This is a genomic window from Terriglobus aquaticus (assembly GCF_025685415.1).
Classification (GTDB): Bacteria; Acidobacteriota; Terriglobia; order Terriglobales; family Acidobacteriaceae; genus Terriglobus; species Terriglobus aquaticus.
In genome coordinates, this window is the sequence record NZ_JAGSYB010000001.1 from 633,822 (window position 1) to 746,732 (window position 112,911).

Below are 112,911 nucleotides of genomic sequence, written 5' to 3' on the forward strand. Positions count from 1 at the left end.
AAGGAGTTGTTATGACTGAACATAAGGAGTTTGTACTCGCTGGCGTGGTGATGAAGCAGCAGCTTTCCGGTGGGGACACAAACGGAGCGTTTTCTCTCTTTGAGAATCGCAGCAGCGGGCAATCGAAGACGCCAATCCACGTGCATGCAGACGATGATGAAACCCTCTTCATCATCGAAGGGGAGATGAAAGCGATCATCGCGGGCGAGGAACAGACGATCAAGGCTGGTGAGTCAATCTTCCTGCCTCGTGGCATACCTCACCAGCTCATGAATACAAGCGGATACCCATCGCGCTACATGTTGCTTTGCACACCCAGCGGGTTTGAAGGGTTTCTATCGGAAGGTGGTCACCTGAAGGAGCCAGACGAAGTGGTGGGGCCACCCACGCCAGAAGATATCGAGCGCCTCAAGAAAGCGGCCCCGAAGTTTGGCATCACGCTTCTGCCAGGTTGGTAGATCAAGCAGTCGAAGTCGAGGCATTACCGCTTCGATGTCCAAAAGGTTCGTCTAGCAAACTTGACATTGTTCCTCCTCACCAAGAAGCGATAATCGCTTCTGCCTCGTAACGCGTGGACCAAGTTGCGAAATGGCTCCGTTATCCTCGGGAGACTACCTCGACTGAGCCGTCGATCACCTCGATGGTGGTCTGATCATCGATGGCGTAGACCGGCGCAGATAAACCACGATGCTGACGAAGTCCGCAAGCTGGCGAGTGAACGCTTCGACTCGCTGCTCCAGTCGGGCGAGCGATGCTTCAATCTGAGACCGCAACAGTGTCTTCGTGCGGTCCTGGCTGAACTGCGATGCAAGCTCGCCCATAGTCCCCGACGGGTCGGAAAGCAGCATTGCGAGCGCGGAGGCGAAGCCCCGCTTCGACCGTGTGCCTTCGAGCAGCAAGACGTAGAAGATCTCGATCTGATACAGGGAATCCTGCCTCCGCGCAAAGAGTTCGCGGCGCTGGTCAATAGCGGTTGCGACGACTGGGTTGTCGTGGTGCTCGAAGGGGACATCGGGGCGATTCCGCTTCATCAGGTACTGGTAGACATGGAAGCCCGGACCGAAGGCCTTCAGCGCAGCTTCCAGGCGCTTGACCGCATACTCCTGCTCGCCCGTGTCCAGGCTCTCGTAGTCCACGCCTTCGACCCTTAGGACCATACCGAGGTCGCCAGTCTTTGTTAGGAATGTTCGCTCATTCCAGAAGCCGTACAGGTTGATATGGTCGTTCAACGCCGCAGCTTCTCTCCACGGTTTCAGCACTCGATCAATACGGAACATCAGCGCACCTCCACATGGGGAACAGCTTGTTTGTGGGCGTCGAAGCGCACCTTGTATTTCTCGGATCGAGCCAGGATCCGGAGGAATGCAGGATCAGCGTTGGCCACCCATGAGCCGAACGCGAATCCGCCAACAAAACGATGATCCCGGCGAGCAGCGAATTGAAGAGGTTGAACGCTCCCACTGCGGCCACGGCGATGAAAAAGAAGAGTGTGCGCTCCACACCCAAGTAGGTGAGCGGCTTATGCAGGCTCTTGTAGACGCGGTTACGTCTTGGCATCGGTTTCGATTGGTCCTGCATAAGCCCTCCTTCTTTGCGCGTGGAATGAAAGCGAAGCGATCTGCTTCAGGCTCCCCAGAGCCAGGACAGGACGTTCGTCGCGAGCACGGCGATTCCCGTGCCAGCGGCAACGCCGGCAAGGCTCTTCTTGGCTCCCGGTTCGCCGTGGGCGAACTGATAGCCGCCGATCACAATCGCGATCAGGCTTGCGACCTTCGCAATCGTCCCGGTGAAGAGGGTCTGGATGGATGTGAGACCGGTATCAAAAGGCGAACCGGACTGCGCGTGTGCCGCCAGTGGAAGAGTGATGAAGAGGAGCAGCAGCGTGGATGCGACCTTGACGATCCGGGCTGTCGAGGCATGAGGACGTGTATGGCGGAATCGAATGCGGTAGGACATCGGCATCTCCTTCGACTGGCTTCAGTCGGGTATGTGCCAACCTTAGGCGTGGTGCCAATGTCCGTCTAATACTTGTTATGAATGCCGCATTCGCTGACAGAGATGGTGAACTGCGACCGAGAGCGATTAGCTCGCCTCAAATAGCGGAAGTCCTGCGGATGAGGGACTCCCTTTATGCCTCCGGTTATCCCGCCCGTACGGGGCTGGTGACGGTGGCTTCTTGAGGACGGGTGTGCAGTTGAATTGCCAGCTTCTTCTGCGGATTTCGCGCAACAGCAAAGCCAACGCGGGATGATGAGCAGAAGGTCGCGCGATGAGAGCCGTGTCTATCGTCCAATCTGCTCCATGGATAGGCCGCGTCGTGAGCCCCGACATGAGTGTGCGGCCACGGCGAACAAGAGCGTAGCACTCGCCCTCGTGAACCATCCATTGAACGTGCTCACGATTCTGCGTGGGATGGCACACTTTAGGCGTCACATTGAACCGGCACAACATCTCGAGAAGGCGCGCGTGCGCGCGGGGATGAACCTGCGGATATTCGAACAGTCCTAGACGGCCGTTTAGCTCGTGTGCCGGTATGGTCTCCAGGTCTGCAAGTGGATCATCCGAACGCATGCAGACAACGAGAGGCTCTTTGTCTACGACGTAGGTACTGAGTTCAGGCGAATCTTCGAGCGGGAGCGTGATGAGAGCGGTGTCGAGCTCTCCGCTCCTCACGCGCAGTTCGAGGTTCTCCAGATCGTCCACATCACACTTCACCTCACTCGTAGGCATGAGCGCGCGGATCAGATCGACCATCGCATGCAGCAGTTTCTTTTCGACGAGTGAGGAGAAGCCGATGCGCAGCGCAGGTGGTGTTCCCGTACCCAGTGCCAGCATGATGTGGATGGTTTCGTCGCGAAGGTGAAGGAGTTCCTTCGCGCCCGCCACGAGGACCTGACCGGCTGCGGTGAGCCTGGCGACTCCGTCCCGGCCGCGGATGAAGATTTGCACGTTGAAGTATTCCTCCAACTGCTTGATCTGCGTGCTGAGCGAAGACTGCGATGTGTGTAAGTGGTTCGCTGCGGTGGTGAAGCGCTCTGCGTCTGCGATCGCCTCAACGTACTTAAGGTGGCGAAACTCGAGGAAGTCGAATGTACTCATTGGGGGCTCCCATACTCAGTGATTGGGTGCTCGCGCCAAGGCCCGAAGACATTCAGTAAGTCAAGGACGACATGCCTCATTTTCCACAGGGGTATCTTTGTCGTCAACCATCTACGCGGACGATCTTCCATCTATGTCAACGATCCGGGCATCGTTATCAGGTATTAGACAAGACGAGTAAGTGCGAGCAACCTCTGATTACCAAGAGTTCCGGAGGTTTCTCGATGTTCCCAAAATGGAACGATAGCTCTCAAAACACCAGCCCAGACGCCCTCGGTATGCCGAAGAAGCCGCCATCGAGTGTCTTCGTGCCTGAGCCGCTGATCGACAGCGAGCAGGCGGCAGCCATCATTGGAATCCACCCAAAGACTCTGCAAAAGATGGCAAGAGCCGGACAGATCAAGGCTGTACACGTCGGCAAGCTATGGCGTTTCCGCGCCTCGAACATCGAGGAATGGATCAACGGGCGTCTGGCGAGCTGATCGATACAGCCGCTTTATTCAGAGCTTCGGGCGTCTTTGGCTGCAATTATTCTGTAGTCAGTCAACCGTGCCCGCCACCCGAAAGGAGTAGATATGAGGCGAGCACGATATCAGCAAGGAAGTTTGCAGCGCGAGAAGCGGCAACGTTCAGGGGAAACTGTCTGGGTCTTCCGTTGGCGGGAAGTCCAGATGGACGGAACCAAGAAGTACCGCAAGGCAGTGATTGGAACCGTCTCGGAATACAAGACGGAGTCCGAAGCGCAGAAGGCGGCCGACGCGCTGCGGCTGGAAGTGAATGAACAAACACCTCGGCAGATGCTCAAAGCAATCAGCTTCGAAACGCTGGTTGAGCACTACAGGCAACACGAACTACCGGACATACTGAATGGGACCAGGCCGCTTGGTAGCGAAGCTGGGGATGACGAGCTCCGAAAGTCGTACTCCACTCAGGTCACCTATCAGGGCTACTTGAACAAGTGGATTCTTCCACGGTGGCGATCGTATCGGTTGACTGACGTGAAGCCGGTTCAGGTGGAGCAATGGTTGAAGTCTCTGCCGTTGTCCAAGGGATCGAAGGCGAAGGTCAGGAACATCATGAGCGCTCTTTACAGTCACGGGCAACGATGGGAATGGGTTTCTTCCAATCCGATTCGCCACGTCCGTCAGAGTGCGAAACGTTCCCGAATTCCGACGGTGCTTTCTCCGGAGCAGATCAAACTGTTCCTGGAAAAGCTCGTTGATCTTCCGAAGACGGCTGTTCTCCTCGGAGCTTCTACCGGCCTTCGGGTCGGTGAGATTCTCGGGCTGAAGTGGGAGGACGTGGATTTCGAGACTCTCGAACTCCGCGTGACCCGCGATGTCGTCAAGCAGCGGATCGAGCGTTGCAAGACCGAAGCGTCGCGGAAGCCGGTTCCTATCGGTGCAGAAGTTGCCGAGATCCTGTTCGCGTGGCGTTCGCGCTGCGCATACAACCAGCCGGCGGACTGGGTATTTGCCAGTCCTGCGAAGAAGGGGAAACAGCCGTACTGGCCGAGCTCGATCTACCGGGTGTATCTGAAGCCCGTGCTTGAGGACGATCTCAAGATCACGGACCCGGTCGGCTGGCACACGCTACGGCACAGCCTTGGAACCCTGATGAAGGCCAACGGTGAAGATGTGAAGACGATTCAGGAGACTCTTCGCCACGCCAACTTCAAGGTCACCATGGATGTGTACACGCAGGCTGTGACCGAGGTGAAACGCAGTGCCCACAATCGTGTCGTGAGACAGATTATGGGAGGCGGGACGCATGGGGAAGAAGAGTAGTTCAAGAGGCTCCGGAACCCGGAAATCCTTATTGGACCTTTTTGAACCCATGTTTTTGGGGAGCGAAGCTCGTAAGTGCTTTATTTTGTTGGCGTCCCCGACGGGATTCGAACCCGTGTTACCGCCGTGAAAGGGCGGTGTCCTGGGCCACTGGACGACGGGGACGCACGCCAGGCACAAAGCCACTTCGTCTAAGCTACCTGCCTTCAGACTCTCTGTCAAAGGCAATGGTTTTGCTGGCAGGAAAGTGCCAGGCACGGAATCGGTGGGTTGCAGCAGCAAAGAGAGCGTGCCACACTGGAGAGGCGCCGGGATGGCGGAACTGGCAGACGCAGCGGACTCAAAATCCGCCGACCCTTGCGGTCGTGGGGGTTCGACCCCCCCTCCCGGCACCAACAGCACTAAATCCAACGTCCTCTTATTAATCACGGAATCGTGGCAAGGCAAGAGCCCCAGGCTCCCTATCTGTCGGCAACCCAGCCGACACGTCTCCCGTGCTGAAGTGATCGATTCCCCCTGTAGTCATCAGACCTCTTCAGCACGGGATGACCAAGGCCTGGGAGCCGAGGGTCTACGTGCGAGAGGGAGTATAGGCGAGCCAAGCTGAAGCTCAGCTTAAGAGTGAAAGACTACAGCATTCGCATCAGATCCATTCGCATCAGATCGGAAATGCTGTACCGGAAGTCGCCCACAGATTTCGTGAGGACAGGGAACTGCAGATCCTACGCGGGTCTTTGTCGTGTGGTGTGGTCCTCATCCGTCTGCGGGCCTCTTCGGTGTCTTCTCTACTCGGGAGAAAGCTCTAGAAGCTGTAGAGGCTGTTCGCGGGCGGCCATGGACCGGCGTCCCGCACGACATGGATTCGCCTATTACGAAGAGGCGACGCTCGATCTCTAGCGACGACTGGCAGTCCTGATCCGTGTGCCGTTTTCTGCATATCTACACCTCTGTAGGAAGAGGGACCGCCGGATGCCTCGAGATCTGGCCGCCCTTGTGCAGCGGGAGTTCATTTGCAGGTTTGCTGCGTGTAACGCAAGCACGCTAAATACATTGTGAAGAGCTCCAGCGAGAGCGGGACAAACATCATTTTGCGCGTGTTGCGGTTCGCTGTGGAGTTGCACTGCATTTGCGCTCCACATTGACTCCTGCCCTCCTGTGGTCAGTTCTTTACATCGCCGCCTGCGTTGTGAAACGCGCGATTACTTTGACCTTCCGAAGCAATCTACCTATGGTTCAAGAGCAAACGAATCCTCTTTGAGGTTAGCGATGCACCGCTTCCGACTGCTTCCTTTTGCTTTGATGGTTCTCTGCGGCGCGCTCGCAAGCAGGGCACAGTCAACGCAGAACCTTGCACCACATCTGCTACTCACGGTCCAGGATTTTGCCCGTGTGCAGGTGCTGGCGAAGCGGCAGCCGTGGGCTGCAGAGCAACGCGACCTGATCCTGAAGCAGGCGGCGGAGTATCCCGCTGCATACGAGCAGGAGTTCGGCCTGACCACACCTGAGATTCCGCCAGAGGGTGGGCAGTGGCTGCACTACTATGCTTGCCCGCAGACAGGGACGAAGCTGGTGTTCCATCCACCGGCGGACCATGTTTGCCCGGATGATGGCAAGGTATTTCAGGGCTACCCGTATGACCAGGTGGTGTACATGCTGCGGGCAGATGCGCTGGGCCGTGCGGCGCTGTCGAGTGGGCTGGCGTACCGACTGGCTGGAGACCGGGTAGCGGCCAAGCATGCGGCAGAGATTCTGCTGGGCTATGCCGACCGGTATGCGACGTATCCGTTGCACGATAACAATGGAAAGCAGAGCGATTTTGGTGCGCGGGTCTACTCCCAGACGCTAGACGAATCGATCTGGTTGATCGACATAACGTGGGCGTATGACCTGGTGCGCGGTGCCGGGGTGATGAACGCGGAAGAGCGGCAGCATGTTGAGAACGATCTGCTGCGTGCCTCCGCGGCGGTGGTGGGCCGGGCGAACGGTCCGACGGACAATATCAATTCGTGGATCAATGCGGCGGTGGCGGCGGTTGGATTTGAACTGAACGACCATGCGCTGATTCAGCAGGCTATCGACGGGCCGCGTGGCTTCCGTTTCCAGATGAAAGCATTTGTGGTGGACGGGTTCTGGGACGAGGGCGCGTGGGGGTACCAGTTCTATGCAATGCGCGCGCTGACCCGGACGGCACAGATGGCAAAGCAAGCCGGCATCGACTTGTGGAAGCAGGAGCCCGCGCTAGTGGCTCTGTATGGATCTCCGCTCGGCGTAAGCTTTCCAGACGGCGAGTTGCCCGCCTTCAACGACACAACCCAGAACAGCGTGTACGCCTATTCCAATCTGTACGAAGTGGCGTTTTCAGCAACGGGAGATCCGGTATTTGCGGCGGTTGCGGCCAAAGGCGAGAGGAAAAGCCGAGAGGCCCTGTTGTTTGGCGCGGAAACTCTGCCCACAGCCAAGCTGCCTGCGGCGAAGAGCCAGGTGTTTCCGGACGCGGGCTACGCCACGTTGCGAGCGCCCGGCATCACGGACGTGATGAAGTTCGGACCGCATGGCGGAGGCCACGGCCACTTCGACAAACTAAATCAGATACTGTTTGCGGACGGTGCGATCCAAGGCGTAGACCCCGGCACGCAATTGTATGGTGTGCCGACGCACAAGACCTGGGACAAGCAAACGGTAGCGCACAATACGCTGGTGGTGGATGGGCGTTCGCAAAGGCAGGCGACTGGCAAGCTGCTGCAGTGGCAGAGCACGCCCCAGTTTACAGTTGCAGTGGCGGATGCGGGCGCGGCTTACAAGCAAGCCAAGCTAACGCGTGCGCTGTTGATGACGCCCGAGTACCTGCTTGACATGGAGGACGCACGCGCGCAGGACGGGGCAGTTCACACTTTCGATTCGGTGGTGCATAACTTCGGCACAGAGCGGCTAAGCGTCCCCACGGCGCCGGGGAACGCTCCCGGCACCCAGGACGGGTATGAGCTGCTGACTCAGAACCTGGAGGCGCATCCGAGCGGCCCCTTCACTGCAACGTTTACACGCGAGGATGGAACGTCGTTGCGGGTGTTGGTTCCGGCCCTGCCGGCCCTCCAGGCCGTCTACACGGGGATGGCTCCAGGGCCCGACCTTCGCAAGCCGCAACCCTATTTGCTGATGCGACAGCAGGGGAGTGCGGCGAGGTTTGCGGCGTTGTATGCGCCCTCATCTACAGGAGCGGCCATCGATACGGTTGTGGTGAATGGTGACACCATCACCGTGCACAGCCCTACGTGGACGGACACGATCCGCTGGAGCGACCGCGTTACCTACGAGCGCAAGGCGCGGTGAAGTGACCGCTAGCCTTTGATTGCCCGGACGGCAATGCAGTCGATGGACACCGCCGACCCTGCCACCGAATGGGCATGCAGCAAAGCCTCAAAGGCCTTGGGCAGAATGCCTCCGTTGACTGCCTTCAGGCGCTGCTCCAGTTCGGCTCTGCGGTCGGCGTCGCCCAGGAAGCGGATGGCGGCGTCGGTGCCTTCGAGGCGAATGCCTTGGACGATCATGACGGAACCAGGCGCAGCGGTATTGGGCAGAAGGCTGATGGTCGCGTAGTCCTCTCCGGACTCACCTGTTACTTCCATGACGGTATAAGCCTTCTGCTCTCCCGGCAGAGGTGCGCGATTAGCTACGTAGCGGGTGCTGCCCGGCACCTGGACGAGCGGGAAATTGAGGCGGCTGTCGTAGAGTTCCACCCACGGGTTTGAGGTTCTGGAACCGATAAAAATAACGTCGTCGCGCGAGAGCATGCTGGAAGTCAGATCCTTCGCGGAACGGAAGGCGAGATTGCGCCAGGACGGACCCGCGAGCCCGGCGAGCACCGCGGCGGCGTGGGCGTCGGCCATGGAAGTGATTTGCGCAGACTCGAGATAGCGCAGCAGAGGCGCGTCCCGGCTGTCTGCCTTTGCAACCAGTTGGTGCATGCGGTCGCGGTGGATGTAATCCTCGAGTGTGAAGTCTCCGTTCCAGAGCATGCGCATGGAGTAGCTGGCGTCCGCGAGCACCACGGTCGTCTGCTTGTCCGCATGGATCACCTGGCTTAGCGGCCAAGGCGCGTTGGCCTCCGGGGATGACCCATGCAGGGCGCGGTACCATCCAGCGATTCCGACCAGACAGGCGAATGCAAGAAGCGCCCAGGGAAGCACGCTCTTCCAGCGTGGCTCGGCAGGGGTGTGCGAACGTTCTGGAGGAAGTACAGCGGCCGCCGAAGGCGCAGGCTGCTCCGGCGCTGGTGCAGCATGGAACGTGAGCGCGTAACCGCCTTTGGGCACTTCGACCACAATGGGCTCGTCTCGCCCGGTGGACTGGTAAAACTCGTGGAGACGCAGCCGCAACTGACGCATGTAGACGCGGACGGAACTGTCGTCTGCGGGAGTGAAGTCTTCGGTTTTCGCGAAGACGCTGCGGCCGATGGCGTGCTCGGTTAGCGCTGCTTTGTCATTGTTGAGGCTGTGCCTGGCCAGGTAGCGGATGAGCGGAGGGAGCCTGCTGGATTTTTGGAAGGGTTCGCTTGTGGCGATGCGTTCCACAAGTTGGAGACGTGGGTCGTCGTCCAGGATCCGATGCTGCCCGTTTCCATGTGGGTTCCGGCTGCGCTCGGACGGGCTGCTGGACTCAGGATGCTCCGACTTGTCCACCGTCAAGGCCTGGTCTCTACTCGCCATCGCACTCCACGTTCCTAAGTTGCTGACGTTACAGCATCGCAAGAACGGCTGACAAGCCGGGCGGCGGAGCCAGCCGATGTGCCTGCGCAACATTCGCGAAATCTGCTGATAACAGGCCTTTCACAAAGATTTATCGGGCTAATCACTTGTCAGCAGTTGTGCCAGTTGGCGACGGTTGGCGGGCTTCGAAACAGACGGTGAGGGCACCCTAGAGTGCCAACCGGAAGAAGCCCAAGCTCTTCAGGAGACAACCCCCGATGTTCTCAAATCGCCGCCTCGCAAGCGCCGCCGTGCTGTTGGCCGCCCCGGCCGCCCTGTTTGCCCAGGACACTACGGCCCGCCTCTCTGGGACCGTGACTGACTCGACTGGGGCAGCGGTGCCGAACGCCACGGTTTCGCTGTTCAATCCGCAAACCAGAGCTGTGATCTCGCATGTGACGAGCGACGACCAGGGCCGGTATACGGCGCTGCAACTGCCGCCGGGAACCTACCGCCTTGTTGTGGAAGCGGCGGGCTTCCAGAAAACAGAGACCACGGTGGAGCTAAGCGTGGCCGCGCGCGTCGAAATGCCGATTGCGTTGCAGGTCGGCAGCGCTGGCGAGACCGTAATCGTTACAGCTAAAGCTGAGGAACTGAACCGTTCCGACGCTACGGTTAGCACGCTGATCAGTCCCAGTGATGTGGAAAATCTTCCGCTCCCTAACCGCGAGATCACCAACCTGCTGGCGCTGGCTCCCGGCGTGGTTTTCGGTCGGACGGCGGGTACGGACGTCGTCAACTCGGCGCAGCTCTCGATCAACGGCAGTCGCACCCTGAACACCGAAACCCTGCTGGACGGCAACTCTGTTGTGGAAGGCGTAACAGGCCAGATTAGCCGGCTGCCTTCACCGGACATGCTGGGGGAATTCCGCATCATCACCGCAGACGCTCCTGCCGAGTACGGTCGTACTTCCGGCGGTGTCATCACCCTGATCACTCGCAGCGGCACCAGCAAGTTCCACGGCGGCATCTACGAGCTGTTTCGTAACGCCGTCCTGAACGCGAACACCCTGGCAGACAAGCTGCAGACGCCGGTGGTGAAGCGCCCTGCGAACAACTACAACCAGTTTGGCGCAATTTTGAGCGGTCCCATCTACATCCCAAGGTTGTACGACGGTAAGGAACGGACATTTTTCTATCTCAACTACGACCAGACGTTACAGCGGGTCGCTTCGTTCCAGACGCAGAGTGTACCGTCCGCAAGCTTCAGGTCTGGCGACTTCAGCACGTCACCAGTCATCGTTTACGATCCGCTGACGAACAGACCCTTCCCGAACAATCAAATCCCTCAGAACCGGATCGATGCCGCGGCGGCGCGTTTCATGAGCATCATGCCGCTGCCCAACACGCTTGGAACCTTCGACAACGTCAGCAACCGGTACACAAACAACTACGTTTTTCAGAATTCAGTGCCTTACGTTGCGCCTCGCTACTCCGGTCGCGTCGATCACTCGGTGGGCGAGAAGCTGCGGCTGTACGGCAGCGTGAACCGCTGGATTGCGAACAGCTTCGCGGCTCTTGCCTTCAACAATCCCATTCTTGCTACGTCTCCCGGCTGCAGTTGCGACCAAGGGTGGGAGGCCTCCACGGGCGGCACGTACACTGTCACGCCGACGACCGTGGTCGACATCCGCTTCGGCTTCAATCGATGGGTCGAAGAGCGTGGTGCGCCTAGCCTCGGAACGGACCCGTCGCAGACTGTCGCCATTCAGCGCTACTCGTACCATGAGACCCCCAACATCAACATCAGCAGCTACAGCACCTTTGGCGCAACGAACGGTTCGACCAGCCAAACCTATAGCAACACCTATACGCCCTACGGCTCAGTCACCAAGGTGTTGGGCCAGCACACGATCAAAGCGGGTGCTCTGCTGCGCAAAGACGAAGTCAACGTCTTCAACACCGGATCGTCGTTCCAGGGTTCCTACAGCTTCACGGGCGCCATTACCGACATCACAGGCTCCGGCGGAAAGGCGACAAACGGTCTGGCGGACTTCCTCCTGGGCGCGGTCAAGACTTCGAGCTACGCCATACCGCAACCGCTGCTCGGACGCCGCAACTTCAACGTGGGTGTGTACGGGCAGGACGATTGGCGCATCACTCCCACGCTCACCGCAAACCTGGGCGTGCGCTATGACTACGAGTCGCCGATGTATATCGCGACCGATCGCTACAGCCGCTTTGACAACGCGACAGGTCAATTACTGGTGGCGAACAAGAACGCCTCACGCACCTTGAACATTACGAGCGCCAAATTGAACTTCGCACCGCGCATCGGTCTGTCCTGGTCGGCACACCCGTCTACCGTCGTTCGTGCAGGCTATGGCACGTTCTACGGTCAAATCATGTCGAACCTGGGCGGCCAGGTTTCCTTCCCCGGTTATGATGTCCCGGTCTCCTTCAACAACCTGGGCACGCGTGTGGCGCAACCGTTCACTCTTAGTCAAGGCATGCCACTCACGGGTGTGCAGGATCTGAACAATCCCCAGGTAGCGCTCGCAAGCGCTTCGAATTCCAACCCCTTCAATGCGGGGGCGGTTTCGTATCAGAGCATCAATCCGCTGAGCCTGAATCAACAGTGGAACGCGAGCGTGCAGCAGTCGTTTTCGGGCACAGTCGTTGAGATCGGGTATGTGGGCAGCCACGCTGTCCATCTGCCGCTCTACCTGAACGCGAATCTACCGGCATTCAATCAAGCCACTGCCGTTGCTTACGCGAACACTACCGTCGCCACCCAGAACGCGCGGCCCTTCCCGACGCTCGGCACCCTAACGGGTTCGTACAACGTGGGCGATTCCAGCTACAACAGCTTGCAAGTCACTGCACGCCGCCGCTTCGGGCAGGCCTTCTCGCTTCAGAGCTCCTACACGTGGTCGCACACCATTGACGACGGTTCGGGCATCTTCAACTTCTCGCAGGTGAATGGCTTGAACGCCGGTCAGTACCCGTCCGATCCGGTTCTTCGCAAGACACAGGATCGCAGTAACTCGGCATATGACGTGCGGCATAGCTACACATTGGCCGCTCAGTACCGCACACGCGGACCATGGTTCACGCGCAACATCGAGATCAGTCCCATCTTTTCGGCGCGCACGGGCTTTCCACTGACCATCACGCAGACGAATGAGTTTCCGGGTGTGAATAGCCAACGGCCAAACGGCGACAGCTCACAGCTGAAGATCAGCCCGTATCGCAACGGCTCGGGCATCCAATACTTCCGACCGACGAGCGATCCGAGCTTTCCGTTATCACCAAGCGGGCCGGTTTTCATCGGCACCGGCGCAGCTCGGAAGCAGGTCGTCGCGACGGGTCTGGGCAACGTGCCGCGTTACAGCGTGCGAGCGCCGGGAGAGATCAACTTCGACCTATCCGCCTCGCGAAGCTTTCCTCTGTACAAGGAGTTCGCCTTTGTCTTCCGCGTAGACGCCTTCAATGTGCTGAACCACAACAATCTGGCGAACCCTGGAACCTCGCTGGGGCTGACGACGGATGCGACGCACGCCTTCTTCAACGCGCCGAGCTTTGGCCTGATCACGGGATCTACCTCGAATCGCTTCCTGCAGATCGTGACTCGCCTGAACTTCTAACTTCCTCCAGGCTGCGGCATCTCATTGCCGCAGCTCTTTTTCTTACTGGAACACACGCAAGGCTTGGAGTGTCGCTCGCGTTACCGTGTTCCGCTTTCACCCTTGGTTTTGGGAGTTCCATGAAGCTGCGTTTTTCTGTACTGCTTGCCGCTCTGTTGCCACTGTGCGCACTTGCGCAAATCCACGTGCAGAACGTGGAGGGCTGGGCAATGCAGGACGCTTCAAAGGTCGCCGCGCAAGGCGCGGAGATCAGCCGTCCGAAGTACCAAACCGCCGGATGGTACAGGGCCACTGTGCCGGGCACCGTGCTGACTACATTGGTCGATAATCACGTTTACCCGGAGCCGCTGTACGGCGAGAACATGCGTACTATTCCGGAGAGCCTGAACAAGGCTACGTACTGGTATCGCACAACGATCACCGTGCCCCCGAGCTACAAGGGGCGCCGCGTGTGGCTGCATTTTGGCGGACTCAACTATGCTGCGCAGATCTGGCTCGACGGGAAGCAGATTGGCGCTCTGAAAGGGGCGTTCCTTCGTGGGGACTTCGACATTACGGATGCGGTGAAGCCGGGCAAGGTCTCTGGTTTGGCAGTCCAGGTCTCTCCGCAGCCGCACCCCGGCACGCCGCACGAGCATACGGTGGCCAACGGCACCGGGCACAACGGCGGGGAGACCGCAATCGACGGACCTACCTTTCTTTCCACCATCGGCTGGGACTGGCTGATGGCTGTGCGAGATCGAGCGACGGGCATCTGGCAGCCGGTGACGATCTCGGACAGCGGCCCTGTTACGGTCGAGACGCCGCAGGTGGTGAGCCATCTGTCGTCGGCGCTGGACAGCGCGGATGTGGACGTTTCCGCGAAGCTGGTCAATCACACAGGCAGTTCAGTCACGGGCGTGCTGGTCGGGACGATTGAAGGGGAGCCGTATAGCATCGTGTTCCGCAAACAGGTGCAGGTGGACGCGAACGGCCACCAGGACATTTCGCTGAATTCTGCTACCTCGCCGGCGCTGCACATGGATCATCCGAAGCTGTGGTGGCCGAACGGGTATGGCGAGCCGAATCTGCACCACCTGCTGCTGCGATTCGAGACCGGGAAGAGTATTTCGGACGAAGCAGACGTGCAATTCGGCATTCGCAAGGTGGAGTACCAGGTGCCCGGTTCCGATGTGTTGACCCTTGTGGTCAACAACGTGAAGGTGATGGTGCGCGGAGGCAACTGGGGCCTGGATGAGGCCATGAAGCGCATTCCAAGCGATCGGCTAGAAGCGCAGGTGCGCATGCACGCGCTCGCCAATTTGAACCTGATCCGCAACTGGGTGGGCCAGAGTACCAGCCCCGACTTATACAAGTACGCGGACAAGTACGGCATTATGCTGTGGGACGAGTTCTTTCAGCCGAATCCCGGCGACGGCCCGAACGTCACGGACTACGACACGTATTTGGCGAACGTGACGGACAAGGTTCTGCGCTATCGCAATCACCCGTCCATCGTGGTTTGGTGCGCGCGGAACGAGGGGCACCCGCCGGCCGCCCTGGATGCGCAGCTTGCAGCGATGATGAAGCGGCTGGATCCAGAGCGGCTGTACCAGAGCAGTTCCACCGACGGTCGCGGAGTGTCGTCGCATGGTCCGTACTACTGGCGCGCGCCGCACTTCTTCTACCAGATCAACGAGGCCTTCAAAACGGAGACCGGCTCTGTGTCGGTGCCAACATTGGAGTCCATCCAAGGCATGATGCCGCAAAAGGATTGGGAGACAATCAACGACGACTGGGCACAGCACGACATGGCCGCAGGCGCGCAGCGCGGCAATGAATACCCCGCAACGCTGGCGCATCGCTACGGCGCGATTCGCAACTTAGCGGACTTCGCGCGCAAAGCACAGATGGCGAACTACGAGGCCTTCCGCGCTATGTACGAGTCGCGTAACGCGACGATGTTCCAGAACACTACGGGTGTGATCACGTGGATGAGCCATCCCGCCCAGCCGAGCTTTGTGTGGCAGTTGTATCACTACGACCTGGAGCCGAATGCGTCGCTGTTTGCGGTCCGCAAAGCCGCGGAGCCGGTACACGTGCAGATGAATGAGGCGCTGCGCACCGTGCAGGTGGTGAACAACGAACCGGTGAACCTGGCCGGCCTGCGGCTGACCCAGACTGTGTACCGTCTGGACGGTTCAGTCAGTCACCGATCGACCCGGCCGCTGGATATCGTGCCTGCAAGTAGCACAGTGACAGTAAATACACTGTGGGTCGATCCGCATATCTCCGAGGTCTACTTTCTAAAGCTTGATCTGGAGAACGCCGATAGGAAGCTGCTCTCGACAAACTTTTACTGGAAGAACGTTGCCCAGGACGATTTCACCCTGCTCGATCAGGTTCCGCCTGCGAATCTTACCGTGATCGCAACTGCTAGGCAGGTGAATCAGAACACCGTGCTTGACGTCACTATTACCAACCCGGGGGCCAGCGTTGCCTTGCTGGCGCATCTGCAATTGCATCGCAAATCCGATAACGCGCGTGTGCTGCCCGTGTTCTACAGCGACAACTACCTCTGTCTTGCTCCTGGTGAGTCGCGGCAACTGACCATCGAAGCGAATACGCGGAACCTTGCCGGTGGTCCGTTGCTGCTGCTGGACGGGTACAACGTTGGCCTGAAGGCCTCGCAGGGACCCGTAGATGGTCGATTAAACGCTAATGCGCAGCCGAGCAGTTGGCCAGCATCACAGATCGTTCCGGTCAACCAAAAACGCAGGTGAGGAGACTTCATAACGCCGCAACTCTGGTCTCAGAGTGCAATTACACGGGCGCACATGGCGGATGTGGAGACCTGGTGCTACCGCGCGCTAGACTTGCAGCAGACAGGCCCGCGCCCGTTTCCGATCATAGAATCGCGTCCAAGCGGAAGGGAACAGCAACGTTGTTGCAATAACCTTGAGGTCTACAACGCCGACGGACTACAACCCGCGAGTTGTGCCCAAAAGCACCAAAACCCCAAGCGTGTGGGGTTTGTGGGATCGGCAATCTTGTAATTGGTTGCGGGGGCAGGATTTGAACCTGCGACCTTTGGGTTATGAGCCCAACGAGCTACCGGGCTGCTCCACCCCGCATTCCCAATATATGGTGCTTGCTCAGATCTGTCAACCAAGGGGCCCCTGGCGCCTCAGCGCAGAAAGACACTAAGTTCGTTTGCTGCCGCGCGTAAGTGGGGAAGAAACTGCGTCTGCATGTCCAGCAGTGGCATACGTTGTGCATTGCCGCTCAGATTTACCGTGGCGATTACTTTGCCGCTTGGCGCGTATACAGGGACGGCAATGGACCGCAAACCTATCTCGAACTCCTGATCGCACATGGCATATCCATTGCGGCGGACGTTGCGCAACATGGACCGTAGTTTGTCCACGCTGCTGACTGTCTTGCTTGTAAATGGCTTCAGCTCCACACGCGATAGATAGCGCTCAACTTCATCCGGGGGCTGCGATGCGATCAGCACACGGCCCATTGATGTGCAATAGGCGGGCAGACGGCTACCCACATGTAAGTCAACGCTCATCAGCCGACTTACCTGAGAGCGAGCGATATACACGATCTCATCGCCGTCCAGGGTAGCTACGCTGAAGCTCTCCTTCAACTGATCGCTCATCCGTTCCAGTATCGGTTGCGCCGCGCTGGAGAGCGTATTACTCACGGTGTAGGTATGGCTCAAGGTCAGCATCTTCGGACGCAGTGCGTACCTCTGACCATCTTCGGCGCCTGCATACCCGAGCCGAGACAGGGTATATAAACAACGGCGCACTGCCGCACGGCTCAGGCCCGTCTTGCTGCTCAACTGCGAGATGGTCATCTGTGGCGACTCCTGAGCAAACGCCTCCAGCACACAGAGTCCGCGAGCGAGCGAAGTCATGAAGTTGGGGTCGCCTGCGTACTGGTTCAGGTGTGCCGCCGTTTCCGTCTTACTGTTGACCAGAGTTTCTGCCACCTTACTGCCTCCCGGCCATCCGTTCCTACGCGCGAAAACCGCCCAGGCAACTCGATAACCGCACCATCAGTATACGCGTGAGAGACCGCTGCTTGCACGCGTGCTTTTCATGGGAACGTACTTACAGGAGCGCCAAAACGTCCCGCGGTTCCGGGCGCACGCGGTGGTCGGCGTAGCCCTCCGCGAATCGAATCTGTCCCTCACCAGCTACCAGGAATGTAGCGGGTAGAGGCAGCCTGCCGGCATCGCCGGCGGCCGTGTCCATCACGTTTCGGCCGCTGTTGATGAAGGGCAAGCTAACCAGGATGGAACGATAGTAGCGATCCATTTCGGCCGTAACCCCATACGCGATCCCCAGCTGTTCCGCCACACCGCAGTGCTCGTCTCTCAGCAGCGGGAAGGGCAGTTCATGCTGCTGTACTGCGAAGTCACCCTGGCGCAGAGTTTGCGGAGACACGGCGATCAGCAAGGCACGGCGGCGCCGTACCTCGGGGTACAGATCCCGCCACATCTCCAGTTCGGTAACACAGTAGGGGTCCCATCGACCCCGAAAGAAACTGATGATCAGGGGGCCAAGCGAGAGCAGATCTTCCGAGTGGACCTCGCGACCCGTGCTGGAATCTGGCAGTGCAAACCTCGGCAACATCGACCCGACCGGCAAGATCCGCTGCTCAATTCCGCTATGGAATAGGTCAGAGATCAACCGCTCTGCAGCTAAAAGCCGTTCTGGTTGAACGAGCCGCCGCGTGTTCTGTGTAATCTCGTCGAGTCGTGGCTGCAGCAATGGGATTGGATCTAAAGGTTCCCCGCTCACCTAGCGGCCAAACCTTCCCATGTTGCCCATATTGCCCATCTGTGCCATCAGCCGGCGCTGCATCTTTCCGCCACCAGAGCCGAGGCCCTTGAACATCTTGCGCATCTGCGCATACTGCTTCAGCAGTTGGTTCACTTCCTGAACGCTGGTGCCGCTGCCAGCGGCGATCCGGCGTCGCCTCGATCCCGAGATGATCTCGTGATTCAGGCGCTCTTTCTTCGTCATGGAGTTGATCATTGCCTCGACCCGGGCAAATTGACCCTCGTCCACATGCTCAGCGGCCTGCTGCAGACCCTGGAACGGACCAACGCTCGGCAGCATCTTGAGGATCGACTGCATGGATCCCAGCTTCTTGATCTGCCGCATCTGATCGCGAAAATCTTCCAGCGAGAACCCATCGCCGGTCAGTGCTTTCTTGGCAAACTCTTCAGCCTTGCCCCGGTCCAGCTTCTCTTCTGCGCGTTCCAGCAGGGTAGCGATGTCGCCCATGCCCATGATGCGCGACACAATCCGGTCGGGGTGGAACGCCTCGAAGGCGTCCGGCTTCTCGCCTGTGCCCAGAAACTTCACCGGCGCGCCCGTCACATTTCGGATCGAAAGCGCGGCTCCGCCTCGTGCGTCACCGTCCATCTTGGTCAGCACAACGCCGGTCAGTCCTAGCTCCCTGTGGAACGCATCGGCAGAGTTCACCGCGTCCTGCCCCGTCATCGCGTCGGCGACAAACAGGATTTCGGAAGGGTTCAGAAGCGCTTTCAGCTTGCGCATCTCGTCCATTAATGGTTCGTCGATGCCAAGCCGCCCAGCCGTATCCACAATTAGAACGTCATTTCCGAAGTTCGTGGCCTCGCGCTTGGCCTCGCGCGCCAGCCGTTCCACCAGCGGTGTGCCGGCTTCTTCGTCGCTCACCTTACCGGTGTAGATCTGCGCGCCGACGCTTTTCGCCACGATGGCCAACTGCTCGCGTGCCGCAGGCCGATACACGTCGACCGACACCAGCATCGGCCGGTGCCCGCCCTTCTTCAACCAACTCGCCAGCTTGCCGCTGGTCGTGGTCTTGCCCGACCCCTGCAGACCTGCCATCAGGATGACGGTGGGCGGCTGCGAGGAGAACTTGAAGCGAGCATTGTCCCGCCCAAGCACCTCAATCAGCTCGTCATGGACGATCTTGATGACCTGTTCTGTTGGCGAAAGCGCAGTTGCAACCTGTGTTCCGATCGCGCGTTCACGGACACGCTCGATCAGGCTCTTCACCACGTTCAGATTTACGTCGCTCTCCAGCAACGCAAGCCGGATCTCGCGAAGAGCCTCGCCAATGTTTTCGTCCGTAATCGTGCCCTGACCGCGGAGGTTCTTGAAGGCGCGCTGCAGTTTTTCCTGAAGGTTTTCGAACATAGCCACTTCAAAGTTTACAGGCACTCCGGTATGGCAGCATGAAGCCATGCCACAGAAAGAAAACTCCGTAGAACCGTGGCTGCGTGGCGGCCGCCAGCAGGTTCATGCAGTGCCTCGCGCAGTGCTGCACGCGCTGGATCTTGCCCGCGAGGACTTCGAGCGGTGGGTTTGGCCCTTACCGCCGGGCCTTCTGGAGGAGCAACCGTACGGGCTGCCATCCGTCGGCTTTCAGGCGCGCCATATCGCCCGCAGCCTTGACCGCCTACTCACCTACGCCGAAGGCAGCCCACTCTCACCGCAGCAGCGGGACGCCCTTGCAGGGGAACACTCGCCCGCTACGGCGATCGAGAGCCGGGAAGAGTTCGAGACGTCGCTCCGCTTAGCGGACCAGCGGATCCAAGCGCTTCCACTGGAACAGCTTGAGCAGACAAGGTATGTCGGCGCTGCCCGGCTGCCCGTTCCGCTCGCCGCGTTGCTGGTTCATCTGGCCGACCATACACAGCGACATGCCGGTCAGGCAGTTACCACCGCGAAGGTGCTGCGCGCGCTGCACACCGCAGAGCAGAGCTGAGTACGGCGAATTTACGCGCACTCTGATTCAACATCGAGCGTCCTTACGATTGTGCGCAGGAGTCTGCTTCAGTAGCGATTGCTACCATAGGCGCATGGCGCATCTTGCTCCGGAAGAGCTACAGGCCAAAGCCGACGCCGCGGAGGCATTCGCGGAGGCCGCCGCGATTATGGCACACCTGCGTGCCCCTGGCGGGTGTCCCTGGGACCGCGAACAGACCCTCGACAGCATCAAGCCTCACACGCTGGAAGAGGTGTACGAGGTCTTTGACGCGATCGATCGGCGTGATTGGACCGGTCTCCAGGACGAGCTCGGAGACCTTCTGCTGCAAGTCCTCTTCTATGCACAGATCGCCGAGGATGAAGGCCGCTTCACCATCGCACAGGTCATTCGGAACCTGAGCGCGAAGCTCCTGCGGCGTCACCCACATGTTTTCGGCAACGAAAGCGCGGCCACCGCGGACGAGGTGATTGCCACCTGGGATGGCGTGAAGCGGCAGGAGCGCTCGTCCGCGGTCAACGGACTGGCCTCCGCGTCCGGCCTGCTCGCCGGCATCTCCTCCGCCATGCCTGCCTTTACAGAGGCTCGCAAGCTCGGAAAGGCCGCAGCAGCTATCGGCTTCGATTGGCCGGATAGCAGCGGTTTGTTCGACAAAGTCGCGGAAGAAGTTCAGGAGCTTCGTGACGAAGTGATCGCGGACGGTCCAACGCAGCCGGCTCGCATGGAGGAGGAGTTCGGGGACCTCCTTTTCGTCTTGGCAAATCTCGCGCGTCACCTGAAGCTTGACCCTGAGCAGGCGCTCCGCAAGGCCAACGCGAAGTTTCGCCGTCGTTTCGAGCGCATGGAGACGTTTGCGGGTGCCACGCCGCTGTCCGCTCATTCGGCGGAACAGATGGAAGCTTTCTGGGACCGTGCCAAGCAGGAGGAGCGTGCGTGAGTGAAGTACGACCGAACGCTCTGCGCACGGAACGGCTGCGAACTCTAGACCAGTTCGATCACTGCGTTGAAATCCAGCGCACAACCTGGGGCTACTCCCCGGATGAGCTCTTTCCGCGCCGCGCATTTCTGTTGGCGGAGAAACTTGGTGGCCATGTGCTTGGCGCCATGCACGGCGACACAATCGTCGCGTTCAATCTTGCTTTTCCCGGCTACCGGGACGGGCACGCGTACCTCCACTCGCAGATGCTGGCGGTGTTGCCTGCCTACCGCAACAGCGGTGTCGGCCGCACGTTAAAGCTGGCGCAGCGGGACATTGCGCTCGCGGACGGGTTCGATCTGATCGAGTGGACCTACGATCCGTTGGAGATTAAGAACGCTTTCTTCAATCTGCATCGCCTGGGTGCAATCAGTCGGCGCTACGTGCGTGATTTCTACGGTCCATCCTCGTCGCCGCTGCAGGGTGGCCTGCCAACGGATCGTCTCTATGCCGAGTGGTGGATCCGCACCGCACACGTGGAACGCGCTCTCACCGCGGAACACGGGACCGAGGCAGAAGGCACAGTGGAGGTTCCCGCGGAAATTTACGCGTGGAAGGCCGATCGTGACGCTCGCGCCTCAGCAACGCAGATCCGGATTCGCCAGCAACTTGAGCATGCGTTTGCGAAGGGTCTGGCCGCAATCGATTACCTCCGCGGAGCGGACGGCCAAGGCTCGTTCCTGCTCGGCCGCGCGCCGGCGGAGACTGCCTTCTTGAAACCAACAGGGGTTCAGCTATGAAGCTTCAACAGATCACCTTGCGCGAAATCCAGATGCCGCTTGCGCACCCGTTCGTCACCAGCTTCGGTCGGACAAACACGCGTCGCATTCTGCTGGTCCAGATCGAGAGTGACGGCGTCAGCGCATGGGGCGAGTGCGTCGCCGGGGAACACCCATACTTCTCCGACGAGATGATCGACACCGCGTGGCTCATCACGGAATCCGAGCTCGTACCGCGGCTCCTCGGCAAGACATTGGAGAAGGGAAGCGACATCCCCGCTCTACTCGAGCAGGTTCGCGGCCATCGGATGGCCAAGGCTGCGGTGGAGAACGCCGTCTGGGACATGGAGGCGCAGGTCAAGGGCGTCTCGCTCGCCCGGCTGCTGGGCGGCACGCGAGATCGCATCGCATGCGGCGTCTCGATCGGCATGCAGGACACCATGGACGAGCAACTCGCCAAGGTCGAGCAGGAGGTCGCCGCGGGCTACCAGCGCATCAAGCTCAAGTGCAAGCCCGGTTGGGACACGGAAATGTTTGCAGCGGTTCGCAAGCGCTGGCCCGACATTCTTCTCAGCTGCGATGCGAACTCCGCATACCGCCTCTCCGATGCCGACCACATTGCTACCTGGGATGAGTTCAACCTGCTCATGATCGAGCAGCCCCTGTGGTACGACGACTTCTTCTTCCATGCTGAGCTCCAACGCCGAATCAAGACCGACATCTGCCTCGACGAATGCATTCGCAATCGGCGCGACGCCGATGCCGCACTGCGCCTGGGCAGCGGCCGCATCCTCAACATCAAGGTGGGTCGCGTTGGCGGCTTCAGCGAAGCGATCGCGATCCATGACATCGCCCAGCAGCATGGCGTGCCGGTTTGGTGTGGCGGCATGCTGGAGAGCGGCATCGGACGCGCTCAGAACATTGCGCTCTCGTCCCTGCCCAACTTCACGTTACCCGGCGATGTCTCCGCCTCCAAGCGCTACTGGGCACAGGACATCATCCATCCTGAGGTGACTGTTAGCCCGGAAGGTGAAATCGCTGTTCCGGCCTCACCGGGTCGTGGCTTTGAAGTAGACCAGGACCGAGTCGATGCGCTCACGGTGCGCCGTGCCCACTTCAATGGCTAGTTCAGCGCGTAGTCTCAGCGCGTAGGCACCGTTTCAGACAGCAGCATGCGAATGGCATCGTCTCCGCTAGGAGAACTCGCCAGGCGCTGGAAGTCGGTCGCTCTCGTATCCGTGTCCATCTGCACGGTCTTCAGCATCAATTCGCGAACGCGCAGGTGCATGACGATGTGCGTGAAGGTCGAGATGTCCTGAACCCGCCGCTGCTCATACAGAATGCTTCCGCCCGCGTACACCTTAGCGAGCAGGCCCCACGCCAGGTTTACATCGGAGCTATTTCGCAACTCCATCCGCAGCAGCCGGTGATCGTTCAGATCGATCCAGGCGCGCCCATGCAGCGCGGGCAGAATCTGCTGCGCCATGTTGGCTGGGTGAAAGGCCGGGTTCGGGTCGAAGTTCACCACGATCTGCCGATCCGGCACATCCGGCACGGGGGTCTGCTCCGGTGCCGCCGCAAACTGCATCGCGTCCGGCATCACTTCCAGCAACTCAGTGCCGTAAGTCCGGTTATGTGCCTCTTCGCGCTCACGCTGCTGCAGCTTGTTGGTCCCCAGCAGCGCTTTCAGCCGTTGCTGTTCTCCGGCATTCTCCTCAACCGTCAGCGTCTGCCCGTTGTGTTGCAGCAGTCGCGCGACGCCGCCATCATGGCTCTCAATCTGGTCGCGCACCGTTGTTCCATGTCGGTCCTCGCGGTGCACCTGGTAGCGCAAACGCGAGTCATGCCGCTGCAGCACCTGGATCTCTTCATGGCAAACGTCCCGCATCAGCGCGCGGATATCCACCGCCGGCTCCGAACTCTGCTTCGCGCCGGAGCATGCCACCGGAGCCAGAAAACTCAACAGCACAGCGGGATAAAGCAGCGTTCTCACGTAAGGGTTGGATGCACCAGGCGCTTCCACGTTAGCAGAACTGCACCTCCCGTTGTGCCGGTCCTTGTCCTTCGGTACACTCGCCGGGAGACGCTAGCCGCTCAGGAGCAAACGTGAAACCATCGGAAGGCAGCACAGTCATCGGAAAGTCCGTGCAACTCAAGGGCGACATCACCGGCACGGAAGAACTCTATGTCGACGGCAAGATCGACGGCACGATTCGCCTCTCCGGCAGTCGGCTCATCATCGGACCGAACGCTGAGGTCAATGCGGAGCTCTATGTGCAGGATCTGGTCGTACTGGGCCGCCAGCATGGCCCCGTAGAGGCAACCGGCCGGGTCGAGATTCGCCAAAACGGCGAGCTGATCGGCGACATCGTTGCTGCCCGTTTCTCTGTCGAGGAGAGCGCGTCAGTCCGTGGCCGTATCAGCCTTACTGGCCAGGATGGCCGCGGTTAGACCGGCCATCCACCCTGGCCATACTTACTTCTAAGGACCTATGCGATTCTTCGGCGGGGGAGAGGCAAGAAACTCCGATCCATCCAGGCAGCGTATCCCACGTCATTCCAGCGGCTGGGCCACGCTGCGCACCTTCCTCAACGAGCAGGAAAGTCTCCGGGTCTTGGACATCGGACCCACATCGTCCACCAATATCAACCTGCTGACCAGTTGGGGACACAGCATCTACATGGCTGACCTCGCGGGTGAGGCACAGAGCTCGAATTGGATCCGTTCCGATGCAGAGCCGGGCGAGGAGTTCGACAGCGCAGCTTTCCTGGACGCGAACTTGCCCGTTGCGGGTCGCCTCTTTGACGTGGTGCTGCTTTGGGATGTGGCCGACTACTTACCCAAGAGCTTGGTGGGTCCTCTCTTCGAAAGGCTTCATGCCGTGATGGCGCCCGGTGGTCGCTTGCTTGTCTTCGGCCACGTGAAGCCGGAAACGGGATTCCATCGCTACCACCTGCGTGAGGACGAGCAGGTCGATGTTCAACCAGTCAGTGGCCTTGCCGTCCAGAACATCTACACCAACCGTCAGATGGAAACATTGCTGCATGAGTACTCGACGTATCGCTTCTTCCTGGCGAAAGACAACCTCCGTGAAATTTTGGTGAACCGATGAAAGTACAAGGCCGCCCACTGTTCGGGCGGCCTTTGTACTTCCAAAACTGTCCAGCGCTAGTTCTCTTTGCGCCGTTCGGCCCAACGCCGCTTCTGCGCTTCGGCGATCCGCTTGCGGGCATCCGCACTCAAGTTGCGCTTCTTCTTCACTCCGCTCTTGGCTGCTGCCGGAGCTGCTGGTCCGGCGTTCTTGCGGGGCCCCTTGCGCCCAGTGTTGGTGGTGCTCGTGCCTTGCAACAGAGCCTTTGCCTGCTCCAACTTACTGATCTGTGCGTCGATCTCCGCGATGATACGGCTGACTTCCAAGGCTACACTCCCCCTACCGGGTTGATTGACCGCAAGCATGTTGATGCTATGCGGATTGATTGAACTGCTTCAGCTTACTACGTGAGCGGTCCTCTTAGTTTCGAGTTTCTGCCAGGGAATACCCGGGAGATTCTTCCTGGTCATCCTCTTCAAACCGAGAAGGTAAGCCAAGACCGCGACGTTCTTTCTCGTGCAGAATGTTCTCTTCTAACTCTCGCAGGGTGCCTGCACGATCGGCGGCGAAGTCACTTGCCAACCGGGTAAGTGCGTATGACACCACGTCCGAGTGATGCAGGTGCTCCATATTTGCGTCACGGCGAAAGTTCAGCCACAGCCGGTGGACCAGTTGCACGTCGCTCGCCGGAATACTCGGAGCGTGCGGACCGATGTGGAAGCTTTCCGCGTCACCCGCAGGCGGGATCACATAGAAGGTAAATTGGCGCTTAGGTTCCGGCAGGCTTTCCCACGCCTGTCCCACATAAAACGCCTGCTCCTGCGCGGTCAGTTTGGTGGAAAGCCCCGAGACCACTGCCGCCGCATCCAGTGAGTTTGCAGTCCGCACAATCGCAGCGAAGATATCTCCCGCAGGAACTACCAATAGGGAAATGTGCTTCCCGAAACTCTCCGCAACCGACACTGCCTTGGTAAACAGCATCTGTTCGTGTTCGCTGAACAACTGCTCTGAAGCATCCACATACTCAGGACCACCGGCTCCCATCATGCGGGCGGCCAGAACCACCAGATCCTGCTCGTCTGTATCTGTCCTCGCCAAGGCCCACTTCAGCGCATGCGGGGTGGTCGCGTCGCGCATCGTCACCAGCACACCGCCAGAGCGGATCGCCAAGTCGGCGCGGCCGACTTCTTCTGCATGACCGAGCTGGAAGTGCTCCTTCATCTGTCGTTCCGTGACCTTGGAGCGCCGCTTGTTATGCCGCTCGGACAACGAAAAGATAACGAAGAACGCAATCGCGAAAACGATGCCGCTTACCGTCGCAACCTGCTTCGTGAACAGGTTCACGATGGCGGTCGTCAGCAGCACAAGGAATACCGCCATCAGGCCGATCGGTATCTCCTGATTTCCGATACGCAGGTTGAGCGGTACCTTGAACCCACGTTCCCCTTTGTACTTCCAGCGCAGCACCAACATCGCCAAGGCGTTGAAGGTGAAGCTCCAGATCACGCCAAAGGCGTAGGCCTCGCCAATCAGCAGCACATCGCCATGCGTGATCAGGATCACGAAGATTTGCATCAACGCGACCAGGTTCACGATGCGATAGCTTGTGCCAAATCGCTTGTGTGGCTTCCGGAACCAGTCGGTGAGTACACCGTCCTCAGCCACGCGCATCAGCACGCCAGTTGAACCAACGATGGCCGTGTTGACAGCGCCACCCAGGATCAGGAACCCGACGATCACGACGAAGATGCGGAAGGCGATTCGCAGGCCCAGCGGGCCAACCATATACATCGCCATGCCAGCGATCAGGTTATCGCCATACTGACTCACTCGCACCGAATCCGGGATGATCATCACGGCCAGCAGGGAACCTAGGCCGGTGAACACTGTGCTGTACACCGCAATGATGAACGCGGCCCGCTTCAGGTTTTTCAGCTTTGGGTGCTGAATCTCGCGGTTCACCTGGGCCAGCGATTCTTCGCCGCTCATGGCCAGCACGGAGTGCCCGAAAGCCATCAGGATGCCGAACAGTCCGAGCGTGTGCGCAAACTTGGTGTGCTTCAGAAAGCCGAGAGCTTCGTTCGAGAACCTCAGGTTTGCCGGCGTCGGCAAGGGCGGCAGGTGAGCTCCAATATGCAGCACCGTGTATCCGCCCCAAAGCAGTAGCACCACAACCATCACGGTCGTGATCTTCATGATCGTCAGAGCCTTCTCGCTCGACTCTTCGATACCCTTGGTGTTCTGCCACCAGAAATAGACCGTTATCACTAGGGCGATGAAGGCTGACGTCACATTGACGTTGAATTGTCGCGGCTGTCCGGCCGCGTTCAGCAACAGGTGATTGAAGCGTGGCGAGCTTGCCATCTGCGCCAGCAACCCGTTCAGCAATCCCACGATGTACTGGCCCGCCGACACACCTGAGATGGGGCCGGTCAATACATAGTCAAACATCAGTGCAGAAACGCTGAGTTTGGCAAAGGTGCCGCCCAGGGCTTCTTTCACAATGCGATACACGCCGCCGCGCGTAAACATGGAACAACTTTCCACGTACACGGCGCGCACCGAATACGCGAACAGCATCACGCCAAGAATGAACCACGGAGCGGCTTTGCCTACGGCAGCTTCTGCGATACCGCCTGCGTAGAAAGCGGACGAGCCCAGATCATTCAGAACAATCGCCGCGGCGCGCCAGAACGAAATGAACGTCAGCATCACGGAGGACGCGACGACCAACCGAACTCGCTTTGGCTCTGCTGGAAGGGAGGAAGGAACAGCGTGGTTGCGTTTAAACGCCATTGTTTTGGTTGTGCGTCAGCGCCCACTCTGTTCGTGGATCAAACCAACACCCAAAGAGAAGAATAGCGTCCATGCTTCTGCTCAGTCAACCGAAGCGGCTCCGCGACTCAGCCTCGGGGGTCAGTCGCCGTGCCGGGCTCGTCCTCAGCCGCAAAGTCGATCACATCATGCACGAACGTGATGGCGACCACCACCGTCGATCCGACCATGCCGACGATGAAGAGCGGTACCAGAATGCTCCGCAGCAGCGCCATCACCATCTCAAGCATGTAATCAGTGTATCGCCACGCAATCGGCAGTGTCACGGCATCTCCCGGTGATAGACTCCCGGCGATGCGACGCCATTTGCCATTCGCGGCCTTCGTTCTGTTGTCGGCAGCCATGCAGACGGCCATCTTTCCCATTGCAGGACCGCTGCCCGTCGCCCGCGCGCAACTTGCCTGGATCGCATGCCTCCCGTGGTTCTACTTGCTGTGCGTCCTCTCGCGTACAGCACCTCGCCAGCTTCTTCGGGCGACCCTATGGTCCTATCTCTGCGGGGTTCTCTGGTACCTGGGCCACTGTTACTGGATCTTCCAGACGATGCACCGCTACGGCAACCTGTCCGCGCCCATGGCGGCCATCGTGCTCGTGCTCTTTTGCCTGTACCTCGGTCTGTACCACGCACTGTTCGGTGCTCTTGCCGTCCTGCAGCTACGGCGCTTCACCGTCCGTCTGCACCCTCTGCTTCTCTCGTTCTCTCTCGCGGCTACCTGGGTTGCCGTCGAACTCGCCCGCGCTCGCGTCACCAGCTTTCCTTGGGATCTACTCGGATATTCCCAGGTAGACAATGCCGCCCTCACTGGCCTGGCGCCATTCGCAGGCATTTACAGCATCAGCTTCCTCATCGCCTGGATCAATGCTGCCTTCGCGCTCGCGCTTGTTTCGTTCGCCTCAGGCTCCGAAACATCAGCGACACGAGATCAGCCCCATCCGCGCCCACGCGACAACAAACCAGGGCTCGCTCTGGCAGTGGCATCCCTTGTGGCCCTCGTCAGCATCGTGGCTGGCTGGATTCACCACGCGCCGCGACCCCAGGCCGACCAACAGGCCATCGCCGTGCAGCCGAACCTGGATCCCTCACCGCAGCCGAATCTTTCCGCCGTGCCGTTAGAACGGCAGCTCGCCAGTCTCACTACGGACGCTCTGCGCTCCTCCGCAACTCCCAGCGCTGCCGTAATCCTCTGGCCAGAGGCGCCAACACCGTGGGAAGTGCACGAGCCCCTGCTGCAGACGACCCTGACAGGCCTGGCCCGGAGCAGCGGCGCCCCGGTGATCGCGGACAGCAACGCAGTGGATCGGGACCCGGCAAATCCCCGGCGCTTGCGGATGTACAACTCCGCCGGCCTGTTTACCGCGCAGGGCCTCCAAACCCGTTACGACAAGATTCACCTGGTGCCTTTCGGCGAGTTCGTTCCATACGCAGACCTGTTTCAGTTTGCCGGCGGCCTCACCGAACAGGTAGGTACATTTGACCGCGGCACCCGGCGCATTCCACTCCGCGCGGCAGGCCACACCTATGGCGTCTTCATCTGTTACGAGTCCATTTTTCCTGACGAAGTTCGCCAGCTCGTAGCCAAGGGAGCCGACGTCTTGGTGAACCTGTCCGACGATGGCTGGTACGGAGATACCAGCGCGCCGTTTCAGCACAGCAACATGGCGCGAATGCGAGCCATCGAGAATCGGCGCTGGATGTTACGCGACACGAACACCGGCATCACCGAGTCGATCGATCCCTATGGAAACATCCGCGCCACCGCTCCGCGTCATCAGCGCCTGGCGGCTATGCTCCCGTTCGCCTTCACCAACGAGTCCACGTTTTACACGCGGCATGGCGATCTCTTCGCTTGGCTCTGTGTTGCACTCACGGCTGCCGCTCTTGCGGTATGCGCGGCGGGAGCTCATCGAGGCCCGTTCCGGGATCACTGACTCTGACTTGCTGACTCGCGGCCGCGCTGCTCTACTAACAACAGATGATTACGGATTTGGAGTACGCCTACTCCCCGGTTCGCGACCGCGTTCGCGAACTGCGGGAGTATCTTTGACCGTCCCCGCCTTGAGAAAGAACTAGCTTCCGTAGAGCAGCAGATTGCCGACCCCGCAGTCTGGGCAGACGCAGCGCGTTCGCAGCCACTCATGCGCGAACGCAAGCGGCTTGAGTCTCTCCTCAGTGAAGACAGGGAACTCGAGCGCCGCGCCGCCGACGTCGAAGCCTACTTCGACCTGGCTCGCGAGGGCGAAAACGTCGAAGCCGAACTGGAATCCGAAATCCACAACACCGAGGCCTTCGCCGAGTCCCTCGAAACCCGCACCCTGCTCTCCGGCGAGAGCGACGCTCTCAACGCCATCGTCACCGTCCACCCGGGCGCGGGCGGTACCGAATCGCAGGACTGGGCAGAGATGCTCATGCGGATGTATCTGCGCTGGGCCGAGCGCGAGGGCTTTAAAACGGAGATCAACGAGATCCAGGATGGCGACGAAGCCGGCATCAAATCTGCCACCTTCACCATCTCTGGCGAAAACGCATTCGGCATGCTCAGCGGAGAAACCGGCGTACATCGCCTGGTCCGTATCTCGCCCTTCGACTCTGCCAAGCGTCGGCACACCTCGTTCTCTTCAGTCTTTGTCTCGCCAGAAATCGATGACTCCATCGTCATCGACATCAAGCCCGATGAGCTCCGTACCGACACCTACCGTTCCGGCGGCAAGGGCGGCCAGCACGTCAACACCACAGACTCCGCGGTCCGCATTACCCACCTACCGACTGGCATCGTGGCCGCCTGCCAGAACGAGCGCTCGCAGCACAAGAACCGCGAAAAGGCCATGAAGATGCTCCGCTCGCGCCTCTACGAGTACGAGCTCGCAAAGAAGCAGGCAGCCTCCAAGAAGCTGGAAGACTCCAAGCTCGACATCAACTTCGGCTCACAGATCCGCTCCTACGTGCTGCAGCCTTATCGCATGGTGAAAGACCTCAGAACCAGAGTGGAGTCGGGCGACGTCGATAAGGTCCTCGACGGCGGGCTCGCGCCGTTCATTCGCGGCTACCTCAAGATGCGTCGCGAAGGAAACATCCCCGCGCCGATCGACGATACCGAGGATTAGCAGGGCGTAGGCGGGCTAACCTTCTGGGTCTCTGCCGGATAGGCCCGCCGCCGGGGCGCATCCAAGTGGGTATGAGCGAACATCCGCTGCGCGTCGCCCTCCTTGAACAGATCACCGCCCTGCTGGATGGCGGTCAGGCCCACGTCTCCTTCGACGACGCCGTCACGGATTTGCCCTTCGCAAAGCAGGGCATCGTCCCGCCCGGGCTGCCGTACTCCGCCTGGCAATTGCTGGAACACCTCCGCATCGCGCAGCGTGACATTCTTGATTTCAGCGACAACGCCGCGAACACCTACAAGCCCATGGCGTGGCCCGACGATTACTGGCCGAAGCTTCCCACCCCACCCCATGAGTCCGCGTGGCAAGAAGCGGTCGACCAGATTCGAACCGACCGCGAGCGCTTTGAAGCTTTGCTGCAAGCCGGCGACCTCACCACGCCATTCCCATGGGGGCAGGGACAAACTTTGCTTCGCGAGGCCTTGCTCATCGCCGACCACAACGCCTACCATCTGGGCGAAATCGTCACGGTGCGCCGGTTGCTAGGAGAGTGGAAGTCTGCATGAACGAACCGGACACAATCCGTCGCATGCTGGCAGCCCGCACCATCGCGGTCATCGGTCTCTCCGACGATCCCGCCAAACCCAGCCACTACGTTTCCCGCTACATGCAGTCGGCCGGCTGTCGCATCCTGCCGGTCAATCCTTCTCTCGACCATGTGCTCGGGGAGCGGGCCTATCCTTCACTCACGGCACTGCCTGAAACGCCCGAGCTCGTCAACGTCTTCCGCCTGCCCCGCTACATCCCGGCCATCGTGGACGAGATGATCGCGCTGGGTCTCACACAACTCTGGGTCCAGCAGGGCATCCTTCATCGTGAGGCAGCGCAGCACGCCGAGGCTCACGGGATCTCGGTCGTCATGGACCGCTGCATCATGGTCGAGCATCGGATGCAGCGTTTCTAGCCTCTTCCAGGTCGCCCGCACCATCCGGCACCTTCTATCATCTAAAAATCATGCCTTTTCGCGCCGCCGGCAAATACATCGTCACGCTCTTGCTGCTCCTCGTGCTGAGTGTGGCGTGTTCGGCCCGCGCCCAAAAGGCGGTTTACGGCAACGGCGGCCCAGGCCCCATCAAAGCTGACCACCTCACGGTGGAACTGGTCAGCGCCGGGCCCGACATCGCTGCGGGCGGAACGCAGACGCTCGGTTTCGTCTTCACGCTGGAAGACAAGTGGCACATCTACTGGAAGAACGCTGGTTTCGCCGGCTTTCCACCTTCCGTCGACTGGTCTCTGCCAAAGGGCATCACGGCCGATGATCTCCAGTTTCCCCAGCCCACGCGTCTGCCATTCCAAGGTGCCGTCGATTACGGGTACGAGGACAACGTCACGTACCCCTTCGTTGTTCATGCCGCGCCCAACGCCAAGCCCGGCAAAGACGGCACCATCCACCTCTCCGGTCACCTGAAGTGGCTTGTCTGCCGTGAACAGTGCGTTCCCGGCACTGCGGACCTCGGCATCGACCTCCACCTGGTGCCCGCCGGCACCGCTGTCGCGCAGCAGGGAACTCAGGTTGGTCCGATTGCGAACGCGCTAAAGCACATTCCTGAGCAGCCTCGACAGGGCTTCTCCGCGCACGCCGTCTCCGACGGCAAGCACATCGCGCTGACGTTCCTCACCGGCACCCACGAAACCGACGCGGAGTTCTACCCGCTCGACGAACAGCTCCTGCAGGACAACGCAGATCAGCCCATTGACTCACTGCCCGACGGTGCGCGCATCTATCTCACGCTTCTGCCCAACACACCGGCACCGAAGCAGATCCACGGCGTGGTGGAGCTGAACGAGGACGAAAGCTACCAGATCACGGCAGACGTGGCTCCGGGCGCCGTCGCAATGCCTGCTGCTACAGACAGCGCTGCGCACCCGCAAGGCGCTTCTGCTTCGAGTGGCGCCGGCGAGGTCACCGCGCTCACCGCGATGGCTCTAGCCTTCGCGGGCGGCATCATCCTGAACCTCATGCCGTGCGTCTTTCCAGTGCTGTTCCTCAAAGCGCTGTCTCTGGTTCAGTCCAGCGGCGAAGATCGGCAGCGCTCCCGCGCCCACGGCCTGGTGTACACGGCCGGCATCGTCGCTTCCTTCTGGGCCATCGTCGCGGTCTTGCTGGCGCTGCGCAGCGGCGGGGCACGCTTCGGCTGGGGTTTCCAGCTCCAGTCGCCCGGCTTCGTCGGCGTTCTCGCGCTGTTGCTGTTCTTCTTTGCTCTCTCGCTGAGTGGTGTCTTCGAACTCGGACTGTCCCTCACCTCCGCGGGTGATTCGCTCACCCGCAAGCAGGGCTATGCCGGCTCGTTCTTCACGGGAGTTCTTGCCACGGTCGTGGCTACCCCGTGCGTTGGCCCGTTCATGGGCGTCGCCATCGGGTACGCCCTCTCGCAGCCTGCGATCGTGACGCTGCTGGTCTTCACCGCGCTCGCGCTCGGGCTCGCACTGCCGTATCTCGCTCTCACCTTCTTTCCATCTCTCATGCGCTGGCTGCCTAAGCCCGGGGCGTGGATGGAGACCCTGAAGCAGATCACCGCAATTCCGCTGTACTTCACAGTCATCTGGCTGGTCTACCTGTACGGCCGGCTGTTCGGGTCGGGCGACCCGTTCAGCAGTGTGGATCAGGCAGCCATGCTGCTGGTCGCCCTGCTCGTTCTGTCGATCGGCGCTTGGATCCTCGGTCGCTGGCCCCGGAGTCGAGCTGCCACCATCACAGCGGTGCTTTTCCTTGCCGGAGCCGTGGCTCTGCCTTTCGCGTTGCGTCCCACACCGCAGGAACTTGCACAGCACGGCCAGGCCGCGATGCAAATCGGCGGGGGCGCATCCAGCAAGTGGCAGCCCTTCACTCCAGCAGCACTCGACCAGGCGCGCGCTGGCGGCAAGTCCGTCTTCGTCGATTTCACCGCCGCCTGGTGCCTGAGCTGCCAGGTGAACGAAAAGCTCGTTCTGCACACCGACGAAGTGCAATCCGCTCTGCAGAAGAGCAACTTCGTCCTCATGCGTGCCGACTGGACGCAGTACGATCCGGGCATCACCAACGCACTCTCAGCCATCGGCCGAAGCGGAGTTCCAACCTACGTTATTTACCCGGGCTCAACCAGTGCCAAGCCCGACGTGTTGCCGGAAGTGTTGACGAAGTCCGTCGTCCTCGCCGCGATCCAGAAAGACGCAGCGAAGTAGGTGCTGCTGGGCTACTCGCGACCCTGCAGACGTCGGACTTCGGCCAGCCGGGCCGCAAGCTGCCGCTCCCGGCCTTCCTCGGTCGGCACGTAGTACCGCCGGCCCTCCAGTGAGCCGGGCAGGCATTGCATCGCCGCAACCTTGCCCTCAACGTCGTGTGCGTACTGGTAGTCCTTGCCGTAATCCAGCGCCTTCAACAGCTTTGTGGGTGCATTGCGCAGGTGCAGCGGAACCGGCTCTGCCGCAGTACTTTCCACATCCGCCGCTACATCGCTCCAGGCGCGATAGACCGCATTCGACTTGGGCGCCAGAGCCAAATAGACGGTCGCTTGCGCCAATGCCAACTCACCTTCCGGCGATCCCAGCAGATGCATTGCCTGCTGCGCGCTGAGGCACAGGTTCAACGCCTCCGGCGCCGCCAGCCCGATGTCTTCGACCGCCATCCGGATGAGCCGCCGCGCCACATACATCGCGTCTTCACCGCCAGCCAGCATCCTTCGCAGCCAGTACAGCGCCGCGTCCGCATCGCTGTTGCGCACACTCTTGTGCAAGGCGCTGATCAGGTCGTAGTGCTGCTCGCCGCTCTTGTCATACAGCAGCACACGCTGCTGCAACGCCTCGGCCGCGATCTCTTTGGTTAGCCGAGTCTCACCTCTCCCACGCAGCAGCGCCGCGGCGCTCTCCAGCGCGTTCAACGCATACCGAGCATCGCCACTCGCAAACTCCGCGATGGTGCGCAACGCATCTTCGTCCGCTTTCACGCCCTGCGCGCCAAGCCCCCGCTCCGCATCACCAAGCGCGCGCTGCATCAGCCCCAGCAGGTCGTCCTCACTCAGCGGCTGCAGCACATACACGCGACAGCGGGACAGCAACGCCCCGTTCACCTCAAAGGATGGGTTCTCTGTTGTTGCGCCAATCAGACGCAGCGCACCTCGCTCCACATAGGGCAGAAACGCATCCTGCTGCGCGCGGTTGAAGCGGTGAATCTCGTCCACAAACAGGATCGTGCGCGCACCCATTGATGCCGCACGCTCCGCATCCGCCATCACCTGTTTGATCTCTTTGATCCCGCTCGTTACCGCGCTGAACTCGACGAAGCTGGCGTGCGCCGTCGTCGCGATCAGCTTGGCCAGGCTCGTCTTGCCCGTCCCCGGCGGCCCCCAGAAGATCATCGACCCCGGCTCATCACGCTCAATCTGCAACCGCAGCGGCTTGCCCACACCCACCAGGTGCGCCTGACCCACGTACTCTTCCAGCGACCGAGGCCGCATCCGCTCTGCAAGTGGAGCGTTCCTCCCGGGCCCACTTGCCGCTGCGCTCACCCCCGTGTCAAACAGCCCCATCAGCGCGCTCCGGCTCTCCGCTGCCGAGCGGCCTCGTACAGCAGCACCGACCCCGCGACCGCTGCGTTCAGGCTTTCGGTCGGCCCAGCCATGGGCAAGGTGATGCGGCCATCCGCCACAGCCAGCAGCTCTGGCGAAACTCCCCGACCCTCATTCCCGATCACCAGCACACACCCGCCACCCAGGTTGGCATCCGTCGCCGCCAGCGCTCCGTCCTCATCGGCCACCGCTGCCAGCATCCTCGTTCCCAGCTTCTGCACCGCAGCGCGGAGGGTCTCGCTCCACCGAACCACCGGCATCCGAAACGCCGCACCGGCTGACGCCCTCAGCGCCTTGCCGTTCCAGACGTCGGCCGTTCCCTCCGTGGCCAGTACCGCCGCCGCGCCAAACGCCTCCGCCGAACGCACCAGCGTCCCCACATTCCCAGGATCCTGTACCTTGTCGAGTAACAGCAACAACTGCCCGGGTCGCGGCAGGAATCGCATCGTCGGCCGCGTCACCAGGGCTGCCATACCTTGCGAATGTTCCGTTGCCGCCACACTCGCGAACACTTCTCGCGAGAGAACCACTTGCTCTATCTCCGCGGGCAGGTCCGCCAGCAACTCAGTCCGGTCTTCGCGAACAAAAACGGCCAGGACTTCAGCCTCGTGCGTCTGCAGGGCTTCGCGCACCAGGTGTGGACTTTCGACGCCGATCGCGCCATCCTCGCCGCGGCCGGCCAGGGCAGCTCGCAGCGCTCGAACCCTGCTGTTCTGTCGGCTGGTGATCACCGCTGGCATCCCTCGGATTCTACTGCGCTCCGTTACAGCTTTCGGATTCGGCCCAACCTCCGCAGCCCGCCAAAGCCGGCACTGCTCCCCCGGCTGTGCTACGCTGCGGCTCTAAGGCAAGCTGGAGAACCCTGTTGAACGCTGAACTGTTGCGCATGCACCCCGACGAGCCGGAGGCCGATCTCGTCCGTTACGTCGCCGAGCATATCCGCTCCGGCCAGGTAGCAGCGCTCCCCACCGATACCTTCTACGGTCTTGCCGTCGATCCAGTGAATCTCCGCGCCGTGGAACAGATCTACGAGATCAAGACCCGCGCACGCCACAAGCCGCTCAGCCTGCTTCTTGCTGAAACGGCACAGGCCTACGAGGTGGCCCGCGACCTGGACGGCGCCTTTGACACGCTCGCCGAACAGTTCTGGCCCGGTCCGCTCACCATCGTCGTCAAGGCGGGCTCCCGTCTGCCGTTGCGCGTCACCGCTTACACCGGCAACGTCGCCATCCGCGTTCCCGAGGCGCCCATTCCGCGCGCCGTTGTGCAGGAACTCGGTCTGCCGATCACGGCTACGTCTGCAAACCTGCGCAACATGCCCGAGTGCACCTGGGCCGGCTGTGTTCGCGATCAGCTTGGCAACCAGATTCCTCTTATCGTGGACGGTGGTCCCACCGCTCATTCCGTGCCCACCACCATCGTTGACCTGAGCGGCGGCGGCAACTCCTGGATGATCCTCCGCCAGGGTGCCATCCCTACCCACGCCATCGCTCTGGCGCTCCAGCGGTAGCTCTCATGAGAGGCGCACGCAGACCGGACCGCCGCAAGCGTCGCGTGTCGCTGCTGGGCACGCTGTTCCTGCTCGTGCTCTGCGCGGCTTTCGGATGGTTCGCCTGGTTGTACCACCAAATCGATCAGGTCGGCCGTGTGGACGACGCTCACCCCTCGGACGCGATTGCGGTCTTCGGCGCGGCGCAGTATGTGGGGCACCCGTCCCCGGTGTTCCACGCCCGGCTGGAACATGCCGTTTCGCTCTATGAGCGCCAGATCGCCCCGCTCGTCATCGTTCTGGGAGGCAGCGGCGATGAACACTCCACCCAAACCGAGGGAGCGGTGGGCCGGGACTACCTGCTCGCGCGCGGCATCCCGTACGACCACATCCTTGCGGAAACCGAATCCGTGGACACCGAGCAGCAGGCCGAGCGGCTGGCGGACATCGCTCGCGCTCGCGGACTTCGCTCCGTCGTGGTCGTCAGCGACCCCAGCCACCTCTTCCGCATCGCCGAGCTTTGCCGCGAACAAGGTTTGGATGTGCACACCTCGCCGCGTTCCACCTTCGGCACCATCTCCGCCACCGAGCGGCGCAAACGCGTCCTCCACGAAATGCTCAGCTACACCGCCCTACGGTTCCACTTGCAGGCCAGCTTCGTGCACCGCTGGCTCCAAGGCAGGGAAGACCTGTAACGCGACTCCGCCTCACTTGGCCCACGCGCGGCGCGTTCCTCTTCACGACCCGCCACAAAGTCCGACTCTTATACAATCTTCCTGATACCTTTTCGTCCGCGAGCACGGTCTCACCGGCAGGAGCAGCATTTGCAATTGGCAGTAAAGCAGAAAGCCGGTCGCTTGCCGGTTGTAGCGGCATGTGTCGCGTCCACTATCGCCTTGGGCGGAGTCCTGGGCTGCGGAAACAGCTATCGTCCCGTCGTCAACGCCATCAATCCCGTTGGTCCGTCCTCGCAGCCTGAGAAGTACGCCCTGGCGCTGGCCGACCCCGGCAACGGGGGTCTCGGCGTAGCGACCCTCATCGACTTCTCCGGCGACACCGTGGTTGGCACCCTGAATACGGCGCCCGTTCCCAGCTTTCTCGGCCTCAGCACCGCCAATGAAGGCTACGTTCTGCACCAGAATACGGGTCTCGTCGAGGCGTTCACCGCGTCCCAGATCACGCCTGCGAACCCTACCTTCATCACGCGCAACGTAACCAGCACCACCCTCCCAGCCGGCTCCGCGCCGCTGACCGCTTTGGCCTTGCCGAACCCAGGCGCCCTGTACATCACCGAAACTGGAACCAGCCGAGTCGCCGCATTTACTTCCGGCGCTCCGCCGACCATCCGGCAGGAACTGCCCGTCGGCCAGAACCCCACCTATGTCGTTGGCTCGAACAACTCGCAGCGCGTATTTGTGCTGGCAGCGGGAACGAACCCGGGCGTGAGCGTTGGCACCGCCACCGGCATCGAGAACAATGCGTCGAACGCGGTCAGCAGCACCATCGCGGTTGGCCGCAATCCTGTGTACGGCGTGGTCAACGTGGATGGCCGGCGCGCGTTTGTCCTCAACAAGGCCGGTGACGCCGCCAGCGGAACCAGCGGCACGGTCTCAGTCATCAACGTGCAGGGCAATACGCTGGACACCATTCCGCGCATCGTCGTCGGTCCCAACCCGGTTTGGGCAGACGTGGCGACCAACATCAACGAACTCGCGGTAGTCAATGCCGGAGACGGCGTCAGCGCAGGTTCGCTCACCGTCGTCAACATACCGCTCTGCTCGGCCAGCACCGTTACGACGACCAACCCCGCCTGCGATGCCACCAATCCAGTCGACGCAGCCGGCTTCGGATCGGTCCTTGCCACCATCCCTGTCGGCATCAATCCCGTAATGGTCGCCATCCTTCAAGACGCGAACAAGGCCTACGTTGCCAACGCCGGCAACGGCCAGCCCGGAACCAGCACCGTCTCCGTCATCGATCTGCAGCGCCTGGTGAAAACGGCAGACATTCCCATCGGCGGAACCCTGAACTGGATCTCCGCCACCAGCGGTTCGCCAACTGGCAAGGTCTACGTCACTGCCAGCACCACCCAGATTGCAACGGTCATCCGCACCGATACCGACGAGGTCTCGGCAACCGTGCCGTTGCAGGGTTACGGCGTAGCCATCAAGGTCACCGCACCGTAAGGACTCGTTAATAAGACAAGAAAGGGCTGCGCACCGCGCAGCCCTTTCTTGTCTGATTCGCAGCGCCGCTGGAGTCTTACGATTGCTGCCCGACCAGCAGGATCGGAAGGGTAGGCGTGCTTGACCCGCCGTCATCCTCGATCGTCACGCCAAAGTTCGCGGCCACCAGCCCCTTCGGCAAGGGCGGCAGAACCACGGTGGCATAGCCGTGCGCATCCGGTTTGAACAATCCTGCCGGCACAGGCTGCCGTCCCTGGCCGACCGGAATCAGCCACAGTTCGTAAGTCTTGTACGGCTGCAGCGTCTCCAGGTTGCTGCCCTGGAAAACGAGCGTCCCGCGCTCCGGCAGGTACGCCACACGGCCGTTCGGTGTTGGCGCCGCATCCGTCGCCGCAAGCTGAAAGTGCTGCGTGGAGGCGCTCTGCAGCGTCTGCAGCACCGTCTCGGACCTCGACGCACTCGCTTCTGCTGCCGAAAGGGCTGTCTGCTGTTGCGAAACCTGCTCCCGCAGGTTGAAGTCGTCTCGCAGGGCAAACACGGCGGCGACCGTCACCGCGGCTGCGAGCGACCAGCCCGCCCAGCCCATCCACCGCGCCACCCCACTCCCGCGTGGCTCGTCGGCCTCCCGGTCGCGGTATGCACTAAACCCGAAGTTATCCTCCCGGGCCGCCGCAGACGCCACAAATGTGTCCTGAACGCTCTCCAGCGCTTCCAGCGGATCGGGCCGGCGCGCGGTGTATGGCTCTGGATCGGGTGGCAAATCCGGTTGCACCTTGTGCTTGGTTCCATCTGCCGCAAAATGCTGCTCGAACATGGTCACCGAGTGCGCCGTGGAACTCGTCGCCATGGAACGAGCCTCGCGCGGGAAGACCTGCGGGTCGGGTGAAAACGTCTGCCGCTCCGCCCCGGAGAGGCTTGGGTCAGCCGCAAAGCTCGCACCCGATGCAGAGAAGCTGTCACCCGCATGGTCCGGTGAAGCTGCCTGCACCTCCCGCAATCTACGGGCAGCTGGAGGTTGCGTCTGTGGCTGACTGGGCGTTACAACTTGTTGCTGCCGCGGGAAGGTACGCGTAGGCAGCGGCTTGATCACCGGCCCGGGATACGGCGAAGGATCGTCGAGCGGATCCGGTGCCATGGTCTCCCTGCGTTGCGGAAGTGCCGGTGCTGGCGTCTTGCGGCTACTTTCTCGGTCGCCGTTTGGCGCATCCCGATCCATGCGGAAGGTGTGTGGCTCCGGGATCACACGATCCTGCACCGGAACGTCGACCGGCACCGTACGCCGTTCCCGAGCGACCTGCTTCAGCAGCCGCTGCCGCGTCAGCGCGGGTGGTGTGTGCTGTTCCGCGCCCATGGCGAACAGCGCCAGGTCACCGCGAATATTCGCCAGCTCCTCGCGCGCGGCGGTGGACTTCCGCAGCATCGTTTCCACCTGGGTCTGTTCCTCGCCCTCCAGGAGACCCAGGGCGTACAGAACCAAATCTTCGGCTGTAATGGTTGGGTCGATCATGCGACCATCGCCTTTCTCAGGGAAAGCAACGCCGTTCGAATACGGGTTTTGACCGTGCCCAGCGGGTCACCCGTGGTGTCTGCAATCTCCGAATGGGTCAGGCCGTCAAAAAAGGCCATCTCCAGAGTCTTGCGCTGTTCCACCGGCATGCGCCCTATCAGGGCTCGCACGCGCTCCATCAAATAAGTGCGTTCGGCGTCCACCGCAACGTCCACGCCCGACGGCAACGCTACCTCCTCCACCGATTCAGAGGGCTTCTGCCTCCGCAACATATCGATGGAGCGGTTTCGCGCGACGACCGCGAGCCACGCTCCAATCGCTCCCCGGTTCACCACAACCGCATCGGGTTTGCGCCACAGGTGCATAAACGCGTCCTGCAACACGTCTTCGGCAGCGCTGGGATCGCGCAGCACGCGCAGCGCCACGGAGTAGACCACGCGTGAATAGCGGTCGAACAAGGTAGCCATGGCATTCTCGTCACCCTGCCCAACCAGTGCCAGCAGCGTGCCGTCTTCCATGGCCGCCAGCGTCCCGGCCGGTGTTGCCTTCGGCGTCTCCACACCAGAGGAACGCACAGACTTGCCCGCTGGATGGGATCGCAGCGCGTTCCGGCGAAATGAGATGTCCGCTTCTTCCATACCGTTCGATGCCGTGGAACACCCCCGATCAGACCGTAAACCGCCGGACCCGGCTTTCTCCTAGGTGACGCACCAAAGTGTAACGCGCCAGCTCCAACCTCCCGCAGCCCTTTCAACTCGGAAGGGTGAGCGCGAGGGGATGAGAGCATGGTTTCATGCCTGCAACCGACGGCTTCGTGCGCCTGGATAAGCTGCTTGTCGATCGTGGCCTGGTCGCCTCACGCGAGCGTGCCTCGGCCATGGTCCTTGCCGGCCGCGTACTCGTGAACGAGCAAAAGGTCACAAAGGCCGGTACTGCTATCGCTGTGGACAGCGCGCTCCGTCTGCTCGGCGACGACATCCCATTCGTCAGCCGGGGCGGCCTGAAGCTGCAAGGTGCCCTGGATCACTGGAAGCTGTCCCTCACAGGTCGGGGTGCTGTCGACATCGGTGCGTCCACCGGGGGCTTCACCGACTGCATGCTGCAGCGGGGTGCAGCAGCCGTGGTGGCGGTCGACACGGGATACGGCCAGATGGCCGTTCCGCTGCGAGACGACCCGCGCCTCCGCCTTTTGGAGCGCACCAACGCTCGCACGCTCGCGCCCGCGTCGCTCCTGGCTGAGTACGCTCTACTGCGCGCGGGCATTCCCGTCGCTCCGCCCCAACCCGATTTCTTCGCGATGGACGTCTCCTTTATCGGAGCATCGCTCGTTCTGCCCGCAGTCGTGAGCGCGCTCTCCGCTCCTGAGCGACCCTTCCAGGGCGAGGCTGTCATTCTCGTCAAACCCCAGTTCGAAGCCGGGCGCGAGTGGGTGGGCAAGGGCGGCATCGTGCGCGACCCGGAGGCACACAGAATCGCCATCGATCGCGTTCGGAGCACCGTTGTGGACCTCGGTGCGCAACACACCGACATCACGGAATCGCCGATCACCGGCACCGAGGGCAATCGCGAGTTTCTCCTCTACGCTCGCTTTCACGCCGGCACCAACGGTGAGCCTTCCGACCCGTAAAAGTGACGACATGCTCCGGCTTTTGACCGGCGACTACTAGGGCTGCTGATCAGACACGTACACTGTCGGTAATGCCGAGCATCGCCATTGTTTCCAAGCCCCAGAAGCCGGAGCTGCAGGGCATCCTGCGAGATTTGCTCCAGTGGCTCCAGCAGCGCAGCATGACGGCCGTGCTCGACGAGACCTCCGCCTGCTATGTGGACCAGCAGGGCATCCAGCGGGAAAGCCTTCCGGCCCACAAGCCTGACCTTGTGGTGGTGCTGGGTGGCGACGGCACGCTGCTCTCGGTCGCCCGCGCCTTTGCGCAAACCTCCACCCCGCTGCTCAGCGTCAACCTGGGTTCACTCGGGTTTTTGACCGAAGTGCCCCTGGAGGAGCTCTACCGCACTCTGGAAGCCTGGTGTGAGGGCACCTCCGACGAAGACGAACGCGGCATGATGCGCGTGACCCTGACTCGCACCCAAGGCGAACCCCTGCAGTGGGACGTCCTGAACGATGTCGTTCTGACCAAGGGTGCCATCGCCCGCATCGGCGAGTACGTGGTCGAACTGGACGGGGAACTCGTCGCGAAGTTCCGCGCCGACGGCGTCATCGTTTCCACCCCAACCGGATCCACTGCTTACAACCTTGCAGCGAATGGCCCGATCGTCATGGCGAACGTGAACGCGACGGTGGTCACGCCCATCTGTCCGCACCTGCTTACGGTCCGGCCCATCGTTGTTCCCGGCGACGCAGAGATCCGGCTGCACGTTGAAGGCATTGCCGACCAAACCTACCTGACCATCGACGGCCAGGAAGCAGTTGAGCTGAAACTCGGAGACCAAGTTCACTGCGTGCGTTCGCCGTACAGCGTCCACCTGGTTCGCCTCGGCCAGCACGGCCTGTTCAATGTTCTCCGCTCCAAACTCAAGTGGGGCCAGCGCTAGCCCATCGCGTTATCCTCAGACCATGACCCAGCTCGACGCCACCTACCATCTCGCCGCTCCGCCCCGCGAAGCTTCCGCCCTCGCGCTGAACAGCCTTCGCGAGGTGTACGGCATTCGGCGTGTCGACCTGAACGAGCGTGAGCGCACGGTGCACATCGAGTACGACGCCACGCGCCTCACCGACCAGATCGTGCGCCAGCTCCTGCGCCGCGCCGGCCTGGAACTCGTAGATCCCGCAAACGCGCCCGTCCCAGACGAGCCGGAGAGCGTCGCGCAAACGACGGCGTAGCAAGGTTGCGTCACCGTAGATTCGAGGAGGCAGGCGTTCTGAGGCGTGATGCTCTATCGATTCGGAGATTTCGAACTCGACGAAGAAGGCTTTTCGCTCACTCTTCGGGGCAGGCGGGTTTCGCTGGAGCCGCGTGCTCTGTCGGTGCTCTTCATCCTGGCGGGCAATGCGGGCAAGCTGCTGGACAAGCAGACCCTGCTTGAGGCTGTCTGGAAAGACACGTTCGTCGAAGAAACTACCCTCACTCGCGCCATCGCCATCATCCGAAAGCAGCTTGGCGACGACGCACGAGCGCCCCACTTCATTGAGACCGTGCCAACCAGGGGCTACCGGTTCATCGCTCCGGTGGAGCGTTCAAGCGCGGGCGAAGCGATCCAGCCACCGGTTGAGCCGCAGCCTGCCGCTACAGAACAGGCGTCGTCTTCCGGGGTTGCTCTAGAACAGCCTGAGTTCGAATCTGTTCCGCAGCCCCCAAACACGGAGCTGCCGAGCGCCACACCCGCCACCCCCGTTTGGAACAGACCGCGCCTCTTTACCTTCGCAGCTGTAGGCGGTGCTTTGCTCGCCGCGGCGGTGTCTTCCTTCCTTTTGTGGCGCAGCCATTCCCGGCAGCCACTCAGCACCAGAGACACCCTCGTGCTGGCCGACTTCGTCAACACCACAGGCGATGCGGCCTTCGACATAGCGCTCCGACAAGGGCTGCTGGTGCAACTCGATCAGTCGCCCGTCCTTCGCCTCGCCAGCGATACCCAGGTTCGTAAAACACTCAAGCGCATGGGGCAGAGGGAAGACGCGCCGCTGACCGGTCCTGTCGCTCGCGAGGTGTGCCAGCGCCTGGGCGGAAGCGTTGTGCTGGACGGTTCCATCACCCGCCTGGGCGATACGTTCGTCATTGGCCTGCACGCTCGCAGGTGCAGCTCCGGCGAGGAGGTGGATGCAGAGCAGGTCCAGTTGCTCCACAAAGAGGACGCGCTGGAAGCGATCGGAAAGATCGCCACCCAGTTCCGCACCCGGCTCGGCGAAGCCACGCAAACCCTTCACGACTTCGATACGCCCCTGGCGGAGGCCACAACGCCATCGCTGGAGGCGCTGAGTGCTTTCAGCCGCGGCATGCAGGCGTTCAACACCAAAGGCAGCAGTGCCGCGATTCCGCTGTTTCGCTATGCGACGGAACTCGATCCGGAGTTCGCCTGGGCGCATGCCTGGCTCGGACGCATGTACGCCGATCTCGGACGCGAAGATCAGGCCATGGAGAGCACCCGGCGCGCCCATGAGCTTCGCAACCGCGCCAGCGAACGCGAGCGGTTCACCATCGACGTGTCCTACGACCTGCTCGTCACCGGGAACTTAAAACACGCCAAAGATGCATGCGAAGCCTGGATCCAGATGTACCCGCGCGACGTGTACCCGCGAGCTTTCCTGTCGACGAGCATTTACCCCGCCTACGGGCAGTACGAGCGGATGCTCGAAGAATCCAGGGACATCATCGAGCTCGATCCCGACTTCGTTGTGGGCTATCGCAATGCCGCCGTTAGCCTCATTGCACTCAACCGCGCCGACGAAGCTGCGGAAGTTCTGCAACGGGCAACGCAGCGAAAACTCTTCCTTGCCAGCTTCGTCACGGACGAGTATCGGATCGCGTACCTGAAAGGCGACGAACACGGCATGGAGCAGGCGCTCCAAACCGCGCCTCGGAACCCATGGCTGCTGTATTACCACGCCGCCACGCTGGCCCGGGCCGGCCAGGTGAAACAAGCGGAGGAGTTCCGCAGCCGTGCGCTGGATCTGGCGCGGCAGTCTCTCCGGCAGGACATGGAGGCCGAGTTCATGGTCGGCTCAGCCTTCACCGACCTCTTCTACGGAGATCGGGGCAGGGCAGCGCAGACCCTGCGCGCGGCCCTGAAGCTACCGTCCGGACGCTACACCCAGGCCTCGGCGGCGCTCGCTATGGCGATCCTCGGCAACGCACCCGAAGCCACTTCGATGGCGCGCGAGCTTGGGAAGCGCTTTCCGGAAGACACCGCGCTCCAGAACAACTGCATCCCTGCCATCGACGCCGCGGTGGCCCTGCACCAGAACAAGCCTCAAGTTGCGCTCGATCTCCTCAACCGAACGTCGCAGTTCGGCCTGAGTCTGCCTCTGTACGCAACCTTCCTGCGCGGCCAGGCTCAGCTTGCATTGCGCCATGGGCCGGACGCAGCCGCATCGTTCCGCGCAATCGTGGATCACCCCGGCCTCGTGCTGAACGATCCTCTGGGAAGCGTCGCGCAGATGCACCTGGCGCAGGCCAATGCGCTGTCCGGGAGCCACACGAGCGACCTCGCCACCGCGGATCTTCCTCGTCAATCGCAGCCGGGGTCCCGACGTGACATCCCTCCGCCCTACATGGCAAGGGAACTGGCAGAAGTGCGCTGACCCTGCTGTTCGTGGCACGTAAGCGGAACGCCTCACCTAAGCATCGTCGCGGAGTTGCCTCACAGATTGCCGCGGACCGTACCGACCTCTTCTTACATCGTCCGCATTTTCTATCACTTAGACTCTCTAAGACTTCCATCACACAGATTTCAGCAAATCCTAAGCACATCTCCTGACGGTCGCCTCGCATATTGGGTGCATCCCGGTCGTCGGTGTTTGGGCCGCGATTGGATCGTCCCCGGGATCGCAACCGAGGGGCGCTTACCCGCCCTTCGGTTGCAATGGAGATACGATGAAGCACCTGCTCGTCTGTGTTCGCAAGCTTTTCTTCTTGTCCCTGGCTCTGCTCACTCTTCCCACCTACGCTCAGCAGCCCACGGCTTCCTCGGCAGCGCTACCCGCCTGGATGCGCGCGAACGACCCGGGTCCACGCCCGAATCCGAAGAGCCCGATCCCCAAAGCCGTTCCCGGCCTCAATGCGAACGAGATTGCTCTCTTCACAGAGAGCCTGCTCCGAGTCTCGGAGTTGGAAGGCACCTGCGACACCTGTGTGCAACAACCGCAGGGTGTCCTGCCCATCGACCCGTCGCCCAACAATCCGTTCTCCCCGAAGAGCCTCATCAACTCCGCTGGCATGGGGCCCGTGTTCAACGCAGACCAGTGCTTCACCTGTCACTCGCAGCCGTCGATCGGTGGCAGCGCCACCCGCAGCAACGCCGCCTTCGAAGTCGCCAAACGCATGGGCGCCAACAACGTCGTACCTGACTTCGAAGAACGCGAAGGCCCCTTCCGCGAGGTACGCTTCAAGTTTAAGAAGAACGGCGAGCGCGATGGCGGTGTGCACAGCCTGTTCACGGTTGCTGGTCGCTCAGACGTGCCTTCCAACTGCCGGCTGGAGCAGCCCAACTTCGAACACGAGATGCAGGAGAGGAATCTTGCGTTCCGCATCCCGCTCCAACTGTTCGGACTTGGCCTGATCGAGGCCATTCCAGACACCGCCATCCGCGCGAACATGCGCGCAAACCGTGAAGCCAAGCAGGCGCTCGGCATCGCGGGCCACCCCAACATCAACCCCAACACCGGTACCATCAGCCGCTTCGGCTGGAAGGCGCAGAACGCCTCCCTGACCATGTTTGCAGGCGAGGCCTACAACGTGGAGATGGGGATCAGCAATGACCTGTTCCCAACGTCACGCAGCGAAGACAGCAACTGCAACGTGGCCTACGAGCCGTTCGATGTTCCGCGCACCGACGAGATCTCTTACAACAACCCGCTCAAGATCATGCCGGCATGGCTCATGTTCACCGAGTTCATGCGCTTCGTCGACGCGCCGCCACTCGTGCCGATGACGGGCGCTGCCGACCGCGGCCGCAAGCTGTTCAGCGAAATCGGCTGTGCTCTCTGCCACACGCCTTCCTTCCAGACCCCCGGCAGTGCCAACCCGAACGGTCCCTGGGACGAGGTGGGTGCAAAGACACTGGCTCTGCGTGGACAGACCGTCAATCTCTACTCCGACCTGCTCGTGCACCACATGGGTGCTACCCTCGCCGACAACGTGGTTCAGGGCGATGCAGGGCCTGACGAGTTCCGGACCACGCCGCTCTGGGGCCTGGGTCAGCGCATCTACTTTCTGCACGACGGCCGCACCAGCGACCTGATGGTGGCGATCCAGGATCACTTCTCGTTCCCTGGCTTCAACGGCGGTGACAACCCGTCCAGGGATCGCGATTCCCCCAAGTACGGCTTTTCTGAAGCGAACGGGACAGTGGCCACCTTCAATCGCCTGTCCGAAGCCGACAAGCAGGCCATTCTGACCTTCCTGCGCACGCTCTAGGCGCACGGTGCAATCGATGAAACGAATCATGCTCATAGCGCTCGTGGCGATGTTTTCGGTCTCGGCTCTCCGTGCTTCCGAACCTGCCACAGACCCCTTCGTTGGCCGGTGGGTGCTCGATTCTCGAGCCTCCACCTACCCCGATCATCGCTGTCCGAAGCGGATGATGATCGAGATGTCGCCGGAACGGGGTGGCGTTCACTATCACTCCGAAACGGAACCGGCAGTCGGGGAGACGTTCCACGTGGACTACGTTGCCGGCTACGATGGCAAGCCTGCCATCGTGACAGGAGATCGCGGCATTCTGCTTCCGGTCACGCTGCATCGCGATGCGCCGAACCATGTGCGAGCGACTTACACCAGCGCGCTGCAGGTAATGGCGACCAGCGATCGGACGCTGTCAGCCGACGGCAATGTCATGAAGATCGTCACGGTATCGCATGACGCGTTCGGCCAGAGCCAGACCACCATCGGCATCTACCATCGCGACGCGGATCAGGTGGGCTGCGGATCCAACGTTCCATGCCTGGTGGCTCATCATCCCACTACCCGTTAGCAGCGGTACCCGCCCTCATACAGGGCAGAGCGTCTCGCACAACCACGCAGTCTGCGGTTGCGCTCTCGGTGAAGTGTCTCGAGCCGCACGGCTTGTTGCTCCAAACGCAATCACTTGGTAGACTCAAAAAGTCGAAAGGGCGCTGCCCAGCGCCCCGCGAAGTGTGCACCCGTAGCTCAGCTGGATAGAGCAATTGGCTACGAACCAATAGGTCGGAGGTTCGAATCCTTCCGGGTGCACCATTCATTACTAAGCTCGACCATCGCCCGCCTTCGCTGCGGGCGATTTGTTTTGCTGCAGGTGCAGCTTTGCCTCTTCGCCACAAACACAAATGCCCGCATCCATTGCGGGCATTTGTGTCAGGAATGGTGGAGGCGGTGGGAGTTGAACCCACGTCCGAAACAACTGTCAACAGAGAGCATTCATGCTTTTCCCGTTTCACTTTGTCTCGTACTGCGCGCTAGGAAAGGGCAAAGAAACGCACAGCACCAGCTCGATTGGGTCTCGTCCTTGGCGCACGAGCAGAGCTCCGCGGACCAGCCTACTGTATGACGTCCGCAACCAGCCCATAGGCGAAGCCGGAGGAAGACGGCTACTTAATTAATTAAGCAGCAAGCGCGTACTGAGGTTCGGCACTTATCGTTTTGTGAGCAGTTTGAGGGTGTTCACGCCCCTGCATGCCTCTCTGCCACAAGCTATCCCGTCGAAGCCGTGACGCCCCCAAACTTGTCGCCCGCATGTGGGGCTGTTTTGGAGCAGCTTCGCAGGGCCGCACTGGGCTCTGCCAAAGATCTATGTCCAGTATAGATGCCCAAGAAGCCAAAAGGTCGCCAGTCGCGGTACGCTGGTGAGCGTCGCCCGCTTCGGCTTTGGGGCCCAACAAGGACACCATGATCTCTCGCGCTTTGCTGCTGACAGGACTTCTCGCCATGACCGCCAACGCCCAGGTTTCCAAGACTCCTTTCGGCACCACGCCTGCCGGTAAGGCTGTCGACATGTACACGATCAAAGATGCCGCCGTCACGGTGAAGGTGATCACCTATGGCGCGCGCCTGCAGAGTGTGATCGCGCCGGACAAGAACGGCAAGGAAGCCGATGTGGTGCTTGGCCACCCTGACCTGGCTGGCTACCTTGGCGACCGCGACACCTACTTCGGTGCGGTCGTGGGACGCTATGGCAATCGCATCGCGAAGGGCCAGTTCGTGATCAACGGCCAGACCTCGCACATTCCAATCAACAACAACGGGCAGACGCTGCATGGCGGAACCGACGGCTTCGACAACCGCGTCTGGTCGGCCAAAGAGATTCCGATGGGCGTTGAGATGACGCTGGTCTCGCCGGACGGAGATCAGGGTTTTCCGGGCGAACTCACCGCGCATGTGCGCTACACGCTGCATGGGCACGACCTGCGCATCGAGTACAGCGCAACGACGACCAAGCCTACTGTGCTTAACCTGACGAACCACGCATACTTCAACTTGGCGGGCGAGGGCAACGGCAACGTTCTGAACACTGAGGTGATGATCAATGCCGATCGCTACACGCCCGTGAGCGACGTGTTGATTCCGACGGGCGATCTGCCTCCTGTTGCTGGAACGCCGTTCGACTTCCGCACGCCGCACGCGATTGGCGAGCGCATCAACCAGAAGAATGACCAGCTCAAGATCGCCGGCGGCTATGACCACAACTGGGTGCTGAACGGAGCGAACGGTGTGATGAAGCTGGCTGCGAAGGCTGTCGACCCGGCGAGCGGACGTACGCTGACCGTCAGCACCACCGAGCCGGGCGTGCAGTTCTACACGGGCAACTTCCTCAAGGAAGGTCTGATTACGGGAACCGGCGGGCAGAAGTACAGCTATCGTGGCGGCTTCTGCTTTGAGACACAGCATTTTCCGGATTCGCCGAACCATCCCAAGTTTCCGACCACGGAACTTGATCCTGGCCACACCATGCGCTCGACGACTGTCTTCAGCTTCGGGGTGCAGAAGTAACCCCGCCCCCTCGCAAACGTCAAGTTCTTCTTTTCAGATGACTTAGCGTTTCAGGGGAGCTGCAAGTTCCTGGTCTAGAAGAACTTAGCCCTAAGTTCTTCCGGATCTGTGGGTTCGGAACACATCTGCAAGAGGAAGGGCCGGAGAGATTCTCTCCGGCCCTTTTCTTCTGCTCTTCCAGTCTACCGAATCTGAAGAAATACCATGCCAGCCGAAAGAGACAGATGGGAAGAAACTTAGGCCATTCTGGGGCTTGACACGCTTTGCGTCCGGTTCGCATCGCTCAGATTTTCCCGGCGTAGCGCTCGACGACGTCACGGGGAAGCGCCTGGTCCAGCGTGCCGATGGTTTTCCAGGGGTCTCGTTTGAGGCGGTCGCGCCATCCGGAGGCGAAGTCGGCGACGGTGTAGCGGGGCCGCTGCGAGTCGCCCAGCTCCTTCCAGTCGAGCGGAACGCTGACGGGCAGGCCGGGGCGCGAGCGCATGCTGTACGGGGCGACGGCGGTGGCGCCGCGCTCGTTGCGCAGATAGTCCAGGTAGATTTTCCCGGTGCGCGCGGCCTTGGTCATCTTGGTCAGGTACAAACGAGGGTTCTCGCGTTCCATCTCCATGACGAAGCCGTGCGCCCACGCCTTCATGATGCGGAAGTCGTAGTCGGGGCGCATGGGGAAAACGATGTGGATGCCTTTGCCGCCGGTGGTTTTGACGAAGCTCTGGATGCCAAGTTTCTTCAGCCGGGCGCGCACTTCCAGCGCGCTTTCAGTGACCTGGGACCAGGGGAGCGACTCATCGGGGTCCAGGTCGATGACGATGCGGTCGGGCTGCTCGAGGTGCTGGTTGGTTGAGCCCCAGGGGTGGATTTCGAGCACCGTCATCTGCGCCAGGCCGGTGAGGGCCTCCACCGAGTCGAGGGTGATGTACGGCTCGGGCGGACCGCCCTTTTTGTCGGCCACCATGACGGAGCCGATACCCGGTGGAAGCATGTGGTTCACGTGCTTCTGGTAGAAGCATTGGTTCGACGATCCCTCAGGGCAGCGCACCAGCGACAGCGGGCGATCGGCAATGTGGGGGAGCATGCGGTCCGCGACGGCGAACAGGTATTGCGCCAGTTGTTCCTTGGTGACTTCGCTTTCCGGATCGACGATCTTTTTCGGGTGGGTGAGCCGGATCTGCGGGATGGGCAGGGGAGCAGACGGTTTTGCTACTGCAGATTTCCCCTTCGAAGAAGGCGAAGCACTGGCGTGTTCGGTTTGGCTTGCTGCCTTGGCGGTGGCGCTTCGCCCGCTACCCCGCGATGTAGCCGCGGAGGAATCGGGCACACTCACCTGTGCGTCGCCTGTGTCCTCTTGGTTAGGGGCGGCGTGCTTGTCGCGCTTGGGCGTCGGGGCGGCTTCTTCCTTGCGGACTTCGCGCGCGGGCTTGTCTTCCCGGAGTCCGAGGAAGGCCGCCTGACGGAGTTGATTCTCGCCGGTCCAGGTGGCGAAGCGAACCTGCGCTACGCGTTCGGGGCGGACGAAGTGAGCGGAGCGTCGTGCCTCGTTGGGAATACTGGCGAAGGGTGAGGACTTCTGCTCGAGCGGATCGAGCAGGTCGCGCAGCAGCTTGTGCGTCTTGCTGTTGAAGCCCGTGCCGGTCTTGCCCGCGTAGATGAGCTTGCCGCCTTCGTCGTAGTAGCCGAGCAGGAGGGAACCGATGCCGCGCTGGCCGTTGGACAGGTCTTTCCAGCCGCCGATGACGAACTCCTGCTCATGCAGGCACTTGGATTTGACCCACGCGTGGCCGCGGCCCGGGCTGTACTTGGCCGTGCCGCGTTTCGAGATGATGCCTTCTGCGTGGAGTTCGCATGCCTTGTGGAATACGGCGGCACCGTCGCCGGTGATGTGTTCGGAGAGGCGGAGGTCTTCGGCGTCTTCGCCGAGGACCTGGCGAAGGAGTTGCTTGCGCTCGGTCAAAGGGAGGTCGCGGGTGCTGCGGCCGTTGAGGTGGAGGAGGTCGAAGGCGAAATAGGTGAGCGGGTGCGACTCGCCCTTTTCGAACGAGGCCTGCAGGCGCGCAAAGGAGGAGAGGCCTTCGGCGTCGAGGACAACGACCTCGCCATCGAGGATGGCGGTATCGGCGGCGATGCGCTGGATGGCGGCGGCGACGGGTTTGACGCGGTGCGTCCAGTCGAGGCCGGTCCGGGTGAGCATCTGGACGGTTTTGCCCTGCTTGCGGGCCTGCATGCGGTAGCCGTCGAGCTTGAGCTCGTGCAGCCAGTCTTCGCCGGCGGGTGGGTCTTCGACCTCGGTGGCGAGCTGCGGCTTGAGGAACTCGGGCAGTGATTCCTTGGGGAGCTTGCCGAGGGCGGCGTCGGCTTCGGAGGACTTCGGGGCGTTTGCGGCGGCTGGAGCATTGCGCTGCCCGGAGGAAGCGGCAGGAGAAGGGGACGCGAACGACTTCGTGGCTGCGCTATTGGGTGCCGCGTGGCTGGCGGAGGCCTGGTCGGCGGCGCGGGCGCGCTGGCGGTACCAGGCCTGGCCCTCGCCCGCGGTCTCCTTGGAGTTCCAGACGTGGGTTTCGGCCTCGGCGATCTGCTCGAGGGAGCGGCCGGTGACGGCGGAGTTGGGAGCCTCTTCGGTGATGCAGGGGGCACCGGGTTGGCGCTCGAACTCGTCGTGTTCCTTGATGAGGAGCCAGTTTGGCTTGCCCTCCTGTGCGGCGTGCCCGCCCATGCGGACGAGGGTCCAATTGCCGTGGAGCTTGGTGCCGTTGAGGGCGAATTTGAGCGAGCCTTTGCGAAGGCCTTCGTCGACGTCGACGTGCGGCTCCCAGGTGCCCTGGTCCCAGACCATGACGGTGCCGCCGCCGTACTGGCCGCGGGGGATGATGCCTTCAAAGCCGCCGTACTCCATGGGGTGGTCCTCGACCTGGACGGCGAGGCGGCGGTCGTGGACGTCGTAGCTGGGTCCCTTGGCGACGGCCCAGGATTTGAGGACGCCGTGCCAGCCGAGGCGGAAGTCGTAGTGGAGGCGGGTGGCGGCGTGCTTTTGGATGACGAAGGGGAGGGCGGAGAGGCCGGTGTTGGGGGAGGCTTTCTTTGCGGCGGACGTCTTTGCAGGTGTTTTCTTTGCGGTGTTTTTCTTGGCAGAGCCACCGGCTGGTTCGGCGGTGACTTCGAAGTCGCGCATGGAGCGATAGCGGGCGAGTTGGGCGTGGACCTCGTCGCCTGCTTTTTGGGTGAGGTCTGCTTCCTTCTTTGCGCGAGTGGATGCTTTGGTGGCCGCCATAGGTGTGTGAAGCGGTGTTGCGGCGTGGGGTTGCGCAGTCAACGCAGGTTGAACAATGTGGCGATAGATTCAACATGGGGAACGCGATCTATTGCAAGAACCTGATCAAAGCCAGCAGCGCTACCGCTGGGCGGGTAGTCGAAAGCAGCCCCAGCCGTCATTGCGACCGCCTAGTGGTGCGGCAAGCTCATCGAGCTCTTGCTCGAACGCTGTAATTGCGTCGTGGCTCGGTGCCATGAAGCGCGTGATGGTCACATCCCAATTGTGGCCCGTTTGGCTATCCCACTCCTCTACTTCAACTGTGAACGAGCTATGTCTGAAAGTATCGGCGAAACGCTCGGCAGCCGTTCGAGTGGGGAACACGACACTGAAGTTCACTGCGCGAGCCGTCTGAAGGTCATCGCCTCCCGCTTGCATACGCCGGAGGACATCTCCATTCTCGTCATCGGGAAATTTTGAGTTCATTGTGTTCGCCTACTTGCGCGGAGGCTCTCCTGATTTACTGAGGAGGAAAGCCCGCTACAGTGCAACTACGCTAATCCAATTCGAGGTTTTGGCTGATGCGGAAGACGTGGCCGTCGGGGTGGCGGAGGTGGGTTTCGCGGGCGCCCCAGGGCATGTCGGTGGGCGGGAAGGTGATGTCGAGGCCGGCGGTGAGGCACTGCTGGTAGACGGCGACGGCGTCGTCGACCCATACGGACATCCAGACGCCCTGGTCGGCTTGGGTGTCGCCTTCGTGTTGAAAGGTGGTGGTGTTGGCGCCTCGGCCTCGGCCGCCCTGTCCGTTTTGGCAGAGAAAGATGACGGTCTTTCCCGAGCCGACGGCGCCAAAGGTGGGCGGTGTGTGGAAGTCCCAGAGCTTGCGCCAGCCCCACTGTTCGAACCAGGCGAAGGAGGCCTGGAGGTCGGAGACGTTGAGGACCGGGTTGAGGCCGAGCGCTTTCATGTGCGGGAGGGTAGCACGCTTGGCGCGTGCTACGCCTCGCGTTCTGAAAGCAGGTGCTTCGCTGCGCCTAGGCGGACACGGCTGTTTGCGTGTTTGTCATGGCGGCGATGGATTCGTTGTAGGGGGCGCGAAGGACGCCGCGTTCCGTGATGATGGCGGTGACGTACTTGGAGGGCGTGACGTCGAAGGCGGGGTTTTCGATGCCGACGCCGTCGGGGGTCATCTGCTTGCCGTTGGAGTGGGTGACCTCGCGGGCGGAGCGCTGCTCGATGGGGATGCCGTCGCCGGTGGCGGTGTTGACGTCGATGGTGGACCAGGGGGCGGCGACGAAGAAGGGGATGCCGTGTTCCTTGGCGAGCACGGCGACGGTGTAGGTGCCGATTTTGTTGGCGACGTCGCCGTTGGCGGCGATGCGGTCGGCGCCGACGATGACAGCCTGGATGCGGCCCTGGCGCATGAGCGCGCCGCTCATGTTGTCGCAGAGGACGGTGGTCGGGATGTTGTCCTGGAGGAGCTCCCAGGCGGTGAGGCGCGCGCCCTGAAGGTAGGGGCGGGTCTCGTCGGCGAGGACGTGGATGTCGGCACCGGCTTCGACCGCGGCGCGGATGACGCCGAGCGCGGTGCCGTAGCCCGCGGCGCAGAGGGCGCCAGCGTTGCAGTGGGTGAGCACGGTGCCTTCGCGGGGGAGGAGGTCCTGGCCGACGCGGCCCATGGTTTTGCAGGTGTCGATGTCTTCGGTGTAGACCTGCTTGGCTTCGGCGATGACGCCGGCCTTGATGGTGCGGAGGCGGTCGGCTTCGGGCCGGCCGACGGTTTCGGTGGCGAGCTTGTAGTAGAGGTCCTTGAGCCGCGCGATGCCCCAGAAGAGATTGACGGCGGTGGGGCGGGTGCCGGCGAGGACCGCGGCCATCTGCTCGACTTCGGGGGTGAGCGCTTCGACGGTGGTCGCGGTGGAGCGGTCGATGCCGAGGGCCATGCCCATGGCAGCGGAGACGCCGATGGCCGGGGCGCCGCGGACGATCATGTCGCGGATGACGGTGGCGACTTCGTCGTAGGTGGTGGCGAGGACGTACGTGGTTTCGAGCGGGAGCTTGGTCTGGTCGAGAAAGCGGACGCCTTCGTCGGTCCATTCGAGTGTCGGGATCATCGCCTTCTAGTTTAGAGCTTCGGAGCTTCGCTCGGTTCTCGAGAGCTTCGCTCGGTTCTCGACGGCTTCGCCGTGATGTGTGGTGGGTGCGGGGGATCAAGGGCGGGCGACGATGCCGTACTTCTCGGCGAGGAAGACCTGGAGGGGGCGGGGGAGGGTGGTGGCGAGTTCCTGCCAGGTGAGGAGGTGGAGGCGGCTGCGGAGGTCGGCTGTCTGGACGGCGGCGAAGATGCGGAAGGCCTGTTCGTGGAGGTCGGGGCGGCGCGCGTCGGCGAGCAGGGCGAAGCGGGCGTTGAGGTGGTCGGCGGCGAGGATGTTGCGGAGGAGTTGGTAGCCGAGAAGGTCGTTGCGGCCGTTGCGCGGGAGGCGCTCGAGGTCGAAGGTGGTTTCGAACGCGGGATAGCGGGCGAGGAGCGCGGGGCGCGCGGTTTGGAAGCCGGTTTCGGTGAGCTTGGCTTCGATCAGGAGGGTGTCGTCGCCACTGGTGATGCGGAGGTCGGCTTCGGTGCGGTCGTCGTAGCCGCCGGCCAGCGGGGTAAGGGTGCGGTGGCCGAAGTCGAGCTGCGGTTTCGGGCCGAGGTTCAGCAGAGCCTGCAATGGCTTGCGCGCGAGCGAGCCGGGGGCGCAGAAGATGCTCATGAGCAGGGCGTCCGACGAGCAGGCGGTGTCGAGTTCTCGGCGAGTGCGGGCGTGCTGGTGCGGTACGCGGGCGGAGGCGGTGTAGGCCTTGTCGAGCCGGGCGCGCCAGACCGGGTTGGAGAGGATGCGGCGGTAGGCAGGCGGGTAGAAATTGCCGTGGTTTCCGGCTTCGTCCTCGGCGTAAACCACGCTGGGGCTTTCTGCGGAGGAAAGCTCGTGTTCGAACGAGGCGCAGCGGACGAGGTTGCGGGCGTTGAGCTCGCGGCGGAGTGCGGCGGCGGTGTTGAGGAGCTCGGGCTCTGAGGTGCGCCGCATGCGTTCAGTGTAGGCGATGAAAGGGCGAAAACAGTAGCGATACGCGACTACTGCTTGTCAGCCTCGACCTTCGCGATAAGCGCCTCCAAGTACAACCGCTCCAACTTGCCGTTAGACTCGAAAGCTGTCCGATAGCCGTCATCGATTGCCGCTAAGGGCCAGACGAAGGTGTATGCGCTAAAGCGAAACGCGAGTGATGCGTCGCAGCCTCCTGCTGAAGATGAACTCAGGACGAACTGCCCTGCCAATTGGAAATTATCGAAACTCCTGAAAGGTGAAAGCACCTTTCGGACCGAATACTTGCGAATCGAATACCGGTCGAGGAAAAGAGCTTTGCCGGAAGGCAGGAGAGATAACTTTTCGTTTCTCAGTCTCGTCGTCGATGTGAACCCTGCTCCGGTGGGTTGTGTACCGGAATAGAGGTGATGATCGGTGAAGTAGGCAATCGCGACATGCTGCGCTGAGTCACACGATGCTGAGATATGTGCAGTGAAGGCTCCGTTAGCGTCGTCTGAAGAGGCCAAGGATGGTCCGATCGGAACCTGAGATATCGAGCGAGACTCTTTCTGACCTCGGAGCGGAAATCCGAGACCGAGACTTGTGAGCAAGCACAATGCGACAGTTAGTCGCACGATGCTCCTGCAATTCTGGAGTGCAAGTTCCAAGTGCTCAACACCTACTGATGAGCCTGCTGGCGGAGCTTTTCGGTGCGGACGTCGCTGGCGGTGAAGACGGAGAGGAACGGTGTGTTCGGGACGGCGGCTTCGATGTTCTGGCGGCCGCCCTGTTCGCGGTCGACGAGGCAGAGGACGGCGACGACGGTCATGCCGGCGGTTTGGGCGGCTTCGATGGCAGTGATGGTCGAGCCGCCGGTGGTGCAGACGTCGTCCACGATGACGACGCGGGCGCCGGGGCGGACGTGACCTTCGATCTGGCGACCGGTGCCGTGGGTCTTCTGTGCTTTGCGGACGAGGAAGCCCTGGAGGAGTGGAGCGTTCGGGTCGGCAAGGCGGGCGTAGGCAGAGGCGGTGGCGACGTTGGAGACGAGCGGGTCGGCTCCCATGGTGAGTCCGCCTACGGCTTCGGCTTCGATGTGGTTCTGACGCACGAGGTCGAGCAGGACGAGGCCGCAGAGGCGTCCGCCTTCGGCGTCGAGGGTGGTGGTGCGGCAGTCGATGTAGTAGTCGCTTTTGGCGCCGCTCGCCAAGGTGAAGTCGCCGAGGCGGAAGGACTTTTCGGCGAGGATGGCGAGCAGGGCGGAGCGGTTGTCGGGCATGTGGTTAGTGTTGCAGCGACTCAGCGAGTCAGCAAGTCAGCTTCCCAGCAAACCACTTTTTCAGCGGGAGAGCTTGTCGAGGTGGCGGAAGCCGTCTGTCGCGAAGAAGACCATGACGAAGAGCAGGCCGTTGTAGCCCATGTGAAGCAGGGATGAAGCCCAGACGGAGCGCATCCGGATGCGGACGGCGGAGAGGATGAGGCCGACCAGGCTGAGGACGGCGACGGCGTTCCAGGCCTTGCCGAGTTGGGCGGCGTGCATGCCCGCGAAGAGGGCGCTGGAGATGACTGCACCGAAGATCCACGCTGGAGTGCTGGTCTGGTCGGTGTCGCGCCAGAAGGCGCTCTCTGCGTCGCCGAAGTACTGGCGGGTCCAATCGAAGGCAATGGCGAAGGTCTTCAGAAGGAAGCCGCGGAAGAGGATCTCTTCAGCGATGGGCGCGAAGAGCGTTCCGAAGATCGCCATGAACCAGATGTCGCGCGAGCTGTGGAAGAAGTTGTCGATGGGCATGTTCTTGGGCAGAGACATGCGCGCGGCGGCAAGCTGGGCCGCCACGGCCAGGCACAGACCGCTAGCCACGAGGATGGGGGAAACGGGACGGGCGCGGGCCCAATTCATCTCAAGCACGCTGCCGACCGGGCGCTGCCACAAGGCACGCAGCAGAGGGTACGCGGCGGCTGCGGTGAGGGCGTAGGCGAAGAACTCGATGGCGATGCTGAGCAGCGGATGGCTGTAGGCACCGATGTCCGATTGCTGGATGTGGTGAAGCCGGCGGAAGCCGTAGATCGCCACAAAACTGACGAGCGCCATGCTGAGACCCAGCAGCGTGAGCACGAGAAGCGTGGAGCCGGCGTGAGGCTGCCGCGGCAATCGCGGCGGCTGGGGCGAGGCCGATGGATCGTCCCAGGCGTGAGGTTCGGCGACGCTGTCTGGCCCGGCGCTCCGAAAGATCACGCGGCGCGATCCTGCGCAGAGGAACGCGGCGTGCGGGTGCGGGTTACGGGTGCGGCAGGTAGGGCGTCTTCGCCTTTGGCGCGGGCCGCTTTCTTCGCCTTGCTCTTGGCAGCGGCCTGCTTTGCGGCAGCCTTGCGGCGGGCGTTGCGTTCTTCAACGGAGGGAGTGAACTTGGTTGGGTTCGCGACGACGGTGGAGACGACGACAGGCTCGACGTACGCCGGGGCGGGATTGCGCTTGCTGGCGGGACGTTCCTGGTAGAGCCTGGCGAGGAAGCTGCCGGTGTGCGAGGCCGCGACTTCGGCGAGCTGCTCGGGCGTTCCCTCGGCGACGACGGTGCCGCCACCTTCGCCGCCCTCCGGGCCCATGTCGATGAGCCAGTCGGCGTTGCGGATGACGTCGAGATTGTGCTCGATGATGATGATCGAATTGCCGAGATCGGTGAGGCGCTGCAGAACTTCGAGGAGCTTGCGCACGTCGTCGAAGTGCAGGCCGGTGGTGGGCTCGTCGAGCAGGTAGAGCGTGCGGCCGGTCTGGCGCTTGCTGAGCTCTTTCGCCAGCTTCATGCGTTGCGCTTCGCCGCCGGACAGCGTGGTGGCGGACTGGCCGAGGTGGATGTAGCCGAGGCCGACGTCGACCAGGGTTTGCAGCTTGCCCTTGACGTTGGGGATGTCCTTGAGGACATCGAGAGCGTCGCTGATCTGCAGGTCGAGCACGTCGGCGATCGAGTAGCCGTTGAACTTGACCGACAACGTTTCCTGGTTATAGCGGCGGCCGTTGCACACCTCACACACAACGTAAACGTCGGGCAGGAAGTTCATCTCGATGCGGCGCTGGCCGTCGCCCTGGCAGGCCTCGCAGCGGCCGCCCTGCACGTTGAAGGAAAAGCGGCCGGGCTTGTAGCCGCGTTCGCGCGATTCGGGCAGCATGGCGAACAGGTCGCGGATGGCGGAGAAGACGCCGGTGTAGGTGGCGGGGTTGGAACGCGGCGTGCGGCCGATGGGAGACTGGTCGATCTGGACGATCTTGTCGAGCTGGTCGGTGCCGGTGATGGCTTTGTGTGCGCCGGGCTCTTCTTTGCTGCGGTAGAGCTGTTTGGCGAGCGAGCGATAGAGGATGTCGTTGACGAGGGTGGATTTGCCCGAGCCGGATACGCCAGTGACGACCGTCATGACGCCGAGAGGGAAGGTGGCGGTGACGTTTTTGAGGTTGTGGGCGCGCGCGCCTTCGACGGTGATGGCACGGCCGCTGAGGGGACGGGGTGCATCGTTGGAGCGGATGTCGAGCTCGCCGGAGATGTATTTGCCGGTCAGCGATTCAGGGGTGGCGGCGACCTGTTGGGGTGTGCCCGCGGCGATGAGCGCGCCGCCGTTCTTGCCGGCACCGGGGCCGAGGTCGAGAACGTAGTCGGCTTTGCGAATGGTGTCCTCGTCGTGTTCGACGACGAGCACGGTGTTGCCGAGATCGCGCAGGTTTTCCATGGCGCTGATGAGGCGCTGGTTGTCGCGCTGGTGCAGGCCGATGGAGGGCTCGTCGAGGACGTAGAGGACGCCGCGGAGACGTGAGCCGATCTGGGTGGCGAGGCGGATGCGCTGGCCTTCGCCGCCGGAGATGGTGGCGGCGCTGCGATTGAGCGAGAGATAGCTGAGGCCGACGGCGTTGAGGAATTCGAGACGCTCGATGACCTCGCGCTGTAGGCGGTCTGCGATGAGTTTGTCGCGCCCGTGAAAGCTGAGGTCGCGCGCAGTGTTGAGGGCGCGTTCGAGCGAGAGCGAGGTGAAGTCGCTGATGGATTGACCGGCGACCTTGACGGCGAGTGACTCGGGGCGCAGACGCTTGCCGGAGCAGGCGGGGCACTCGGTGGCCGACATGTACTGCATGTAGTACTCGCGGAAGGTGTCGGACTTGGACTCTTCGAGCGTGTCGCGGAGAAAGCCAAAGATGCCGTGGAATCCGGTGCGACCGGCTTCGCTGCGCGGCGGCCCGTAGAGCAAGAGCTTCTGGTTGGCTTCGGAAAGGTCTTCGAAGGGGACCTTGAGATTGATCTTGTTCTTGTCGGCGAAGAGCTTGATGAGGCGCTGCAGGTAGGCGGAGCCGGAGCCGGGACCCATGGCGCCGTCGAGCAGCGGCTTGGACCAGTCGGTGATGGTCTTGGCGGGATCGAAGTCGTAGATGGAGCCGAGGCCGTTGCACTCCGGGCAGGCGCCGAAGGTGGAGTTGAACGAGAAGGAGCGGGGCTCCAGCTTGGCGACGTTGATGCCGCAGTCGGGGCAGGCCATGGAGGAGCTGTAGAGGGTCTCCTCGGCCGGGCCACCCGCGGAGCTTTGGATGGCGACGATGACGAGGCCTTTGGCCATCTGCAGCGCCTTCTGCACGGACGACTCGAGCCGACGGGTGTCGGGCTTGCCGTCTGGGCCTGGCTTCAGCAGGACTCGGTCGATCACGGCTTCGACGGTGTGGTTCTTGCGCTTTTCCAAGCGCATGCCCTCGGTGATCTCGATCATTTCGCCATCGACGCGGGCTCGGAAACCCTGCTGGTCGAGGGCTTCGAGTTCTTCGCGGAACTCGCCCTTGCGGCCGCGCACGAGCGGGGCGTAGATGGTGATGCGTTCGCCGGGGGAAAGGGCGACGACGCGCTCGACGATCTGGTCGGCGGATTGACGGGAGATCTCGTGGCCGCACTTGGGGCAGTGCGGCTTGCCGACCGAGGCCCAGAGGAGGCGCAGGTAGTCGTAGATTTCGGTGATGGTGCCGACAGTGGAGCGGGGCGAGCGCGAGGTGGTCTTCTGCTCGATGGAGATGGCGGGGGACAGGCCGTCGATCGAATCGACGTCGGGCCGCTCCATCTGGTCGAGAAACTGGCGGGCGTAGGCGGAGAGGGTTTCGACGTAGCGGCGCTGGCCCTCGGCGTAGATGGTGTCGAACGCAAGCGAGCTCTTGCCCGAGCCGGAGAGGCCGGTGACCACGGTGAGCGAGTTCCGCGGGATGGAAACGTCGATGTTTTTCAGGTTGTGATGGCGGGCACCACGGACCGTTATGTGCGACACACTCATGAGTCAGGGGGCGTGCCCTGTGCGTAGAAAGTGCGCAAGGCCGCAACAACTAGGATACGGCATCCGTGTGATCGCCCCTGGCATGGGTCCCGGGCGGCGAGCACCTCGCGGATGGATGGCACAAAGGTGGCATGTCGGAGAAGACCGATGCTGCCGATGGGGAAGTACCCACAGAGACACTTACGTGCGGCATGGGACCCCGGCACACTGCAAGGGAGCTTCGGCAGGATGTACGACCGAAGCCCGTGTGTGTTTTTGCTGAATGGACAGGAGCAGCTTGTGACGACCGTTGTACTTCTATGCGTAGTGTGTTCGGCCCTGGCAGGGGGAGTTTTGCTGGCCTACGGGCTGTGCCTGGGCATGTTCCGGCTGTTGCGCATCCACTCCATGCAGGTGGCGCAGCAGCGCATGCTGCGGCAACAAGCAGCGCAGGCAGCGGTCGCGCAGGCCTGAACCGGGTTTCCTGCCGGGTCCGCTTAGTGTGCTGTGCTGGTGTTGGAGCGCAGGCGCTGAAGCTGTTCGAAGATTTCCTGTGGTGTCTTGACGCCGTTGGGTGAGGCCGGTGTGGCGTTGCCGTCTGCCGGTTGCGCGGGAGCATCGGCCGTGGCCGTGCCGTTCCCGGTCGCGGGCGGGGCGAAGCCGGGGTTAGCCGGTGGTGCGAAGCCTGGGTTCGCGGGTACGTTGCTGGCGGGCTGGCGCGAGAACGAGTTCGACACAGGGCTGGGGTTCGCGTCGGGGGCCTGGGTCGGATTTTGCTGGGCGAAGCTGGTTGCCGGGCTGGCCGGGGTCGCCGCACCGTTGCGCGCGGTGAAGGTGAGCCGTGCCGGCGTTGTTCCCACTCGGTCGACAAACAGCATGTTCACCGGAAGGCCGCTGACCAGATCGGACAGGACATCCACGAGCGGAGCGGGACCGTAGCTGCCATAGATGCGGTCGGAGGGCGGACTGCCGACCATGCGGATGCCGGTGCGGGACGCGACCTGGTCAAGTACCTGGGCGAGCGATTCGCCTGAGGCAGAGATGCGCAGCAGGTGGCCGTCCCACTCGATAGTGGTCGCGCCCTGCGGCACAGGCGGATTAGCCGACGGCAGTTGCGATGGGCTGATGGCGGTGGGAGCCGTTGCCGGTAGCGGTGTTTGTGCCGCTGCGGACCATGGCAACAGGGCGCTTGAGGCGAGGATGCCTCCCGCGAGCGAAACGGCCGTCCTGGCTTTCTGGTTCATTGCCGCCTCTTGCCATGGAAGTTGCGTCTCATTCAGCATAGACGCGATGCGGGAAAGAAGGTCCGCGCGGCGAGTGACGCGGGCGGAGGCGGCATGAGGATGTGGAAACAGATTGGGGCCGTGTGGCTGCTGGGGACGGCGGCGAACGTGTGGGCACAGCAATGCACGACCCAGGCCCGAATGCAACCGGCAGACCGCACGGCGCTGGTGCAGTCGGCTACGGCGATCGCCTCGGAGATCCAGGCGAACCAGGTAGACGCGGTCCGGCAGGGGACAGTACCGGAGATTGCGCAGAACTTCGGCGGGATTGCGAATGCCATCGCCACAGTCTCGCCGCACCTGACCGGAGCCACGTTTACGCCCAGCACGGTTTGGATTCTGGATGCGCGTGGTAGCGCAGGCTCTACCAAACCGGTCGATACGCAGTTCTTCTGCAACCTGAACGGCGGATCGCAGTCGGCCGTGTTTACGTTTCAGGCGCTGCCTCCCGGGCGATATGGGCTGGTGATCCTGGATGCTCCGAAGGCGCAGCCGCCGTATGGACTGGCGCTGCTGCTGCGGGAAGAGAGCGCGGGGACGTGGAAGCTGGGAGGGTTCTTCCCGCGGCCCACGACGGCGGCCGGGCACGATGGGGTTTGGTACTGGAAGACCGCGCGGGCCGATGCGCAGAGACGCCAAAGCTGGAATGCATGGCTGAACTACAGCGAGGCCGAGAGGCTGCTGCGGCCGGCGGCATTCGTGAGCAGCTCGCACCTGGACCAACTGGAGGAGGAGCAGAGCAAGGCTGCTCCGACGGCGCTTTCTGGCGGCATTGGACCGAGCACGCCACTGGTGATCAAGGCGAAGGACGGGACAGAGTATCGTGTCACCGCGCTGGCGCCTGATGACACGCTGGGGAAGGAGCGGATTGACGTGGCGATGCACTTTGTCGCCGAGCCGATCGCCGATCCTGCTGCAGCGCGGGCGCGCAATCAGCGTGCGGCAGAGGCGCTGCTGAGTGCGTATCCGGAACTGCGTGAGAGCGTACACGGCGTCTGGATCTATGCCGAACCGGAAAATGGAGCGCCGTTTGCGAGCGAGGAGCCGGTGAGCAATCTGCGCTAGAGACATGGGGCGCTCGCACTTGGGAGTCGTCACCGGGGCCAAGTCTCCGTAGAATGGAGATTGGTATGCGTGAAACGAAAACGCTGGAGCAGGCAATCCGCGAGCGCCGGTCGACGCCGTCGTTTGACGGCTCTCCGATGCCTCCGGAAGATCTGCGCCAGATCCTTGAGGCGGGCATGGCTGCTCCGTCGGGCTACAACGTGCAGCCGTGGCGATTTGTAGTGGTGCAGACGCCCGAGCAGAAGCGGAAGCTGCGGGCCGCCTGCTTCAACCAGGCCAAGGTGGAAGAAGCGTCGGTAGTGATTGTGTGCTGCGGCGATGCCGATAGCTGGCGGCGCGACGCGGACGAGATCATCCGGATGGGGCTGAGCGGTGGCATGCCGGAGAGCTATGCCGCGCAGTTGAAGACGTACGTGCAGAACTACTTGTCGTCGCTGAACGAAGACCAGATGCACGGCTGGCTGAACAAACAGGTGTCACTGGCCGCCGCGTTCATGTTGCTGACGGCGGAGACCATGGGCTACGACACCGCTCCGTTGGAAGGGTTTGAGCAGGAGCGGGTTCACGAAGTGCTGCGGCTGCCCCTGAGTTATTGGGTAGTCAGCCTGCTGGCCATTGGAACGCTGCAGGGAACAGACAAGTACGACGGTGGACGATTTGGCCTGGCCCACGCCGTTTCCTCGGAAGAGTACGGAAAGCCTCTTCGGTGAGGCGGGGTACCCGGCGCCGGCTGCTGGCCGTTGCGCTCGTGTTTGGTTTGTCGTTCGCGCTGGCTGGATCGCTGCTGGTGTATTTCGCGCCGTTCTGGCTTATCGAGCGGATGACCGATGTGTATCTGCTGAAGAATGGCGTGCACCATCGCGAAGTGCTGGTGGACGGTCACCGCATTCACTACCTGGAGGCTGCACCGCAGAAGTCGGGCGGCGTCGAGAAGCCGGTGGTGCTCATCCATGGACTGGGCGCGCGGGCCAGTGACTGGGCGGCCCTGATTCCGGCACTGGCGAAGGGTGGGTATCACGTCTATGCCTTGGACCTGCTGGGGTATGGCCGTTCGGACAAGCCGTTTCATGGGGATGCTTCGCTTTCGAGCGAGGAGCGTATCGTGTCTGGGTTTATCGGCACGCTGAAGCTACAGTCGCCAGCCGTGGGTGGGTGGTCGATGGGCGGTTGGATTGCGGCAAAGCTGGCGCTGGATGAGCCGGCCAAGGTACGGCGGTTGATGCTGTTTGACGCGGCTGGCGTGTACATGGCGGTGGACTTTCCGATCACGCTGTTCAGCCCGTCGAACCGGGAGCAATTTGATGAACTGGTCGACCGGATTGAACCGAATCACCACTATGTGCGGGTTCCGGCAATCACGATACCGGGATTGCTGCGGAACTTTCAGCGCGGCAAGTGGTTCGTGAACAGTTCGCTGGAAAGCATGCTGGACGGCCGAGAGATCCTTGATTTCCGCCTGCATCGACTGAAGATGCCGGTGCTGATTGTGTGGGGGACGGAAGACAAGCTGACGCCAGTTGCCGGGGCCGAACGCATGCATGCGGCCGTGCCGCAGTCGGTGCTGGTGGAGCTGGAGGGCTGCGGCCACCTGGCTATCGCGGAATGCTCATCGACGGCTATTCCGCCGACGCTGCGGTTCCTGAATGCGGATCCGCCGCTGCCCGGGAGCGTGTCGGTCGTTCCCGCGCCGAAGCGATAGGCGAGAGACAGGCTCGACCGGAGCGCGCGATCAGGAGTTGGCGGAGCGGTCTTCTTCAGCCTTCCACCGGTAGGCGCCTGACTGGTCGAGGCCAAGGTGCGCGAGCACGCGGCAGCAAAACTGAATGGCCATCTCGTGGACGGATTCCGGCCGGTTGTAGAAGGTGGGGATCACCGGGAAGATTGTCGCTCCAGCCTCGGCGGCTGCGGTCATGTTGCGCAGGTGAATGAGGTGGAAGGGCGTTTCGCGGACGCATAGCACAAGCGGACGGCGCTCCTTGAGCGTGACGTCGGCGGCGCGCTCGATAAGCCGGTTGGCGAGACCGTGGCTGATCGATGCGAGGGTTCCCATGGAGCAGGGCAGGACGATCATGCCGTCTGACGGGAAGCTGCCGCTGGCGATGCCGGCGCCGACGTCGGCGTTGTCGAGCAGGTCGAACTTGCGGTGGTTGGCGATGGGGGCGGGAGCGAGCTCCTGCAGCGCCTGGAAGATGCTGCTGCGACCGCCAGGCAGGCGGTGCTCCTCCGCGAGAACGCGCAGGGCGTGATCGGAGACGAGGAGGCTGACGCGGCGAACGCGGTCGTCACGCCCGAGCAGGTGGAGCATGGTTGCGGCAAAGATGGAGCCGCTGGCGCCTGTGACGGCGAGCGTGAGATGGCCGGTGCGCGGCTGAAATTCGAAGTTCATGATGTCCGATTTCAGTATCGCGCGGATGTTGCGCTGCTGGCTCTTTACCGCTGGTTGGAGAGTGCTGTTTGCTTTGGGGCTAGAGCGCTCGATCGTTCTTGCGTTGGAGCGCGAAAGCGATGATGGTGGTCCAGTCGCCGAGAGGCCGGGTAAGGTCGGCTTCGATCGACGGGTCGGGCAGGTGGATCTCCGCTGCTGAGATTTCGGGTTCCGTCGCGTCCTGGAAGCAGAGCTCGCAGATGCCGAGGCCGCCTGCCGAGCGGACGGGCGGACCGAAGACGCGGCAGGTCATGGGGCGGTGGCTGTAGAGGTCGCAGGTGCCGGTGGCGGGGTCGAGAACGGGGCAGGGCTCGTCGTTGGCGAAGTCTTCAAAGCGCTCCTGCGAGACCTCGTCGATGGCGAGATGGCCGGTCGTGGGATCGCCCGGGAAGTCGGGAGCGAGCTTCATAACGGTTGCCGAGACTCGCCGCCGGATGCGGGATGCGCGGTCCGGGTCGGTTTGGGAAAGGGAAGCCAGGCCAGCCTGCAGGCGCGCAGCGTCGAGGCTGCTGATGGCGAAGACACCGTGGCAGCAGGGGGTGCAGCCGGGATGGCAGACGAGGTGCGGGCCGCTGCGGAGCGTGGCGTCCGCGAGAGCGGCGTCCACGATTTGTACGAGTTCGAGGTCACCGGGCGGGTACATTGTGCGACCTACAAGATGCGTCGAAGCGCGGCTGGAAGCGTATGGCTGCGCTGGAGGATGTGCTACCCGGCGACGTTCGGGAGCGGTTCGCCGAGGACGCGCTGGAAGACGGCCGGGACGTTGTTCAGGCGACGCTGCACATCGAAGGCACGATCGATACGATCGGGCGTGAGCAGGGCCGTGATTTGCGGATCCTGCCGGACCAGGTCGCGGAAGACGAGGTCTTCGGTCCAGGCGCGCATGGCGAGCGATTGCACGACGCGGTAGGCGTCTTCGCGCAGCATGCCGGCCTCGGCAAGCTCGAGCAGAAGCTGGCCAGAGAAGACGAGTCCGCCGGTGAGCTCCAGGTTGCGGAGCATGCGCTTTGGATAGACGAGCAGGCGGTCGATCAGGTCGGTGGTCTTCGCAAGCAGGTAGTCGGCCAAGGTGGTCTGGTCGGGTAGGATGACGCGCTCGGCGGAGCTGTGGGAGATATCGCGTTCGTGCCACAGGGCAACATCTTCAAGTGCTACTTGAGCATTCGACCGCATGACACGCGCCAGGCCGCAGATGTTCTCTGCCGTGATTGGGTTGCGCTTGTGCGGCATGGCGCTCGAACCCTTTTGCTTCGGGTTGAAGAACTCTTCCGCTTCGCGCACTTCGGTGCGCTGCAGGTGGCGGATCTCCGTTGCGATCTTGTCCAGTGAGGAGGCGATGACCGCGAGGGTGCTGACGTAGGCGGCGTGGCGGTCCCGCTGAAGCGTTTGCGTGCTGACGGAGGCTGTCTGCAAGCCGAGGCGCTCGCAGATCTCCTCTTCGAGGGCGGGCGTGACGGTGCCGAAGCTACCGACTGCTCCAGAGAGCTTGCCGACGCGCATGTCTTCGGCGGCGGCGGTGAAGCGGCGGATGTTGCGCTGGCACTCCTCGTACCAGAGCAGAAGCTTGAGGCCGAAGGTGGTGGGTTCGGCGTGGACGCCGTGGGTGCGACCGATGGTGGGGGTGAGGGCGAACTCCACCGCGCGGCGGCGGAGGACGGCGGCAAGGCCGTTCAGGCCCTCGAGGATGCGCTGGGAAGCTTCGCGGATCTGGAGCGCCTGCGCGGTGTCGACTACGTCTGTTGAGGTGAGGCCGAAGTGGAGCCAGCGTGAATCGGGGCCGACGTTTTCGGCGACCGCCGTGGTGAAGGCGATGACGTCGTGGCGAGTTTCTTTCTCGATCTCGCGGATGCGTTCGACGGAGAAGCTGCCGCGCTCGCGGATGGCCTTTGCGGCCTCCTGCGGCACGATGCCGGCATCGGCAAGAACCTCGCTGGCGGTGGCTTCGACCTCAAGCCAGCAGCGGAAGCGGTTCTCGTCGGACCAGAGGGCGCGGAAGGCGGGCCGGGTGTAGCGGTCGATCACGGCTAGTCTTCAACGCCCAGCAGGGCGCTCATCTCTTCGTAAAGGAAGCCCTGGCCGGGCCGGTAGGGCTGCACCCATTTGCCATCGATGACGAACTGCGGGATGGCCTTCTTGCCGACATTCGCGAGCACTTCATCCGCGGCACCGGGTACGCGCTCGATGTCGACTTCTTTGTAGGGGATGCTGTGCTTGTCGAGGAAGCGCTTTGCCTCGCGGCAGTCGCGGCACCACACGGCGGTGTACACGGTCAGGTTCATACAGGACCATTCTACCGGCTTAGCCGGGGACTCAGGTGCAGGCTTACGGCCCGCAGTGAAGCGGATGCCGAATGCAACCGTTCACTGTGGCGCGTTCGTCGTTGGTTATTGCTCGTGATAGTTGCGGATCAGGCCACCATCGATGATGAACGTGGAACCTGTGACGTACGCGGCATCGTCGCTGGCGAGGTAGGCGGCCAGGCCTGCGACGTCTTCGACGGTGCCCATGCGGCCGAGCGGGATGTTGCGGAGCAGTGGATCGAGCTTGGCCTTGTCGTCGAGCAGGCCCTTGTTGATGGGCGTGATGATGGCGCCCGGCGCGATGTTGTTGACGGTGATGTTTTTGGGGCCGAGTTCGACGGCGAGATCGCGCATGAGCATGCGCAAGCCGCCTTTGGAGGCGCAGTAGCTGGCGAAGTGCGGGAAGACCATGTCTTCGTGCACGGACGACATGTTGATGACGCGGCCGGGCAGGTTGGCGGCGAGCAGTCGGCGCACGAAGGCCTGCGTGGTGAAGAAAGGGCCTTTCAGGTTGACGTTGAGGACCATGTCGTAATCGGCCTCGGTGACGTCCACGAAGTCCGAGCCCTTCTCGATACCGGCGTTGTTGACGAGGATGTCGGCTTTGCCAAAGGCGTCCCAGGCGGCGTCGACGAGCTTTTGCGATTCGCTGACTTTCGAGATGTCGGCCTGTACGGCGATGGCTTTGCCGCCATTGCTTTCGATCTTGGCCTTCATCTGGTTCGCGGCATCGGCGTTGCCGAAGTAATCGATAACCACGCTGGCGCCTTCAGAGGCGTACCGGTCGACGATGCCCTGACCGATGCCGGAGGATCCGCCGGTGACGATTGCTACTTTGCCTGCAAGCCGCTGTTCACTCATGGGCGGTTGGATGCGGGTGGTACTGCTTCCGTCCCGTGAAAAGTTACGCCCTGGGTTGTCGGCGAGCTTGAAAGAAGCTGGTCAGCATGGAGCTGCATTCGTCGGCGAGAAGGCCGGCGGTCACGTTGACACGGTGGTTGAGTTGGGGATGGTTCATCACGGAAAGAACGGAACCGCAGGCGCCCGCTTTGGGGTCGGGCGCGGCGTAGACGAGGCGAGCGATGCGGGCGTGAAGGATGGCGCCGGCGCACATGCTGCAGGGTTCGAGCGTGACGTAGAGATCGCAGCCGGTGAGGCGGTAGTTGCGGAGGTGTTGCGCCGCCTGGCGCATGGCGACGATCTCGCAGTGCGCGGTGGGATCAGAGTCGCGGATCACACGGTTCTGACCGCGGCCGATGATGCCGCCGTTGTGAACGACGATGGCACCGACGGGGACTTCGCCTTCGGCAGCGGCCTGCTTCGCCTGGGCGATTGCCTCTTGCATGAAGTCCTCATCGCTCATGGACCCTGAGTTTACTTTGCGGGTGGGGTGGCGAGTTCGGTGAGATAGGCCTTGCTGATCGTGTTCTGAGCCTTCGCGACCGGGAGCGCGGTGGGGTAGAACTGCACGAACGTGGTGTCGACCGCGGCGTGCGCCTCGTGGCAGGTGTAGCAGCCGGCAGGCTTTGCGACCAGGTGTTCCGTGCCGTCCTTGTCGAGGACGTAGAAGGCCCACTGACCCGCGCGCTTCTGGTGCAGCTCAATGCCGTCGATTGCGTGGCCTTGCGTGTGACCGCCGCGGCTGATGGACACGTTCTGCTCGGCCATCCGGTTTTCGAGGACGAAGGTTGTGCCGTCCGGCCAGGTGCCCGTTTGCTTGAAGGTGCGCCAGGCTTCGGGATTGACGAAGACGTTGTCGAAGACAGATGGGCCGGTGTGTGGCGAGGCGGCTGCGGCATAGGTCATGTCCAGACCGCTTGTCATGTAGACCCACTCGCGGTAGTCGGCGGGAACCGGGATCTTCTTTTCGGGCTGCTGCGCGTGCGCTTGGGGGAAGGCGAGGAGCACCGCTGCCATAGCAGCGAAGGAAATTAGCGACTTGCGCACGAACACCTCGGCGATAGAGAAGGCTGAACTGGTGACCAGTTCAGCCTAGTACGAAGTTCTGAGTTGAAAGGTTCCGTGCTGGCTCGTCCCTACGCGGGCTCCTGCTGGGTCATGCAGTGGAGCGCGCCGAGACCCCAGATGAAGTCGCCGCAGTGGATACCGACCGTGCGGCGGGTGGGGAAGTGGTCGGCGATGAGGTTGAGGGCAATGCGGTCGTTCGCGTCGTTGAAGGTGGGGACGAGGACGAGGTCGTTGGCGATGTAGAAGTTCGCGTAGCTGGCTGGGAGGCGCTCGCCGTCGAAGATGACCGGAGAAGGCATGGGTAGCTCGACGACGTTGTACGGCTGGCCGTTGGGCTGCCGGGCGGAGCGGAGGCGGTCGAGGTTTTCGGCCAGGGGAAGGTGGTTCTCGTCGGCGGTATTGTGCTCGGTGGCGAGCAGGATGGTGTCGGTTGAGACGAAGCGCGCGATGTCGTCGACGTGGCCGTGGGTGTCGTCGCCGGCGCAGCCGCGGTTGAGCCAGAGCACCTGGTCGATGCCGAGATAGTCGGAGAAAACCTGCTCGAGCTGTTCGCGGCTGACGCCCGGGTTGCGCTGCTGTACTTTGGAGAGCAGGCACTCTTCAGTGGTGAGCATGGCGCCGGCACCGTTGACGTCGATGGAGCCGCCTTCAAGGACGATGCGGTGTTCCGTCCCGTTGAGGTCGATGGTGGGCTGGAAGCTGCGAGTGTTCTGGAGAGTGCTGACGTGCTGCGGGATCTGATCGTCGTTGTGCCAGTTGGGGTACTTGGCCCAGGCATTGAACTTCCAGTCGGTGATGGCGAGGTCGCCTGCGGCGTTCTTGACGAAGATGGGGCCGCTGTCGCGGAGCCAGATGCGGTCGGTGCGCCAGTGGTGGAAGTGCAGGCGCGCAAGGTTGGCACTGGCGCGGGTGAGGATGCGGCGTGCGACCTTTTCCGCGCGTTCGTCGTTGACGAGGATGTTGACCTCTTCGACTTGCGAGAGGTGGCGGACGATCTCCGAGTAGACCCACGGGATGGGCTGGAACTTGCCGGGCCAGTCTTCGGCGTTGTGGGGCCAGGCGATCCAGGTGGAGGTGTGCGGTGCCCATTCGGCGGGCATGCGGTAGCCGAGGTTGCGGGGTGTTTCGGTCATTGCGTCTCTCTCAAAGCTTTCAGAACGGCGTCGTGCCAGTCGCCGATGACGGCCCTATCGGCTGGTTCGCCATTTCTGAGCATCTGTATCTCGCTAAGGACGGCACCGATCTCGGTTTGGGGCATCTTGCTCCAGATTTCATCGAGGTAGAAAAACATCGCGCGGAGTCCTTCGTGCTCGGTCAGACGGCGTTGCTCGCTCATGCGAGGAGGAACCTCTTGGTCACGCCTTCGTAGGCGTCGATGCGGCGGTCGCGGAGGAAGGGCCAGTGCTGGCGTGTGATCTCGACGAGCTTGCTGTCGATGTCGGCGTAGAGGATTTCTTCCTTGTCGTGCGAGGCCTGCGCGATGATGCGGCCGAACGGGTCGGCGATGAAGGAGCCGCCCCAGAACTCGAGGCCTGCGCCCTCGGGGCCGTGCAGCAGTTCGCCGTTGACGATTACGTCGCCCTGCTCGTGACCGACGCGATTGACCGCGCAGACCCAGACACCGTTGCTGATGGCATGGGCGCGCTGCGTGGTGCGCCAGGCGTCGTACTGGGCTTCGCCGAACTCGGCCTTTTCGCTGGGGTGCCAGCCGATTGCGGTGGGGAAGAAGAGGGTCTCGGCGCCTTTGAGCGCGGTGACGCGGGCGCCCTCGGGGTACCACTGGTCCCAGCAGACGAGCGTGCCGATGTTGCCCGCGGAAGAGGCGAGCGCTTTAAAGCCGAGGTCGCCGGGGGTGAAGTAGAACTTCTCGTAGTAGAGCGGGTCGTCGGGAATGTGCATCTTGCGATACACGTCGGCGATGCTGCCGTCCTTCTCAAGCGTGACCGCGGTGTTGTGGTAGAGGCCGGGGGCGCGGCGCTCAAACAGCGAGGCGATGATAACGATGCCATGCTCTTTAGCGACCTGCGACAGACGGTCGGTCGAGGGGCCGGGAATGGACTCCGCGATGCCGAACAGCGCGTGATCCTCGCGCTGGCAGAAGTATTGAGCGCGGAAGAGCTCCGGCAGGCAGACGAGGTTCGCGCCGGCGTTTGCGGCTTCCGTGACGCGCGCGACCGCCTTATCGAGATTCTTTTCTGTGTCAGCTTCGCAGCTCATCTGGATGAGGGCGACGCGGGTGGTTTTCATTGCTTCAGCCTTTCTGCACGCGGACGATTGAGCGCCTGCCATTGGATGCTGTGCTGCCTGGGAGGAATGCAGGTCCTTCGCTGCGCTCAGGATGACACTGTGACGAGCAACGGCGTGTGAACAGGCCGCCTATCGCAAGACGTCGCGGATATCGGCGGCGAGCTGGTCGACGCGGGCGAGTTCGGTGTCCCAGGCGAACATGAAGCGCGCGCCGCCGCCTATGAAGGTGTAGAAGCGCCAGCCGCGTTCGCGCAGGGCGGTCAGCTTGTCCTCGGGCGCGAGCAGGAAGACGGCGTTGGCTTCGGTGGGGAACATGAGCTGCACGCCCGGGATGTCGGCGATCTGGGTGCGCAGGTGCTGTGCGCAGTCGTTGGCGTGCTTGGCGTTGCGCTGCCAGGTAGTGTCAGCCAGCATGCCCAGCCAGGGCGCGCTCAGGAAGCGCATTTTGCTGGCGAGCTGGCCTGCCTGCTTGCAGCGATAGTCGAAGTCCTGGGCGAGTTTGCTGTCGAAGAAGATGACGGCTTCGCCGATGGCCATGCCGTTCTTGGTACCGCCGCAGCAGAGGACTTCGACGCCGGACTTCCAGGTCATCTCCGCAGGGGTGCAGTTGAGCGAGACGAGGGCGTTGAAGAAGCGTGCGCCGTCCATGTGCAGGTGGAGGCCGAGGTCGCGGCTGGTGTCAGCGAGGGCGCGGATCTCGTCGCGCTGGTAGACGCGACCGGTTTCCGTGCTCTGCGTGATGGTGACGACTTTGGGCTTTGGGAAATGGATGTCGGTGCGTGAGGTGGCGAGGGCGCGGACAGCGGCGGGGGTGAGCTTGCCGTCCGTCGAGGGCGCGGTGAGCAGCTTGGAGCCGTTGGAGAAGAACTCCGGCGCGCCGCACTCGTCGGTTTCCACGTGTGCGCTTTGCGTGCAGATGACCGAGTGGTAGCTCTGGCAGAGGGACGCGAGTGCGAGCGAGTTGGCGGCAGTGCCGTTGAAGACGAAAAAGACTTCGCAGTCGGTTTCGAAGAACTCGCGGAAGCGATCGGCGGCGCGGGCGGTCCAGGCATCGTCACCGTAGGCGGTGGCGTGGCCGGCGTTGGCTTCGGCCATTGCGGCCCAGACCTCGGGGCATACGCCGGCGTAATTGTCACTGGCGAACTGTTGCTGGTGTTGTCTGCTTGTGCTCATCCGTTCCGCTGTGTGCCTTTTCTAGACTGCGCTTGCCGCAAAGACGCCTTGGCTGGCTAGTTCCAGCAGGCGATGATCTCGTGTGAGCAGAGTCATCCCATGCACCCGGCATGATGCGGCCAGCGCACGATCGATCGGGTCCTTGTGGAAGTTCCTGGGTAGCTGCGTCGCTTCGATGGCGACATCATGATCGAAGGCAGCAGTCATTACACCCGTTGTTCGAATACTTTCGTACATCCAGACGCGAACAGGTCTGTCAAAGGCGAGACCGCCATCCTCGCCTTTACGAGACAGCTCCCAAACCGAAAGGGGGGAAAGAAAGAGGGAACGGGATGCTGCCATTGCCCTGCAGAGAGCGACCGTATCCAAGTTGAGCTGTATGCCGAGGGAGAGCCAGAGCCATGTGTGCGAGTCGAGCAGAAACTTCAATACAGATCTCCCCACTCCTCTGGCGGTAGCGGCGCCATGACATCACCGATGATTTGAACTGTTCCAGCCATGCAGCCGTAAATATCGGGCTTAGCCTCTGTCTGGAATGGAACGAGCCTGGCGACGGGCTTTCCTCGCTTGGTGATGATGTACTCGCCGGTTTCGCCTACCGTGGCGATCATGCGAAGCAGGTGCGCCTTGGCGTCTGCGGCCGCGATTTGCGCCGGAAGTCTTTTGTGCGTACCGGAGAGCGACTTAGATTTTGTTTTGGCGGGACTGACGGCCATCATGGTCACCTCGGTATGACTACTTGAGTTTAGCACTCCAATCCGCAAGAAAACGCACCCGCCGTGGCGGGTGCGTTGCTCACATCCAAGCCGATTAGTCCTTGTCTTCGTCGTCGAAGATGAGGATGGCGGCGGCGATGGTGGTGGTCCACAGACCCTTCTTGTCGCCGACGGCGCTTTGCGTTACGTTGGCGGTGCGAACGATCTTGTTAGAGATGCGGTAGATTTCCTTCTTCTCGTCCCAGCTCGTGTCCGGATCGAACTCGACGTCGAGGGTGGTGGCGAGCATTTCGGCGGCGAGCTCTTCGGCGTAGTCGCCGGCCTGCTCCTCGGTCTCGCCGAAGCTGTGGTGCTCCGACAGGTAGCCGTAGGTGTTGCGGTCCGTCGGGATGGCGACGCCGATGGAGCTGACCACAAGGCGGTGCGGCTCGCGGGTGCTGTTTTCTGCCACGACGGCAAAGACGACCTCACCGGGGTTCAGGTACTTCAAACCCTCTTTGCGGGTGATCATCTTGCACTTTGGCGGGAAGATGGAGGACACGCGCACGAGGTTCTGTGCCGCAATGCCGGCGTCGCGCAGTGCCATTTCGAACGATGTGAGCCGTTCCTTGTGCCGTCCGACGCCCTTGGTGAAAAACAGGCGCTTGGGAACCATATTCATGCCCAACTTGGTAGCTCCTCGGGTGGGTTGCTCAGGCCAGTGCCTGGCGATGGGAGCCGCTGGAAGCCTTGGTCGCTCATGCGGCAGATGGTGGTTGTCTGCAGGCTTTACTGCGTCGAAGGCGGATGGTTTTGCACGCCAGCGCAGGCTCTCTGCGATGAGTGCCTTGCCCAGGCACCCGGTAAAAAGTATCACAATCGGCAGCGCGGGACGATGAATGCGCTTGCAAATGCGGGGCAGGAGACGAGGTCTGGAGAGCAGAGAAGCTCTGCTATCGTGAAATCAGCAGATTTCACCGGTCTGCAACCGTTCTGCAGTTTGCGATCACCCATCTCAGCCGGCACGCGCACGGGCGCGGCGTCGCATTTCACAGAGGAGCTGTCATGTCTGGTACGTACCGCGATTTCCTGGAACTTTCCTATGAAGAGCTGGAAGAGAAAAACCTCAGCATCAAGGAAGAACGCAAGCAGCGCACCGATGCAGGCAAGCTGCAGGAAGCGCGACTGAAGGATCTGACCGACACCAAGGGTGTGAAGGCGGTCACCGTCCTGTTCAGCGACCTGGAAGGCCGGCTGCACATGCTGGACTACGACAAGAAGTTCCTGGTGAACAGCTTCGACAACCTGACGTTCGACGGATCGTCGATCCGCGGCTTTACGGCGCAGAAAGAGTCGGACCTGCGACTGGGACTGGACTGGGGATCGTTCTACTGGGCTCCGGCGGATGTGTTCGGATCCGGCAAGGCGCTGGTGTTCGGCGAAGTGATCGACAAGGACGGCAAGCCCTATGCGGCCGACCTGCGCGGCATGCTGAAGCAGTTTGCCAATGAGCAGTACAAGCAGAACGGCTACACGCTGAACGCGGCGAACGAGATCGAGGGTTTCCTGTTCGACGGCGTGGACGCGGAGCGGTCCTTTGCCAAGACGGGTGCCTTTGAGTACGTGAACGCGGGCGGCTACTACCACTCGCTGCCGGGCGATCCGCTGCGCGAGTTCATCGACACGGCGGCCGAAGTGCAGCGCGCGATGGGCTTTGAGAACGAGAAGGACCACCCGGAAGTGGCGCCGTCGCAGTTCGAGATCAACTACACCTATGGCGAGGTGGTTTCGGCGGCCGACCAGATCCAGCTGTACAAGCTGATCTGTCGCCAGATTGCGACGCAGATGGGCATGACGGCGAGCTTCCTGCCCAAGCCGGTGACCGGCGTAAACGGCAGCGGCATGCACACCAACGTTTCCATCACCAAGGACAAGAAGAACCTGTTCTGGGATGCGAACGGGCAGGAGAAGATTTCGCCGATGGCGTGGGACTTCATCGACAAGATCCTGACCGCCGGCAACGACCTGTGCCTCCTGTTGAACGCCAGCGTGAACGCTTACCGGCGTCTGGATCCGCATTTCGAGGCACCGAACCAGATCAAGGCTTCGGCGACCGATCGCGGCTCGATGATCCGTATTCCGATCGGCAACGAGAAGTCAGCTCGTGTTGAAGTGCGCTCGGTAGGACCGGATGCGAACCCGTACGCGGTGCTGCTGTCGGTGTTCAAGACCGGCCTCGAGGGTGAAATCGGGAAGATCGAGAACCTGCGCCAGGCGGAGCGCTACCTGCCGGACAACATCTACACGGCCATCGAGAACTTCCGCGGTTCGGCGTGGGCGGGCAAGCTGCTGGGCGAAGACGTGAAGGGCCGGTACGCCGACCTGAAGCAGGCTTCGGCAGATCGCTGCGCGCGCTTGCTGGGAACTATTGTGAAGGCGCCCGAGGTGCAGTTCCACCACGACGTGTACAACCAGTTGCTGTGGGGCCAGTTCTAGTCGGTCCGACAACGGATGGATCAGAGCGGGAGAGGCGATTGCCTCTCCCGCTTTGCTTTCGTTAGCGTCGCGCGATGCCGAGTGGAACGGTGAAGGCGACGCCTGCGCCGAAGCGAAGGTTGCGCTGCCGGCTGTTTGCGCCGTTGGGCAGATTCGTCTGCAGCAGATCGAGCTGGATGGGGCGAAGCTCGACGGTGTGCGTGAGGCGGAACGCGTAGCCACCGCCGATGGCGTAAGCAAATGCGGTTGCGGTGTCAGTGGCGTCGTTGCCGCGGCGGAAGTCGGCATCGAAGCCCCGCACGGCACCGAAGATGCCCTGTGCGAAGACGCTGTGACGGAGACCGAATTGCGCCGTGTAGCGCGGACCGGCGAGCAGCGTTACGGTGCTGAGCTGACGGCTGGTGCCCGGGACAACGTTGGCGTGGTTGCCGGCTGCCTCAAGCACGGCGCTCAGGCGGGAGGTGAACGGCAGTGCAGCGTCCAGCGCTGCGCCCTGAAGCAGGAAGCATCCGCAACTGCCCGGTGGCGAGTTCGCCCGCGTGGCGGAGTAGCGGAGGCTCACAAGGACGTGTGCGGGTTCGTTGTTTGCGGTCGCTTGGGCCTGAGCGCGGGAGCTTGCGCCCATGATGGTGGCGGCAATGGCGCAGATCGTCAGCATGATGCGGCGCGGTGGCCACGCGGAGGAGCGAGTAGCTATGGCTGGACCTCCACGGTGAAGGATGCGGTGTGGGTGAGGGTGCCGCCGGTGACGCCTGTGCACGTGGCCGTGACGGTGACGGGGTAAGTGGCGGTGGCGCTCTGAGCGGTCACGCTCTGACCACCAAGGTAGCCGCCGCCACATCCTTGGAGAGCCAATGGGAGAACGGCGAGTGCGACGAGCAGCAGAGCGGAAGCGCGGCGTCGAGCCGGTAAAAAGAGCAGAAATGGAGCGAGCAGGACTAGGCGCAGGGCAGAGGACGGTTGCGCCTGCGAGAGGCTCACGGGCAGCTTGAACGCGATGTTCACGGGCACTGGATCGCTGGCGAGGGTGATTGGGATTGGTGTGACGTTGATTGCGGTACCGGGTGGGAGGCCGTCGACGGTGATGGTGACGACGCGATTGAGGACGCCGTTGCTGGGTTGGAGTGTGAGCGAAAGCGCGCCGGGGTTGCCGCTGTGCAGGATCAGCGGGGCGGTGTTGGAAGCGGTTGCGGTGAAGTCCGGTGCGAGCGTGATGGTCAATGCTGAGGCGGCGGAGGTGCTGGGCAGGTAGAGCGCGTCGCCGCTGTAGCGGGCGCTGAGCGTGTGCGCGCCGGTGGCGAGCGCGGCCGTGGTGAGGGTGGCCTGCGCGGATGGATTGAGCGGGCTCGTGCCGAGCACCGTGGTGCCGTCGAGGAAGGTTACGTTGCCCGTTGCCGCTGTGGTGCTGCTGCCCAGAACGGCGGCCGTTATGGCGAGCGGCACGCCAGCGTAGTTCAACGTGCCGCTGGTTTGCAGCGAGACGCTCGATGCGAGCTGGGTTCCGGTGCGCAGGCCGTTGCCGAGCAGCGTGACGCGCTGGGGCGGGCCGTTGGCGATGTTCACCTCGAGGACGGTGCTCACGGCCCCGATGGTGCTGGGGGTGAAGAGCAGGTCGAGCTGGCAGTTGGCGTTGGCTGCGAGTTGGAAGGGCGCGCTGCCGCAGGTGGAGGTAGCGGCCGTGGTGAAGGGCGCGGGCAGGCCGATGGAGGTGACCGAGAGAGCGGTCGTGCCGGCGTTGCGGAGGACTACCGATCGCGGCAGGCTGGCGGTCGCAACTACCGTGTCTGCAAATGCGAGCCGGGGAAGGGAGACCTGCAGCAGTTGGCTGTGATCGCGGTCGAGGACGGCGATCTGGCCGGGTGCGGCAGAGGTGTTGGTCCCCAGCACGGAGGCGGTTGCGCCGAACGCGGTAGCGATGGGTGCCAGTGCCGGGTTGGGCGCGCCCTGCTCGCCGGAGCCGAGGACTGAACCGGCGCCGGAGCTGCTGATCTGAGCGACGCGGAAGTTGCCGGTGTCCGCGATCAGGGTGTCGCCGAAGCTGTTTGTGCCGGTGCCGCTGGGCCTGCGTAGCGAGACCGAGGCGGTGTTGAGGGTGTGCAGCGTGCCGTCGGTCTGCAGGATGAGGATGCGGTTGCTGCCGCGGTCTGTGATGAGCACGGAGCCGTCTGCGCGCACCGTGACGGCGACGGGCAGGTTGAGGTGCGTCGAGGTGGCAGGCGCGCCGTCGATGGCATCGCCCTGGGTTCCATCTCCCGCGACCGTGCTAATGGTGCCGTCGGCGCCGAGATGACGGATGCAGTGATTGCCGGCGTCCGCGATGTAGAGGTCGCCGGCCAGGCCGGCGGCGACGCCGAGCGGTCCGTTCAGTTGCGCTGCCGTGGCTGCGGCACCGTCGCCACTGTAGCCGCGAGTGCCGGTGCCGGCAATGGTGTGGATGTTGCCGGCGGCGTCGACACGGCGCAGGCGATGGTTGTGCGTGTCGACGATCACGAGAGTGCCGTCGGTGAGGACGGCGACGCCACCGGGGCTGTCGAGCTGCGCCTGGGTGGCGGGACCTTCGTCGCCTGCAAAGCCCTGCACGCCTGTTCCCGCGATGGTCGAGATGGTGCCGTCGGCGGCTGCGATGCGGCGGATGCGGTGGTTGCGCGTGTCGGCGAGAAAGATGTTTCCTTGCGCGTCGCGAGCCATGGCGGAGGGAGCCGCGAGCTGTGCGGCAGAGGCAGAGTTGCCGTCGCCGCCGTAGCCTGCTGAGCCCGTGCCGGCGGCGACCGTGGTGGTCGGCGACGGCGTGAGAACGAGCACGGCGTCTTGCGCGCGGATGCACGGGAGGGACAGCGCCAGGAGGCTCGCGGCGAGGGTGAGACAGAGGCAGCGCATGGAGCGTGCGCACAGGTGGGAGAAGGTCGAGGACGGCGGCACACCTCGTTGGGTGGCCGTCACGCGGCGCGCCGTTCTGCTAGGCAGTATAGCGGTCTAACGGTGCAAGTCGAGCCGTGCGGGGCGACTCAGGCGAAGAGAAACTCCTTGGTACGCAGCTCCTTGATGGCGTCGCGAAGCTTTGCGGCGCGCTCGAACTCGAACTTCTTCGCGGCTTCGCGCATCTCGGCTTCCATGCCGGCAATGTGCTTGTCGAGTTCCTGCTGCGAGGCGAACTCGGGCACGCTGCTGTCGATTGAGACATCGGCGTAGTCGGCCTCTGCGATGCCGACGAGAGCCTCGCCGATGGGCCGGGCGACGGACTGCGGAACGATGCCGTGCTCGTCGTTGTAGGCCTGCTGGATCTCGCGACGGCGCGAGGTTTCGTCGAGCGCGCGACGCATGGAGTCGGTCATGTTGTCGGCGTAGAGGATGGCGCGGCCCTCCACGTGACGGGCGGCGCGGCCGATGGTCTGGATAAGCGAGCCCCGCGAGCGCAGGAAACCTTCCTTGTCGGCGTCGAGGATCGCGACGAGCGAGACCTCGGGCAGATCGAGACCTTCGCGGAGCAGATTGATGCCGATGAGGACGTCGTACTCGCCGCGGCGAAGATCGCGGAGGAGCTTGACGCGCTCGAGGGTCTCGATTTCGGAGTGCATATAGCGGCACTTCACGCCGACCTCGGTGTAGTAGCCGGAGAGGTCTTCTGCCATGCGCTTGGTGAGCGTGGTGACGAGTACGCGCTCGTTGCGGGCGACGCGGTCGCGGATTTCAGCAAGCAGATCGTCGATCTGGCCCTTGATGGGGCGGATTTCGACCGGCGGATCGATGAGGCCGGTGGGACGGATGATCTGCTCGACCACGACGCCAGCGGACTTGGTGAGCTCGTAAGGTCCGGGCGTGGCGGAGACGTAGACGATCTGGCCGGTGCGCTGCTCAAACTCCTCGAAGCGCAGAGGGCGGTTGTCCATGGCGGAGGGCAGACGGAAGCCGTAGTCGACGAGGTTGCCCTTGCGATTGCGATCGCCATGCCACATGCCGTGAAGTTGCGGGACGGTGACGTGGGATTCGTCGATGAAGAGAAGGAAGTCGCGCGGAAAGTAATCGAAGAGGGTTGGCGGAGCTTCGCCGGGAAGACGGCCACTAAAGTGGCGCGAGTAATTCTCGATGCCGTGGCAGTAGCCGACCGACTTGATCATTTCCAGATCGAAGCGGGTGCGCTGGTGAATGCGCTGTGCCTCGACCATGCGGCCCTCTTTTTCGAGCTGCGCTTCCCACTCCGTGAGCTCGTGCACGATGGAGTCGATGGCGCTCATCTTGCGCTCGGGCTGCACGACGTAGTGGCTCTTGGGGTAGATGGGTAGGCGCGCGTACTTCTGCTTGACGGTGCCAAAGAGCGGGTCGATCTGGGCGAGGGAGTCGATCTCGTCGCCGAAGAGCTCGATGCGATAGGCATTCTCGTCGTAGGTGGGAAAGACCTCGACGACGTCGCCACGGACGCGGAAGGTGCCGCGGCGGAAGTCTCCATCGTTGCGCTCGTAGAGGATTTCGACGAGGCGTCGTGTGATGTCTTCACGCTTGAGCTTCTGACCCTTCTCGAGCAGCATGAGCATGCCGTAGTACGCCTCCGGCGAGCCGAGGCCGTAGATGCACGAAACCGAGGAGACGATGATGCAGTCGCGGCGTTCGAAGAGCGAGCGCGTGGCCGAGAGCCGCAGCTTGTCGAGCTCTTCGTTGATGGTGGCTTCCTTCTCGATGTAGAGGTCGCCGGCGGGAATGTAGGCTTCGGGCTGGTAGTAGTCGTAGTAGCTGACGAAGTATTCGACCGCGTTCTTGGGGAAGAACTGTTTGAACTCGTGGTAGAGCTGGGCGGCGAGCGTCTTGTTGTGCGCGAGCACGAGCGCGGGGCGGTTCGCGGCCTGGATGACCTTGGCCATGGTGAAGGTCTTGCCGGAGCCGGTGACGCCGAGCAGGACCTGATGCTTCTCGCCTTCTTCCAGGCCGGCGGTGAGTTCTGCAATGGCGCGCGGCTGATCGCCCTGCGGCTTGTAGTCGGTCGCGAGCTGAAAATCCATGATGCTAGTTTACCTTTTCTTCGCCTGCGAGATGGTGCGGCCGAGCCGTTCGTTGACTGTGAGCGGGCACGAGCGCGGGGGCGAGCGGGCGGGTCAGTGTAGGTACACTTGTGGCTTGAGCGGCTCTACCGAACGATCCTTGGACCCATCCACGCTGCGCGGACGCGCGCTGGCGGTGGCACTGCTGTCGGCGACGGCGCTGTTCATGGAAAACCTGGACGCGACGATCCTGACCACGGGCCTGCCGGCGATGGCGCGCGATTTTCACGTGACACCTGTGGCGCTGAATGTGGGCATCACCGCATACCTGCTGACGCTGGCGGTGCTGATCCCGGCGAGCGGGTGGGTGGCCGACCGGTTTGGCGAGCGGAAGACGTTTGCAACGGCGGTGCTGGTGTTTACGGTCGCCTCTGCGTGCTGTGCAGCCAGTCGAACACTCCCATGGTTCCTGGCGAGTCGTGTGCTGCAGGGTGCGGGCGGGGCAATGATGGTGCCGGTGGGCCGGCTGATGGTGGTGCGCTCGGCGACCAAGCCGCAGTTGATGAAGGCGATTGCGTATACGATCTGGCCCGCCCTGACCGCGCCGATCCTGGGACCGGTGGTCGGCGGATGGATCATCCATGTGGCGAGCTGGCCCTGGATGTTTCTGCTGAACTTGCCGATCGGTTTCCTGCTGTTTGGAATCTCGCTGGCGGTGGTGCGCGACAGTGAGCGGCAGGCAGCACCGCCGTCGCTGGACGGTACCGGCGTTGTGCTGACCGGGCTGTCGTGCCTGCTGTGGGTGGTGGGGCTGGAGCTGTTTGAGAACGGCGCCGGCGTAGTCAGCTCCGGCGCACTGCTGGCGCTTGGACTCGTGTGCACGATGCTCACGGTCAGCCACATGCGGCGCAGTCCGCGCGCGCTGTTTGCGCCTGCGCTGTTCCGGATTGCGACGTTTCGCACCGTGATGGTGGCGGGTTCGCTGTTTCGAATGGCGGTGTTTTCCGTACCGTTCCTGCTGCCGCTGCTGTTTCAAACGGCGTTTGGGTTGGACGCTCTGCGGTCGGGATCGCTGACGATGGCGGTGTTTGCGGGCAACCTGGCGATGAAGCCGCTGACCACGCCCCTGCTGCGGCGGTACGGATTTCGTGGCGTGCTGCTGGGCAACGGCATCGCGACAGTGTTGCTGCTGGCCGCTTGCGGGTGGCTGCGAGCCGCGACTCCAGTCACGCTGGTGCTGCTCATTCTGTTTTTGGGGGGCGCCGGGCGGTCCATGGAGCTGACTGCGTTGACGACGCTTGGCTTTGCCGACCTGTCGCCGGAGCTGACGGCAAGCGGGACGACGTTCGCAACCATGGTGCAGCAGATGACGGTGAGTTTGGGTGTGTCGGTGGCCGCGCTGGTTCTGCACCTGACGCAAGGTACGGCCGCGGATGGCGGCGCTGGCCACGGCAGCTTTCGGGCGGCGTTCTGCGCGATGAGTGCGCTGGCGCTATGCAGCCTGATTTCGTTTGCGCGGTTGCCGGTTGAGGCGGGGAGCGCAGTGAGCGGGCACCGCGTGCGTACCCAGGCCCTTGGAGATGCGCCCGCGCAAGGTTGATGCCGGGATACGAAGCTAGCTAATCAGCGGTGCTGCTGGCTTGGAGCAGTGCGAGCCAGTCGGCGGGGGAATGGGCCAGAGCGTCCGGTGATTCGGCGAGCATCTTCTCCTTTGCGAAGCCCCAGGTGCATCCCCAGGCGAGGACGCCGGCGTTGCGGGCGGTGCGAACGTCCACTTCGGAGTCGCCGATGAGAACTACCCTTTCGGGAGCGATCATGTGCCCGAGGATCGTCTCCGCGTTACGCCAGAGGGCGAGCAGGCCTTCGGGGTCTGGCTTCTTGGTCGCGAAGCTGTTGCCGCCGAAGTTCGCGAAGAGGAGCGGCGTGAGGTGGAGAGCGTCGCAAATGCGGTGCGAAGGATTGACAGGCTTGTTGGTGAGTACGGCCAGCAGTGGCGGCGAATCCAGATTGCGGATTTGCTGGAGCGCGGCGAGCACGCCTGGGTAGGGTGCGGTGTGATCGAGCAGGTGTTCGCGGTAGAAGCTTAGGAAGTAACGGAGCGCTTCGTCCTGGAGAAGATGCGGATCTCCCCCGGCGGCAGCCAGGGAACGTTCGACCAAGGCGGCTGCGCCATCGCCGATGAAGCTCGCAATATGTTCCGCTGGCAGGTGCGGAAGCCCGCAGTGGACCAGCGAGGCGTTGACGCACTCGACGAGGTCGCGACGAGAGTCGATCAGCGTGCCGTCCAGATCGAAAATGAGAAGTTCCGGACGGTTCAACGGTTCATTCCGAGGGTCCAGAGGAGACCGCGCTCCAGGATGCCGGTGAAGAGTGGGTTGTCGTAGTTGTCGATGTTGTGACCGAGCGCTATGTAGAACTCGCGGCTGTTATCGAAGGTTTGGGTCCACGCCAACGGCAGAGCGGACGGAAACTGACGGGCGTCAGCGGCCTTGTCGCCGAGGGCGAGGGCATCGCGCGGCGTAGTCAGAAGGATGTGAAGATCGGGCGCGAGACGGTCGAGGAAGTAGCATTCGTCGGTCCAGCGGAAGCTGGCGGGCAGGGAACGGGTGACCGGCGAAGCGGGGTCCGCAACGGTCACGGTGAAGCTCTGCTGGGGCGGGTGGAAGGCGAAGTGTCCCCCGAGCACCTGCTGGAAGTACGGCCAGTTCCGCTCGCTGCCGGAAGCGGAGTGGACGGCAACGAAGCCATGGCCGGCGTGAATGTAGGCGCGGAAGGCATCGCGCTGCGCGTCCGTAGCGAAGGCGTCGTTGTTGCTGTTGCTGAAGACCAGGGCGTCGTACCGGCTGAGGTTCGCCGGGGTGAAGGCCGCCGGATCGGCGGAGGTGTCGACGGTAATACCGTGCTGCGCACCGATGCGGCGGAAGGCCTCGACACTAGCGGCGATGTTTTCGTGGACGTAGCCCTTGCCATCGGGTGTGTAGTTGCGGGTATAGACCAGGATGCGCTTGGGGGCGGACTGCGCGACGCACAGGCCCACGATCAGGAGGGCTGCGAGGCAGCCGCCCAGCAGGGCCAGCGATCTCGACCTAGGCATACTTCCGCAACATGCCGAGGACTTTGCCCTGGATGGTGACGCGGTCCGCGGGAGCGAAGATGGGAGCCATGGCGGCGTTAGACGGTTGCAGGCGTACCATCGCACCTTCTTTGTAGAAGCGCTTCAGGGTGGCGTCTGCGCCGTCCACGAGGGCGACGACAATTTCACCTTCGCGCGCGGTGGCGGTGCGTTCCACCAGCACGTAGTCGCCGTTGACGATGTGCTCGTCGCACATGGAGTCACCGCGAACTTCGAGAGCGAAGACCTCACGGCTGCCGACGATCTCTGACAGCGAGATGGTTTCAGCGGTCTCGATGGCTTCGACCGGTTTGCCGGCAGCGATGCGGCCCATGAGCGGGAGCCGGTCTGGCGTTCGCCGGGACTTCTGCGCAAGGACGTCGATGGACCGGCTCCGGTTGTGGGATCGCTGGAGAAGGCCCTTGTTGTGCAGGTTGGTGACGTGTTTGTGGACGGTTGCGAGGGAGTTCAGCCCAAGTCCGGTGGCGATCTCTTCATAGGACGGGGAGTAGCCCTTCCGCTGAGTAAATGCGGAAAGGAAATCGAGCACCTCTTTTTGCCGACGCGTGATCGCCATGCTGGAATTGTAGCGAATAAAAGGCGAACCGTGGCAAGGGGCATTCGGGTGAACCAAAAGTGGCACATCCGAGCGAACTTTCCCATTTTGAGAAAGCTGAAGTGGAGTGATCCGGCGCATCCGTTGCGAGGCCTAATGCCCACACAGCATCTTTCTTACAGAGCAGCGAATAAGAGAACGCTCAGCGTTCCGTCCCTTCCAATCTTTCCCCCTGAGTCTGACCGAGATAAGAGGAAACCATGCAGATTTTGCTCGTGGAAGATGACAGTGCTTTGGCGTCGTTCTTGAAGAAAGGTATGGAACAGCAGGGCCACACGGTGATGCACGCCGCAAACGGAGAAGCCGGCGTGGAGATTGCGGCGGAGAACCAGAATGACGTGATCGTGCTGGACCTGAACCTGCCGCGGCTGGACGGGGTAGAGGTGTTGCAGCGCATGCGCCTGGGTGGTGTGCAAACCCCGGTGCTGGTGCTGACGGGCCGCGGCTCCGTGGAGGAGCGCATCCGCTGCCTGGACGCCGGGGCAGACGATTTCCTGGTGAAGCCGTTTTCGTTCCACGAGATGGCGGCGCGATGCCGGGCGATCCTGCGGCGCAAAGGTGTGGAAACGGAGAGCTCCGTTGTGCGCCATGGAGCCTTGCAGGTGGACCGGCTGACACGGACGGTGCACGTTCACGGCGCGGAGGTGGTGCTGACCGCGAAGGAGTTTGCGCTGCTGGACTACCTGCTGCAGAACCGGAAGCGCGCGGTGAGCCGGCCGGAGTTGCTGGAGAAGGTCTGGAAGATGGCGCCGGACTCCGGCACCAACGTGGTCGATGTGTACGTGAACTATCTGCGCCGCAAGCTGCGGACGGACGAAGGCGACGAAGACCTGATCGTGACGGTACGGGGCAGCGGGTACGCGCTGGCTCCGGCGGCCGGTCCACTGAAGATGGTGCCGCGCAAGCCAGCCTCTGACGCGTCCTTCCCAGCGCACATGCCGGGTACGGAAGCCTTTCCGGCGGTGGCGGCATGAGCGGCACCTATATCTCGGTGAATAGGGAACGTGCGCACGGCATCTTGCACGCCCTGAGTCAGCCGCTGACGGTGATGAGCCTGGCGCTGACGATGATGCAGGGCTCGGCGGATGAGGCGGAGCGCGCGCAGGCGCTAGAAGCGGTGATGGTGGAGTGCCAGCGCGCGATGCGGTCTGTGTATCAGTTGCGGTCGCTGCTGGATGAAGCTGTGGATGCGGGCCGCGGCCTGGAAGCTCCGGCGCCAGGCGAGACCGCGTGGGTCGATCGCAGTTTTGGGGGAATGGCATGACGCAGGCAGCGGGTCGGGAGATCACGGGAACACAGCCGCCTCGCACTGCGGCGCTGAGCGCGACAGTGCTGGTGGTGAGCGCGAATGCGGAGTTGCGGGCGCATCTGGCCAAGACGCTGCGAGGTCTGCGGTGGACGGTGCAGGAGGCGGAAAGCGGGGCTGAGGCGTGGCTGCGGCAGGAGGACCGTCCCTGTGGCGCGGTGCTGCTGGACGAGTGGCTGCCGGACCTGTCGGCGCGTGAGTTTGCCCAGCAGTTCCTGGAACAGTTTCCGACGGTCGACATGCTTACGACGGAGGGATCGCCGGTGGCGTCGGCCGTTCGGAGCCCGCGGCGGAACGAGCTGCTGCTGGCATTGCGCGATGCCGAGCACTTGTGTGCGGCTGCTCCGGCGGCGACAGCCTCGGGGTTGGGAATGCCACCAGTCTCCGCAGCAGCGGCTCCGGTGGGTAATGCTGCCGAGGAACGATCTGCGGGCGGCACAACCCCGGTGTTTGCCCTGCCGGGCATGCTGGGCGGCAGCGCGGCAATGCAGGAGTTGGGAGCGCTGATCCGGCTTGCGGCTCCGCATTCGGCCAGCATCCTGGTAGAAGGCGAGACGGGTACAGGCAAGGAGCTGGTGGCGCAGGCGGTGCACCGGTTGAGCGGGCGCTCGGCGAAGCCGTTTGTCACGCTGAACTGTGCGGCCATTCCAGAGCAACTGCTGGAGTCGGAGCTGTTTGGGCACACCCGCGGAGCGTTCACGGGCGCGGTGAACTCGCGCATGGGGCGCATCGAGGCGGCGCACGGTGGGACGCTGTTTCTGGACGAGATCGGGGAGATGCCGCTGCCGTTGCAGGCCAAGATGCTGCGCTTCCTGGAATGCGGGGAGATCCAGCGCATTGGTGAGAATGAGACCTCGCGCGTGGATGTGCGCATCGTGGCCGCGACGCACCAGCCGCTGGAGCTGAATGCAGAGCAGGGCCGGTTCCGCCTGGACCTGTTTCACCGGCTATCGGTGTTCCCGGTGTGGGTTCCGCCGCTGCGCGAGCGGATGGAAGATGTGCCCATGCTGGTGCAGTTTGCCCTGGAACGACTGGGGCAGGACGCACCGCAGCGGAGTATCAGCGCGGCTGCGATGGACGTCCTGCTGGCGCATAGCTGGCCGGGCAATGTCCGGGAGTTGCTGCACGTTCTGCAGCGCGCGGTGATTCTGAGCACCCACAGCACGGAGATCGGGCCGGAACACATTCGGCTGCGTGCGCGTGCGCGTTGAATCTGCCAGCGAAAGCGTGGAAGATCTAAGGCCGCTCTAAGGGCGGCCTCTCGCCTTCTGGACCTTCGCGTGCACCTAGAGGCGACAGGAGGAACGCATGCTGGACGCTCCCATGACCCAAGCGCTGAGCCGGTACCTGGATCTGCAAACGGCGCGCATAAAGGTGACGGCGACCAACATGGCCAACCAGAACACGCCAGGGTATGCACGCCGGACCGTGACCTGGACCGGCGGCGACACCGTAAGCCTGACCGGCATTGGCGCAGGACAGAATCCGATGGCGACCGTGACGGCGCAGCGCAGCTCTGTGCTGGATGCTGCCGTGGCCAGCACCACTGCGAGTTCGGCCTCAGCGAACACGGTGAAGTCTGCATTGAACTCTCTGCAGGCGGTGTTTGCGATCAACTCGGCCGGCGATGAAGGCTCCGGAATCAATGCAGCGATGAGTGGGTTCTTCGCCGCGATGCAGTCGATCGCGGCCGACCCGTCCAGCGGCAGCGCCCGGCAGGCGGCGTTTGCGGCAGCGCAGACGGTTGCGAGCAGCTTTCAGGCGACGAGTGCGACGCTCTCGCAGCAGGCGTCCGATCTGGATGGCTCGGTGCAGAACTCAGTCAGCAGCATCAACCAGCTCACAGCTTCGATTGCCGCGCTGAACGGGAGCATTGGATGCGCTGGCACCGCGGCGGACCGGGAGGCCCTGCTGGACCAGCGGAGCGCGCAGATCGACAGCCTTTCGCAGCTGGTTGGCGTGCAGCAGATGAGCAACAGCGATGGTTCGGTGAGCCTGTTTACGTCGAACGGCGGAGCCCTGGTGGTTGGCAGCCAGAGTGACGCGGTGTCCACGCGCAGTGCGGGCAACGGTGCGTTGCAGATCTATGTGCAGGGCACGAACATCACGACCGGTCTCGAGGGCGGCAGTGTTGGCGGTGCGCTTGCTGCGCGCGACGGAGCCCTGGCCGATGCGCAAACGCGAATCGACGCGCTGGCGTCTGCGTTTGCCACGGCGGTAAATGCCGCCAACAGCAACGGGAACACGCAGGCGGGGAACGCAGGAGCTGCGATCTTCAGCCTGGATCCTACGGCTGCGCATCCTGCGGCGACCATCGCGGTTGCTGCCACGAGCGGCGCCGACTTTGCGGCGGCAGGGAATGGCGAAGGCGCAAATGGGACGGGTAACGCGAACGCGATGGCAGCACTGGCGAACCAGGAGAACTCGTCCGGTGAAACCTTTGCGGGCGTGCTGAGCTCTGCAATCAGCAGCATCGGAACGTCTGCCGCGGCTGCGCAGACCAATGCCGCAGCAGCAAGCTCAGCGCAGAACCAGGCGAGCGCGAACCAGGAGGCGCTGTCGGGTGTCTCGCTGGATACGGAGGCGGCGAACCTGACCCAGTATCAGCGCAGCTACGAGGCGGAGGCCAAGCTGCTGGCTGTGCTGGACCAGATCATGACCGACACCATCAACCTCGGCACTAACACGGCGGTTTCCTAAACGATGCTGACTTCTGCAAGTTCGATGGCGAGCCTGGTTGCCCAGGCGGGAGCGCTGAGCGATCAGCAGGCGGAGATTGCGCGAGAGCTGAGCAGCGGGACGCGGCTGACGCGGCTCTCCAACGATCCGATGGCGGCGGCGGCGACCGTTCGGTTGAGCAGCGGTATTGCCGAGGCTTCGGCTACGGCTGCTGCGATCCAAACTGTGCAGGCTCGCATGCAGACGGCAGACTCGGCACTGGGATCGGTCGTGACACAACTCACGTCCGCCATTTCCACGGCGGTTGCTGCGGCAAATGGGACGCAGAACGCGGCAGACCTGGCAAGTGGTGCCGTGCAGTTGAGCAGCATCCGGGACAGCGTGCTGAACGCGGCCAACAGCAGCTATAACGGCACGTACCTGTTTGCGGGAACTTCGTCGGCCGTGCCATTCGCGATGAACAGCAGCACGGGTGAGGTGAGCTACGGCGGCGACGCTGCCGGTATGACGTTTGCGGTCGCGGGTCAGACGCTGCAGACCTCGGCAAGCGGGTCGGCACTGTTTGGCAGCGGAAGCGGATCGGTGTTTGCAAGCCTGCAGAGCTTGATCGGGACTATGGCCTCCGGAGGGACACCGACTGCGGGCCAGGTTGAGAGTCTGCGGTCATCGTTGCAGACCGTGATTGATGGGCGAAGCGCACTGGCCAGCAGCCAGAGTCGCCTGCAAACGGCCGCCACTGGGGTGGCGTCGCAACAGACGAATCTCCAGGCGGAGCAGACCACGGTCGCGGCAAGCGATCCCGTGGCGCTGGCCACGGAGTTGAGTGCGGCGGAGACACAGCGGTCTGCGCTGTTGAGCAGCCTGGCCAGCATGAGTAAGAGCAGCCTGTTCGATTACCTGTCGGCCTGAGCCCGCGGCGCGGCGTTTACACTCAACGCATGTTTGCGCCCCTGCGCTTTCTTTGGCACGCCACGCGTGGATACCGCTTTACGCCCTGGCGCAGCCCCTATTTGCGATGGCGCCTGGAAACGTACTCCGGTCTGCACGCGGAGACGATGACGCTGTCTGAGATGGCTGGTGTGGTGTGGCGCGACAAGGGGCAGTTCCTGCGTTTCCTGCGATGGACGGGCCAGATGGAACGCGAGTCGAACCGTGACTGAGTCCGGCGCGGCAAGCAGCTTGACCCGTCGATCCTTGTTGCTGGGTACCGTGAGCACGACAGCGGCGTACCTGGCCGGCTGCGCACACCGGGGAGGACTGGGGCCGGTTCCACAGAATAGAACTGTCCCACCGCCGGTGCCGAAAGCCCGTTCCGCTGCACCGCTGAAAACGCAGGCAGCAGCGCACCACCTGCTGTTCGGGTTTGCGCTGAACGTGCGGCAACTGCGCGAGTCGGAATCGTATCGTCGTCTCGTCCTGGAGCAAAGCAGCATCGCTGTGGCCGAGAACGCGATGAAGTGGAGTGCGCTGCGGCCCGCGCCCGATCAGTACTTCTTCGACGATGCCGATTTTCTGGTGCAGTTTGGCGAGCAGAACCGCATCAAGCTGCGCGGGCACAACCTGTGCTGGCATGAGCAATTGCCGAAGTGGTTCGATGCGACGGCGAACGGGGCCAACGCGCGCACGCTCCTGACGGAGCACATCCGCACCGTGGCGGGGCGCTATGCCGGACGGATTCATAGCTGGGACGTGGTGAATGAGGCGGTGGAGCCTCGCGACGGCCGGCCGGATGGTCTGCGCAACTCGCCGTGGTTGCGGCTGATTGGCGAGACCTACCTGGAGCTGGCGTTCCGGACCGCGCGGCAGGCCGATCCGACTGCGCTGCTCACGTACAACGATTACGACATTGAAGACGAGTCCCCGTACCAGGCGGAGAAGCGCGCAGCGGTGCTGCGGATGTTGCGTCGCCTGAAGCAGCGAAATGTGCCCATCGACGCTGTCGGCATTCAGTCTCATATCAGCGCGGGAACGGGTCACCGGTACGGAGCTTCGCTGCAGCAGTTCATTCTGAGCTGCCGCGAGATGGATCTGGAAGTGTTCGTCACGGAGCTGGACGTGGACGATCGGGAACTGCCGAAGCAGGTTGCTGAACGGGACGCGGGAGTGGCCGAGGCGTACCGGCAATATCTGGACGTGGTGCTGCGCGAGCCGAACGTGCGTGCGGTGCTTACCTGGGGAGTGGATGACGCGCAGAGCTGGCTCTCAGGCAAGCGGCCGCGTGCAGACGGAGTGCCGCAGCGCCCCTTACTGTGGGATGCGCAGTTCCGGCCCAAGAAGGCGGTGAGTGCGGTGGAGCAGGCTTTTGTGGAGGCTCGCCCGGCGCCGGCACCTGCGGCCGGACGAAGCAGCCGGCGGTAGCCTTGCCCGTTGCCCGTCTCCGTGGGCCGATGGTATCCTAGCCGGAGCGAAACGATAGAAGAGAAGCAGGAGCAATACAACTACAGTGTTGGCAAGCCAGAAGAAAAACGACATTATCGCGAAGTTCCGGACGCACGAGTCCGATACGGGCAGCCCCGAAGTGCAGATCGCTATCCTGAGCGAGCGCATCGGTGAGTTGACGGAGCATTTCAAGACGCACAAGAAGGATCATGGATCGCGCCGCGGCCTGTTGATGCTGGTGAGCAAGCGCCGCAGCCTGTTGGATTACCTGAAGAAGAACGATTCCGATCGCTACCGCGAAGTTATCGGCAAGCTCGGCATCCGCAAGTAACTGCGCAGCCGGAGCGTCTCCGATCCCTCGGCCGCAGCCGGGTGTGTGAAGGTCTGAGATCCGAATTGACCGACACCTCGTTCGTACGTCCCATTCAGACCGCCCCTCTGCCGCGCGTGCAAGTCACGCCGCTGGCCGGGCGGTCTGTTCGCGTTTTGGCGCTGTGTCGCCGAGGCGCGATGTCCGCTTTCTAACCCAATGAAGAGAGAACAGCCGCTATGAAGCAGCAAACTACCGTGGAGCTTGCCGGGGGCAAGCAAATTACCTTTGAGACCGGCCGCATCGCCAAGCAGGCGTCGGGCGCCGCGTTCGTTACGTCCGGCGACACCGTTGTGCTTGCGACCGCTGTAGGAGCGCCGGAGCCGAAGGAAGGCATCGACTTCTTTCCGCTGACGGTGGAGTATCGCGAGACCGCCTACGGTGGCGGCCGCATTCCGGGTGGCTTTATCAAGCGCGAAGGTCGTCCCGCGGAGAAGGAAATCCTGACCGCGCGCCAGATCGATCGCCCCATTCGTCCGCTGTTCCCGGAGACCTACCGCAACGAGACGCAGGTGGTTGCGTTCGTGTACTCGGCCGACAAGCAGAACGATCCGGACATCATCGCGATCAACGCTGCGTCGTGCGCGCTGGCGCTATCGGACATCCCGTTCCACGGCCCCATCGGCGCGGTTCGCGTGGGCCTGGTGGACGGCAACTTCATCGTGAACCCGACCTACGACGAGCGCGAGAAGAGCACCCTGAACATCACCGTTGCGGGCACCATCGATGGCATCGTGATGGTGGAGTCGGGCGCGCGTGAGGCGACAGAGGAGCAGGTTGTCAACGCGATCGAGTTCGGCCACGAGCAAATTAAGAAGATCTGCGAGGTGCTGATTGAGTTTGCCAAGACGGCGGGCAAGCCGAAGCGCGCGACCGCAGAGGCGGAAGACACGAGCGCTTACCTGGCTGAGCTTCGTAACCAGTACGGCACGGCTCTGACGGACGCGGTGGACACGCAGAAGTACAGCAAGACCGACTCTTACGCCCTGATCAAGAAGATTAAGGACGAAGGCAAGAAGGCTTTGCCGGAAGGCGATGCAGCGGCTGCGAAGCGGTACGCGAAGGGCTTCGAACTGCTGCGAGAGAACATCTTCCGCGAGCAGGTGCTGAACGATCGCATTCGTCCGGACCGCCGCGCCTTTGACGAGATCCGGAAGATCGACATCGAGGTTGGGATTCTGCCGCGCACGCACGGTTCTGCGCTGTTTACGCGCGGCGAGACGCAGGCGCTGGTCACGGCCACGCTTGGCACGGCCGACGACGCGCAGCGTCTGGAGTCGTACGAGGGCGAGCAGAAGCGCCGCTTTATGCTGCACTACAACTTCCCGCCGTACTCGGTCGGTGAAGTGGGCCGCATGACGGGCACGGGCCGTCGCGAGATCGGTCACGGTGCCCTGGCGCAGCGTGCGATCGAGGCCGTGCTGCCGGACGAGAAGGATTCGCCGTACACGCTGCGCGTGGTTTCGGACATCACGGAGTCGAACGGATCGTCGTCGATGGCTTCTGTCTGTGGAGCTTCGCTGGCCCTGATGCAGGCCGGCATTCCGCTGAAGGGTTCGGTTGCCGGTGTGGCGATGGGCCTGGTGAAGGAGGGCGAGAAGTACTCGATCCTGACCGACATCGCGGGTGCGGAAGATCACTACGGCGACATGGACTTCAAGGTGGCCGGAACGCGCGAAGGTATCACCGCGCTGCAGATGGACATCAAGATCATGGGAATCACGCCGCAGATCATGCGTGAGGCCCTGGAGCAGGCACGTCGCGGCCGTATTTTCCTTCTGGACAAGATGGACGCGGTGATCAGCGGCGCCAGCCAGGAGAAATCGCGCTACGCTCCGCAGATCAAGACGCTGCAGATCCCGACGGACAAGATTCGCGACCTGATCGGACCCGGCGGCAAGGTGATTCGCGGCATCATCGAAGCGACGCAGGTGAAGATCGACGTGGACGACTCGGGCAAGGTGGATGTTTCGTCCTCCGATCCGGATGGTCTGGCACGCGCGATCCAGATGATCAGCGACCTGACCGCTGTGCCCGAGGTGGGCAAGACCTATTTGGGCAAGGTGGTTCGGCTGGCGGAGTTCGGCGCGTTTGTCGAGATCTTCCCCGGCACCGATGGCCTGCTGCACGTCTCCGAAATCGCGGAACATCGCGTGAAGGACGTGAAGGATGAGCTTCGCGAAGGCGATCAGGTCCTGGTGCGGGTGCTTGCCATTGAGGGCAACCGCATCAAGCTGTCCCGCAAGGCTGTTCTGAAGGAGCAGCGCGCGAAGCTGGGCCTGCCCGAGCCGGAAGCGCAGCAAGGTGGCGAGGGTCGCGGCGAGCGCGGTGATAATCGTCGCGAACGCGGTGGCGAACGTTCCGAGCGTCAGGAGCGTGCTCCGCGTCCTGAGCGTACCGCGCCAGCGCCAAGCGCGGAGACGATCACGCTTGAGGGTGGTGAGGACTTCGAAGACGAAGACCTGGACGACCTGGACGTGGACGACGCCGAGGGCGACGAAGGTGGTGAGGAGGCAGCAGGCTCCGATACCGCAGCGGAAGGCAGTGGCGCACCGCAGGGTCAGCGTTCCGGACGGCGTCGCCGTCGTCGCGGTGGTCGCCGCGGCGGACCGGGTGGTGGTGCGAACCCGGGCAACGGCGCACCTCGCGCGTAAGCGTGCAGCACGCATACAGAAGGGCCTCGGCAATGCGCCGAGGCCCTTCGCTTTTGTGTTGCGGCCCTTACTTCGTCGCGGGGATGGTGACCGGCTGCACTGGAACCACAGGCATGCTGATGGTGCTGGATGAGTAGATACGCTGCGTCGCCTTCTGGTAGTCGGCGGCTTTGGCGTCGAAGATGTTCGGCACAAAGGTCTGCGGATTGCGGTCGTAAAGCGGGAACCAGGTGGACTGCACCTGAACCATGATGCGGTGGCCCGGCTGGAAGACGTGGTTGACCTGCGGAAGGCCGAACTTGAACTCCTCCGGCTGATTCGGCTTCAGAGCTTCGGGCTTTTCGAAGCTCTTGCGATAGCGGCCTCGGAAGATGTCCATGCTGATCGGCAGTTCGTAGCCGTTCATCTCCAGGTTCTGCTGATTGCCGTCCGGGAAGACGTCGATGATCTTTACGACCCAATCTGAGTCGGTGCCGCTGCTGGAAGCGACGAGGTTTGCGGTGGGTTCGCCGCTGACGCGCATGGCTTCCTTCAGCGGTGCCGTTTGCCAGGTCAACACGTCTGGCCGGCCGTCCACGAATCGTTGATCCAGGACGAGCCACTGTCCCCAATCCGATCCCGTGACGGGGCGTGGCGAGTAGGGGACCGGCTTGGCCGGGTCCGAGACGTAATCAGTGAACTTGCTTCGACTCTCGGCCTGCTTGTCGAAGGAGAGGGTGCCGTCGGCGTGCAGATAGAGGGGCTTGGTCGGCTGTTCACAACCGGCTTCACAACTGAGCGGCCACTTGCTGAAGCGGTCCCAGTGATCCTCACCTGTGTTGTAGATGTACACGGGAGGTGTATCTGCCTTGGCGGAGCCATCCTTCAGGTACTGATTGAAGAAGGGAAGCAGGACGTCCTGACGATAGTTTGCGGTGGTGTCGCCATCCCAGATGAGTGGACCGAGGGAGCGACCCTCGCGGTTGACCTGGCTGTGACGCCACGGTCCCATGACGAGATAGTTCTTGTCGTTGTTCGTGTCCTTGGGTTCCACGGCGCGATAGCTGTGAATCGCGCCCCACATGTCTTCCTGGTCCCACAAACCCTGCAGCCACAGCGTGGGGACGGTCAACGGCTTCTGGGCGATCAGCTTATCGAGTGCCTGGCTTTGCCAGAAGCTGTCGTACGCGGGGTGTTCCTCGACCGTGCGCCAGAAGGGCAGTTGATCCTGGCCCTGGGCGCGGGCGAAATCTCCCGCGGAGCCCTTGCTGAGGAAGCTGGAGTAATCGTCGCGCTGCTCGTGCTGCACGCGGGAGCCGGCGCCGCGTGCGGAAGTCTGAGCAATGAAGTAGTCGAGCATGCGCTGGCGAAACGCGCCGTAGTGGAACCAGTCGTCGCCCATCCAGCCATCGACCATGGGGCTTTCGGGCGAGGCGACCTTGAGCGCGGGGTGCGGGTTCAGCAAGGCCATGACAACGGTGAAGCCCTCATAGGACGACCCGATCATGCCGACTTTGCCGTTGGACTCGGGGACGTTCTTAACCAGCCAATCGATGGTGTCGTAGGCGTCCATGGTGTCGTCGGCGCCGGTGGGATTCCACGGTCCTACGGGCGGCGGGGTCATCAGGTATTTGCCTTCTGACCCGTACTTTCCGCGGACGTCCTGGTAGACGCGTATGTAGCCGGCGCGCACGAACACCTCGTCGCTGAGTGGTAGCTCGTCCACCATGTGGGGCGAGTGCGGACGTGGAGAGGCATCGCGTTCTCCGGAGGCCCCGGCGACGCGGGCGTTTCGTCCTGCCTGGGCAGGTGCTGGCGCGGCTTCGCTTCCGGTGGCGGTGGGGACACGGGACGCGGATGCGCGCGCCCCCGCGTTGTAGCAGGTCCGTGTGAGGACCATGGGCGCACCCTTTGCGCCTTTGGGCACCACGATGACGGCGAAAAGCTTTGTTCCGTCGCGCATGGGGATCATGACTTCGCGGCGGTCGTAATCATACTGCACGGCAGGCGCGACGAACGGCTGCTGCTTCGGTGCGGTGAAGCTGGTGGGGATGTCATTGTCAGTGACGCGCGGTTGAGGTGCTGCCTGGCTTTGAGCGGTGGCGACGGCCGATAGCGCCAGGCCGGTTGCAACACAAACTGCCGCGCGGCAGAGGCTTCTCTGCAAAGAAATCATGATCGTTCCTTGTGCCTGGGCACACGGGTGCCACGGCTGGTATGAGGAGGATGTGGAGCGAGTATATGGGAGACGCCGGGACAAGCCTGCAAGTCTCACGGCTGCGCCGGCGAAGGCTGCTAGGATGACGCACATGCTTCCTCGCGTTCTCGGTGCGGCCCTGATCTTTGCGATGACACTCTCTGCTCAAACCTCAGCACCTGCACCCACCGTGGCGAGGCCCGGACAGTGGGCCATCGTCGTGCACGGAGGCGCGGGCGTGATCGAACGCTCGTCCATGACACCGGAGCGGGACAAGGCGTATCGCGCGGGTGTGACGCATGCGATCGAAGCGGCAGAAGCTGTGCTGAATCGCAATGGCGATGCGATCGATGCGGTCGAGGCGGCGCTGAAGGTGTTTGAGGATGATCCGCTGTTCAACTGCGGTAAAGGCGCGGTGTTCACGGCGAAGGGGACCAACGAACTGGATGCGGCCATCATGGACGGCAAGACGATGAAGGCCGGCGCCGTGGCGGAAGTGACACACACGAAGAATCCGATTTCCTTGGCGAAAGCCGTGATGCTGCAGTCGCCGCACGTGTTCCTGGTGGGCGCGGGAGCCGACGAATTCGCGGCAAGTGTTGGGTTGGAGCAGGTGCCAAACAGCTACTTCTTCACCGAGCGGCGGTGGGAGTCGTTCGTGAACCAGATGAAGAAAGAGGGCCGTCCGGTCCCGCCGCGGCCCGCGGGTGCTCCGCCCGCGCCGGGCGCGCCGCAGGCTGACCTGGAGACGCCCGATGCACACAAATACGGCACAACCGGTATTGCCGTGCGAGACCGGAGGGGCAACGTGGCCGCCGGAACGACGACGGGCGGAACGCAGGGCAAGCAGTTCGGTCGAGTCGGAGATACCCCGGTGATTGGTGCAGGAACCTACGCTTCGAACGACTCGTGCGCAGTGTCGGCGACGGGAACAGGGGAGTACTTCATTCGGCTCACGGTAGCCAGTCGGATTTGTTCCCTGGTGCAGTACCGCGGCATGCCGCTGCAGGCCGCCATGGACGAGGTGGGGCAGAAGCAGTTGACCGCGATTCACGGAGATGGTGGAGTGATCGGCCTGACGCCGGACGGCCAAATGGCCTGGAGCTTTAACACGCCGGGAATGTTCCGGGGCAAGCTGGTGGAAGGTGGACAGATTCAGCTCGGCATCTACCGGGACGAGCCGTAGATGGTTCGCGACATCGCATCCTGACGGAGAGGCGGCAGGCGCGTAACGGCTACACTCAACAGCAGATGGCTGCATCCATGTACATCGTCGTTGAGGGCGAAGACCCGGGGTACGACATCTATGTCAACGGTCGTGCGCTGGCGCGGAACGAAGACGCGCTTGAGAAGCTTGCGAGATCGCTGCAGGTTCGACCGCTGATCGACTTCTTCTCCGCAGACCAGAACTCCATGGCGCTGTTGATTGAAGAGGGCGCGGGCGACCCTCGATTGCTGGACAGGCTGCCACCGCCACAGTGGTTCGCACCGGAAGAGGGTTTGGCCTCGGTGGAAGCGCTGCTGGAAACACTGCGGCAGGAACCTGCTCAACTGGGAAGCGAGTCAGAGCTGATTCGCGAGGAACTGGACGAATACGCGACCGTGCTGCGGAAGACGGTGGAGCGCAAGCTCCGCTGGCACCTGGCCGTGAGTTGGAGGTAGGCAATGATTGTGACCGAACCACAGGCGGTGGAGCTAAGCACTCCCTATGGGCCGATGCGGACGCACGTGGTGCGACCGGTTGCAGAGGGACGCTATCCGGCGGTCCTGTTTTATTCGGAGATCTTCCAGATTACGGCTCCGATTCGGCGCACAGCCGCCATGATTGCCGGGCATGGCTACCTGGTGCTGATGCCCGAGGTTTACCACGAATTTGAACCGGCTGGAACGGTGCTGGCCTACGACCAGGCTGGCAGCGATCGCGGAAACCAGTGGAAATATGAGAAGGAGCTGGCGAGCTACGACGCCGATACCCGTGCGCTGATTGAGCACGCCCTACAGCGAGAGGATTGCAACGGAGCCATCGGAGCGCTCGGCATCTGCCTGGGCGGGCACCTGAGCTTTCGCGCTGCCATGGAGCGGGAGGTGCAGGGGAGCGTGTGTTTCTATGGCACGGACATCGCGCAGGGATCTCTGGGCAAAGGCAAGAAGGACGATTCGCTGCAGCGTGCACAGGAGATCCGGGGCGAGCTGCTGATGATCTGGGGCAGACAGGACCCGCACATTCCGCTGGATGCCCGCCGGAAGATTTTGGCCAGGCTGGACGAGCTGAACCTGAAATTTAGCTGGCACGAGGTAAATGGGGCCCACGCCTTCATGCGCGACGAAGGTGCGCGGTACGATCCGGAGCTAGCACTCCTGCTGTATCGCGAGACCCTGGATTTCTTTCGTCGCACGCTGCGCGAACCGGTGCGAAGCTAGCCGCGTTGCGGCGGCTGCTCAGGCGAGATAGCTCTTGATCCAGGGGTCTTCCGAGTGCGTCAGTTGCAGGGTGCTGCCCTGGAAGACAATCTTTCCTTCGTTGAGGATCAGGAAGCTGGTCTTCTCATCGACTCCGCCGTTGGGGATGGGCACCATCTTGTCGACGCCCGGATCGAAATGGTGCGTGGCGAGGGTGAAAGCGTCCTGCAGACGATGCGTGATCATCAGGGCCGTGGTGTGGCTGATGTCCCGCTGCTTGGCCACCAACTCGACGATGGCAGTGGACGTGATGGGATCGAGGCCGCCGGTGGGCGAATCGTACAGGATCAGGTCAGGATTGGTGATGATGGCGCGAGCAATCGAGACGCGACGCCGCATGCCGCCGGAAAGTTCCGAGGGGAACTTTGAGATCGCCTGTCCGAGAAGGACGAAGTTGAGGGACTCTTCGACGCGGCGATGAGTCTCGGCTGGGTCGACGCCCTCTTCGTTGAGGCGATAAGCTACGTTGTCTTCCACGGTCATGGAGTCGAACAGGGCCGATTCCTGGAAGACCATGCCAACGCGCCGCCGTAGTGCAAAGAGATCGTGCTCCGACATGGAGGTGATCTCCTGGCCGAAGACGCAGATACTTCCGCTGTCTGGCTTGATGAGTCCCTCGGCGAGTTTCATCAGAACGCTCTTGCCGCTGCCTGCCGGACCGAGCAGGATGCAGGTTTCGGCCGCGCAGATCTCAAACGAGATATCGTCCAAGACTCTGTTGCGATCGAACGACAGGCAGACATTGCGGAACGAAAGCACCGGCTCGTTCGCATTCACCGCTGGTTGTTCCTTCGGGTCCGGAGAGTCAGACATCGCTATCCCCCGAAGAACACGATCATCAGGCGGCTGAGCAGGAAGTCCACCACGATGATGAAGACGTTCGCCACAACCACGGCCTGGGTAGTCGCTTTGCCGACGCCCTGGGTACCGCCCTTGGTCGACATGCCGAAGTAGCAGCCGACGCTGGCGAGGATGAAGCCGAAGAAGACGGGCTTGACCAGGCCTTGCACCACATCGCCGTAGACCAGAGCGCGGTAGCTAGAGTGGAGATAGGACGAGATGTTCAAGCCCAGAAGCGAGACGCTGACCAGGGCACCGCCAGCCATGCCTACCGTATCGGACAGGATGGTCAGGAACAGGAGCATGAAAACCGTCGCTGCGATACGGGGCAACACCAGCTTGCGCACGGGGTCCACCCCAAGCGCTCGCATCGCGTCCACCTGTTCGGTGACCTGCATGGAGCCGAGTTCGGACGCCATACCCGACGAGTTCCGGCCGGCCATCATGAGGCCGGTGAGCACAGGTCCCAACTCCTTGACCATACTTAGAGCGACCAGACGTCCAGTCATCGACACGGCGCCGAACTGCTTCAGACCCGTTTCGGACTGCAGCGCCAACACGCAACCTGTGAAGAAGCCGGTAAGCAGCACGATGGGCAACGAGCCGAAGCCGATGGAGTCCATCTGCAGGAAGATGTCGCCCCAGTAGATGGGAGGCGAGAAGAAGCTGCTGACTGCGCGGAATACGAGCAGGGAATACTCCTGCAGCGCAAGGATCCAGCGCTTGGCCAGTTCTGTAGGTGAAAACAAGGTCATTGCAGCAGCGTTTGACTCCGGCGTCTCTGGTTGGCAGGTCTATGCATCAGATGCCGGAAACCTGTCCGCCGTTTCGCGTCAATGCATGCGCTCGGATCTTGAAGCGATCTTGGGCCGCTGAATGCGAAAATAGAAGGGTGATCGAATCGATGCAGGCCGTTATTCTTCACGGCGCGGAAGACCTGCGACTGGAGACCGTACCGCGACCGAGTGCAGGACCGGGCGAGGTCGTGGTGCGTGTGGGCGCAGCGACCACCTGCGGGACGGATCTGAAAGTGTACCGCCGCGGATACCACGCGCAGATGCTGCGGCCTCCGACGGTGTTCGGACACGAAGTAGCAGGAACCATCACGGAAGTCGGCGAGGGGGTGTCGAGCTTCCGGGTAGGCGATCGTGTGGTCGCATTGAACTCTGCGCCTTGCGAGCAGTGTTACTTCTGCCGTCGCGATCAGCCGAATCTGTGCGCGGACCTGCTCTTCAACAACGGTGCCTATGCGGAATACATGCGCGTCCCGGAGCGGATTGTTTCCCGAAACACGCTGCTATTGCCGGACGATCTGCCCTTTGAACACGCGGCCCTGACCGAGCCACTGGCCTGCGCGGTCCGAGGTTTCGAGGAAACGGGTGCCCGTGCTGGTGACACGTTTGTGGTGATCGGGGCGGGGCCACTTGGTCTTATGTTTCTGCGGGTGGCCAGCATCGCCGGCTGCCGCGTGATTGCGGTGGTCAAGCGCGCAGACCAGGTGGAGAGCGCCCGGCGCTTCGGCGCGGAACACGTTGTGCAGATCGCAGACGGCCTGGATGTGGTTGCGGAAACACGGGCCCTGACCGAGGGCGGTGTGGGAGCCGACGTTGTTGTGGAATGTGTGGCGACCCCGCAAAGCTGGGAACAGGCGGTGGCGACCGTTCGCAAGGGTGGGACGGTGAACCTGTTTGGCGGACCGCCCTCAGGCACCCGCGTCAGCTTCGACACAAACCGGCTGCACTATGGGGACATCACGCTGAAGGCGAGCTTTCACCACACACCGGCAACGTGCCGGCGGGCCTTTGACCTGATCCGCACGGGAGCAGCGTCGCCCGCAGACTTCATCACGGCGACGGCGACGCTTGCCCAAGTGCCGGAGGTGTTTCGCCGCATGATGGTGCGATCGGCGGAGGGCCGAGTCGACATCAAGACGGCGATCCTGCCGAGCTCGGAGTGTGCGGCATGAGCGGTGTTGTCGCAACGGCATCGAATCGCCTGGCCGGTGCGCCGGCAGGTCTGCTGGAGCCGGAGACTCGGCCCACTCTTGCTGAGGCCAGACAGTGGTGCAAGGCGTTGGCCGATTCGCATTACGAGAACTTCCACGTGGCCACGACGCTGCTGCCGGCCAGGCTTCGTCCGCATTTTCATGCGGTGTACGCGTTTTGCCGAGTGTCAGACGATCTGGGCGATGAGGTGCCGGATCGCGCTCTCGCGTCCGAACTGCTGCGAACCTGGCGCGAGATGCTGGTGGAGTGCTACGAGGAGCCCGCCGCATCGAGGCACCCGGTGTACGTGGCGCTGCGTGAGAGTATCGTCGCGTGCGACCTGCCGATGGAGCCGTTCAGCAACCTGATTCGCGCATTCGATCAGGACCAAGTGAAGACGCGCTTCGAGTCGCTGGCTGAGCTGGAAGCGTACTCCGCGGATTCTGCAAATCCCGTGGGGCGGCTAGTCCTCATGCTTTGCGGATACCGCGACCCGGAGCTGTTTGCGCTGTCGGACGAGACCTGCACCGGGTTGCAGTTGGCGAACTTCTGGCAAGACGTGCAGGAAGACCTGCTGGAGCGCGATCGCGTCTACTTGCCGCAGGACCGCATGGCGGCCCACGGTGTGACGGAAGCGACGCTGCGTGCCGGCGTGTCCACTCCGGAATACACGGCGCTGTTGAAGGAGATGGTCGCGGACGGACGGGCACGACTGATGCGTGGCGTGCCGTTGATCGATCGGGTCGATCGCGAACTGGCCGGAACACTGCGGCTCTTCAGCGCGGGTGGACTCGCCATTCTGCGAGGGATCGAGCGCATTGGGTACAGGACTCTGGAGCATCGGCCCGAGGTGTCGCGCGGCGAAAAGCTTGCATTGCTGCTGGGTGCCGCCTTGGGCAAAGTAGGGATTCATCAGGGCTCGCGGGGGCTGCGGTGAGTGCCACCGTGGCGCAACGCGCTGCACCGGATTTGCGGAGTTGCTATGAGCACTGCCGCACCGTAGCCAGGCGCGAGGCGAAGAACTTCTACTTTGCGTTTCTTGCCTTGCCGGCGCACAAGCGCGATGCGATGTGCGCGATGTACGCCTTCATGCGTCGCGCCGACGACATCGCTGACGACGAGGCGATGCCGGTGGGGGAGCGCCGCAGCCTGATGGCGCGGTGGATCGACGCGTTTCACGTTAACCAGCCCTTTACCGCGGATGATGCCGCCGTCTTTGCGGCTGTGCGCGACACGCAACAGCGCTTTGGTATTGCGGACGTCTTGCTGGACGAACTGGTCGACGGGACGGCGATGGACCTAAAGGCGGAGCCACCCGTTGGCGTGCAGCGCATGCACATCGGCGATCGCACGTTGGATGTTTACACGACCACCGAAGCCCTCGACCGCTACTGCTACCTGGTGGCGAGCGTGGTGGGATTGGTGACGATCCGCATCTTCGGAGTGCGCGGTGAGACGGCCGATGCGCACGCCATTGCCATGGGTAAAGCGTTCCAGTACACAAACATTCTTCGGGATGTTCGGGAAGATGCGGAGCGCGGGCGGATCTACCTTCCGCTGGATTTGTTGCAGGAGCACGGTTCGAGTGCGGAGGAGGTTGTTGCGGCAGCCGCCGGCCAGCGGCCGACTGCAGCGCTCCTTAGCGCGATGCGAGCGCTGGCGGCGCGTGCCGAGTCGTTCTATGCATCGGGCCGAGCGTTGATTGCGCAATTGGATCCGGACAGCCGGGGCGCGATGCGTACGCTGATCGACATCTACCACGCACTGCTGCGTCGCATTGAAGCCGTTCACCTGGAGGTATTTCGGGAGAGGGTGCGCGTATCCACGGCGAAGAAGCTGGCCCTGCTGTTGCGGGGCATAGCATTGCGGTCGCACGCATGAGTCTGGCTGTTGATCGTTACGATTGCGTGGTCGTCGGTGCGGGAGTGGCCGGCCTGGCCGCTGCATCTGCACTGAGCGGCGCGGGTGCGCGTGTTGCCGTGGTGGAACGCAAGCCGTTTGTGGGCGGGAGAGCCTACTCGTATCCTCATCCGGCGCTGCAGGAGGTGGTGGACTCGCAGCATGTGCTGGTCGGGTGCTGCACCAACCTGCGCCATCTCTGTGGAGCTTCCGGCATTGCGGACTTGATCCGCTGGTACGACGGCTACGTCTTTCTGGAGCCTGGGGGGCGGCGCACGAATCTTGCGCTCTCCGGTTTGCCTGCGCCTCTGCACACCTCGCCTTCGTTTGCAGCGGCTCCGATGCTAAGCCTGCGGGACAAGCTTGCGATTGGAACGGCGCTCCAGAGCTTCGTTCGTGGCTACCCAAAGGACGATAGCGAGAGTGTTGCAAGCTGGCTGCGGCGCAAACGCCAGCCCGACGGCGCGATCCGCCATTTCTGGCGACCGGTCGTCATCTCTGCATTGAACGACACGCTGGATCGCTGTTCCATGCGATACGCGGGGCAGGTTTTTCACGAGACGTTCCTGCGATCGGCCGAAGGTGGCCGCCTGGGTATTCCTACATTGCCACTATCGGACTTCTACGGGCGTGTTGCGCAACATTGCGAAGCCCAGGGCGGAACGCTGTACGAGAAGCAGTCGGTGGAGCGCTTGGAACAGCGTGGCGAGGAATGGGCCGTGCACTTGCAGGGCGGCGGGGAACTGATCGCGAAGACGGTGATCTCCGCTGTTTCGTTTGAGCATGTGCCGCAGGTGCTAGGGACTGAGCTGATGACAGCCGTGATGCCGCAGGGTGTCGCGGGCTTTTGTCATTCACCCATTACGTCGATTCACCTGTGGTACGAGCGGGAGTTCACAACTCTCGATCACGCGGCACTGTTGGACACCGGCATTGAGTGGATGTTTCACAAGTCGCGGATCCGCAGGAGTCCGGCAGGGCAGGGATCGTATCTGGAACTCACGATTTCCGCTTCGCATGCTCAGTTGAAAGAGAGCAGGGAAACGCTGTTGACGCGTTCGCTGCGCGAGTTGGAGAGCTTCTTTCCGGAGGCGCGCACGACGAAGCTGCTGAAGTCGGGAGTGCTCAAAGAGGCGAAAGCCACCTTCTCTGTGTTGCCTGGAATGGACCGCTTGCGACCCGCGCAGGAAACCGCGGTTCCAGGACTGGTGCTGGCCGGTGACTGGACGCAGACGGGGTGGCCCTCGACGATGGAGGGCGGAGTTCGCAGTGGATACCTGGCTGCGGAGGCTGTGGCGCGGCAACTTGGATCGTCGCGTTCCTTCGTGCAGCCGGACCTGGCTGCTGCAGGCCTAATGCGCTGGCTAGCGCGCGAGTAGGTAGACACCCGCAGCAACAAGTACTGCCGCGAACCATCGGCGACGGTCCACGTTCTCTCGAAGGAAGAAGCGAGCCGACACGGCCGTGGCTATGAAGGTCAGCGAGTTGGTAGCCGGGCCGACCAGGCTCAGGTCTGCGGTAGAAAGCGCCGAGAGCAGCGAGAAGAAGCTGATCGCCATGCAGGCGATGCCGCCGATCAGAAACGGGGATCGGATGACCACGGCGATGGCTCCGCCCAGCCCACGTTCCGCGCGAATTTCATCCAGGTCACCAACCCGGTTCATGGCGACCGAGATGAGTGTTTCGCCAACCGTCGCGCCAACAACCATGACGAGGATGACGACGGCAACATGGAAGGGAATCCGTGTCACGTGGAGGCCTGTTCACTGCCGGTCAGGAGCGGATGTTCCGTCTTCGCCGGCCCGTTTGCAACGAAGCCAACTCCGAGCACGATCAGAATGACGCCTAGCCAACGCATAGGTGAAATCGCCTCATGCAGCCAAACTCGCCCGATGAGCGCCGTGACGACGTTCCCTAATGCCGTTGCAGGCTGAACAAAGGTGAGATCGGCCCAACTCAGCGCGGTCATGTAGCTGCCCATAAAACTGAGCAGGACAGCGATGCCGCACGAGACCCAAGGATTGATCAGTGCGTGCACCAGGGCTAAAGGGTCAGCGAGCGTAACTGGCCCCACCTGTCGCATCCCCTTGCTGAGCAGGCCATCCCCGATGGACGCACCCAACATGATGAAGACGAGCACGAGATATTGGCTTGGCGCCAGTCGATGCGATCCCTGCGATGCCGGGAAAGCAGAAGCCGGCACAGATGTGCCGGCTTCTGAAGTTTTCGCTGCCGGATCAGGCATTCATGCTGACCGATTCCTGCTGCTTGAGCGCGCTTTCTTCACGCTTTGCGCGAACCGCGCGGTTGCGCTCAGCACGCAGCTTCATGAAGGACTTCGCTTCCTGGTACAGACGCGGAACATCGCGGTTGACGATCGCCTTCCACACCACGCGAGCCGCTGCCTTGGGGCGGAAGTAGTACTCGTCGTAGAAGCGGTGCACCATCTCCATCACGTAATCGGTCGGCAGGCCCGGGTACTCGATGTGAGCCATCTGATGACCGCCGTGGTCGTTCATGATTTCGTTGGTGATGAAGCCGTTCTTTTCCGCGAAGTCGTAGAACTCGGTACCCGGGTAGGCGTGGGCTACCGAGACCTGGATCGTCTCGCAGTCGAGGGTCTTGGCGAAGTTGATCGTGTTGCGGATCGACTCCTTGGTTTCGCCGGGCAGGCCGAGGATGAAGTCGGCGTGAATGACGAGACCGAGGTCGTGGCAATCCTTGACGAAGTCGCGCGCGCGCTCGACGGTCGCGCCCTTCTTAATGTTCTTGAGGATCTGCGGATCGCCGGATTCGAAGCCGACGATGAGCAGACGGCACCCGGCTTCCTTCATGGCCTTCAGGGTTTCGCGATCGGTGGTGACGCGGCTGGTGCAGGACCAGGTGAGGCCGAGAGGCTTCAGCTTGCTGCACAGCTCAATGGTGCGCGCCTTCTGGATGTTGAAGGTGTCGTCGTCGAAGAAGAACTCTTTGACGTGCGGAAAGTTTTCCTTCGCCCACTTCATCTCGGCGGCAACATCGTCGGTGGAACGCTTGCGCCACGCATGGCCGCTGAGCGTTTGGGGCCACAGGCAGAAGGTGCACTGCGCCGGGCAACCACGAGTGGAGTAGAGCGAGATGTACGGATGTAGCAGGAACGGAACGTTGTAGCGCGTAACGTCCAGGTCGCGCTTGTAGATCTTGGTGGCCCAGGGCATCGCATCCAGGTTGTCGACCTGCGGACGATCCATGTTGTGCTGGATGGTGCCATCCGGGTTGCGGTAGCTGATGCCAAGGATCTGATCGAGCGGCTTGCCCTGGGCGAACTCAACGATGGAGAAATCGAACTCACGGCGGCAAACGAAGTCGATGGCGCTGCACTCGTTCAGAGCTCGATCCGGATCGGTCGTGACCGGCGGTCCAACAAAGGCGATCTTGATGGACGGGTTCGCCTTCTTGATGGCCTGCGCCAGGCCATGGTCACCTGCCCACCCCACGGTAGAGGTGAAGAGAACGAGGAACTCGTAATCCTTGGCGATCTGGATGGTTTCGTCGGCGGACACGTGGTGCGGCGGTGCATCCAGCACGCGCGAACCCTCGAGCATGCCGGCCGGATAGGTCAGCCACACGGGGTACCAGTAGGACTCGATTTCGCGGGTCGCAGGCCAGCGGCTGCTGGCGCCGCCGTCGAAATTTTCAAACGACGGAGGGTTGAGGAGAAGTGTTTTTAAGACCATCGGACTAGCGTGATTTTACCACTTCGTTACTGCAGAGGTGCGGTCCGGACCCTCGGAAGGTACTTGGAGCAGGACCCTAGACGGCCTACCGCGGCGCTGTCGGCGGAACCGGCACGGGAGGCGGTGCTGGCGTGACTCCCTGGGGAGGCGTGCCGGGGAGGCTTGGCGTCGTCGTCGCGGGCACGGTGGGCGTGTTCGCGCCTGGCCGCTGGAACGGGGTAGGTGCTGTAGAAACGGGGGTGCCCTGTACCCATCGGCTGAGGCCGCCATCCTGTTGCAGGAGGTTCACCTGCACCTGCTGGAGTTGAAGGCGGGAGAGCAGGAGGTCGTAGTAGCGCTGCCGCTCCTGCAACTCCGCGTTCAGCGCATCTTTCGGATTGGCCTGCGGTGCGGAGGAGCTACCTGCCGCAGATTGCAGTTGGATCTGGAGAGTTTCGAACTGATCCTCCGCGATCTCCTGCTCCTGTTGCGCAAGGTCGGTGCGCAACTGCAGTTCGACAGCAGAGTTGCGCAGCTTGGCCTGGCCCTCCTGAAAGATGCCTCGCTGCAGCAGAACGTCGGCACCGGCGTGCTCTGCGTCTGCTTCGCTCTGCCTGGCCCTGGCGCGGTGCGCCATGTCCAACAACGGAATCGTGAAGGAAAGCCCGAAGCTGAGAGCATTTTCGCTGTTTCCGGCAGCGCCGTAGTGGGGATAGTAGGCCGCATAGGAAGACAGGCCCGTATCGACGCGGCTGTAGCTGGCACCCAGGCTCACCTGGGGTCGCAACAGATAACGTCTGTCGCCAAACGCCTGGTGCTGCTTGGAACGCGCCGTTGAGGCCAGGGCAGCGATGCCCTCGTCATCTGCGACTTCCTGCTGCGCTTGCCGGGCGCGGATGGGCGCAATCTCGGGTATGCTGCGAGGGTCGGTTCGAATGGCGGCTACAGGCAGGCCCGTAAGCGTTGCCAGATGTCGTGCATTGAAGGCGATCTCGTCGTCGAGTTGAAGCGCGGCAAGCCGGATCTGGAGCGAAGTGCGCCGCGACTTCGGAAGTTCCACCTTGGCATCCACGCCGGCGTCGATGCGCTCCGAGGTGACTGTCACGAGGCGATCGGCAAGGTCCAGTTCGCGCTGGACGACGGTCTTGCGGAGTTGTGCATTATCCAGCGCTACGTAGGTGTTCGTCGTGTCCTGGATTACCTGAATCTGCTCCCGGTTCAAGGCATGCTGTGCAGATTCGCGCGCCTCCTCTGCCGCTCGCACGTAGTCGCGCTGCTGAAACGAGAACACGAGGCTCTGTGCGGAGATGCTGAAGATGATGGGAACGTTCAGCGGAGCGCCGGTTGCCTGGCCGTAACCCGCAGTGGTGCTGACCGCAGGGATGTACGCGTCCCGCGCTTCCTGCCAGGCTGCGCGCGCCTTTGCGAGATCGGCCTGCGCGATGCGGATACGAGGGCTGTTCTTCAGGGCCAGGTCGACCGCTGACTGCAAGGAAATCTGCGCTCGCGCTGCGCTTCCACCGGTCAGGAAACATGCGATGGCGAGCGCTAACCCACGTTGGAGATTGGGCAGGCTCATTTCCGCAGGGCCTTTCGGGCCGGGGTGTACTGGCTAGCGAGGGCAAGCGCCTGCTGGAACTGGTCCTGCGCACCTGCCTGATCTCCCCGGTCCTGCAGCAGTTGACCGAGCATGGTGTGCGCCCGAACGTACTGGGGCACAGCCGACACTTGCTCGTGCGTCAGGTAGCCACGAAGAGCTTTCTCTGCCGCGGCGCTGTTGCGCTTGAGGTCCATCAGAATGCGGGCAGCGTCGATGCTGTCTGGTCCGCGGGCACCGTCCGTCTGGATGGCGAGGACTGCATTGCGCTCTGCCTGATCGTAGAGCTTCCGCTTGCGGTTGTAGTTCGCCAAGTCGACGTACGCTTCGGCGGAGTGCGCGACCGCCAGTTCGCGGGCATACGCGGCGTCGGCAGCGGCGGTGTCGCCAGCTTTCGCGTCGATCATGCCTTCGAGGCGGGCGGCGCGCGCCGGGGACAGGGGCTGGAGCTGGTTGACCAGAGCACGCGCACGATCGAGGCCGCCGCCAACAATGCCTGGCGCATTGACGTAGAACTCGCCCAGATCGCTCAACGCGTCCACGTCGCGGGGATCCTGTCGCGCGGCCGCTTCGAAGTTCTCACGGATGCGTCCGACCATGCGCATGCCGGTCAACGCGCCTGCGTGGTCGGCTTTTGCGCCATAGGCCCGCGCCAACTCCAACGTGTACTTGGCATTGGCAGGTTGGGCGTTGTGCGCGGCTTCGCACGCAGAGATGGCCTCGTCGTACCGATCAACGCTCCCCTGCAGCATGCACAGCAACTCCTGTGCTTCTGCGTTGCCGGGGTTTGCGGAGGTGAGCTTTTGCATCTCGGCGACAGCCGCGTCGACTTTACCCTGGTGCGCGAGCGCTCGAGCAGCGGAGAGCCCCTGGCCGAACGCGGAGCATGGCAGCAGGAAAGCGACGGCAAGCGCGCTTTCAACAAGGCGGGTCACTTCGCCTCCTGCACGGCAAGCCCGTCGGCCAGGTCCACGTTGCTGGTGGTATTCAGCGCGAGCACATCGCCGGCGGAAAGGCCGCCGGTGATCTGAACGGTTTGCAGGTTTAGGGCTCCCACCTGGACGCCGGTCTTGTGCAGTTTGCCGTTTCGAACCACGTAGACGAAGTTGCGCGGTGCCTCTGTTTCAGTACGGAGGGCTTCGCGCGGGATTGTCAGAACGCGGTACACCTGCTGCGTCGTGACCCGCGCCGTGACGTTTGTGTTGGGCAGCAGGTCGCCGGTCGCGTCGTCGATATTGATGAGGCATTCGCCCACGTTGCGGGTGCCGTAATTGATGACAGTGGTCGGGACCCGAACGATGTGGCCGTGCCACTCCTTACCGGGACGCGCGTCCCAGGTGACGATCACGGCGCTGTTCTGCTTGAGCTTGCCGATCTCCGGCTCGTCGAAATAGGCGAGCACCTGCATGTGGGTCAGGTCTGCTACCTGCGCCAGTTCTTCACCCGCGGCGACATAGTCGAACTGCCGTACCGGGAGTGAAAAGACAGTGCCGGCGAACGGGGCGCGAATGACGCTGTTCTCCAATTGGACCTGTGCTGCCTGCAGGCTGGTGCGGCCTTCAGTCACCTGAGCTGCCACACGAGCCCGGTCGGTCGGAGCGTAGCGCTGTGTCTGGCGCTGCTGCAGCGAGGTCAGTGAGCTCTGAGCCGTCAGCAGGCGTTCGCGCGCGGCGGCGACCTCGTTGGCTGACGCGGCGCCGCGGGCCTGCAACTGCTGCAAGGACGCGAGACCCTGGCGGGCCTGATCTACCTGGAGCCTGGCACGAGCCAAATCGCCGGAAAGGGCGATGCGCTCTTCCTGGGATCCGCCCTGCTGTACGTCCGTTTGCGCTGCGACTGCCGAGGTGATGGCTTCCTTCGCGGACGCAATCTTCGCTTGAGCGTCCGTCGTATCCATCCTCAGCAGCAGGGTGTTGGCCGCGACCAGTTGTCCCGCGTGCACATACACCTGCTGAACCTGGCCGGGCTGGGCCGCATGGGCCTGGAAAAGCTGGGTGGGTTCGACCTTGCCGTTGGTCGAAACGGAGCTGAGGATGTCCCCCTCCGCGGCCCGAGCGGTGCGAACGTAGACCACGTCACGCGTGGCGTGACGAATCACGGCGACCCCCGCAACCAGCAGGAGAACAACGCCGAGAAGTAGGAGGGAACGCCGGATGGCAGGGCTGGAAGCTACGGTGGGCATGCGTCTTCGCGTCACGTCAGTATATAGGACGCCCTTCGGCCAGATCGGCTTCTGAAAGTTCGCCCTCGCCTTACAGGTCGCCGGCGTCCGATGCCCGCCTCAGATCGCAGACGTGGATTTCGAGACCGCCGTAGTCGGGCCGATCGTTCCAGCGAAGTTGGTAGAGCAGATCGATGGGAGAGCCGATCGCAATGTCGAGTTGCTGAAGTCGTTCCGGCCAGGAGAAGGTGCGTGCCCAGCAGAGGCAATCCAGAGCTGAACCCTGTCCGGTCTGCACTCGAAGCTTGAGGTGGCGATCTTTGAGGACGCGGACGTCCTGGAGGAGGACGTGGGTGGCCAAGAAGACTGGCTCCTCGTTGGCGTTGCCGAAAGGTTGCAGCCGGCTCAACCAACCCCATGTCTCCGGTCCGACCTCGTGAAGAGGGAGCAAGGCATCGGCCCGGGAGACCGCGGCACGTGGCTGGCTGGAGCCATGCTGTGCGGCATGAGCCAGCATCCGCTGACGCAGGGCAGGAACGAGCGAGGAATCCAGCGAGAAGCCCACCGCATGCGCGTGGCCACCGAAGCGCAGAAACAAGCTCTCGCCCTCGTCGGCCAGGTGACGGGAGTGCACCGAAGTGAGGGCGTCCAGCAGGTGAAAACCTTCG

Annotated in this window: 105 protein-coding genes, 4 tRNA genes and 1 other RNA gene (1 of these 110 cut by a window edge); 51 read left to right on the forward strand and 59 right to left on the reverse strand. The window is 62.6% G+C overall.

Annotated elements, in window-relative coordinates:
- The first annotated feature begins 11 nt into the window (after window positions 1-11).
- Complete coding sequence (locus OHL12_RS02755; protein WP_263412313.1) at window positions 12-458, forward strand: cupin domain-containing protein; 447 nt, start codon at window positions 12-14, stop codon at window positions 456-458.
- A gap of 174 nt (window positions 459-632) precedes the next feature.
- On the opposite strand, the gene OHL12_RS02760 is transcribed toward OHL12_RS02755, so the two are convergent.
- The 4 genes from OHL12_RS02760 to OHL12_RS02775 all read right to left on the reverse strand — a co-directional run bounded on the left by OHL12_RS02760 (window position 633) and on the right by OHL12_RS02775 (window position 3,099).
- The gene (locus OHL12_RS02760) at window positions 633-1,277 is read right to left on the reverse strand and encodes a hypothetical protein (protein WP_263412314.1); all 645 of its coding nucleotides are present in this window, start codon (window positions 1,275-1,277) and stop codon (window positions 633-635) included.
- A complete protein-coding gene (locus OHL12_RS02765) occupies window positions 1,264-1,578 on the reverse strand; it encodes a hypothetical protein (protein WP_263412315.1) in 315 nt (104 codons plus the stop codon). The genes OHL12_RS02760 and OHL12_RS02765 overlap by 14 nt, the downstream gene beginning before the upstream one ends.
- A 45-nt stretch (window positions 1,579-1,623) precedes the next feature.
- Window positions 1,624-1,956, reverse strand: coding sequence for a TrbC/VirB2 family protein (locus tag OHL12_RS02770; protein ID WP_263412316.1), 333 nt, complete (start codon window positions 1,954-1,956; stop codon window positions 1,624-1,626).
- Between the two features lie 126 nt (window positions 1,957-2,082).
- On the reverse strand, window positions 2,083-3,099 hold the full coding sequence (locus tag OHL12_RS02775) for a LysR family transcriptional regulator (protein WP_263412317.1): 1,017 nt from the start codon (window positions 3,097-3,099) through the stop codon (window positions 2,083-2,085).
- A 278-nt stretch (window positions 3,100-3,377) separates the two neighbouring features.
- Here OHL12_RS02775 and OHL12_RS02780 point away from each other — a divergent pair, with 278 nt between their 5' ends.
- Entirely contained in the window at window positions 3,378-3,581 is a 204-nt protein-coding gene (locus OHL12_RS02780; RefSeq protein ID WP_263412318.1) for a helix-turn-helix domain-containing protein, read from the forward strand.
- Between the two features lie 189 nt (window positions 3,582-3,770).
- Entirely contained in the window at window positions 3,771-4,886 is a 1,116-nt protein-coding gene (locus tag OHL12_RS02785) for a tyrosine-type recombinase/integrase (protein WP_263412319.1), read from the forward strand.
- Between the two features lie 89 nt (window positions 4,887-4,975).
- On the opposite strand, the gene OHL12_RS02790 is transcribed toward OHL12_RS02785, so the two are convergent.
- Window positions 4,976-5,051, reverse strand: a tRNA-Glu gene (locus OHL12_RS02790).
- A 142-nt stretch (window positions 5,052-5,193) separates the two neighbouring features.
- Here OHL12_RS02790 and OHL12_RS02795 point away from each other — a divergent pair.
- Window positions 5,194-5,281, forward strand: a tRNA-Leu gene (locus tag OHL12_RS02795).
- 994 nt (window positions 5,282-6,275) lie between these two features.
- The gene (locus tag OHL12_RS02800; protein WP_263412320.1) at window positions 6,276-8,213 is read left to right on the forward strand and encodes a heparinase II/III domain-containing protein; all 1,938 of its coding nucleotides are present in this window, start codon (window positions 6,276-6,278) and stop codon (window positions 8,211-8,213) included.
- An 8-nt stretch (window positions 8,214-8,221) separates the two neighbouring features.
- Here OHL12_RS02800 and OHL12_RS02805 read toward each other — a convergent pair whose 3' ends face one another.
- Window positions 8,222-9,589 (reverse strand): hypothetical protein, encoded by a 1,368-nt coding sequence (locus OHL12_RS02805; RefSeq protein WP_263412321.1) that lies wholly within the window; start codon window positions 9,587-9,589, stop codon window positions 8,222-8,224.
- A 257-nt stretch (window positions 9,590-9,846) separates the two neighbouring features.
- On the opposite strand from OHL12_RS02805, the gene OHL12_RS02810 reads away from it, so the two are divergent.
- A complete protein-coding gene (locus OHL12_RS02810) occupies window positions 9,847-13,215 on the forward strand; it encodes a TonB-dependent receptor (protein WP_263412322.1) in 3,369 nt (1,122 codons plus the stop codon).
- A gap of 119 nt (window positions 13,216-13,334) precedes the next feature.
- A complete protein-coding gene (locus OHL12_RS02815; protein WP_263412323.1) occupies window positions 13,335-15,977 on the forward strand; it encodes a glycoside hydrolase family 2 protein in 2,643 nt (880 codons plus the stop codon).
- Window positions 15,978-16,251: 274 nt separating this feature from the next.
- Here OHL12_RS02815 and OHL12_RS02820 read toward each other — a convergent pair.
- From OHL12_RS02820 to ffh, 4 genes are all read right to left on the reverse strand, one after another.
- A tRNA-Met gene (locus OHL12_RS02820) sits at window positions 16,252-16,328 on the reverse strand.
- A gap of 53 nt (window positions 16,329-16,381) precedes the next feature.
- Window positions 16,382-17,197, reverse strand: coding sequence for an IclR family transcriptional regulator domain-containing protein (locus OHL12_RS02825; RefSeq protein WP_399260475.1), 816 nt, complete (start codon window positions 17,195-17,197; stop codon window positions 16,382-16,384).
- A 121-nt stretch (window positions 17,198-17,318) separates the two neighbouring features.
- On the reverse strand, window positions 17,319-17,843 hold the full coding sequence (locus OHL12_RS02830) for a peroxiredoxin family protein (protein ID WP_317889794.1): 525 nt from the start codon (window positions 17,841-17,843) through the stop codon (window positions 17,319-17,321).
- Window positions 17,844-18,011: 168 nt separating this feature from the next.
- Window positions 18,012-19,403: a signal recognition particle protein gene (gene ffh / locus OHL12_RS02835; protein WP_263412324.1), complete on the reverse strand. Its 1,392-nt coding sequence runs from the start codon at window positions 19,401-19,403 to the stop codon at window positions 18,012-18,014.
- Between the two features lie 46 nt (window positions 19,404-19,449).
- On the opposite strand from ffh, the gene OHL12_RS02840 reads away from it, so the two are divergent.
- From OHL12_RS02840 to menC, 4 genes are all read left to right on the forward strand, one after another.
- Window positions 19,450-19,974, forward strand: coding sequence for a DinB family protein (locus tag OHL12_RS02840; RefSeq protein ID WP_263412325.1), 525 nt, complete (start codon window positions 19,450-19,452; stop codon window positions 19,972-19,974).
- 94 nt (window positions 19,975-20,068) lie between these two features.
- Complete coding sequence (gene mazG, locus OHL12_RS02845) at window positions 20,069-20,911, forward strand: nucleoside triphosphate pyrophosphohydrolase (protein WP_263412326.1); 843 nt, start codon at window positions 20,069-20,071, stop codon at window positions 20,909-20,911.
- Complete coding sequence (locus OHL12_RS02850) at window positions 20,908-21,690, forward strand: GNAT family N-acetyltransferase (protein WP_263412327.1); 783 nt, start codon at window positions 20,908-20,910, stop codon at window positions 21,688-21,690. The genes mazG and OHL12_RS02850 overlap by 4 nt, the downstream gene beginning before the upstream one ends.
- Window positions 21,687-22,796: an o-succinylbenzoate synthase gene (menC, locus tag OHL12_RS02855; RefSeq protein WP_263412328.1), complete on the forward strand. Its 1,110-nt coding sequence runs from the start codon at window positions 21,687-21,689 to the stop codon at window positions 22,794-22,796. The genes OHL12_RS02850 and menC overlap by 4 nt, the downstream gene beginning before the upstream one ends.
- 14 nt (window positions 22,797-22,810) lie before the next feature.
- Here menC and OHL12_RS02860 read toward each other — a convergent pair whose 3' ends face one another.
- Window positions 22,811-23,662 carry a hypothetical protein gene (locus OHL12_RS02860; protein WP_263412329.1) on the reverse strand — a complete coding sequence of 284 codons (852 nt, stop codon included), beginning with the start codon at window positions 23,660-23,662 and terminating at the stop codon, window positions 22,811-22,813.
- A 113-nt stretch (window positions 23,663-23,775) separates the two neighbouring features.
- On the opposite strand from OHL12_RS02860, the gene OHL12_RS02865 reads away from it, so the two are divergent.
- Window positions 23,776-24,120: a bactofilin family protein gene (locus tag OHL12_RS02865; RefSeq protein ID WP_263412330.1), complete on the forward strand. Its 345-nt coding sequence runs from the start codon at window positions 23,776-23,778 to the stop codon at window positions 24,118-24,120.
- A gap of 40 nt (window positions 24,121-24,160) precedes the next feature.
- Window positions 24,161-24,781 (forward strand): class I SAM-dependent methyltransferase, encoded by a 621-nt coding sequence (locus tag OHL12_RS02870; RefSeq protein WP_263412331.1) that lies wholly within the window; start codon window positions 24,161-24,163, stop codon window positions 24,779-24,781.
- Window positions 24,782-24,837: 56 nt separating this feature from the next.
- On the opposite strand, the gene OHL12_RS02875 is transcribed toward OHL12_RS02870, so the two are convergent.
- The 3 genes from OHL12_RS02875 to OHL12_RS02885 form a co-directional block, all read right to left on the reverse strand.
- Window positions 24,838-25,086 carry a hypothetical protein gene (locus OHL12_RS02875; RefSeq protein ID WP_263412332.1) on the reverse strand — a complete coding sequence of 83 codons (249 nt, stop codon included), beginning with the start codon at window positions 25,084-25,086 and terminating at the stop codon, window positions 24,838-24,840.
- 94 nt (window positions 25,087-25,180) lie between these two features.
- Window positions 25,181-27,472, reverse strand: coding sequence for an APC family permease (locus OHL12_RS02880; RefSeq protein WP_263412333.1), 2,292 nt, complete (start codon window positions 27,470-27,472; stop codon window positions 25,181-25,183).
- A 191-nt stretch (window positions 27,473-27,663) separates the two neighbouring features.
- Window positions 27,664-27,825 carry a hypothetical protein gene (locus OHL12_RS02885; RefSeq protein ID WP_263412334.1) on the reverse strand — a complete coding sequence of 54 codons (162 nt, stop codon included), beginning with the start codon at window positions 27,823-27,825 and terminating at the stop codon, window positions 27,664-27,666.
- 64 nt (window positions 27,826-27,889) lie between these two features.
- Here OHL12_RS02885 and lnt point away from each other — a divergent pair, with 64 nt between their 5' ends.
- From lnt to OHL12_RS02910, 5 genes are all read left to right on the forward strand, one after another.
- Entirely contained in the window at window positions 27,890-29,524 is a 1,635-nt protein-coding gene (gene lnt, locus OHL12_RS02890; protein WP_263412335.1) for an apolipoprotein N-acyltransferase, read from the forward strand.
- A gap of 44 nt (window positions 29,525-29,568) precedes the next feature.
- A protein-coding gene (gene prfB, locus OHL12_RS02895) for a peptide chain release factor 2 (protein WP_263412336.1) occupies window positions 29,569-30,697 on the forward strand; the annotation gives its coding sequence in 2 pieces (ribosomal slippage) (window positions 29,569-29,637 and window positions 29,639-30,697; 1,128 coding nt in all).
- A gap of 71 nt (window positions 30,698-30,768) precedes the next feature.
- Window positions 30,769-31,260: a DinB family protein gene (locus OHL12_RS02900; protein ID WP_263412337.1), complete on the forward strand. Its 492-nt coding sequence runs from the start codon at window positions 30,769-30,771 to the stop codon at window positions 31,258-31,260.
- Entirely contained in the window at window positions 31,257-31,658 is a 402-nt protein-coding gene (locus tag OHL12_RS02905) for a CoA-binding protein (RefSeq protein WP_263412338.1), read from the forward strand. The genes OHL12_RS02900 and OHL12_RS02905 overlap by 4 nt, the downstream gene beginning before the upstream one ends.
- Window positions 31,659-31,708: 50 nt before the next feature.
- Window positions 31,709-33,916 carry a protein-disulfide reductase DsbD family protein gene (locus tag OHL12_RS02910; RefSeq protein WP_263412339.1) on the forward strand — a complete coding sequence of 736 codons (2,208 nt, stop codon included), beginning with the start codon at window positions 31,709-31,711 and terminating at the stop codon, window positions 33,914-33,916.
- Between the two features lie 11 nt (window positions 33,917-33,927).
- On the opposite strand, the gene OHL12_RS02915 is transcribed toward OHL12_RS02910, so the two are convergent.
- Both OHL12_RS02915 and OHL12_RS02920 read right to left on the reverse strand, forming a co-directional pair.
- Window positions 33,928-35,259 (reverse strand): replication-associated recombination protein A, encoded by a 1,332-nt coding sequence (locus OHL12_RS02915; RefSeq protein ID WP_263412340.1) that lies wholly within the window; start codon window positions 35,257-35,259, stop codon window positions 33,928-33,930.
- Window positions 35,259-36,038, reverse strand: coding sequence for a TrmH family RNA methyltransferase (locus tag OHL12_RS02920; protein ID WP_263412341.1), 780 nt, complete (start codon window positions 36,036-36,038; stop codon window positions 35,259-35,261). Before OHL12_RS02920 ends, OHL12_RS02915 begins: the two co-directional genes overlap by 1 nt.
- Window positions 36,039-36,163: 125 nt before the next feature.
- On the opposite strand from OHL12_RS02920, the gene OHL12_RS02925 reads away from it, so the two are divergent.
- The 3 genes from OHL12_RS02925 to OHL12_RS02935 all read left to right on the forward strand — a co-directional run bounded on the left by OHL12_RS02925 (window position 36,164) and on the right by OHL12_RS02935 (window position 38,973).
- On the forward strand, window positions 36,164-36,808 hold the full coding sequence (locus OHL12_RS02925; protein WP_263412342.1) for an L-threonylcarbamoyladenylate synthase: 645 nt from the start codon (window positions 36,164-36,166) through the stop codon (window positions 36,806-36,808).
- 5 nt (window positions 36,809-36,813) lie between these two features.
- A complete protein-coding gene (locus OHL12_RS02930) occupies window positions 36,814-37,482 on the forward strand; it encodes a YdcF family protein (protein ID WP_263412343.1) in 669 nt (222 codons plus the stop codon).
- Between the two features lie 135 nt (window positions 37,483-37,617).
- A complete protein-coding gene (locus tag OHL12_RS02935) occupies window positions 37,618-38,973 on the forward strand; it encodes a YncE family protein (protein WP_263412344.1) in 1,356 nt (451 codons plus the stop codon).
- Between the two features lie 76 nt (window positions 38,974-39,049).
- Here OHL12_RS02935 and OHL12_RS02940 read toward each other — a convergent pair whose 3' ends face one another.
- Together OHL12_RS02940 and OHL12_RS02945 are read right to left on the reverse strand one after the other, a co-directional pair.
- On the reverse strand, window positions 39,050-40,480 hold the full coding sequence (locus tag OHL12_RS02940) for an anti-sigma factor domain-containing protein (protein WP_263412345.1): 1,431 nt from the start codon (window positions 40,478-40,480) through the stop codon (window positions 39,050-39,052).
- Window positions 40,477-41,118 (reverse strand): RNA polymerase sigma factor, encoded by a 642-nt coding sequence (locus OHL12_RS02945; protein WP_263412346.1) that lies wholly within the window; start codon window positions 41,116-41,118, stop codon window positions 40,477-40,479. The genes OHL12_RS02940 and OHL12_RS02945 overlap by 4 nt, the downstream gene beginning before the upstream one ends.
- A 155-nt stretch (window positions 41,119-41,273) precedes the next feature.
- Between OHL12_RS02945 and OHL12_RS02950 the strand changes: the two genes are divergently transcribed.
- The 7 genes from OHL12_RS02950 to OHL12_RS02980 all read left to right on the forward strand — a co-directional run bounded on the left by OHL12_RS02950 (window position 41,274) and on the right by OHL12_RS02980 (window position 48,369).
- Complete coding sequence (locus OHL12_RS02950; protein ID WP_263412347.1) at window positions 41,274-42,107, forward strand: TlyA family RNA methyltransferase; 834 nt, start codon at window positions 41,274-41,276, stop codon at window positions 42,105-42,107.
- Window positions 42,108-42,178: 71 nt separating this feature from the next.
- Window positions 42,179-43,033 (forward strand): NAD(+)/NADH kinase, encoded by an 855-nt coding sequence (locus OHL12_RS02955; RefSeq protein WP_263412348.1) that lies wholly within the window; start codon window positions 42,179-42,181, stop codon window positions 43,031-43,033.
- A gap of 22 nt (window positions 43,034-43,055) precedes the next feature.
- Window positions 43,056-43,322 carry a hypothetical protein gene (locus OHL12_RS02960; RefSeq protein ID WP_263412349.1) on the forward strand — a complete coding sequence of 89 codons (267 nt, stop codon included), beginning with the start codon at window positions 43,056-43,058 and terminating at the stop codon, window positions 43,320-43,322.
- Window positions 43,323-43,370: 48 nt separating this feature from the next.
- Window positions 43,371-45,737 carry a winged helix-turn-helix domain-containing protein gene (locus tag OHL12_RS02965; RefSeq protein WP_263412350.1) on the forward strand — a complete coding sequence of 789 codons (2,367 nt, stop codon included), beginning with the start codon at window positions 43,371-43,373 and terminating at the stop codon, window positions 45,735-45,737.
- Between the two features lie 292 nt (window positions 45,738-46,029).
- Window positions 46,030-47,571: a di-heme oxidoredictase family protein gene (locus OHL12_RS02970; RefSeq protein ID WP_263412351.1), complete on the forward strand. Its 1,542-nt coding sequence runs from the start codon at window positions 46,030-46,032 to the stop codon at window positions 47,569-47,571.
- A gap of 112 nt (window positions 47,572-47,683) precedes the next feature.
- The gene (locus OHL12_RS02975; protein WP_263412352.1) at window positions 47,684-48,127 is read left to right on the forward strand and encodes a hypothetical protein; all 444 of its coding nucleotides are present in this window, start codon (window positions 47,684-47,686) and stop codon (window positions 48,125-48,127) included.
- 165 nt (window positions 48,128-48,292) lie between these two features.
- Window positions 48,293-48,369, forward strand: a tRNA-Arg gene (locus tag OHL12_RS02980).
- A 124-nt stretch (window positions 48,370-48,493) separates the two neighbouring features.
- Here the strand turns inward: OHL12_RS02980 and ssrA are convergent.
- Window positions 48,494-48,849, reverse strand: a transfer-messenger RNA (tmRNA) gene (gene ssrA, locus OHL12_RS02985).
- 168 nt (window positions 48,850-49,017) lie between these two features.
- On the opposite strand from ssrA, the gene OHL12_RS02990 reads away from it, so the two are divergent.
- Entirely contained in the window at window positions 49,018-50,118 is a 1,101-nt protein-coding gene (locus OHL12_RS02990) for an aldose epimerase family protein (RefSeq protein WP_263412353.1), read from the forward strand.
- A gap of 283 nt (window positions 50,119-50,401) precedes the next feature.
- Here the strand turns inward: OHL12_RS02990 and ligD are convergent, their stop codons facing one another.
- The 9 genes from ligD to uvrA all read right to left on the reverse strand — a co-directional run bounded on the left by ligD (window position 50,402) and on the right by uvrA (window position 61,713).
- Window positions 50,402-53,383 (reverse strand): DNA ligase D, encoded by a 2,982-nt coding sequence (gene ligD, locus OHL12_RS02995; RefSeq protein ID WP_263412354.1) that lies wholly within the window; start codon window positions 53,381-53,383, stop codon window positions 50,402-50,404.
- A gap of 120 nt (window positions 53,384-53,503) precedes the next feature.
- Entirely contained in the window at window positions 53,504-53,848 is a 345-nt protein-coding gene (locus OHL12_RS03000; RefSeq protein WP_263412355.1) for a ribonuclease E inhibitor RraB, read from the reverse strand.
- 70 nt (window positions 53,849-53,918) lie between these two features.
- Window positions 53,919-54,329, reverse strand: a complete 411-nt coding sequence (locus tag OHL12_RS03005) for a bleomycin resistance family protein (RefSeq protein WP_263412356.1) — start codon at window positions 54,327-54,329, stop codon at window positions 53,919-53,921.
- 67 nt (window positions 54,330-54,396) lie between these two features.
- Complete coding sequence (gene mtnA, locus OHL12_RS03010) at window positions 54,397-55,476, reverse strand: S-methyl-5-thioribose-1-phosphate isomerase (RefSeq protein WP_263412357.1); 1,080 nt, start codon at window positions 55,474-55,476, stop codon at window positions 54,397-54,399.
- A gap of 96 nt (window positions 55,477-55,572) precedes the next feature.
- On the reverse strand, window positions 55,573-56,430 hold the full coding sequence (locus OHL12_RS03015) for a PGN_0703 family putative restriction endonuclease (RefSeq protein ID WP_263412358.1): 858 nt from the start codon (window positions 56,428-56,430) through the stop codon (window positions 55,573-55,575).
- 47 nt (window positions 56,431-56,477) lie between these two features.
- Window positions 56,478-56,954 (reverse strand): hypothetical protein, encoded by a 477-nt coding sequence (locus OHL12_RS03020; protein WP_263412359.1) that lies wholly within the window; start codon window positions 56,952-56,954, stop codon window positions 56,478-56,480.
- Window positions 56,955-57,106: 152 nt separating this feature from the next.
- The gene (pyrE, locus tag OHL12_RS03025; RefSeq protein WP_263412360.1) at window positions 57,107-57,706 is read right to left on the reverse strand and encodes an orotate phosphoribosyltransferase; all 600 of its coding nucleotides are present in this window, start codon (window positions 57,704-57,706) and stop codon (window positions 57,107-57,109) included.
- 60 nt (window positions 57,707-57,766) lie between these two features.
- Window positions 57,767-58,660 carry a CPBP family intramembrane glutamic endopeptidase gene (locus OHL12_RS03030; RefSeq protein ID WP_263412361.1) on the reverse strand — a complete coding sequence of 298 codons (894 nt, stop codon included), beginning with the start codon at window positions 58,658-58,660 and terminating at the stop codon, window positions 57,767-57,769.
- Window positions 58,657-61,713: an excinuclease ABC subunit UvrA gene (gene uvrA / locus OHL12_RS03035; protein ID WP_263412362.1), complete on the reverse strand. Its 3,057-nt coding sequence runs from the start codon at window positions 61,711-61,713 to the stop codon at window positions 58,657-58,659. The genes OHL12_RS03030 and uvrA overlap by 4 nt, the downstream gene beginning before the upstream one ends.
- A gap of 279 nt (window positions 61,714-61,992) precedes the next feature.
- Here uvrA and OHL12_RS03040 point away from each other — a divergent pair, with 279 nt between their 5' ends.
- Window positions 61,993-62,166, forward strand: coding sequence for a hypothetical protein (locus tag OHL12_RS03040; protein WP_263412363.1), 174 nt, complete (start codon window positions 61,993-61,995; stop codon window positions 62,164-62,166).
- Window positions 62,167-62,189: 23 nt separating this feature from the next.
- Here OHL12_RS03040 and OHL12_RS03045 read toward each other — a convergent pair whose 3' ends face one another.
- Window positions 62,190-62,936 carry a RodZ family helix-turn-helix domain-containing protein gene (locus OHL12_RS03045; protein WP_263412364.1) on the reverse strand — a complete coding sequence of 249 codons (747 nt, stop codon included), beginning with the start codon at window positions 62,934-62,936 and terminating at the stop codon, window positions 62,190-62,192.
- A gap of 93 nt (window positions 62,937-63,029) precedes the next feature.
- Here OHL12_RS03045 and OHL12_RS03050 point away from each other — a divergent pair, with 93 nt between their 5' ends.
- The 3 genes from OHL12_RS03050 to OHL12_RS03060 all read left to right on the forward strand — a co-directional run bounded on the left by OHL12_RS03050 (window position 63,030) and on the right by OHL12_RS03060 (window position 65,739).
- Window positions 63,030-64,040: a hypothetical protein gene (locus OHL12_RS03050; RefSeq protein ID WP_263412365.1), complete on the forward strand. Its 1,011-nt coding sequence runs from the start codon at window positions 63,030-63,032 to the stop codon at window positions 64,038-64,040.
- Between the two features lie 65 nt (window positions 64,041-64,105).
- The gene (locus tag OHL12_RS03055) at window positions 64,106-64,750 is read left to right on the forward strand and encodes a nitroreductase family protein (protein ID WP_263412366.1); all 645 of its coding nucleotides are present in this window, start codon (window positions 64,106-64,108) and stop codon (window positions 64,748-64,750) included.
- Window positions 64,747-65,739, forward strand: a complete 993-nt coding sequence (locus OHL12_RS03060; protein ID WP_263412367.1) for an alpha/beta fold hydrolase — start codon at window positions 64,747-64,749, stop codon at window positions 65,737-65,739. The genes OHL12_RS03055 and OHL12_RS03060 overlap by 4 nt, the downstream gene beginning before the upstream one ends.
- Before the next feature lie 30 nt (window positions 65,740-65,769).
- On the opposite strand, the gene OHL12_RS03065 is transcribed toward OHL12_RS03060, so the two are convergent.
- The 14 genes from OHL12_RS03065 to OHL12_RS03130 all read right to left on the reverse strand — a co-directional run bounded on the left by OHL12_RS03065 (window position 65,770) and on the right by OHL12_RS03130 (window position 75,530).
- Window positions 65,770-66,426, reverse strand: a complete 657-nt coding sequence (locus OHL12_RS03065; RefSeq protein ID WP_263412368.1) for a UbiX family flavin prenyltransferase — start codon at window positions 66,424-66,426, stop codon at window positions 65,770-65,772.
- A gap of 79 nt (window positions 66,427-66,505) precedes the next feature.
- Window positions 66,506-67,108 (reverse strand): YkgJ family cysteine cluster protein, encoded by a 603-nt coding sequence (locus tag OHL12_RS03070; RefSeq protein ID WP_263412369.1) that lies wholly within the window; start codon window positions 67,106-67,108, stop codon window positions 66,506-66,508.
- 62 nt (window positions 67,109-67,170) lie between these two features.
- Window positions 67,171-68,487, reverse strand: coding sequence for an adenylosuccinate lyase (purB, locus tag OHL12_RS03075; protein WP_263412370.1), 1,317 nt, complete (start codon window positions 68,485-68,487; stop codon window positions 67,171-67,173).
- 2 nt (window positions 68,488-68,489) lie between these two features.
- Window positions 68,490-68,744: a glutaredoxin family protein gene (locus OHL12_RS03080; RefSeq protein WP_263412371.1), complete on the reverse strand. Its 255-nt coding sequence runs from the start codon at window positions 68,742-68,744 to the stop codon at window positions 68,490-68,492.
- A gap of 105 nt (window positions 68,745-68,849) precedes the next feature.
- Window positions 68,850-69,626: a glucose 1-dehydrogenase gene (locus tag OHL12_RS03085; RefSeq protein ID WP_263412372.1), complete on the reverse strand. Its 777-nt coding sequence runs from the start codon at window positions 69,624-69,626 to the stop codon at window positions 68,850-68,852.
- 43 nt (window positions 69,627-69,669) lie between these two features.
- Complete coding sequence (gene tadA, locus OHL12_RS03090) at window positions 69,670-70,128, reverse strand: tRNA adenosine(34) deaminase TadA (RefSeq protein WP_263412373.1); 459 nt, start codon at window positions 70,126-70,128, stop codon at window positions 69,670-69,672.
- Window positions 70,129-70,139: 11 nt separating this feature from the next.
- Window positions 70,140-70,682 carry a cytochrome P460 family protein gene (locus OHL12_RS03095; protein ID WP_263412374.1) on the reverse strand — a complete coding sequence of 181 codons (543 nt, stop codon included), beginning with the start codon at window positions 70,680-70,682 and terminating at the stop codon, window positions 70,140-70,142.
- A gap of 119 nt (window positions 70,683-70,801) precedes the next feature.
- On the reverse strand, window positions 70,802-71,866 hold the full coding sequence (locus OHL12_RS03100; RefSeq protein ID WP_263412375.1) for an agmatine deiminase family protein: 1,065 nt from the start codon (window positions 71,864-71,866) through the stop codon (window positions 70,802-70,804).
- Window positions 71,863-72,069 carry a hypothetical protein gene (locus tag OHL12_RS03105; RefSeq protein WP_263412376.1) on the reverse strand — a complete coding sequence of 69 codons (207 nt, stop codon included), beginning with the start codon at window positions 72,067-72,069 and terminating at the stop codon, window positions 71,863-71,865. The genes OHL12_RS03100 and OHL12_RS03105 overlap by 4 nt, the downstream gene beginning before the upstream one ends.
- A complete protein-coding gene (locus OHL12_RS03110) occupies window positions 72,066-72,980 on the reverse strand; it encodes a carbon-nitrogen hydrolase (RefSeq protein WP_263412377.1) in 915 nt (304 codons plus the stop codon). The genes OHL12_RS03105 and OHL12_RS03110 overlap by 4 nt, the downstream gene beginning before the upstream one ends.
- Before the next feature lie 129 nt (window positions 72,981-73,109).
- The gene (locus tag OHL12_RS03115; protein WP_263412378.1) at window positions 73,110-74,153 is read right to left on the reverse strand and encodes a threonine aldolase family protein; all 1,044 of its coding nucleotides are present in this window, start codon (window positions 74,151-74,153) and stop codon (window positions 73,110-73,112) included.
- Between the two features lie 21 nt (window positions 74,154-74,174).
- Window positions 74,175-74,582 carry a type II toxin-antitoxin system VapC family toxin gene (locus tag OHL12_RS03120; protein WP_263412379.1) on the reverse strand — a complete coding sequence of 136 codons (408 nt, stop codon included), beginning with the start codon at window positions 74,580-74,582 and terminating at the stop codon, window positions 74,175-74,177.
- Window positions 74,579-74,872 carry a type II toxin-antitoxin system Phd/YefM family antitoxin gene (locus OHL12_RS03125; protein WP_263415057.1) on the reverse strand — a complete coding sequence of 98 codons (294 nt, stop codon included), beginning with the start codon at window positions 74,870-74,872 and terminating at the stop codon, window positions 74,579-74,581. The genes OHL12_RS03120 and OHL12_RS03125 overlap by 4 nt, the downstream gene beginning before the upstream one ends.
- Before the next feature lie 91 nt (window positions 74,873-74,963).
- Window positions 74,964-75,530 carry a pyruvoyl-dependent arginine decarboxylase gene (locus OHL12_RS03130; protein WP_263412380.1) on the reverse strand — a complete coding sequence of 189 codons (567 nt, stop codon included), beginning with the start codon at window positions 75,528-75,530 and terminating at the stop codon, window positions 74,964-74,966.
- A 383-nt stretch (window positions 75,531-75,913) separates the two neighbouring features.
- Between OHL12_RS03130 and OHL12_RS03135 the strand changes: the two genes are divergently transcribed.
- Window positions 75,914-77,344 (forward strand): glutamine synthetase family protein, encoded by a 1,431-nt coding sequence (locus OHL12_RS03135; RefSeq protein ID WP_263412381.1) that lies wholly within the window; start codon window positions 75,914-75,916, stop codon window positions 77,342-77,344.
- 61 nt (window positions 77,345-77,405) lie between these two features.
- Here the strand turns inward: OHL12_RS03135 and OHL12_RS03140 are convergent, their stop codons facing one another.
- From OHL12_RS03140 to uvrB, 3 genes are all read right to left on the reverse strand, one after another.
- Window positions 77,406-78,002, reverse strand: a complete 597-nt coding sequence (locus OHL12_RS03140) for a hypothetical protein (protein ID WP_263412382.1) — start codon at window positions 78,000-78,002, stop codon at window positions 77,406-77,408.
- A gap of 35 nt (window positions 78,003-78,037) precedes the next feature.
- The gene (locus tag OHL12_RS03145) at window positions 78,038-80,284 is read right to left on the reverse strand and encodes an Ig-like domain repeat protein (protein WP_263412383.1); all 2,247 of its coding nucleotides are present in this window, start codon (window positions 80,282-80,284) and stop codon (window positions 78,038-78,040) included.
- A 65-nt stretch (window positions 80,285-80,349) separates the two neighbouring features.
- Window positions 80,350-82,335 carry an excinuclease ABC subunit UvrB gene (gene uvrB, locus OHL12_RS03150; RefSeq protein ID WP_263412384.1) on the reverse strand — a complete coding sequence of 662 codons (1,986 nt, stop codon included), beginning with the start codon at window positions 82,333-82,335 and terminating at the stop codon, window positions 80,350-80,352.
- A gap of 115 nt (window positions 82,336-82,450) precedes the next feature.
- On the opposite strand from uvrB, the gene OHL12_RS03155 reads away from it, so the two are divergent.
- The gene (locus OHL12_RS03155) at window positions 82,451-83,914 is read left to right on the forward strand and encodes an MFS transporter (RefSeq protein WP_263412385.1); all 1,464 of its coding nucleotides are present in this window, start codon (window positions 82,451-82,453) and stop codon (window positions 83,912-83,914) included.
- Between the two features lie 19 nt (window positions 83,915-83,933).
- Here OHL12_RS03155 and OHL12_RS03160 read toward each other — a convergent pair whose 3' ends face one another.
- Genes OHL12_RS03160 through lexA form a run of 3 tightly spaced genes read right to left on the reverse strand, consistent with a single transcriptional unit; the run spans window position 83,934 to window position 86,003 of the window.
- Entirely contained in the window at window positions 83,934-84,632 is a 699-nt protein-coding gene (locus OHL12_RS03160) for an HAD family hydrolase (protein WP_263412386.1), read from the reverse strand.
- The gene (locus OHL12_RS03165) at window positions 84,629-85,408 is read right to left on the reverse strand and encodes a ThuA domain-containing protein (protein WP_263412387.1); all 780 of its coding nucleotides are present in this window, start codon (window positions 85,406-85,408) and stop codon (window positions 84,629-84,631) included. The genes OHL12_RS03160 and OHL12_RS03165 overlap by 4 nt, the downstream gene beginning before the upstream one ends.
- Entirely contained in the window at window positions 85,401-86,003 is a 603-nt protein-coding gene (gene lexA / locus OHL12_RS03170) for a transcriptional repressor LexA (RefSeq protein WP_263412388.1), read from the reverse strand. Before lexA ends, OHL12_RS03165 begins: the two co-directional genes overlap by 8 nt.
- Before the next feature lie 239 nt (window positions 86,004-86,242).
- Here lexA and OHL12_RS03175 point away from each other — a divergent pair, with 239 nt between their 5' ends.
- The 9 genes from OHL12_RS03175 (at window position 86,243) to pnp (ending at window position 95,430) form a co-directional block, all read left to right on the forward strand.
- Window positions 86,243-87,016: a response regulator transcription factor gene (locus OHL12_RS03175; protein ID WP_263412389.1), complete on the forward strand. Its 774-nt coding sequence runs from the start codon at window positions 86,243-86,245 to the stop codon at window positions 87,014-87,016.
- Window positions 87,013-87,306 carry a hypothetical protein gene (locus OHL12_RS03180; protein WP_263412390.1) on the forward strand — a complete coding sequence of 98 codons (294 nt, stop codon included), beginning with the start codon at window positions 87,013-87,015 and terminating at the stop codon, window positions 87,304-87,306. The genes OHL12_RS03175 and OHL12_RS03180 overlap by 4 nt, the downstream gene beginning before the upstream one ends.
- Complete coding sequence (locus OHL12_RS03185) at window positions 87,303-88,559, forward strand: sigma-54-dependent transcriptional regulator (protein WP_263412391.1); 1,257 nt, start codon at window positions 87,303-87,305, stop codon at window positions 88,557-88,559. Before OHL12_RS03180 ends, OHL12_RS03185 begins: the two co-directional genes overlap by 4 nt.
- Window positions 88,560-88,656: 97 nt before the next feature.
- Window positions 88,657-90,048, forward strand: a complete 1,392-nt coding sequence (flgK, locus tag OHL12_RS03190) for a flagellar hook-associated protein FlgK (protein WP_263412392.1) — start codon at window positions 88,657-88,659, stop codon at window positions 90,046-90,048.
- Window positions 90,049-90,051: 3 nt separating this feature from the next.
- Window positions 90,052-90,936 (forward strand): flagellin N-terminal helical domain-containing protein, encoded by an 885-nt coding sequence (locus tag OHL12_RS03195; RefSeq protein ID WP_263412393.1) that lies wholly within the window; start codon window positions 90,052-90,054, stop codon window positions 90,934-90,936.
- Window positions 90,937-90,965: 29 nt separating this feature from the next.
- The gene (locus OHL12_RS03200; protein ID WP_263412394.1) at window positions 90,966-91,187 is read left to right on the forward strand and encodes a hypothetical protein; all 222 of its coding nucleotides are present in this window, start codon (window positions 90,966-90,968) and stop codon (window positions 91,185-91,187) included.
- A gap of 136 nt (window positions 91,188-91,323) precedes the next feature.
- On the forward strand, window positions 91,324-92,385 hold the full coding sequence (locus OHL12_RS03205; RefSeq protein WP_263412395.1) for an endo-1,4-beta-xylanase: 1,062 nt from the start codon (window positions 91,324-91,326) through the stop codon (window positions 92,383-92,385).
- Between the two features lie 85 nt (window positions 92,386-92,470).
- Window positions 92,471-92,737, forward strand: coding sequence for a 30S ribosomal protein S15 (gene rpsO / locus OHL12_RS03210; protein WP_263412396.1), 267 nt, complete (start codon window positions 92,471-92,473; stop codon window positions 92,735-92,737).
- Window positions 92,738-92,955: 218 nt separating this feature from the next.
- Window positions 92,956-95,430: a polyribonucleotide nucleotidyltransferase gene (pnp, locus tag OHL12_RS03215; RefSeq protein WP_263412397.1), complete on the forward strand. Its 2,475-nt coding sequence runs from the start codon at window positions 92,956-92,958 to the stop codon at window positions 95,428-95,430.
- Window positions 95,431-95,497: 67 nt separating this feature from the next.
- Here pnp and OHL12_RS03220 read toward each other — a convergent pair whose 3' ends face one another.
- Complete coding sequence (locus OHL12_RS03220) at window positions 95,498-97,585, reverse strand: CocE/NonD family hydrolase (protein WP_263412398.1); 2,088 nt, start codon at window positions 97,583-97,585, stop codon at window positions 95,498-95,500.
- Between the two features lie 133 nt (window positions 97,586-97,718).
- On the opposite strand from OHL12_RS03220, the gene OHL12_RS03225 reads away from it, so the two are divergent.
- The 3 genes from OHL12_RS03225 to OHL12_RS03235 all read left to right on the forward strand — a co-directional run bounded on the left by OHL12_RS03225 (window position 97,719) and on the right by OHL12_RS03235 (window position 100,027).
- The gene (locus OHL12_RS03225; protein WP_263412399.1) at window positions 97,719-98,792 is read left to right on the forward strand and encodes an isoaspartyl peptidase/L-asparaginase family protein; all 1,074 of its coding nucleotides are present in this window, start codon (window positions 97,719-97,721) and stop codon (window positions 98,790-98,792) included.
- 65 nt (window positions 98,793-98,857) lie between these two features.
- Complete coding sequence (locus OHL12_RS03230) at window positions 98,858-99,268, forward strand: hypothetical protein (RefSeq protein WP_263412400.1); 411 nt, start codon at window positions 98,858-98,860, stop codon at window positions 99,266-99,268.
- Window positions 99,269-99,271: 3 nt separating this feature from the next.
- Window positions 99,272-100,027: a dienelactone hydrolase family protein gene (locus OHL12_RS03235; RefSeq protein ID WP_263412401.1), complete on the forward strand. Its 756-nt coding sequence runs from the start codon at window positions 99,272-99,274 to the stop codon at window positions 100,025-100,027.
- A gap of 18 nt (window positions 100,028-100,045) precedes the next feature.
- On the opposite strand, the gene OHL12_RS03240 is transcribed toward OHL12_RS03235, so the two are convergent.
- Entirely contained in the window at window positions 100,046-100,879 is an 834-nt protein-coding gene (locus tag OHL12_RS03240; protein WP_263412402.1) for an ABC transporter ATP-binding protein, read from the reverse strand.
- A 2-nt stretch (window positions 100,880-100,881) separates the two neighbouring features.
- Window positions 100,882-101,661, reverse strand: a complete 780-nt coding sequence (locus OHL12_RS03245; protein ID WP_263412403.1) for an MlaE family ABC transporter permease — start codon at window positions 101,659-101,661, stop codon at window positions 100,882-100,884.
- A 149-nt stretch (window positions 101,662-101,810) separates the two neighbouring features.
- Here OHL12_RS03245 and OHL12_RS03250 point away from each other — a divergent pair, with 149 nt between their 5' ends.
- From OHL12_RS03250 to hpnE, 4 genes are read left to right on the forward strand one after another with little or no spacing between them, the layout of a single operon-like run.
- Window positions 101,811-102,872 (forward strand): zinc-dependent alcohol dehydrogenase, encoded by a 1,062-nt coding sequence (locus OHL12_RS03250; RefSeq protein WP_399262165.1) that lies wholly within the window; start codon window positions 101,811-101,813, stop codon window positions 102,870-102,872.
- A complete protein-coding gene (hpnC, locus tag OHL12_RS03255) occupies window positions 102,869-103,828 on the forward strand; it encodes a squalene synthase HpnC (RefSeq protein WP_263412405.1) in 960 nt (319 codons plus the stop codon). The genes OHL12_RS03250 and hpnC overlap by 4 nt, the downstream gene beginning before the upstream one ends.
- Window positions 103,829-103,836: 8 nt before the next feature.
- Window positions 103,837-104,772, forward strand: a complete 936-nt coding sequence (locus tag OHL12_RS03260) for a phytoene/squalene synthase family protein (RefSeq protein WP_263412406.1) — start codon at window positions 103,837-103,839, stop codon at window positions 104,770-104,772.
- On the forward strand, window positions 104,769-106,169 hold the full coding sequence (hpnE, locus tag OHL12_RS03265; RefSeq protein ID WP_263412407.1) for a hydroxysqualene dehydroxylase HpnE: 1,401 nt from the start codon (window positions 104,769-104,771) through the stop codon (window positions 106,167-106,169). Before OHL12_RS03260 ends, hpnE begins: the two co-directional genes overlap by 4 nt.
- Here the strand turns inward: hpnE and OHL12_RS03270 are convergent.
- From OHL12_RS03270 to recJ, 7 genes are all read right to left on the reverse strand, one after another.
- The gene (locus OHL12_RS03270) at window positions 106,155-106,541 is read right to left on the reverse strand and encodes an EamA family transporter (RefSeq protein ID WP_263412408.1); all 387 of its coding nucleotides are present in this window, start codon (window positions 106,539-106,541) and stop codon (window positions 106,155-106,157) included. The two genes, hpnE and OHL12_RS03270, sit on opposite strands and share 15 nt — an antisense overlap.
- Window positions 106,538-107,035, reverse strand: a complete 498-nt coding sequence (locus OHL12_RS03275; RefSeq protein WP_263412409.1) for a DMT family transporter — start codon at window positions 107,033-107,035, stop codon at window positions 106,538-106,540. Before OHL12_RS03275 ends, OHL12_RS03270 begins: the two co-directional genes overlap by 4 nt.
- Window positions 107,028-108,506 (reverse strand): hopanoid biosynthesis associated radical SAM protein HpnJ, encoded by a 1,479-nt coding sequence (gene hpnJ / locus OHL12_RS03280; protein WP_263412410.1) that lies wholly within the window; start codon window positions 108,504-108,506, stop codon window positions 107,028-107,030. The genes OHL12_RS03275 and hpnJ overlap by 8 nt, the downstream gene beginning before the upstream one ends.
- A gap of 85 nt (window positions 108,507-108,591) precedes the next feature.
- Entirely contained in the window at window positions 108,592-110,064 is a 1,473-nt protein-coding gene (locus OHL12_RS03285; RefSeq protein WP_263412411.1) for a TolC family protein, read from the reverse strand.
- A complete protein-coding gene (locus tag OHL12_RS03290) occupies window positions 110,061-111,017 on the reverse strand; it encodes a tetratricopeptide repeat protein (protein WP_263412412.1) in 957 nt (318 codons plus the stop codon). The genes OHL12_RS03285 and OHL12_RS03290 overlap by 4 nt, the downstream gene beginning before the upstream one ends.
- Entirely contained in the window at window positions 111,014-112,264 is a 1,251-nt protein-coding gene (locus tag OHL12_RS03295) for an efflux RND transporter periplasmic adaptor subunit (RefSeq protein ID WP_263412413.1), read from the reverse strand. The genes OHL12_RS03290 and OHL12_RS03295 overlap by 4 nt, the downstream gene beginning before the upstream one ends.
- 70 nt (window positions 112,265-112,334) lie before the next feature.
- A protein-coding gene (recJ, locus tag OHL12_RS03300; protein ID WP_263412414.1) for a single-stranded-DNA-specific exonuclease RecJ crosses the window boundary here: on the reverse strand, window positions 112,335-112,911 show its 3' end. It continues 1,286 nt past the right edge of the window; the window shows 577 of its 1,863 coding nt (coding positions 1,287-1,863); its start codon lies beyond the right edge, outside the window; the stop codon is at window positions 112,335-112,337.

What these genes read in the sequence shown, in the direction of transcription:
- mtnA (WP_263412357.1), bottom strand. Translation starts at nt 55,476, where the DNA reads ATGATCCCGACACTCGAATGGACCGACGAAGGCGTCCGCTTTCTCGAC.
- OHL12_RS02960 (WP_263412349.1), top strand. Translation starts at nt 43,056, where the DNA reads ATGACCCAGCTCGACGCCACCTACCATCTCGCCGCTCCGCCCCGCGAA.
- OHL12_RS03065 (WP_263412368.1), bottom strand. Translation starts at nt 66,426, where the DNA reads ATGAACTTCGAATTTCAGCCGCGCACCGGCCATCTCACGCTCGCCGTC.
- OHL12_RS02940 (WP_263412345.1), bottom strand. Translation starts at nt 40,480, where the DNA reads ATGATCGACCCAACCATTACAGCCGAAGATTTGGTTCTGTACGCCCTG.
- OHL12_RS02965 (WP_263412350.1), top strand. Translation starts at nt 43,371, where the DNA reads ATGCTCTATCGATTCGGAGATTTCGAACTCGACGAAGAAGGCTTTTCG.
- OHL12_RS02900 (WP_263412337.1), top strand. Translation starts at nt 30,769, where the DNA reads ATGAGCGAACATCCGCTGCGCGTCGCCCTCCTTGAACAGATCACCGCC.
- OHL12_RS02815 (WP_263412323.1), top strand. Translation starts at nt 13,335, where the DNA reads ATGAAGCTGCGTTTTTCTGTACTGCTTGCCGCTCTGTTGCCACTGTGC.
- OHL12_RS02870 (WP_263412331.1), top strand. Translation starts at nt 24,161, where the DNA reads ATGCGATTCTTCGGCGGGGGAGAGGCAAGAAACTCCGATCCATCCAGG.
- OHL12_RS02755 (WP_263412313.1), top strand. Translation starts at nt 12, where the DNA reads ATGACTGAACATAAGGAGTTTGTACTCGCTGGCGTGGTGATGAAGCAG.
- OHL12_RS02970 (WP_263412351.1), top strand. Translation starts at nt 46,030, where the DNA reads ATGAAGCACCTGCTCGTCTGTGTTCGCAAGCTTTTCTTCTTGTCCCTG.
- OHL12_RS03055 (WP_263412366.1), top strand. Translation starts at nt 64,106, where the DNA reads ATGCGTGAAACGAAAACGCTGGAGCAGGCAATCCGCGAGCGCCGGTCG.
- ffh (WP_263412324.1), bottom strand. Translation starts at nt 19,403, where the DNA reads ATGTTCGAAAACCTTCAGGAAAAACTGCAGCGCGCCTTCAAGAACCTC.
- menC (WP_263412328.1), top strand. Translation starts at nt 21,687, where the DNA reads ATGAAGCTTCAACAGATCACCTTGCGCGAAATCCAGATGCCGCTTGCG.
- OHL12_RS03180 (WP_263412390.1), top strand. Translation starts at nt 87,013, where the DNA reads ATGAGCGGCACCTATATCTCGGTGAATAGGGAACGTGCGCACGGCATC.
- OHL12_RS03070 (WP_263412369.1), bottom strand. Translation starts at nt 67,108, where the DNA reads ATGTACCCGCCCGGTGACCTCGAACTCGTACAAATCGTGGACGCCGCT.
- hpnE (WP_263412407.1), top strand. Translation starts at nt 104,769, where the DNA reads ATGAGTCTGGCTGTTGATCGTTACGATTGCGTGGTCGTCGGTGCGGGA.
- OHL12_RS03080 (WP_263412371.1), bottom strand. Translation starts at nt 68,744, where the DNA reads ATGAACCTGACCGTGTACACCGCCGTGTGGTGCCGCGACTGCCGCGAG.
- OHL12_RS03050 (WP_263412365.1), top strand. Translation starts at nt 63,030, where the DNA reads ATGAGGATGTGGAAACAGATTGGGGCCGTGTGGCTGCTGGGGACGGCG.
- OHL12_RS03045 (WP_263412364.1), bottom strand. Translation starts at nt 62,936, where the DNA reads ATGAACCAGAAAGCCAGGACGGCCGTTTCGCTCGCGGGAGGCATCCTC.
- OHL12_RS03200 (WP_263412394.1), top strand. Translation starts at nt 90,966, where the DNA reads ATGTTTGCGCCCCTGCGCTTTCTTTGGCACGCCACGCGTGGATACCGC.
- OHL12_RS03130 (WP_263412380.1), bottom strand. Translation starts at nt 75,530, where the DNA reads ATGAATATGGTTCCCAAGCGCCTGTTTTTCACCAAGGGCGTCGGACGG.
- OHL12_RS02830 (WP_317889794.1), bottom strand. Translation starts at nt 17,843, where the DNA reads ATGTTGCCGAGGTTTGCACTGCCAGATTCCAGCACGGGTCGCGAGGTC.
- OHL12_RS03275 (WP_263412409.1), bottom strand. Translation starts at nt 107,035, where the DNA reads ATGCCTGATCCGGCAGCGAAAACTTCAGAAGCCGGCACATCTGTGCCG.
- OHL12_RS03245 (WP_263412403.1), bottom strand. Translation starts at nt 101,661, where the DNA reads ATGACCTTGTTTTCACCTACAGAACTGGCCAAGCGCTGGATCCTTGCG.
- uvrA (WP_263412362.1), bottom strand. Translation starts at nt 61,713, where the DNA reads ATGAGTGTGTCGCACATAACGGTCCGTGGTGCCCGCCATCACAACCTG.
- OHL12_RS03115 (WP_263412378.1), bottom strand. Translation starts at nt 74,153, where the DNA reads ATGAGCACAAGCAGACAACACCAGCAACAGTTCGCCAGTGACAATTAC.
- OHL12_RS02765 (WP_263412315.1), bottom strand. Translation starts at nt 1,578, where the DNA reads ATGCAGGACCAATCGAAACCGATGCCAAGACGTAACCGCGTCTACAAG.
- OHL12_RS03175 (WP_263412389.1), top strand. Translation starts at nt 86,243, where the DNA reads ATGCAGATTTTGCTCGTGGAAGATGACAGTGCTTTGGCGTCGTTCTTG.
- OHL12_RS02920 (WP_263412341.1), bottom strand. Translation starts at nt 36,038, where the DNA reads ATGCCAGCGGTGATCACCAGCCGACAGAACAGCAGGGTTCGAGCGCTG.
- OHL12_RS03285 (WP_263412411.1), bottom strand. Translation starts at nt 110,064, where the DNA reads ATGAGCCTGCCCAATCTCCAACGTGGGTTAGCGCTCGCCATCGCATGT.
- OHL12_RS02915 (WP_263412340.1), bottom strand. Translation starts at nt 35,259, where the DNA reads ATGGGGCTGTTTGACACGGGGGTGAGCGCAGCGGCAAGTGGGCCCGGG.
- flgK (WP_263412392.1), top strand. Translation starts at nt 88,657, where the DNA reads ATGCTGGACGCTCCCATGACCCAAGCGCTGAGCCGGTACCTGGATCTG.
- mazG (WP_263412326.1), top strand. Translation starts at nt 20,069, where the DNA reads ATGGCGCATCTTGCTCCGGAAGAGCTACAGGCCAAAGCCGACGCCGCG.
- tadA (WP_263412373.1), bottom strand. Translation starts at nt 70,128, where the DNA reads ATGAGCGATGAGGACTTCATGCAAGAGGCAATCGCCCAGGCGAAGCAG.
- OHL12_RS03105 (WP_263412376.1), bottom strand. Translation starts at nt 72,069, where the DNA reads ATGAGCGAGCAACGCCGTCTGACCGAGCACGAAGGACTCCGCGCGATG.
- OHL12_RS03085 (WP_263412372.1), bottom strand. Translation starts at nt 69,626, where the DNA reads ATGAGTGAACAGCGGCTTGCAGGCAAAGTAGCAATCGTCACCGGCGGA.
- hpnC (WP_263412405.1), top strand. Translation starts at nt 102,869, where the DNA reads ATGAGCGGTGTTGTCGCAACGGCATCGAATCGCCTGGCCGGTGCGCCG.
- OHL12_RS03230 (WP_263412400.1), top strand. Translation starts at nt 98,858, where the DNA reads ATGGCTGCATCCATGTACATCGTCGTTGAGGGCGAAGACCCGGGGTAC.
- OHL12_RS02780 (WP_263412318.1), top strand. Translation starts at nt 3,378, where the DNA reads ATGCCGAAGAAGCCGCCATCGAGTGTCTTCGTGCCTGAGCCGCTGATC.
- OHL12_RS03125 (WP_263415057.1), bottom strand. Translation starts at nt 74,872, where the DNA reads ATGATGGCCGTCAGTCCCGCCAAAACAAAATCTAAGTCGCTCTCCGGT.
- OHL12_RS03165 (WP_263412387.1), bottom strand. Translation starts at nt 85,408, where the DNA reads ATGCCTAGGTCGAGATCGCTGGCCCTGCTGGGCGGCTGCCTCGCAGCC.
- OHL12_RS02805 (WP_263412321.1), bottom strand. Translation starts at nt 9,589, where the DNA reads ATGGCGAGTAGAGACCAGGCCTTGACGGTGGACAAGTCGGAGCATCCT.
- OHL12_RS03195 (WP_263412393.1), top strand. Translation starts at nt 90,052, where the DNA reads ATGCTGACTTCTGCAAGTTCGATGGCGAGCCTGGTTGCCCAGGCGGGA.
- OHL12_RS02910 (WP_263412339.1), top strand. Translation starts at nt 31,709, where the DNA reads ATGCCTTTTCGCGCCGCCGGCAAATACATCGTCACGCTCTTGCTGCTC.
- pnp (WP_263412397.1), top strand. Translation starts at nt 92,956, where the DNA reads ATGAAGCAGCAAACTACCGTGGAGCTTGCCGGGGGCAAGCAAATTACC.
- OHL12_RS03015 (WP_263412358.1), bottom strand. Translation starts at nt 56,430, where the DNA reads ATGCGGCGCACCTCAGAGCCCGAGCTCCTCAACACCGCCGCCGCACTC.
- ligD (WP_263412354.1), bottom strand. Translation starts at nt 53,383, where the DNA reads ATGGCGGCCACCAAAGCATCCACTCGCGCAAAGAAGGAAGCAGACCTC.
- OHL12_RS02785 (WP_263412319.1), top strand. Translation starts at nt 3,771, where the DNA reads ATGGACGGAACCAAGAAGTACCGCAAGGCAGTGATTGGAACCGTCTCG.
- OHL12_RS02880 (WP_263412333.1), bottom strand. Translation starts at nt 27,472, where the DNA reads ATGCTGACGTTCATTTCGTTCTGGCGCGCCGCGGCGATTGTTCTGAAT.
- OHL12_RS03005 (WP_263412356.1), bottom strand. Translation starts at nt 54,329, where the DNA reads ATGAAAGCGCTCGGCCTCAACCCGGTCCTCAACGTCTCCGACCTCCAG.
- OHL12_RS03240 (WP_263412402.1), bottom strand. Translation starts at nt 100,879, where the DNA reads ATGTCTGACTCTCCGGACCCGAAGGAACAACCAGCGGTGAATGCGAAC.
- OHL12_RS03000 (WP_263412355.1), bottom strand. Translation starts at nt 53,848, where the DNA reads ATGAACTCAAAATTTCCCGATGACGAGAATGGAGATGTCCTCCGGCGT.
- uvrB (WP_263412384.1), bottom strand. Translation starts at nt 82,335, where the DNA reads ATGGATTTTCAGCTCGCGACCGACTACAAGCCGCAGGGCGATCAGCCG.
- OHL12_RS03220 (WP_263412398.1), bottom strand. Translation starts at nt 97,585, where the DNA reads ATGATTTCTTTGCAGAGAAGCCTCTGCCGCGCGGCAGTTTGTGTTGCA.
- OHL12_RS02810 (WP_263412322.1), top strand. Translation starts at nt 9,847, where the DNA reads ATGTTCTCAAATCGCCGCCTCGCAAGCGCCGCCGTGCTGTTGGCCGCC.
- OHL12_RS02840 (WP_263412325.1), top strand. Translation starts at nt 19,450, where the DNA reads ATGCCACAGAAAGAAAACTCCGTAGAACCGTGGCTGCGTGGCGGCCGC.
- lexA (WP_263412388.1), bottom strand. Translation starts at nt 86,003, where the DNA reads ATGGCGATCACGCGTCGGCAAAAAGAGGTGCTCGATTTCCTTTCCGCA.
- OHL12_RS02945 (WP_263412346.1), bottom strand. Translation starts at nt 41,118, where the DNA reads ATGGAAGAAGCGGACATCTCATTTCGCCGGAACGCGCTGCGATCCCAT.
- OHL12_RS02950 (WP_263412347.1), top strand. Translation starts at nt 41,274, where the DNA reads ATGCCTGCAACCGACGGCTTCGTGCGCCTGGATAAGCTGCTTGTCGAT.
- OHL12_RS02990 (WP_263412353.1), top strand. Translation starts at nt 49,018, where the DNA reads ATGATCTCTCGCGCTTTGCTGCTGACAGGACTTCTCGCCATGACCGCC.
- OHL12_RS03295 (WP_263412413.1), bottom strand. Translation starts at nt 112,264, where the DNA reads ATGCCCACCGTAGCTTCCAGCCCTGCCATCCGGCGTTCCCTCCTACTT.
- OHL12_RS02905 (WP_263412338.1), top strand. Translation starts at nt 31,257, where the DNA reads ATGAACGAACCGGACACAATCCGTCGCATGCTGGCAGCCCGCACCATC.
- OHL12_RS03235 (WP_263412401.1), top strand. Translation starts at nt 99,272, where the DNA reads ATGATTGTGACCGAACCACAGGCGGTGGAGCTAAGCACTCCCTATGGG.
- OHL12_RS03110 (WP_263412377.1), bottom strand. Translation starts at nt 72,980, where the DNA reads ATGAAAACCACCCGCGTCGCCCTCATCCAGATGAGCTGCGAAGCTGAC.
- OHL12_RS02885 (WP_263412334.1), bottom strand. Translation starts at nt 27,825, where the DNA reads ATGCTTGAGATGGTGATGGCGCTGCTGCGGAGCATTCTGGTACCGCTC.
- lnt (WP_263412335.1), top strand. Translation starts at nt 27,890, where the DNA reads ATGCGACGCCATTTGCCATTCGCGGCCTTCGTTCTGTTGTCGGCAGCC.
- OHL12_RS02930 (WP_263412343.1), top strand. Translation starts at nt 36,814, where the DNA reads ATGAGAGGCGCACGCAGACCGGACCGCCGCAAGCGTCGCGTGTCGCTG.
- OHL12_RS03100 (WP_263412375.1), bottom strand. Translation starts at nt 71,866, where the DNA reads ATGACCGAAACACCCCGCAACCTCGGCTACCGCATGCCCGCCGAATGG.
- OHL12_RS03140 (WP_263412382.1), bottom strand. Translation starts at nt 78,002, where the DNA reads ATGCTGACGATCTGCGCCATTGCCGCCACCATCATGGGCGCAAGCTCC.
- OHL12_RS03135 (WP_263412381.1), top strand. Translation starts at nt 75,914, where the DNA reads ATGTCTGGTACGTACCGCGATTTCCTGGAACTTTCCTATGAAGAGCTG.
- OHL12_RS02775 (WP_263412317.1), bottom strand. Translation starts at nt 3,099, where the DNA reads ATGAGTACATTCGACTTCCTCGAGTTTCGCCACCTTAAGTACGTTGAG.
- OHL12_RS02760 (WP_263412314.1), bottom strand. Translation starts at nt 1,277, where the DNA reads ATGTTCCGTATTGATCGAGTGCTGAAACCGTGGAGAGAAGCTGCGGCG.
- OHL12_RS03225 (WP_263412399.1), top strand. Translation starts at nt 97,719, where the DNA reads ATGCTTCCTCGCGTTCTCGGTGCGGCCCTGATCTTTGCGATGACACTC.
- OHL12_RS03250 (WP_399262165.1), top strand. Translation starts at nt 101,811, where the DNA reads ATGCAGGCCGTTATTCTTCACGGCGCGGAAGACCTGCGACTGGAGACC.
- OHL12_RS03185 (WP_263412391.1), top strand. Translation starts at nt 87,303, where the DNA reads ATGACGCAGGCAGCGGGTCGGGAGATCACGGGAACACAGCCGCCTCGC.
- OHL12_RS03095 (WP_263412374.1), bottom strand. Translation starts at nt 70,682, where the DNA reads ATGGCAGCGGTGCTCCTCGCCTTCCCCCAAGCGCACGCGCAGCAGCCC.
- OHL12_RS02770 (WP_263412316.1), bottom strand. Translation starts at nt 1,956, where the DNA reads ATGTCCTACCGCATTCGATTCCGCCATACACGTCCTCATGCCTCGACA.
- OHL12_RS02955 (WP_263412348.1), top strand. Translation starts at nt 42,179, where the DNA reads ATGCCGAGCATCGCCATTGTTTCCAAGCCCCAGAAGCCGGAGCTGCAG.
- pyrE (WP_263412360.1), bottom strand. Translation starts at nt 57,706, where the DNA reads ATGCCCGACAACCGCTCCGCCCTGCTCGCCATCCTCGCCGAAAAGTCC.
- hpnJ (WP_263412410.1), bottom strand. Translation starts at nt 108,506, where the DNA reads ATGGTCTTAAAAACACTTCTCCTCAACCCTCCGTCGTTTGAAAATTTC.